At 65.3% G+C, this 80,973-nt stretch carries 76 protein-coding genes and 1 pseudogene; 29 read left to right on the forward strand and 48 right to left on the reverse strand.

Features of this window, described 5'->3' with window-relative positions; all coding sequences use genetic code 11:
- Positions 1 to 199 precede the first annotated feature (199 nt).
- Positions 200 to 556 carry a hypothetical protein gene (locus CO675_RS34715; protein ID WP_245453040.1) on the forward strand — a complete coding sequence of 119 codons (357 nt, stop codon included), beginning with the start codon at positions 200 to 202 and terminating at the stop codon, positions 554 to 556.
- 21 nt (positions 557 to 577) lie between these two features.
- Here the strand turns inward: CO675_RS34715 and CO675_RS34720 are convergent, their stop codons facing one another.
- The 5 genes from CO675_RS34720 to CO675_RS34740 are packed head-to-tail and all read right to left on the reverse strand — an operon-like array spanning position 578 to position 2,613.
- A complete protein-coding gene (locus tag CO675_RS34720; protein ID WP_097676391.1) occupies positions 578 to 1,078 on the reverse strand; it encodes a GNAT family N-acetyltransferase in 501 nt (166 codons plus the stop codon).
- A 40-nt stretch (positions 1,079 to 1,118) separates the two neighbouring features.
- Positions 1,119 to 1,559 carry a DUF1801 domain-containing protein gene (locus CO675_RS34725; RefSeq protein ID WP_097676393.1) on the reverse strand — a complete coding sequence of 147 codons (441 nt, stop codon included), beginning with the start codon at positions 1,557 to 1,559 and terminating at the stop codon, positions 1,119 to 1,121.
- Positions 1,560 to 1,592: 33 nt separating this feature from the next.
- Positions 1,593 to 1,826 carry a hypothetical protein gene (locus CO675_RS34730; RefSeq protein WP_097676394.1) on the reverse strand — a complete coding sequence of 78 codons (234 nt, stop codon included), beginning with the start codon at positions 1,824 to 1,826 and terminating at the stop codon, positions 1,593 to 1,595.
- 35 nt (positions 1,827 to 1,861) lie between these two features.
- Positions 1,862 to 2,293: an SRPBCC family protein gene (locus CO675_RS34735; protein WP_097676395.1), complete on the reverse strand. Its 432-nt coding sequence runs from the start codon at positions 2,291 to 2,293 to the stop codon at positions 1,862 to 1,864.
- A complete protein-coding gene (locus tag CO675_RS34740) occupies positions 2,290 to 2,613 on the reverse strand; it encodes an ArsR/SmtB family transcription factor (protein ID WP_050403489.1) in 324 nt (107 codons plus the stop codon). The genes CO675_RS34735 and CO675_RS34740 overlap by 4 nt, the downstream gene beginning before the upstream one ends.
- 487 nt (positions 2,614 to 3,100) lie before the next feature.
- On the opposite strand from CO675_RS34740, the gene CO675_RS34745 reads away from it, so the two are divergent.
- Positions 3,101 to 3,850: a carbonic anhydrase gene (locus CO675_RS34745; RefSeq protein WP_097676396.1), complete on the forward strand. Its 750-nt coding sequence runs from the start codon at positions 3,101 to 3,103 to the stop codon at positions 3,848 to 3,850.
- A gap of 95 nt (positions 3,851 to 3,945) precedes the next feature.
- Positions 3,946 to 4,305, forward strand: coding sequence for a ClpXP protease specificity-enhancing factor SspB (locus CO675_RS34750; RefSeq protein ID WP_158231351.1), 360 nt, complete (start codon positions 3,946 to 3,948; stop codon positions 4,303 to 4,305).
- Positions 4,306 to 4,529: 224 nt separating this feature from the next.
- Here CO675_RS34750 and CO675_RS34755 read toward each other — a convergent pair whose 3' ends face one another.
- Entirely contained in the window at positions 4,530 to 5,315 is a 786-nt protein-coding gene (locus CO675_RS34755) for a 2-keto-4-pentenoate hydratase (RefSeq protein ID WP_097676398.1), read from the reverse strand.
- 108 nt (positions 5,316 to 5,423) lie between these two features.
- On the reverse strand, positions 5,424 to 6,452 hold the full coding sequence (locus tag CO675_RS34760; protein ID WP_097676399.1) for an SDR family oxidoreductase: 1,029 nt from the start codon (positions 6,450 to 6,452) through the stop codon (positions 5,424 to 5,426).
- 97 nt (positions 6,453 to 6,549) lie between these two features.
- Between CO675_RS34760 and CO675_RS34765 the strand changes: the two genes are divergently transcribed.
- On the forward strand, positions 6,550 to 6,978 hold the full coding sequence (locus CO675_RS34765; protein ID WP_097676400.1) for a winged helix-turn-helix transcriptional regulator: 429 nt from the start codon (positions 6,550 to 6,552) through the stop codon (positions 6,976 to 6,978).
- Positions 6,979 to 7,008: 30 nt separating this feature from the next.
- On the opposite strand, the gene CO675_RS34770 is transcribed toward CO675_RS34765, so the two are convergent.
- The 3 genes from CO675_RS34770 to CO675_RS34780 form a co-directional block, all read right to left on the reverse strand.
- Positions 7,009 to 7,815 (reverse strand): phytanoyl-CoA dioxygenase family protein, encoded by an 807-nt coding sequence (locus tag CO675_RS34770; protein WP_097676401.1) that lies wholly within the window; start codon positions 7,813 to 7,815, stop codon positions 7,009 to 7,011.
- Between the two features lie 254 nt (positions 7,816 to 8,069).
- Complete coding sequence (gene dksA, locus CO675_RS34775) at positions 8,070 to 8,435, reverse strand: RNA polymerase-binding protein DksA (protein ID WP_021077973.1); 366 nt, start codon at positions 8,433 to 8,435, stop codon at positions 8,070 to 8,072.
- Positions 8,436 to 8,656: 221 nt separating this feature from the next.
- On the reverse strand, positions 8,657 to 9,268 hold the full coding sequence (locus CO675_RS34780; protein WP_097676402.1) for an NAD(P)-dependent oxidoreductase: 612 nt from the start codon (positions 9,266 to 9,268) through the stop codon (positions 8,657 to 8,659).
- Between the two features lie 102 nt (positions 9,269 to 9,370).
- Between CO675_RS34780 and CO675_RS34785 the strand changes: the two genes are divergently transcribed.
- Positions 9,371 to 9,757 (forward strand): winged helix-turn-helix transcriptional regulator, encoded by a 387-nt coding sequence (locus tag CO675_RS34785; protein ID WP_029085377.1) that lies wholly within the window; start codon positions 9,371 to 9,373, stop codon positions 9,755 to 9,757.
- Between the two features lie 45 nt (positions 9,758 to 9,802).
- Here CO675_RS34785 and CO675_RS34790 read toward each other — a convergent pair whose 3' ends face one another.
- Positions 9,803 to 10,216: a flagellar assembly protein FliX gene (locus CO675_RS34790; protein ID WP_097676455.1), complete on the reverse strand. Its 414-nt coding sequence runs from the start codon at positions 10,214 to 10,216 to the stop codon at positions 9,803 to 9,805.
- Between the two features lie 262 nt (positions 10,217 to 10,478).
- Between CO675_RS34790 and CO675_RS34795 the strand changes: the two genes are divergently transcribed.
- From CO675_RS34795 to CO675_RS34810, 4 genes are all read left to right on the forward strand, one after another.
- Positions 10,479 to 11,603: a flagellar basal body P-ring protein FlgI gene (locus CO675_RS34795; protein ID WP_097676403.1), complete on the forward strand. Its 1,125-nt coding sequence runs from the start codon at positions 10,479 to 10,481 to the stop codon at positions 11,601 to 11,603.
- A complete protein-coding gene (gene flgJ / locus CO675_RS34800; protein WP_097676404.1) occupies positions 11,603 to 11,959 on the forward strand; it encodes a flagellar assembly peptidoglycan hydrolase FlgJ in 357 nt (118 codons plus the stop codon). The genes CO675_RS34795 and flgJ overlap by 1 nt, the downstream gene beginning before the upstream one ends.
- A gap of 23 nt (positions 11,960 to 11,982) precedes the next feature.
- Positions 11,983 to 12,480 carry a hypothetical protein gene (locus CO675_RS34805; RefSeq protein ID WP_097676405.1) on the forward strand — a complete coding sequence of 166 codons (498 nt, stop codon included), beginning with the start codon at positions 11,983 to 11,985 and terminating at the stop codon, positions 12,478 to 12,480.
- A 162-nt stretch (positions 12,481 to 12,642) separates the two neighbouring features.
- On the forward strand, positions 12,643 to 13,029 hold the full coding sequence (locus CO675_RS34810; RefSeq protein WP_198964855.1) for a hypothetical protein: 387 nt from the start codon (positions 12,643 to 12,645) through the stop codon (positions 13,027 to 13,029).
- 17 nt (positions 13,030 to 13,046) lie between these two features.
- On the opposite strand, the gene CO675_RS34815 is transcribed toward CO675_RS34810, so the two are convergent.
- From CO675_RS34815 to CO675_RS34825, 3 genes are all read right to left on the reverse strand, one after another.
- Positions 13,047 to 13,409, reverse strand: coding sequence for a hypothetical protein (locus CO675_RS34815; protein WP_097676407.1), 363 nt, complete (start codon positions 13,407 to 13,409; stop codon positions 13,047 to 13,049).
- A gap of 27 nt (positions 13,410 to 13,436) precedes the next feature.
- Entirely contained in the window at positions 13,437 to 13,802 is a 366-nt protein-coding gene (flaF, locus tag CO675_RS34820; RefSeq protein WP_097676408.1) for a flagellar biosynthesis regulator FlaF, read from the reverse strand.
- 206 nt (positions 13,803 to 14,008) lie between these two features.
- Positions 14,009 to 15,178, reverse strand: a complete 1,170-nt coding sequence (locus CO675_RS34825; protein ID WP_097676456.1) for a flagellin N-terminal helical domain-containing protein — start codon at positions 15,176 to 15,178, stop codon at positions 14,009 to 14,011.
- Between the two features lie 370 nt (positions 15,179 to 15,548).
- On the opposite strand from CO675_RS34825, the gene flbT reads away from it, so the two are divergent.
- A complete protein-coding gene (gene flbT, locus CO675_RS34830) occupies positions 15,549 to 15,980 on the forward strand; it encodes a flagellar biosynthesis repressor FlbT (RefSeq protein WP_097676409.1) in 432 nt (143 codons plus the stop codon).
- 132 nt (positions 15,981 to 16,112) lie between these two features.
- Here the strand turns inward: flbT and CO675_RS34835 are convergent, their stop codons facing one another.
- From CO675_RS34835 to CO675_RS34855, 5 genes are all read right to left on the reverse strand, one after another.
- A complete protein-coding gene (locus CO675_RS34835) occupies positions 16,113 to 17,993 on the reverse strand; it encodes a flagellar protein (RefSeq protein WP_097676410.1) in 1,881 nt (626 codons plus the stop codon).
- Positions 17,994 to 18,000: 7 nt separating this feature from the next.
- A complete protein-coding gene (flgK, locus tag CO675_RS34840; RefSeq protein WP_097676411.1) occupies positions 18,001 to 19,878 on the reverse strand; it encodes a flagellar hook-associated protein FlgK in 1,878 nt (625 codons plus the stop codon).
- A 46-nt stretch (positions 19,879 to 19,924) separates the two neighbouring features.
- On the reverse strand, positions 19,925 to 21,757 hold the full coding sequence (locus CO675_RS34845; RefSeq protein WP_097676412.1) for a flagellar hook-basal body complex protein: 1,833 nt from the start codon (positions 21,755 to 21,757) through the stop codon (positions 19,925 to 19,927).
- A gap of 229 nt (positions 21,758 to 21,986) precedes the next feature.
- The gene (gene msrB / locus CO675_RS34850) at positions 21,987 to 22,487 is read right to left on the reverse strand and encodes a peptide-methionine (R)-S-oxide reductase MsrB (RefSeq protein ID WP_092115436.1); all 501 of its coding nucleotides are present in this window, start codon (positions 22,485 to 22,487) and stop codon (positions 21,987 to 21,989) included.
- Positions 22,488 to 22,565: 78 nt separating this feature from the next.
- Positions 22,566 to 24,062: an NAD(P)/FAD-dependent oxidoreductase gene (locus tag CO675_RS34855; RefSeq protein ID WP_097676413.1), complete on the reverse strand. Its 1,497-nt coding sequence runs from the start codon at positions 24,060 to 24,062 to the stop codon at positions 22,566 to 22,568.
- A 94-nt stretch (positions 24,063 to 24,156) separates the two neighbouring features.
- Between CO675_RS34855 and CO675_RS34860 the strand changes: the two genes are divergently transcribed.
- From CO675_RS34860 to CO675_RS34870, 3 genes are all read left to right on the forward strand, one after another.
- The gene (locus tag CO675_RS34860; RefSeq protein WP_097676414.1) at positions 24,157 to 24,699 is read left to right on the forward strand and encodes a SixA phosphatase family protein; all 543 of its coding nucleotides are present in this window, start codon (positions 24,157 to 24,159) and stop codon (positions 24,697 to 24,699) included.
- 156 nt (positions 24,700 to 24,855) lie between these two features.
- Positions 24,856 to 25,281: a universal stress protein gene (locus CO675_RS34865; protein ID WP_021077991.1), complete on the forward strand. Its 426-nt coding sequence runs from the start codon at positions 24,856 to 24,858 to the stop codon at positions 25,279 to 25,281.
- 469 nt (positions 25,282 to 25,750) lie between these two features.
- Positions 25,751 to 26,134, forward strand: coding sequence for a hypothetical protein (locus CO675_RS34870; protein WP_143279195.1), 384 nt, complete (start codon positions 25,751 to 25,753; stop codon positions 26,132 to 26,134).
- Between the two features lie 225 nt (positions 26,135 to 26,359).
- Here the strand turns inward: CO675_RS34870 and CO675_RS34875 are convergent, their stop codons facing one another.
- The 3 genes from CO675_RS34875 to CO675_RS34885 form a co-directional block, all read right to left on the reverse strand.
- Positions 26,360 to 26,563, reverse strand: coding sequence for a hypothetical protein (locus tag CO675_RS34875; protein WP_143279196.1), 204 nt, complete (start codon positions 26,561 to 26,563; stop codon positions 26,360 to 26,362).
- Between the two features lie 103 nt (positions 26,564 to 26,666).
- A complete protein-coding gene (locus CO675_RS34880; protein WP_097676417.1) occupies positions 26,667 to 29,210 on the reverse strand; it encodes a bifunctional diguanylate cyclase/phosphodiesterase in 2,544 nt (847 codons plus the stop codon).
- Positions 29,211 to 29,464: 254 nt separating this feature from the next.
- Positions 29,465 to 29,701: a DUF1127 domain-containing protein gene (locus CO675_RS34885; RefSeq protein WP_245453041.1), complete on the reverse strand. Its 237-nt coding sequence runs from the start codon at positions 29,699 to 29,701 to the stop codon at positions 29,465 to 29,467.
- Positions 29,702 to 29,882: 181 nt separating this feature from the next.
- On the opposite strand from CO675_RS34885, the gene CO675_RS34890 reads away from it, so the two are divergent.
- Positions 29,883 to 31,226 carry an aminotransferase-like domain-containing protein gene (locus CO675_RS34890; protein WP_097676419.1) on the forward strand — a complete coding sequence of 448 codons (1,344 nt, stop codon included), beginning with the start codon at positions 29,883 to 29,885 and terminating at the stop codon, positions 31,224 to 31,226.
- Positions 31,227 to 31,336: 110 nt separating this feature from the next.
- Here CO675_RS34890 and CO675_RS34895 read toward each other — a convergent pair whose 3' ends face one another.
- The 3 genes and pseudogenes from CO675_RS34895 to CO675_RS34905 form a co-directional block, all read right to left on the reverse strand.
- Positions 31,337 to 31,696 carry a hypothetical protein gene (locus CO675_RS34895; protein ID WP_143279197.1) on the reverse strand — a complete coding sequence of 120 codons (360 nt, stop codon included), beginning with the start codon at positions 31,694 to 31,696 and terminating at the stop codon, positions 31,337 to 31,339.
- Positions 31,697 to 31,835: 139 nt separating this feature from the next.
- Positions 31,836 to 32,428: pseudogene (locus CO675_RS34900) on the reverse strand (YdcF family protein).
- Between the two features lie 72 nt (positions 32,429 to 32,500).
- On the reverse strand, positions 32,501 to 33,127 hold the full coding sequence (locus CO675_RS34905; protein WP_245453042.1) for a hypothetical protein: 627 nt from the start codon (positions 33,125 to 33,127) through the stop codon (positions 32,501 to 32,503).
- Positions 33,128 to 33,198: 71 nt separating this feature from the next.
- Here CO675_RS34905 and CO675_RS34910 point away from each other — a divergent pair, with 71 nt between their 5' ends.
- Complete coding sequence (locus CO675_RS34910) at positions 33,199 to 33,633, forward strand: hypothetical protein (RefSeq protein ID WP_097676422.1); 435 nt, start codon at positions 33,199 to 33,201, stop codon at positions 33,631 to 33,633.
- Positions 33,634 to 33,653: 20 nt separating this feature from the next.
- Here the strand turns inward: CO675_RS34910 and CO675_RS34915 are convergent, their stop codons facing one another.
- The 3 genes from CO675_RS34915 to CO675_RS34925 all read right to left on the reverse strand — a co-directional run bounded on the left by CO675_RS34915 (position 33,654) and on the right by CO675_RS34925 (position 39,706).
- On the reverse strand, positions 33,654 to 36,056 hold the full coding sequence (locus CO675_RS34915) for an EAL domain-containing protein (protein WP_097676423.1): 2,403 nt from the start codon (positions 36,054 to 36,056) through the stop codon (positions 33,654 to 33,656).
- A 146-nt stretch (positions 36,057 to 36,202) separates the two neighbouring features.
- Positions 36,203 to 38,209, reverse strand: coding sequence for a S9 family peptidase (locus CO675_RS34920; protein ID WP_097676424.1), 2,007 nt, complete (start codon positions 38,207 to 38,209; stop codon positions 36,203 to 36,205).
- A 78-nt stretch (positions 38,210 to 38,287) separates the two neighbouring features.
- Complete coding sequence (locus tag CO675_RS34925) at positions 38,288 to 39,706, reverse strand: MFS transporter (protein ID WP_097676457.1); 1,419 nt, start codon at positions 39,704 to 39,706, stop codon at positions 38,288 to 38,290.
- A gap of 617 nt (positions 39,707 to 40,323) precedes the next feature.
- Between CO675_RS34925 and CO675_RS34930 the strand changes: the two genes are divergently transcribed.
- Together CO675_RS34930 and CO675_RS34935 are read left to right on the forward strand one after the other, a co-directional pair.
- Positions 40,324 to 41,400 carry a lysylphosphatidylglycerol synthase transmembrane domain-containing protein gene (locus tag CO675_RS34930; RefSeq protein ID WP_097676425.1) on the forward strand — a complete coding sequence of 359 codons (1,077 nt, stop codon included), beginning with the start codon at positions 40,324 to 40,326 and terminating at the stop codon, positions 41,398 to 41,400.
- A gap of 118 nt (positions 41,401 to 41,518) precedes the next feature.
- The gene (locus CO675_RS34935) at positions 41,519 to 43,477 is read left to right on the forward strand and encodes an SGNH/GDSL hydrolase family protein (RefSeq protein ID WP_097676426.1); all 1,959 of its coding nucleotides are present in this window, start codon (positions 41,519 to 41,521) and stop codon (positions 43,475 to 43,477) included.
- 56 nt (positions 43,478 to 43,533) lie between these two features.
- On the opposite strand, the gene CO675_RS34940 is transcribed toward CO675_RS34935, so the two are convergent.
- Both CO675_RS34940 and CO675_RS34945 read right to left on the reverse strand, forming a co-directional pair.
- Positions 43,534 to 44,115, reverse strand: coding sequence for a DUF2147 domain-containing protein (locus CO675_RS34940; protein ID WP_198964856.1), 582 nt, complete (start codon positions 44,113 to 44,115; stop codon positions 43,534 to 43,536).
- A gap of 127 nt (positions 44,116 to 44,242) precedes the next feature.
- Positions 44,243 to 45,271, reverse strand: a complete 1,029-nt coding sequence (locus CO675_RS34945) for an NAD(P)/FAD-dependent oxidoreductase (protein ID WP_097676427.1) — start codon at positions 45,269 to 45,271, stop codon at positions 44,243 to 44,245.
- 164 nt (positions 45,272 to 45,435) lie between these two features.
- Here CO675_RS34945 and CO675_RS34950 point away from each other — a divergent pair, with 164 nt between their 5' ends.
- A complete protein-coding gene (locus CO675_RS34950) occupies positions 45,436 to 45,897 on the forward strand; it encodes an acyl-CoA thioesterase (protein WP_097676428.1) in 462 nt (153 codons plus the stop codon).
- 6 nt (positions 45,898 to 45,903) lie between these two features.
- On the opposite strand, the gene CO675_RS34955 is transcribed toward CO675_RS34950, so the two are convergent.
- Complete coding sequence (locus CO675_RS34955; RefSeq protein WP_092115454.1) at positions 45,904 to 46,224, reverse strand: 2Fe-2S iron-sulfur cluster-binding protein; 321 nt, start codon at positions 46,222 to 46,224, stop codon at positions 45,904 to 45,906.
- Positions 46,225 to 46,385: 161 nt separating this feature from the next.
- Positions 46,386 to 46,763 (reverse strand): Hpt domain-containing protein, encoded by a 378-nt coding sequence (locus tag CO675_RS34960; protein WP_097676429.1) that lies wholly within the window; start codon positions 46,761 to 46,763, stop codon positions 46,386 to 46,388.
- A gap of 380 nt (positions 46,764 to 47,143) precedes the next feature.
- Here CO675_RS34960 and CO675_RS34965 point away from each other — a divergent pair, with 380 nt between their 5' ends.
- Positions 47,144 to 53,068 (forward strand): apolipoprotein A-IV repeat region-like domain-containing protein, encoded by a 5,925-nt coding sequence (locus tag CO675_RS34965; protein WP_097676430.1) that lies wholly within the window; start codon positions 47,144 to 47,146, stop codon positions 53,066 to 53,068.
- A 98-nt stretch (positions 53,069 to 53,166) separates the two neighbouring features.
- The gene (locus CO675_RS34970; protein WP_097676431.1) at positions 53,167 to 53,511 is read left to right on the forward strand and encodes a hypothetical protein; all 345 of its coding nucleotides are present in this window, start codon (positions 53,167 to 53,169) and stop codon (positions 53,509 to 53,511) included.
- A 39-nt stretch (positions 53,512 to 53,550) separates the two neighbouring features.
- Here the strand turns inward: CO675_RS34970 and CO675_RS34975 are convergent, their stop codons facing one another.
- The 3 genes from CO675_RS34975 to CO675_RS34985 all read right to left on the reverse strand — a co-directional run bounded on the left by CO675_RS34975 (position 53,551) and on the right by CO675_RS34985 (position 56,451).
- Positions 53,551 to 54,426, reverse strand: a complete 876-nt coding sequence (locus tag CO675_RS34975) for an MlaD family protein (RefSeq protein WP_097676432.1) — start codon at positions 54,424 to 54,426, stop codon at positions 53,551 to 53,553.
- Between the two features lie 121 nt (positions 54,427 to 54,547).
- Positions 54,548 to 55,315, reverse strand: coding sequence for an ABC transporter ATP-binding protein (locus CO675_RS34980; RefSeq protein WP_097676433.1), 768 nt, complete (start codon positions 55,313 to 55,315; stop codon positions 54,548 to 54,550).
- A 2-nt stretch (positions 55,316 to 55,317) separates the two neighbouring features.
- On the reverse strand, positions 55,318 to 56,451 hold the full coding sequence (locus CO675_RS34985) for an MlaE family ABC transporter permease (RefSeq protein WP_097676434.1): 1,134 nt from the start codon (positions 56,449 to 56,451) through the stop codon (positions 55,318 to 55,320).
- Positions 56,452 to 56,593: 142 nt separating this feature from the next.
- Between CO675_RS34985 and dgcA the strand changes: the two genes are divergently transcribed.
- Entirely contained in the window at positions 56,594 to 57,595 is a 1,002-nt protein-coding gene (gene dgcA, locus CO675_RS34990) for an N-acetyl-D-Glu racemase DgcA (protein ID WP_097676435.1), read from the forward strand.
- On the opposite strand, the gene CO675_RS34995 is transcribed toward dgcA, so the two are convergent.
- Positions 57,592 to 58,764: an MFS transporter gene (locus CO675_RS34995; protein ID WP_097676436.1), complete on the reverse strand. Its 1,173-nt coding sequence runs from the start codon at positions 58,762 to 58,764 to the stop codon at positions 57,592 to 57,594. The genes dgcA and CO675_RS34995 overlap by 4 nt on opposite strands.
- 75 nt (positions 58,765 to 58,839) lie before the next feature.
- Here CO675_RS34995 and CO675_RS35000 point away from each other — a divergent pair, with 75 nt between their 5' ends.
- Complete coding sequence (locus CO675_RS35000; RefSeq protein WP_097676437.1) at positions 58,840 to 60,171, forward strand: hypothetical protein; 1,332 nt, start codon at positions 58,840 to 58,842, stop codon at positions 60,169 to 60,171.
- A 139-nt stretch (positions 60,172 to 60,310) separates the two neighbouring features.
- Positions 60,311 to 61,870, forward strand: coding sequence for a caspase family protein (locus CO675_RS35005; RefSeq protein ID WP_198964857.1), 1,560 nt, complete (start codon positions 60,311 to 60,313; stop codon positions 61,868 to 61,870).
- A 74-nt stretch (positions 61,871 to 61,944) separates the two neighbouring features.
- Here CO675_RS35005 and CO675_RS35010 read toward each other — a convergent pair whose 3' ends face one another.
- The 4 genes from CO675_RS35010 to thiD all read right to left on the reverse strand — a co-directional run bounded on the left by CO675_RS35010 (position 61,945) and on the right by thiD (position 65,944).
- A complete protein-coding gene (locus CO675_RS35010; RefSeq protein WP_097676438.1) occupies positions 61,945 to 62,934 on the reverse strand; it encodes a threonine/serine dehydratase family protein in 990 nt (329 codons plus the stop codon).
- Positions 62,935 to 62,990: 56 nt separating this feature from the next.
- Positions 62,991 to 64,082: a glycosyltransferase family 4 protein gene (locus CO675_RS35015; RefSeq protein ID WP_097676439.1), complete on the reverse strand. Its 1,092-nt coding sequence runs from the start codon at positions 64,080 to 64,082 to the stop codon at positions 62,991 to 62,993.
- Complete coding sequence (locus tag CO675_RS35020) at positions 64,079 to 64,891, reverse strand: UDP-2,3-diacylglucosamine diphosphatase (RefSeq protein WP_021078021.1); 813 nt, start codon at positions 64,889 to 64,891, stop codon at positions 64,079 to 64,081. The genes CO675_RS35015 and CO675_RS35020 overlap by 4 nt, the downstream gene beginning before the upstream one ends.
- A 252-nt stretch (positions 64,892 to 65,143) precedes the next feature.
- A complete protein-coding gene (thiD, locus tag CO675_RS35025) occupies positions 65,144 to 65,944 on the reverse strand; it encodes a bifunctional hydroxymethylpyrimidine kinase/phosphomethylpyrimidine kinase (RefSeq protein WP_097676460.1) in 801 nt (266 codons plus the stop codon).
- Positions 65,945 to 66,133: 189 nt separating this feature from the next.
- On the opposite strand from thiD, the gene CO675_RS35030 reads away from it, so the two are divergent.
- Positions 66,134 to 66,379: an Lrp/AsnC ligand binding domain-containing protein gene (locus tag CO675_RS35030; protein WP_016845986.1), complete on the forward strand. Its 246-nt coding sequence runs from the start codon at positions 66,134 to 66,136 to the stop codon at positions 66,377 to 66,379.
- A 43-nt stretch (positions 66,380 to 66,422) separates the two neighbouring features.
- On the opposite strand, the gene CO675_RS35035 is transcribed toward CO675_RS35030, so the two are convergent.
- The gene (locus CO675_RS35035) at positions 66,423 to 67,028 is read right to left on the reverse strand and encodes a TetR/AcrR family transcriptional regulator (RefSeq protein WP_097676440.1); all 606 of its coding nucleotides are present in this window, start codon (positions 67,026 to 67,028) and stop codon (positions 66,423 to 66,425) included.
- Positions 67,029 to 67,152: 124 nt separating this feature from the next.
- Here CO675_RS35035 and CO675_RS35040 point away from each other — a divergent pair, with 124 nt between their 5' ends.
- Both CO675_RS35040 and CO675_RS35045 read left to right on the forward strand, forming a co-directional pair.
- On the forward strand, positions 67,153 to 67,827 hold the full coding sequence (locus tag CO675_RS35040) for a hypothetical protein (protein WP_097676441.1): 675 nt from the start codon (positions 67,153 to 67,155) through the stop codon (positions 67,825 to 67,827).
- A 20-nt stretch (positions 67,828 to 67,847) separates the two neighbouring features.
- Positions 67,848 to 68,201: a DoxX family membrane protein gene (locus CO675_RS35045; RefSeq protein WP_097676442.1), complete on the forward strand. Its 354-nt coding sequence runs from the start codon at positions 67,848 to 67,850 to the stop codon at positions 68,199 to 68,201.
- Positions 68,202 to 68,225: 24 nt separating this feature from the next.
- Here CO675_RS35045 and CO675_RS35050 read toward each other — a convergent pair whose 3' ends face one another.
- The gene (locus tag CO675_RS35050; RefSeq protein ID WP_097676443.1) at positions 68,226 to 69,164 is read right to left on the reverse strand and encodes a c-type cytochrome; all 939 of its coding nucleotides are present in this window, start codon (positions 69,162 to 69,164) and stop codon (positions 68,226 to 68,228) included.
- A gap of 166 nt (positions 69,165 to 69,330) precedes the next feature.
- Here CO675_RS35050 and CO675_RS35055 point away from each other — a divergent pair, with 166 nt between their 5' ends.
- Positions 69,331 to 69,753 carry a CHRD domain-containing protein gene (locus CO675_RS35055; protein ID WP_097676444.1) on the forward strand — a complete coding sequence of 141 codons (423 nt, stop codon included), beginning with the start codon at positions 69,331 to 69,333 and terminating at the stop codon, positions 69,751 to 69,753.
- Positions 69,754 to 69,834: 81 nt separating this feature from the next.
- On the opposite strand, the gene CO675_RS35060 is transcribed toward CO675_RS35055, so the two are convergent.
- The 6 genes from CO675_RS35060 to CO675_RS35085 all read right to left on the reverse strand — a co-directional run bounded on the left by CO675_RS35060 (position 69,835) and on the right by CO675_RS35085 (position 78,336).
- Positions 69,835 to 70,281 (reverse strand): c-type cytochrome, encoded by a 447-nt coding sequence (locus CO675_RS35060; RefSeq protein WP_097676445.1) that lies wholly within the window; start codon positions 70,279 to 70,281, stop codon positions 69,835 to 69,837.
- A 103-nt stretch (positions 70,282 to 70,384) separates the two neighbouring features.
- Positions 70,385 to 72,694, reverse strand: coding sequence for a xanthine dehydrogenase family protein molybdopterin-binding subunit (locus CO675_RS35065; RefSeq protein ID WP_097676446.1), 2,310 nt, complete (start codon positions 72,692 to 72,694; stop codon positions 70,385 to 70,387).
- Positions 72,695 to 72,822: 128 nt separating this feature from the next.
- Positions 72,823 to 74,352, reverse strand: coding sequence for a murein biosynthesis integral membrane protein MurJ (gene murJ / locus CO675_RS35070; RefSeq protein ID WP_097676447.1), 1,530 nt, complete (start codon positions 74,350 to 74,352; stop codon positions 72,823 to 72,825).
- 102 nt (positions 74,353 to 74,454) lie between these two features.
- The gene (locus CO675_RS35075; RefSeq protein WP_198964858.1) at positions 74,455 to 75,606 is read right to left on the reverse strand and encodes a DegT/DnrJ/EryC1/StrS family aminotransferase; all 1,152 of its coding nucleotides are present in this window, start codon (positions 75,604 to 75,606) and stop codon (positions 74,455 to 74,457) included.
- 50 nt (positions 75,607 to 75,656) lie between these two features.
- Positions 75,657 to 76,673: a Gfo/Idh/MocA family protein gene (locus CO675_RS35080; protein ID WP_097676449.1), complete on the reverse strand. Its 1,017-nt coding sequence runs from the start codon at positions 76,671 to 76,673 to the stop codon at positions 75,657 to 75,659.
- Positions 76,674 to 76,923: 250 nt separating this feature from the next.
- Positions 76,924 to 78,336, reverse strand: a complete 1,413-nt coding sequence (locus CO675_RS35085) for a mannose-1-phosphate guanylyltransferase/mannose-6-phosphate isomerase (protein WP_097676450.1) — start codon at positions 78,334 to 78,336, stop codon at positions 76,924 to 76,926.
- 320 nt (positions 78,337 to 78,656) lie between these two features.
- On the opposite strand from CO675_RS35085, the gene CO675_RS35090 reads away from it, so the two are divergent.
- Together CO675_RS35090 and CO675_RS35095 are read left to right on the forward strand one after the other, a co-directional pair.
- Positions 78,657 to 79,625, forward strand: coding sequence for a lysylphosphatidylglycerol synthase transmembrane domain-containing protein (locus CO675_RS35090; RefSeq protein ID WP_097676451.1), 969 nt, complete (start codon positions 78,657 to 78,659; stop codon positions 79,623 to 79,625).
- Positions 79,626 to 79,629: 4 nt separating this feature from the next.
- On the forward strand, positions 79,630 to 80,646 hold the full coding sequence (locus tag CO675_RS35095; protein ID WP_097676452.1) for an MraY family glycosyltransferase: 1,017 nt from the start codon (positions 79,630 to 79,632) through the stop codon (positions 80,644 to 80,646).
- The last annotated feature ends 327 nt before the right edge of the window (positions 80,647 to 80,973 follow it).

Genomic DNA, 80,973 nt, shown 5'->3' on the forward strand with positions numbered 1-80,973 from the left:
ATACCAAGGCATGACGGCCGCAACCGGGTTGCGGGTCCGGTGATCGTGCATACGAAGGCGTGACGACCGCTTCCCCGGCAAGGTTCTCCCGGCAGAACTTTCCTGCGGCGCGGCTGGCGCATGCCGCGTCATCGCGATCTCCTTGAAATTGCTGACGCGGCGGATGGCACGCCATTTGCTCCGCGATTGCAGCATTGCAATGGGACTGCGCGCGCAGATGACGTCGATCTCGGCCTTTGGACCGGTTACGGCCGGCATGACGACTGCCACACTGAAGAAGCCGCTGACGGCCGACGCCAGCGGATCCGCGCAAGCCGCCGGCGGCATCTCATCTGACGACACCGTCGAGCAGAAGTTTCTCAAATACGCGCAGATGAGCCCGATGGACCGCATGCGCGCGAACATCCTCAAGAGCATGGGTCTGTCGGAGCAGGACCTGAAGACCATGACGCCGGATCAGCGCGCCGCGGTCGAGCAGAAGATCAAGGAACTGATCGAGCAGGCGTTCCAGAAGAACGCCGGCAAAGCCGGCCAGGCCGTCGACATCTCGGCCTAGCTAGCCCTCGCGACGACCGCATCACCCGGCATCCGGCCTGTCGCTCAGGACCACGAAGACCTTGCCGTCGAAATCGTATCGCGCGACCTCGCGCATGCCGAGCCGCAGATGCGCCTTGAGCGAGCGCGGATTGTCTTCTCGGATGAACAGGATCACCTCGCGGCCGGGAAACGTTGCCCGAAGTCTGGCGAAGAGCGCCTCGAGAACGCCGAGACCGCGGGCGTCCGGGGAGACGCACACGGGGCCGTATACATACGCATCGGGTCCACCCGGCCAAGCCTCCAGCATGGCCTGTACCGGCGGAGCCGCGTCGAACCCTTTCTCCGACGTCAGCAGCGCACCGAGCAACCTGTCATCGTCACCGGTCGCGATGACGATCGATTGCCCGCTTGCGATGCGCGTCTCTATCGCCTCGCGGGGCCATTGCCCGAGCAGCATGCCGCCGCGGTCACCGGCATTGGCCGTGAGCAGCGCAGAGATCGCCTCCGCATCCGACGATGTGGCAAGCCTGGTCGCGATCATCACGGATGGACCGGATCAATGAGCCGCATGCCGCCGCAACTCACGGCTTGTTCTTCGCGACCGCGCGGGTGACCGGTTTCGTCGCAGCCTTCTTCGCCGGCTTCTTCGCAGTTTTGCTGGATTTGGCCTGGTTGAGCTCGATCGCGGCACGGATCAGGGCCTTCAGCGCGCGGTCGTTGATCTTGTCGCCCTCGAACAGATCGATCGCGCGCCGCACATTGCCCTCGAAGCCGGTATTGAACAGCTTGTCGGGGTCCGGAAGTTGCGCGCCATACATGAAGGTCAGCTTCACCTTGCCCTTGTGGGCGTTGCCGACCGCGATGATGCCGTCGCGCGACCATACCGGGCTGCCCATCCACTTCCATTCCTCGATGATCTCGGAGTCGGCAGCGAGAATGCTCTTGCGCAGGCCGGCGAGCGTCTTGCCGCGCCAGTCGGTGAGATCCTCGATCATCTGGTCGATACGTTCCGATGCCGTCATTGCTGCCTCGTGGTCCCAGCCTGTCCCATGCAATCACACTTGCGATGCGGAGGTCGATCCCCCCTGCATCCGCCGTGGCGCCAGATAAGGCAACACGAACAGATACAGGCCGCTCAGCAGCATCAGGATCAGCGGGAACAGCGCCAGCAGGCCGATCCAGACGGCTTGCTGCTGCAGGACCATCGCGACGATGTTGATGATGACGGCAACCGTGAAGACGATCGAGAGCCAGCGGTGAAACTGCCTGATCCAGTTGTTCCAGTTCAATGTGACCTCCTGTTTGATGGATGTTGAGCAGACCGTCAGCCTTCCCGCACCAGCAGCTGATCGAGATTCTCCAGGAACTGCTTCCAACCGGCATGGGCGCCGCCATAGGCCTGCTTCTGATGCGGCTGGAAGCCGGACTGCTCCACGCGCAGATGGGTGCCCTTCGCCGTCGGCGTCAGCGTGAAGACCACCACGCTCTCGAGATTGTAGGCGGCGTCCTCATGGGCGAAATTCCAGGTGTAGGACAGCGTCTTGTGCGGCTCGACGGCCAGCACCTTGCAGTCCAGCACGCCGCCCCACTCGCCGCGCAGATTGAAGCTGTGCCCGACCTCGGGCTTGAAGTCGTTCTTCATCAGCCACTCCTCCATCAGATGCGGTTGCGTCAGCGCACGCCAGAGCTTTTCCGGCGGATGAGGAAATTCGCGCTCCACGATGGCGGAGCGCGTCTCAGGGGTGGTCTTGTTCATTGGTCCATCCTTTTGAGAAGATCTTCGAGGTGGTCGAACCGGTTCTGCCAGAAGCCCGCCATCTGGCTGGTCCAGTCGATCAGCGGCGCCAGCGCGCCGAGCTGTGCGCTGTAATGCGTCTGCCTTCCTTCATGGCGATCGCGCACCAGCCCGGCCTGCTTCAGCACGCCGAGATGTTTTGACACTGCCGGCTGCGAGATCTTTGCCCGCGCCGTCAGCGCACCGACGGTCTGCTCGCCCTCGCGGCACAGGCGCTCGAAGATCGCCCGGCGAGTCGGGTCTGCGAGGGTTCGAAACAGCACGTCGTGAGCGTCCGGCATTTTGCGATCAATAACCCGTTGGCTATGGATTAACGTATAACCAGACAGCTATGGGTTGGTCAAGTGAAAAGTCACGAAGCCCAACGGACTCCTTTGCTGCTCGCTTTCGGCGAGCCGATGCAAGATCGACCATCCCGATAGACATATATCTAACTGGTTATGTAACGAGCGCTGATTTGTCAGTCGGGGCGAAACGAGATGCAAAGCTCGGACAGATCATGTCGCGAGAATGCGGAAGTATGGCTCACAGGCCGTTCAACACACTCGGTGTCGTCCCCGCGAGAGCAGGGACCCATAACCACCGATGGTCATTGTTGACGATGCTGGAACGACGAGTCCCTCTGCTCCCTTGCGCAATTGCGCACTAGGCAGGGACGACAATTGTGAGCGTGGCGCCCACCAGCCTGCGCATTCACCTCGTTGCGAAGGCATTGTGCATGGCCTACACATATCGCGCGGATGCGGTCCTTGTTCACGGAGAACCTTGATGTGCCAGCTCTGCGAAATCACGCCCAGCCGAACCTCCCGACGCGTCTTCCTCGCTGCCGCGGTCTGCACCGCGGCCAGCCTCGCCCTTGCGCCGGCTGTGACGGCCAAGGAGACAAAACCGCCGCCGAAGCCGCAGAACGTGCTGCCGCCGGACGCCGCGCTCGACCGGCTGGTGAAGGGCAATCTCCGTTATGTCGAAGGCGTTTCGCGGCGGCATGATTTCAAGCACGAGCGCGAGGCGCTGGCCGGCGGACAGAACCCGTTCGCCGGCATCCTGAGCTGCGCGGACTCCCGCATCGCGCCGGAATACGCCTTCGACACCGGCCGCGGCGACCTGTTCGTCTGCCGCGTCGCCGGCAATTTCGCCAGCGACGAGATGATCGCGAGCCTCGAATATGCGTCGTCGGTGCTCGGCGTGCCGCTGTTCATGGTGCTCGGCCACGACAGCTGCGGGGCGGTCGACGCCGCGATCAAGTCGCTGAAGGACAACACCACCCTGCCCGGCCATCTGCCCTCGCTGGTCACCGCGATCGCGCCTGCGGTGAAGGCGACCGAGGGCAGACCGGGCGACCGGCTCGCCAACGCCATCAGGCAAAACGTCATCGACAACGTCGCGAAACTCAAGACGGCGACGCCGATTCTCAGCGCCGCGGTCGATCAGGGTAAGCTCCGGATCGTCGGCGCGGTCTACCGGCTGACCGACGGCAGGGTCGAGCTGGTCACGGACGCCAAGCGACCGGCGACTTGAACCTCGGCGCCACCTGCGACCACTGAAGCCATGAACGACATCGCGCGAGCGAATGGAGAAGGCGGATGTGGCGCCGGCACGGACGGATTGCTGGAGTGCTGCTCCTGGTCATGGCCTCGCTGCCGGCACGCGCCGGCGTCGAGCCCTGCAACACCACGCAGAAGCGGATCGAAATGACCGCGTTGCTCCGCCATGCCGCGGAGGACCGGCCGATCAACATCACTTTCGCAACCCGGGCCGACGGCGTGAAGCTGCCCGCCGCCCTGATCGAGCAATACCCCGAGGAAATCACGATCATCCTGCAGTACGAATTCGATCGCCTCGTGGTGAGGGATGACGGCTTCGAGGTCGGCGTCTGGTTCAATCGCAAATATGCCAGGCTCGCCGTGCCGTTCGACGCGATCAGGAGCCTGTGGGACGGCAAAGTTCTGATGTGCACGAGCAATCAGCTGTAGGAACAGTGACGTCGCGGCGCAGAAAAGCATGCGAAGTCATGTGAACGTCGCTTCCGTGCACACTCAGTGTCGTCCTTGCGAAAGCAGGGACCCATAACCACGAATGCTGATTGTTGCGCCCCGGCGGAATGACGAGCCCTGTTCACAACAGCGGCCGCGGAGGATGGGTCCCTGCTCCCGTGCGCAATTGCGCACCAGGCAGGGACGACATCCTCATGTGGGCCTCAGGTGAACGTCGCTTCCACCTTGCCGAGCCCATCGAGCTCCATCACGACGGTGTCGCCCGCCTTCAGCCATATCGTCTTGACCAGGCTGCCGGTCAGCACGATCTGGCCGGCATGCAGGCCGCGGCCTTCGGCGGCGAGATGATTGGCGAGCCAGGCGAGCGCGTTGTGGGGATGGCCGAGCACGTCGGCGCCGGTGCCGCGGCCCTCCTCCTTGCCGTTGACGAGCGCGCGTCCGGTGACCTTGCGTAGATCGGGCACGGTGATCCGCGGCACGGCTTCGCCGAGCACGCAGCCGGCGGCGAAGAAGTCGTCGGCGATCAGGGTCGGCGCACCGAGCGTCTCCCATTTGACGTAGCGGTCGTCGACGATCTCGATCGCCGGATGGTAGGCCTCGATCGCCTCCGCGACCCATTCGGCGGTGAACGGCGCTTCGCCGGGCGCGAGACTGCGCGCCAGCCGCACCGCGATCTCGCATTCGACGCCGACATGGACGAAGTCGGCCGCCGGCAGCCGCACGCCGCTGTCATGCACGACCTTCTCGAACACGCCGCCGCCGCAGGGATGCGGGATATTGATGTACTCCTGCATTACCGCGCTGGTGCAGCCGATCTTGTAGCCGACGAGGCTGCCGACCTGCGGCTGCAACAGATCGTGCAGCGCGTATTGCACCTGATAGCCTTCGGCCTCGTCGCGCGGCACGATGTCTTTGGCGAGCGCCTTGAGCGGCGCACGGCTGCGGCGCGCGCTGGCAATCGCCTTTGCGGCCGCGAGGATCCGTTCCATCTGCGCAGCCTCCCCGATGTTCTCGGCGGCGCGGTGGCGCCTCCATCTGCTCACGGCAATTCAGCACTCGCCGACGCGTCTGGCAAGCACGCCGGACGGGAGAGGCCGTCAGGCCTTGACCAGGCTTAGCCTGATCAGGCTCTCGGCGGTCGCGACGATCATCTCCTCATTGCTGCGCGGACGCCAGCCGAGCAGGTTCTGCGCCTTGGCGCTGGTCGAGCGGCGCACCTTGCCGAGCAGCGGCAGGGTGGCGCGGGCCAACGGGTTGCGCCGCGCGGCGAGCCGGATCATCCAGTCCGGCGCCTGGAACCGGGGCACGCGCCGCGCCTTGCTGCCGAGTTTCCTGCGCAGCAGCCGGGCCACCTGCAGCACCGACATGGTCTCGCCGGCGACCGCGAGGAACCGCTCACCTTTGGCCTTGGGCGAGGTCATGGCGCGCAGATGCAGGTCGGCGACGTCGCGCACGTCGACAAGGCCGAAATGGATCCGCGGCACCGCCGGCATCGCGCCGTCGAGCAGCGCCTTGATGATGCCGATCGACTCGGAGAAATCAGGCCCGAGCACCGGGCCGAACACCGCGGTCGGATTGACCACGGCGAGCTCGAGGCCATTGCCTTCGCGCGCGATGAAATCCCAGGCGGCGCGCTCCGCCAGCGTCTTCGACTTGGGATAAGCCTGCACGTCAGGACCCTGGAGATTGGTCCAGACCGTCTCATCGAACGGCTTGGCTTGCGGCGGATGGCCATAGCCGATTGCCGCAAACGACGATGTCACGACGACGCGCTTGACGCCGGCGTCGCGCGCCACGCGCAACACCCGCAGCGTGCCTTCGCGCGCCGGAACGATCAGCTCGTTCTCGTCCTCCGGCACATGGGCGCCGAGCGGCGATGCGACATGCAGCACGTAATCGCACCCCGCGGCCGCCTCGCGCCAGCCGGCATCGCGCGTGAGGTCGGCGGCGACGAAGCCGACCTGGTCGGCTGCAGGCGCACCACCCTCGCGCAGCATCGCGATCACGTCCTTGCTGCGATCCGGATCGCGCAGCGTGGTTCGCACCGTATGTCCGTCGGCAAGCAGCTGCAGAATTGTGTGCACGCCGATGAAACCGGATCCGCCCGTGACCAAAACCGTGCTCATGTCGCTGCCTCTTCATGGTTCGGCGGATGGGGCACACATTGCGCCGCCCACCCTGCACAGGCCGCATCTGGTCATTATCTGACATTGGACAAGTAGAATGAAATTCGAGACCGGTATGGAAAACAATACCAGCGAACTGTGTGACGGCGGCGAATGCGAGAGCTGCCCGACCGACCCCAATCTGCTGATCGAATTCAAGGGCGCAATCCATGCGCTCGGCGGCAAATGGAAGCTCGAGATCCTGTTCACGCTGATGAACGGCGGCGTGCGGTTCGGCGCGATGCGCCGCGCGCTGGTGCCGATCACCCAGCACATGCTGACCAACCAACTGCGCGAACTCGAGCGCGACGGGCTGGTGTCGCGCAAGGTGCTCGCCGAAAAGCCGTTGCAGGTCGCATACGAGCTGACGGATTCGGCCTGGGGCCTCGCACCGGCTTTCCGCGAATTGCTGGCGTGGTCGAAAATCTACGGCACGCACCGTCACGCCGAGGCAGGCGAGACGACACTCGGGGCCGGACTGGCCTGAATGTCGTCTCGCCTTCAGATCGGCATCCGATCACCCCATGCCGAGCGCGCGCCGGATCGCGATCTCGACCGGCGAGTAGGCGCCATCGTCACGCTCGAGCCGGTACGGCTCGGCGGGACTGAGCGATGGTTGCGCCATGAAGCGCGGCCGCGTGCCCCGGTGCTTCTGCGCGGCATGCACCAGGAAGGGATGGCACAGATAGACCGTGCCCGCCTCGCCCATTGCAAGCGCGAGCTCGCAATCGGCGCCCATTTCCGCGAGGTTCATGCGGGCGCGTCCAGCCTCGCCCGCTGGCGCGAGGTAACGCGCCATCGGAAAGTGCGAGCCGCCCCTGATCCGGGTCGGCGCATCGTCCTCGCCGACATCGGAGAACAGGAACAGCATCAGCAGCGCCCGGCCGCGCGAGTTGACGTTCACTCGCCATGCCGAGAAGTCGCTCCGCTCGTGCGGATCGCAATCGTCGCCGGGAAAGCTGACATCGACATGCCAGCCGGCATCGCCAGGATCGTCCGGATGCGGGAACCGCACGGGGAAGGTCCCGATGTTGTGGCGCGGAGACCAGCGGCCGGGGCCTGCGATCTGGTCGAACGCCCGATACAGCCGCGGCGAATTGATCGCCAACCGGAACGGCTCGTCGCCATAGCCGGGCAACCGCACCACTGGGCGCGTCCACGTCGAAGGATCATGCTCGCTGCACGGCAGGTCGCGCCACATGATGGCACGTCCCGCATCGGCGAGTTCGCGGGGAAAGGCGTTGTCGATCCGGACAAAGCCCTGTTCGATGAATTGCTCGATTTGCGCGTCGTTCAGCGCACGCGCGTCGTCTCGATCGGTCATGATTGTCTCTCAAATCATCGCCAGCCGTCGATGCCCGCTATACGCGGAGCTGGGCCGGCCCATTCGGTTCACTGGAATCCCGCGAGCCCAGGCGCGCGAGGACGATCAGCGCTTCCGTGCGGAAGCGTGTTTCCTGGCGGAAACGAGATCAGCCCAGGAAGAAGACCGATGCGATGTTGAGAGTACGTGTCATCATGGCGGCGCGAACCTACAACCGGTGCGCGCCGGAAGCAATCTGTAGCGGTCCGCCGCCACTATTCGTCGCGATAGACCTTCTCGCGCTTCTCGTGACGTTCCTGCGCCTCCACCGACAGCGTCGCGATCGGGCGGGCTTCGAGCCGCTTCAGCGAGATCGGGTCACCGGTCTCTTCGCAATAGCCGTAGGTGTTGTCTTCGATGCGCTGGAGCGCCGCGTCGATCTTGGAGATCAGCTTGCGCTGACGATCGCGGGCACGAAGTTCGATCGCGCGGTCGGTTTCCGAGGAAGCTCGGTCCGCGAGGTCGGGGTGATTGACGTTCTCTTCCTGCAACGTCTGCAGCGTGACCTTCGATTCGCGGAGGATCTCATCCTTCCAGGCCAGCAGCTTGGCGCGGAAATAATCGCGCTGCCGCTCATTCATGAAAGGCTCTTTTTCAGTCGGCCGGTAGTTCTTCAGCTTTTCCAAAGGCAGCCATGTCCCTGTCTGGCGGAGGGAACAAAACCCCTCCGCGCGGCGCCTTATATAGCCACGACATGTGACAGACAATATCTGCCACCGCGAAAGGCGGGCCGCCCCCAAGGCCTTGCACAGGCAAACTTATCCGCCCGCCTGGAGCCAGCCCTTACCCCTCTCCTCGCCCCTCAGTAGCCGACCGTGAAACGCTGGCGGATATGGGCCGGGCGCTCGATTTCATCGGCGAGTGCAACTGCGAAGTCCTCGAACGAGATCGAGCTTTTGCCGTCGGCCGCGGCCAAAAGCTGGTCGGTCCCGAGCCGGAACTTGCCGGTCCGCTCGCCCGCCACGAACAGCGCCGAGGGCGACAAAAAGGTCCAGTTCAGGTCCTTTTCCTGGCGTAGCAGGTCCAGGAATTCGCCCCCCTTCGTAGCTTCGGCCTTGTACTGGGCCGGGAAGTTCGGCGTGGTCACCAGGCGGACGCCCGGGGCCACCTCGAGGCTGCCGGCGCCGCCGACCACGAGATAGCGGCCAACCCCGGACGCCTTGGCAGCCCCGATCAGCTTGGCCGGGTCGCTGACGGTGAAATGGACGGAACTGATCGCAGCATCGTGGCCCGCCCACAGCGCGGCCAGGGCGGCCTGGTCGTTCACATCCCCCTTCACGGCGGTGACGCCAGGCAGGGATGCGATCTTCTCCGGGTTGCGGGCGATGGCGGTGACGGCATGGCCGCGGCGGGCGAGTTCCGCGGTGAGGCGCGAGCCGGCCTGGCCGGACGCGCCGGCGATGGCGATCTTCATCAAAGTCTCCGATTGATAGTTTCCAATGGTGACTAGATAGCGAAACGGATGTAAGTGTGAAGAAGGCACTCTTGTCTCACCTGATTACGCCGGAGTAACCCGATGAAAGCCGCCAGCCTGAAGCCGGACGCCTATGCCGCCAATTGCCCGACGCGCCAGATCCTCGACCGGGTCGGCGACAAATGGGCGGTGCTGATCCTGCTGTTGCTGCGCAGCGAGCCGATGCGCTTCAACCAGCTTCGCCGCGCCATCGAAGGCATCTCGCAGAAGATGCTGTCGCAGGTGTTGAAGAGCCTGGAGCGCGACGGGCTGCTGCGCCGCCGCGCGATCGCAACCGTTCCGGTCACCGTGGAGTATTCGATCACGCCGCTCGGATCGACGCTTGCCGAAGCGGTCGATCCGCTGCGCGACTGGGCCGAGCAGAATCTGAAGGAGGTGCTGGCCGCGCAGCGCCGCTACGACACGCAGCGCAAGGCACTGGCGGCCTGAGGCGCTGCCTGCCCGCGTGAGACAGGTCGGGTGTTCGGGAGCAGCCTAATACTGCCCCGCCTTGGCGAGTTCGACTTCGACGCGCAGTTCGATCTCACCCAGCACGGCATCGAGGCCGGGATCACCGGAGGATTCCTTCAGGCTCGCCGCGGCGTCGCGCAGCCGGTTCACGGTGGAGGAATCGAAATTGCCGGACAGCAATCCGAGCTTGAGCGCGTCGAGCACGTCGAGGGCGCCCTTGCCGCGCGCCACCGAGCGTTTGCGCCGTTCGGTCGGGTCTTCGACGCCCTGCAGCGCGAGCAGCGCATCGAGGCTCGCGGCGGCCCTCGGTGCGGCGGTGGAGCGAACCTCCTCCTGCGCGCTGGTCGCATCCGGCAGCGAGAAGCCGCCCGACGAGGTCCGCCGCGTCGAGCTGGTCGACGTGCCAAGCGTGGTGCCGTTCGGTCCGTAGATGCGCATCGTCATGATCCCGTAGGCCTGAATGCGCCAAGCATCGCCGTTTTATGGTTAACGGTGCGTAAACGACCCGGCAATTTCTGCCGCCGCACGGCAGTTTCGCGCTCCCTGGCGAACCGGAGCCGAATCGCGATCCGACAATTTCGATAAATATATCAATACATTGCTCCAACGAACCTAAGTGGCACGCGGCTCGCATGGTTAATGGCGGATCGCCGTCATGGGAGTGTCGCGTGATCCGCGTGAAGTTCGAGGGGAGAATTGGATGCCCGGCATCCGCACCGCAAATCTATTCGGAGTGGCCTGCGCCGCGGTGCTGGCGCTGGCGGCCTTCGTCATGCCGGCGGCCGCGACGTCGCGGATCAAGGATCTCGCCAACATCGAGGGCGTGCGCCAGAACCAGTTGATCGGCTACGGCCTCGTGGTCGGCCTCAACGGCACCGGCGACACGCTGAACAACATCCCCTTCACCAAGCAATCGCTGCAGGCGATGCTCGAGCGCATGGGCGTCAACATCCGCGGCGCCACCATCCGCACCGGCAACGTCGCCGCCGTGATGGTCACCGGCAATCTGCCGGCGTTCGGCACCCAGGGCACGCGGATGGACGTCACCGTCTCCGCGCTCGGCGACGCCAAGGATCTGCGCGGCGGCACCCTGCTCGTCACCCCCCTGCTCGGCGCCGACGGCAACGTCTACGCGGTCGCGCAAGGCACGCTGGCGATCTCCGGCTTCAACGCCGAGGGCGAGGCCGCCAAGGTGGTGCGCGGCGTGCCGACCGTCGGCCGCATCGCCAACGGCGCCATCATCGAACGCGAGATCGAGTTCGCGCTCAATCGCCTGCCAAACGTGCGCCTCGCGCTGCGCAACGCCGACTTCACCACCGCCAAGCGGATCGCCGCCGCGGTCAACGACTATCTCGGCGTCAAGACCGCCGAGCCGCTCGATCCCTCCACTGTGCAGCTCTCGATCCCGCCGGAGTTCAAGGGCAACGTCGTCGCCTTCCTGACCGAGATCGAGCAGTTGCAGGTCGATCCCGACCTCGCCGCGAGGATCGTGATCGACGAGCGCTCCGGCATCATCGTGATGGGCCGCGACGTTCGCGTCGCCACCGTCGCGGTGGCGCAAGGCAACCTCACCGTCACGATCTCGGAGAGCCCGCAGGTCAGCCAGCCCAATCCGCTGTCGCGCGGTCGCACCGTGGTGACGCCGCGCAGCAACGTGCAGGTCACCGAGGACGGCAAGAAGTTCGCCGTCGTCAAGGACGGCGTCTCGCTGCAACAGCTCGTCGACGGCCTCAACGGTCTCGGCATCGGACCGCGCGATCTCATCAGCATCCTGCAGGCGATCAAGGCCGCCGGCGCGATCGAAGCCGACATCGAGGTGATGTGATGGGAAGCCTGATCAACAGCACCACCGGCAGCATGCCGAACAAGGCGCTGACGCCGATGTTCAACGGCCGCCCCGATCCCGTGCTGCAGGATGCGATGAAGAAGGTCTCACCGCAGCAAATCACCAAGGCGAAGGCGACTGCGACCGACTTCGAATCGATGTTCCTCAACACGATGTTCTCGCAGATGACCACCGGCCTGAAGGGTGAAGGCCCCTACGGCGACACGGTCGGCACCGGCGCGTGGCGCTCGATGCTGACCGACGAATATTCGAAGAACTTCGCCAAGTCCGGCGGCGTCGGCATTTCCAACGAAGTGTTCCGCTCGCTGATCCTGCAGCAGGCCAACAAGAGCTAATTCGGTTTTCAAGGAGCAGCGCGATGAACCAGCGTCCACAGCAGCATCGGCCGGCCGCCCCCGCCGCGCGGCCGGCGACGTCGACGCCTCCCGACGTCGCACGTCTCGCCAACGAACTCACCGAGGTGATGAGCGCGCTGCTCGCCGTCGTCGAGCAGGAGACCGGGTTCGTCCGCGCCGGCAAGATCCGCGAGGGCATGCAGCTCGAGGCCCAGAAGTCGGAGCTGTCGCGGCGTTACATGCTCGCGGTGGAGCACCTGAAATCGATGCAGAAGATGCTGTCGCAGACCGAACCCGAACTGCTCGCCACGCTGCGGCGTCATCACGAGACGTTCCGCGCGATGCTGCAGGTCAACCTGACAGTGCTCGCGACCGCCCACGCGGTCTCGGAAGGCATCGTGCGCGGCGTCAATGCCGAGGTGCAGCGCCGCAACATCCCGAACACCTATACCGCGAACGGACAGCGCGCCACGCCGGGCCCGCGCAACATGACGCCGATCGCCGTCAGCCGCACGCTCTGACGCGCATACGCCGACAATTTAGCTCAATTCGGCGCGCTTGCGGCAACGCGGCATTCAGCGTGTTCCCTAACAGCCTGTTGAGAGGTTCCCCGTAGAGTTGCGGATCGTGAGGGGTTGGGATTTGACTCAAGCAAACTAGTGCCTGTGCACTACGAGGCTGCCATGAGTACAGATTTCAACATCAAGCCGGTGGGGGCACCGGTTGCAGCGCCGATAATCACCCCTGTGAGTGATACGGCGCAGAAGGCGGTGAAGACCGAATTGCCCGCAAGCCAGAGCGTCACTGCTCCGGAGCCGAGCGTGCGCGTCACGATCGATCCCAACGCCGTCAACGCATCGATTTCAAATCAGGCGCCGTCGGTCACCGACCAGGTTATCATCGACCGCGATGCACGCGCCGTGGTCTACCAGGTGGTCGACAATCGCACCAACCTGGTGGTGAGGCAGTTTCCGGAAGAGGCCGTATTGCGCCGTCGCGCCTATTTCCACGCGCTCGATCTCAGCAAGGACGCGCCGACGCGGGCGCGCGCAACCGACCGTCGCGCGTAACGCAAGCGGGTGACCCCTCACTTCTGTGTGGCGTAGGCCTTGTCGAGATAGGTCGACCCGGTGGCCGGATCGGTCACGACATTGGCGATCAATGCCGTCCCCTGCTGTACCAGCGAAAACTTGGTATCGCCGACGCGGAACGCGCCGTCCTTGATCAGGACGTCCTGATACTTGCTGGTGCCGTCGCTCTGATAGTGGACCTTGGCGCGAAAGCCGTCGACGTTCGACACCGAGATGTTGAACGACTTGTTGTTGGCGTACTTGCCGCTCCAGCTGCCCTCATAGAGCTTCGGATCGACGGCCACATAGGGCGTCTTTGACGGAACCGTCAGGCCGGCGGCCTTGTAGTTGGCGGACAGGATGCTCAACACGTCGGCCATGCCGAGAGCTCCGTTGCGAACCGTCGATCAGCCGCGGCCCGAGAGGCCGGCGGCGATGTTGCAGTTGATGTCGATCAGCGACTTCAGCTTCCCCGGGTCCGGATTCATCTGGATGTCGATGGTTTGCTTCATCACGAACACGCTGATGTTCGCGATGTTCTGACGCACCTCGAGCGGCTGCGGATTGTCGGCGCCTTCTGCGGCACTGAGGAAGATCGACCACAGGCGGCGATTGAACAGCAATGCGTGATCGAGCGCCTTGTCGAGGCCGTTCCAGTTCGCCTGGACTTCCTGCAGCTGCCGCGCGGCCTTCAACAACGCCTGCGCTTCGATTTCACGGGGGGACGCCGTCGTCGTTGACGTACGGGCGTAGGCCTGGGCTGCATTCGACATTAATGACCTCGATGGAGTGCGGATTTCTCGGGCCGCGGAGACGCAATTCTAGCGCTCGATATTTATGCATCCGCCGCCTTTAAATATGGTTAGCAGGCATTACCAAATGCGCCGTTCTAACGGCATAGAAAGATACCGTAATATCCCGGAGACAAAGAAAAACGGCGGGGTTTCCCCCGCCGTTGTCGAAGTGCTTGTCGAGGCGTTTAGCGGAGCAGCTGCAGCACGCTCTGCTGGCTCTGGTTGGCGAGCGCCAATGCGGAGACCGCGATCGACTGGCGGGTCGACAGCGCCTGGCTGTTGGCCGCTTCCTCGTTGGTGTCGGCCAGCGTCAGGTTGGACGAACCGGTCTGCAGCACGTTGATCAGGTTCTTGGAGAAGTCCTGACGGATCTGCACGATCGACAGGTTCGAACCCAGCGTCGAGGCTTCGCTGCGCAACGAGGAGCTCGCCGTGCCCAGCGCCGTCAGCACCTTGTTCGCCGAGTTGTTGTCGAGGAAGTCGGTGCCCGCGGTCAGCGTGTTCAGGCCGAGGCCGGTGGCATTGAAGGTAACGCCGCTGATCGCGAGCGTCGACTTGCCGGTCTCGTTGAAGGTCAGCTTCAGGTTGTCGCCGTTCAACAGGTTGATACCGTTGAACGAGGCGTCCTGCGCCGTGGTCGTGATCTGCGCGATGGTGTTGTTGTACTGCGTCACCAAAGCCGCGCGCGCCGACTGCGAGGCCGGATCGGCAACCGGAGCCGTGCCGGCTGCGCTGAACGTCGCAGTGCCGCCGCCGGTGTTGGTGAAGGTCACCGCACCGATCGTCGAGGACGCCGCGTCGTTGGTCGTGGTGATGACGAGCTTGTTGGAGCTGTCGAGGCTCGCCGTCAGGTTGCTGGCCGCGAGCGACGCATTCAGCTGCGTCAGCGAGCTGCTGGCCCCGAAGGTGAAGCTGAAGGCGGGCTGACCGGCCGAGGCCGCGATCGCCAGCACGTCGCCGCTCTTGATCGTGGTGCCGTCGACAAGGTTGGCTGCCGTGCCGCCGAGCGCCGCGGTGGAGGTGACCTGCGACCTCGTGGTGTAGCCGGTCGGGCTCTGCAGCACCTGGTTGGCAATCGACTTGGCGGTGTCGACCAGCTTCTGCAGCGAGGTGATGCCGGTGTTGGCAGCCTGCAGCACCTGCACACCGTTGCCGATGCCGTCGAGCAGGTTGTTGATGTCGCTGGCGCGGTTGTCGAGCGACTGCGCGGTGAAGAAGTTGGTCGGGTTGTCGAGCGCCGTGTTGACCTTCTTGCCGGTGGCAAGACGGTTCTGCGTGGTGGAGAGCAGATCGGCGGTGGACTGGAGGGAGAGGAGGTTCTGACGAACGGAGGAGGAGAGAATGATACCGGACATTTTCATACCTTTCTGGTGTGAAACTGAGGAAAAAACCGCGCCAATCCTTTCTGATCGGGCGGATGGCCGATCCTGCCGGTCAAGCCTCGAAGGAAAAAGAAATCTCCAGCACGGCATTTAAGACAAATGCCGAAGAATAAAATTGTCGCCACTGGGCGAAGTTCGCCGCGAAAACTACTGAGACGACTGCCGATTTCGGCCGAGGGCCGCTCCTCGCGCGGCTGCCCCGTTCACCAAGCGTTAACCATCATGGGAAAGGATCGCTGTCGCATCGGCCCTGGGCCGCAACGGCGGCTGCTAAGCAGTGCCGAACTCAACTTCGTTCCGCTAGCGGCGATATCGCGCGACTGCCCGGCAAAGGAGAACGGTCATGGCCCTGAAGGTCGAACTCAAACCGAACGAGCGCATCATCGTCGGCAATTGCGTGATCACCAACACCGATCAGCGCGCCCGCCTCCTGATCGACGGCGACCGCATCCCGATCCTGCGCGAGAAGGATATCCTGACGCCGGAGACCGCGGACACGCCGGCGAAGCTGATCTATCTTGCGGTGCAACTGATGTATCTGTCGCCGGATCCAATGGCGCACCACCCGACCTATTTCAGCCTGGTGCGCGACATCATCACCGCGACGCCCAGCGCCTGGCCGTTCATCGAAAGCGTCAACAACTTCATCCTCAACGGCGATCTCTATCACGCCTTGAAGGAATCCAAGAAGCTGATCGCGCACGAGGAGAAGCTGCTGGAAACCGCGCGCGGTCAGCGAAATGGCGATCAGGACGATACGCGCAAGAGCGCGTAGCGCTTCTTGCCTTGACGGGCTTTCTTCACGCGAACCGGCATCCACTTCGCTTGAAAACGCTCTAGCCCCCGTCTGAACGAAAAAGGCCTCCCCGAGGAGGCCTTTTTGCTGGCTGGAGATGATGGCGAGCGTTCAACCGACCGGCAGATATTTCAGCAGCGTGGTCTGATACAGCATCGAGGTGGTCTGATACGACGCCTGCAGGCTGGTCTGCAACGCCAGGATCTTGGTCGCAACCTCGTCCTGATTGACGCCCTCGACCGTGTCGAGCATCGTCTCCGCCATGTTCTTGAGCTGGGTCTGACGATCGGTGGCTGCCTTGGTCGCCGTCTGCGCACCGGCGAACTCGGCCTGCACGTCCTGGATCTGCTGCTGGCCGTTCTGCGGCGCGAGGTTCGCGCCGACGCGCTGCGCGAGTGCCGTCACCTGCGCGCTCGCATTCGGGTTGCTGGCGTTGGTGGTGACCGCCGCATACACCGCGACGTTCTGCAGCAAATAGCGGAACGCCTGTTCGTTGGCCCGTGCGCCATACTGCACGGTGATCGACTGATCGACCTGCGCGACGGCGGTGCCGCGCGCCGATCCCGGGCCGTTCTCGCCGGTGTACCAGTACACGGTGTTGTCGGGTGTGCCCGCGACCAGGTTGGTTGCCGTGTCGAACGGCGGTCCCCCTACCCTGAGCGGCGCCGGGGTCGCAGTCGTGTTGTTGGCGATGCCGAGCGCACCGAGTGCGGCCGCGTTGGAGCTCGATATCGAGAGGTTTTGACCATCCGCGCCGTGAAGCGTGATCGCGCCATTGCTGATGGTCGATGCGTTCTTGGTGCCGCTGATCTGGTCGATCTTCGCCATCAGCGTCTGCACGCTGTCGGTGATGTTGAGCTGGTTGCCGGTGGCGCCCGAGGCAACGAACGTGATCGGGGTGCCGTTGACCGTGATGGTGTCGCCGGCCGCGAAGCTCGTCGACAGAGAGTTGGTGCCCGCCGCGCCCGAGAGGGCGGTGGCGCCGCTGATCGGCGCCGGCGGCGTGTTCTGGTTGTTGACGGCAGCGCCCGCGACGGTCGCGACCGGATTGAAGAAGTTGTTGGACGCCGCGACCGCCGAGGCCGCCACCAGCGACGTGTCGCTCAGCGTCTTGATGGACGAGGTCAGCGTCGACTGGAGGTTGGCCGTCGTCGCCGTGGTGTCGGCGCCGATCAGGAACGAACCGGCCGGCGGCGGATTCGTGGTCGTCGCGGTGAGCTCGATCGCATCGGTGGTGCCATCAGGCAGCGTGAAGTTGAACTTGATCTTGTCGCCGTCATTCGGATTGACGGCGCCGAGATCGACCGAGGTGGACTTCGGCGTGCCCGTCGGCTGGGTCACGGTGGCGCCGGTCAACGACGACTGCACCGACAACAGCTTGAGGCCGAACGGCGAGCCGTCCTCGGCGACGCTGGTCACCGTCGTGGTCGCCGGCGGCGACGAAACGCTCAGGCGCCCCATCAAACCGGTGCCCTGATCGGCCTGCTTGCGCTCATTGATGAGCTGGGTGAGGCCGGCCTGGGTTGCGGTGCCCTTCAACATGGTGTCGGCCGACACCGTGGCCGGCGTATCCATCGCACGGCCGGAGAACAGATAGCGGTCGCCGGACTGGCTGTTCAGCATCGCAACCGCATTGGAGAACGCGGCCTGCGCCGTGATCTGGCCCGACGTCTGCCCGCTGTTGTTGAGCGTCAGCGTCGCGGTCGTCGCGGCGTTCTTCACCTGGCTCCCGACGTCCGACAACCCCTGCAAAGTGAGGTTGGCGACACCGAGGCGCGTGTTGAGGTTGGTGGCCGTATCCGAGAACGCGTTGATGCTGCTGATCTGGGCGCGCAGGCTGAGCGCAAAGCCGCGATCGAGCCCCTGCCCAGCATAGGTCGTCGATACCTTGCCGGTCGCAAGCTGCGTCGTCAGGTCATTGAGCTGACTGCGCAGGTTGAGGATCGTGGTGCCGATATAGGAAGTTCTGCCGCTTACGCCGTCGATCGACATGTTACCCTCACGTGAGCTGCAGCAGCGCGTCGTACATCTGCTTGATCGACGACATCACGCGCGCGTTGGCGGAATAGGCGTTCTGCAGCGACAGCAGATGCGCCATCTCCTCGTCCATGTTGACGCCGGAGGTCGAGTCCATCTTGGTCTGCAACGTATTCAGCACGACGTCCTGACCATCGGCCAATTGCTTGGCCGCCGTCGCCGATTCACCCTGCTGGCTGATGAACTGCCTGGCGAAGTTCAAGAGCGTGCCGGTGAACGGCGCGCCTGACGTGCCGAGGCCGGTCTTCGGCGAATAGCTGTACGACGCGTTCGACAGCTGGTTCAGGATGAGGTTCGCGCGCGTGGTGTCGCCGGCCGGTGTCTGTGGATTGGTCGCGTACACGACCATGCGCGAGGGGTCGCCGACCAGGGCGGTGTTGACGCTGATGCGTGCGGCAAGGCCGGTCGACTGCGAGCCGTTCGCGGTGATCGCGCCGGTGTAGAGCCCGCCATTGTCGGTGAACAGCGGAAGCTGCGGATCGCCCGACGTCAGCGACGAAACCGTCGACGTGACCGATGCCGCAGTCACATCAGCCTTGTTGGCTGCGCCGTCGTCGAGCACGCGCAGCGTCGACCCGGAGGGATTGGAGAATTGCAGGCCGGTTCCGCCGAGCGCGCCGTTGAGCTGCGACAGCACCGAGCTCATGCCGCCGGAGAAATCCACGCCCAGCACCTCGTCGTTCGGATCGACGGTCGCGGTGTTGCTGAGCGGCAGCACGCTCGGATCGTCGACGCGGACGAGCGACAGATTGTGCGTGATGCCGGTGGTGTTGTCCTTGTAGGAGACGTGAATGGTGTTGCCGCTCTGCAACCCCGAGAGATCGAGGTCGAAGCCGGACTGCGCTCCCGCCGTCGCCGCGGTGCCGGCCGTCGTCTTGTCCGACAGCGCGCTCGACATCGCGGCGGCGAACTGGTCGATCTGCGTCTGGGCCTGGGCCAGCGTGTTGTCGCGCAGCTCGAGATAGGCGGCGATCTTGCCTGATCGGATCGAGTTGGTCGACACCATGTCATAGGTGCCGCCATGGGGAAAATTGATGGTGATGGTGCCGACGGTGCTCTTGGTCGGGTCGGTATTGTACAGCGTGTTGGGCGTCATCGTGCCCTGGGCATTGAAGCTGAGCGTCGCCGCCTCGGTGCCGACCAGCTGCACGCCGGAATTTGTGAATACGGTCACCTGGTTCTGGCTGTTGGTGACGGTGCGGATATCCATCAGCTGCGAAAGCTGGGTGACATAGCGATCGCGCTGATCGAGCAGGGCTGCGGTCGAGGCGTCCTGCGTGCCGCCGGTGGCCTGCAGCTGGACATTGAGGCGCGCGATCTGCTGCAACGCATTGTTGGCGGTGCTGACGGAGTCGCTGATGCCGGCCTCGGCGTTGGCGCGCAGCGTCTGGATTCCCTGCGAAGTCGCGTTGAGCTGCTGCGCCATCGATTGCGCGGCATTGACGACACCGATGCGGGCCGACTGCGAGTCCGGGCTGGTCGACAGCCCCTGCACTGCGGTCAGGAACTTGTTGTAGGCGTCCTCGATCGTGCCGGTGGAGTCGGGATTGCCGTAGACGCCCTGCAGATTGGCAAGGAAGCTCGAGCGGACGTCGGCGTAGGACGCGCCCGACGTCTCGGTGCGAAGCTGGGTCTGCAGGAATTCGTCGAGCTGGCGGTTGACGCCGGTGATGAGGACGCTCGACCCGAACTGGCCGGTGGTGCCGGTATCCTGGTTGAGCGTCTTCCTGACGTAGCCGGGCGTCTCCGCGTTGGCGACGTTCGACGACACGAGCGAGAGCGAGGCCTGCGTGGCGCGCAGGCCCGACATCGCGGTGGAAAGGGCTTGGCTCAAACCCATGATGTGTACTCGCCTTTACTGCTTCACACGTGCATCATCGATGCGATCAACGCACGACGTTCAGGAGGTCCTGCACCATCGAATTGGTCGTCGTGATCACCTTGGTGTTGGCCGAATAGGCCTGCTGGGTCACGATCAGCTTGGTGAACTCGTCGGCGATGTCGGTGTTCGAGCTCTCGAGCGACGAACCGACGATGGTGCCGGCCTTGCCGAACAACGCCGCGCCGGACTCGTCGGTCGCCTCGAACGCACCGCCGTCGATGCGCTTGAGGAAGTTGGTGCCGTTGAAGGTCGCCACCGAGATTTCGGCGAGGTCGATGTTGCGGCCGTTGGTGTAATTGCCGACGATGCGGCCGTTGGTCGAGACGCTGACCGACTGCAGCTGGCCTGCCGGGAAACCGTCCTGCTGGATCTGGTTGACCTGGACGTTGCCGTTGGCGTCGGCGAACTGGGTCACGCCACCGGAGCCGAAATTGATCACGGGGCTGCCAAGCGACACGCCGTTGACGACGGCATTGTTGAGCGCGACCGAGGAGATCGCCGGCGACATCTGGCCGTTCGCCCCGAAAGTGAAGTTGATGTTGGCGTTCTGCCAGGAGACCTGCGTGCCGGTCGCGTTGGGATTGACCTGATAGAACAGGTTCCAGCTATCGGTATGCCCGGAGCCCAGCGAGGAGCTGTCGGTCTTGGCCCAGCGGAATTGCAGGTTCACCGGCGCACCCGACACGTCGTAGGCCGTGACGGCGCCGCCCGAGACGGATTCATTCAGGAAGGTCGAGTTGTCGTTGCCGACGACCTGGCCGGTGCCCACCGTGCCGCCGCCGCCGCGGGTCGCAACCGCCGAGCCGGTGAAGCCAAGCGCCGCAAGCGCGGTCGAGTTCGAGCTGGTCACGTTGAGGTCTGCCGCCGTGCCCGAATGCAGCGTGATCTTGCCGCCGCTGATCGTCGATGGCGTCGCGGTGCCGGTGATCGAGTCGATCTTGGCGAGCAGTGTCCCGATGCTGTCGGTGACGTTGAGCTGGTTGCCGGTCGCGCCCGACGCCACGAAGGTGATGACGGTGCCGTTGACCGTGATCGTGTCGGCGGGCACGGCCGGGGGGCCGGCAGAGCCGGCGCTGAAGCTGGCATTGATCGAATCGCTGCCCGCCGCGCCCGAAAGCAGGGTCGCTGCGGTATTGGCGACCGACGGCGTCGCCTTGTTGTTCTGCGCGGTGCCGGTGACCGATGAATCGGTATACGGCGCGGCCGGCGTGCCCAGCACCAGCGGGTTATGTCCGGCGCTGAACGCGCCCGGCCGGATCAGCTCCGAACCGGGGACCGAGGTGTCGTGCGCCGTGGTCAGGGGATAGGACGCGAGGTTGGCGCGGTAGTCGATCTTGGTGGTCTGCTGCGCCGGCAGGAAGTCGTTCTTGAACCGCAGCACCTGCGGCGAGGAGCCCGAGGGGTTGCCGGTGGTCGGGTCGATCGGCACGCCCTCGAGATAATAGCCGGCGCCGTTGACGAGATAGCCGTCCTTGTTGAGCTGGAAATCGCCGCGGCGGGTGTAGCGGTCGACGCCGTCGAACACCGGCGAGCCGTCGGTGAAGCTGCCCGGCTTTTGCACCGCGAAGAAGCCGTTGCCGTTGATCGCCATGAAGGTCGCGACCGACGCCGACTGCACGTCGCCCTGCACCGAGTTGGTCGAGCGCGACTGCGCCGTGACACCGCCGGCGAGCTGCGCGGTCAGCGCGGTCTGCGGGACGAGGTCGAGAAAGGAGGTATCGATGCGCTTGAACGCCGTGGTCTGCGAGTTGGCAATGTTGCCGGAGATGTTTTCGAGCGCGTACGACCCTGCGCGCAAGCCACCGACCGCCGTCGTAAGAGCGCCGAAGATACCCATGACATGTTCTCCAATTCGATTCCCGGCGGCTGGCAATCACAGGAACGGCCGCATCGGCGGAGCATGTCGCAAAGGTCGTGCCACGAAACGAAACGTAACAAAATCATGCGCTTGAAAAAAAAGCCCCGGCCGTTTAACCGGGGCACAATTGCCGGGCAGGCAACAATTGCCGGGACGGAGCGCAGTTCTGACCGCGCTCCTTCGTCTTGGTTTGACGCGCTTACGAGCGTCAGGTCGCCGAGGGTGCGGCCGGGTGGAACACCAGCGCAAAACCGTCCATGCAGTAGCGCAGCCCGGTCGGCTTCGGGCCGTCGTCGAAAACATGGCCGAGATGGCCGCCGCAGCGGCGGCAATGCACCTCGGTGCGCAGCATGCCGAAGGTGCGATCCGACGTGGTGCCGATCGCATTGTCCAGCGGCTTCCAGAAGCTCGGCCAGCCGGTGCCGCTTTCATACTTGGTCTCGGACGAGAACAGCGGCAGGTCGCAGCCGGCGCAGGCGAAGGTGCCCTTGCGATGCTCCTTGAGCAGCGGGCTCGATCCCGGCCGCTCGGTGCCCTCCTGGCGCAGGATCTCATATTGCTGCGGCGTGAGCTGCGCGCGCCATTCGGCGTCGGTCTTCTCGATCTCGAATTTCTCGGCGGCTTGCGCCGGCGAGGCGCGCAGCCAGCGGAAGGCGGCAAGGCCGAACAGGCCGGCGACGGAAGCAAGCAGGATGCGGCGATCGATCATCAATCATCTCCGATGCGGACGGCCAAAGCTGGCGAACAAGACTGGCTCGCCACCAAATACGAACCCCGCCGCCGGACGTTACGTCCGCCCGTCGGAGATCCGCTCACTTTCTTGCGAGGGATGGGCATATGGCTGCTCACTGCCCTCAGTCTGCCGGGGCGCGGGCGGCGGCACGGGCCGCACGGCCGACGGCGGCGGACGGCGGGGCGCCGGCCCCCGGGTTCCCGCCTTGAGATTGGCCTCGGCCAGCCGCGCCTCGCGGCGGCGCTCCTTCGCACGTGCACCCTCGCGGTAACGCGCCAGCACGCCCGCCGCGGATGCGGCGCCCCTTGCCCACAGGCCGATGAAATGACCGGCGACCCGGCCGGTGGTGCCGCCGGCCCAAACCAGCTCGAACGGCGAAAACAGCCGCCAGCGGTCGTCGCCCCACAGGATGCTGCGCGCGATCAGCTGCCCGGCCAGCGCCGAGGTGTTGAGCCCCTGCCGGCCGAAGCCGCTCGCCACCCAAAGGCCCCTGCGCAATTGCCCGATCTGCGGCATACCATGCACGGTGACGCCGACTGCGCCACCGAAGGTGTCAGCGATCGGAACCTTGCCGAGCTGAGGAAACACCGTGGCGATGCGACGCTGCACCGCCGCACCAAACCGCTTCGGCCGCGCGTCCCAGGTCGTCTCGGGACTGGCCCACAGCAGGCGATCGCCATCGACGACACGGAAATGGTCGATGCCGTCGCTGTCGACGACCGAGCCGGAAAAGGCGATCGCCTCCGCCAGCCGCTCGCCGAGCGGTTCGCTCAACGCCGCGTAGCGCCACACCGGCAGCAGCGTATCCGACAGGCGCTTCAGCGGCGCGCCGAGATGGATATTGCCGGCGAGGACGATATGGTTGGCACGCAACCGCGCCGTCGGCGTCACGATGCGTTTGCGGATGCCCGAAAAATCGATGCTGACGACCGGCGTCTCCTCGAAGATCCGCACTCCGGCCCGCATCGCCAGCGCGGCGAGACCGTGGACATATTTGCGGCCGTCGATCTGGAACGCCTTCGGATAATAGATGCCGTGGAAATAGCGCCCGGTCTTCAGCACGCTGCGCACGCGATCGACCTGCCAGCCTTCGACCTCGGTGGCGAATTCCTCACCGAGCGTCTGCAGCCGGCTGATCAGCGCTTCGCCAACATCGACATTGGAGACCTCCAGCGCGCCGTCGCTGGGGCTGATGCCCGGGATCAGATCCTCGGTGGCGGTGGCGCGGACATACTCGGCGCCCTCCTTCGACAGCGCCCACAATTCGCGGGCATCATCGAGGCCGACGCGCTCGATCACATCCGAGATCGGCAGGCCGAAGCCCGGCATCACGGTGCCGAGATGATGGCCGGAGGCGTTCCAGCCGACCTGGCGGCCCTCGAGCACGGCGACGCTGGCGCCGAGCCGCGCCGCCTCGCGGGCCACGGTCAGGCCGGCCAGCCCCGCCCCGACCACGCAAACGTCGACGTCGAGGTCGAATGCCAGACGGTCGCGGACCGGCGAGGCCGCCTCGTCGGGGCCGTCTGCCGCACTTGTGGAAGTCTCGCTCATGTCGTTTCTTACGAACCGCTGCGGCGCTTGTCACCTTGTCCAGGGCATGCGCCTGTAGAATTAATTCGACCAGACCGAATCGAGATGGAAGTCCATGCGCCGTTTGCTGCTGCTGCGTCACGCCAAGACCGAAACCGACGCGCCTTCGGGGCAGGACCAGGACCGTCGTCTCGACGAGCGCGGCCACCGTGATGCGGGGGAGATCGGCGGCTGGATCGCCCGCCACCCGCCTTTGCCCAATCTGGCGCTGGTGTCGCCGGCGGCCCGCACCACGCAGACCTGGGAGATCGTGCGCGAGGCGCTGAAGGGCGCCGGACCTGCGCCGAAAGTCGAATTCGTGCCGGAACTCTACGGCGCCGATCCGGCGCAGTTGCTCACCGCGATCCGGATGGCCTCCGTCACCGACCCGAAGCGGCTGATGCTGATCGGCCATAATCCCGGCATGCACGAGCTCGCGCTGACGCTGACCGGCAGCGGCGACGAGGCCGCCAAGCGCGCGCTCGGCGACAATCTGCCGACCTCGGGGCTCGCCGTGTTCGACTTCGCGACCGACGACTGGAACGACGTCTCCTTCCGGCGCGGCAAGCTCGTGCTGTTCGTCAGCCCTAAACTGTTGAAGCAGGCCTCGCGCGGCTGACGCAAGCGGACAGCGCTGTTCTGCCATGCTATATTGATGTCGGCGCGACAGGGGGACCGGTTCGCGGCGACACGACGAGCTATCCGAAGAACAAGAAGCGCGCGTCCCGGCACAGGGACCAAACGGCTCCAGACCAATCGCGGACAGGAGGCGCTGATGTACAAGTCCATTCTCGTGCCGATCGACCTCGCCGATACCGATCTGGCGAAGCCTGCGATCGCAACCGCTGCGACGCTGTCGCAAACCTGGAACGGCGCGGTGCGCCTGCTCAACGTATTGCCGATGACGCCGGTGATGCTCGCCGAATATGTCCCGGCGGATTTCGACAGCCAGCAGCGTGAAACATCGGAAGAGGCGCTCGCCATCGTCGCGCGCGAATCCGGCATCGCGCCCGGACGCATCTCCGGCGTGGTCCGCCAGGGCGGCATCTATCACGAGATCCTCGAAGAGGCCGCGACCATGAAGGCCGACCTGATCGTGATGACCTCGCACCGCCCGGCGATGCGCACCTACTTCCTCGGCTCCAACGCCGGGCACGTGGTGCGCTACGCCAAGTGCTCGGTGCTGGTGGTGCGGCACTAAAGCTCAATGAGTTTTGGGGCCGTCGCAGGCGGCGCTGCCAAAATATCGAAAACAACCCCATGCACAGTAGCCGGCCGCCGCCGGCGCTCGGCCAAGGCGACTTGACACGTCGGGCAACTCAGGGATACATTTCTAATATTCCGAAGTTGTATGTACGCCCCCTCGCCCGCATGTCGTAGGCAGAGAGGTAACGCGCACTGTTTGCGGCCGCAGCCAAATCACATCCTGCATTCAGGCGTTAGAGCCACGGTTCGGCAGTCAGGCTCAATGAGGCGGCTGACCGACGGCGATTAGTCGCCATGCACCCGAAAGCGGACGCATTGTGCTTACATCGAGTTCTTCAGCTTCTGACCCGTTGCGGACATCGAAGGGCGAGCCCTGATCTTCGGATTGGCAATCTCGATAGAGTTTGGGCCCTTACAGTCACCATGTGTTAGTGAGTTTGCTGCACAACCATTAGATGCGTAGGTTGGCGACATCTCTTCTGCTTGGCATGTTCATGGGCACCATAGCCTACGTGTCGGTCGGCCGTTTAAGCGACTGGTTCAAGACAGGCGCCCTTGTGGTGCACAGGAAGTGGTCGGTCGGGCCCGACGCTGTCACTTACTCCAGCGATCCCGTCGGATTTCTCGCTGAACTTGGCTTGAATGTCTTTCTAATTGCCGCCGGAGGTCTCGCTGTTCTGGCTGCATGCCGAGAAATCATCGTCGTGGTGATGGGACCCCAATCTCGCTTTCTGGGGCCGATGAGCTGGCAATTCGCAAGTCGGATGATGTCGGTGCTCATTGGCATCTCGATCTGCTTCCTTCTGATCATCTCGTTGTTCGGCCTGCTTCGCCGATTTGTTCAATAGTGATGACCAACTCGAACGGACCGACAGAAGCTGCACGGTAGACATACGCTGGAGTATAATCGTCGTTGGGTAGCACCCTGCGGTCACGCCAAAGGGCCATGTTGTTCCGCACTTGGCCCATAGCCGCCGGTCTGCATGACCATCGGGAACGTCGGCTCTACGAGGTGAAGCGGAAGTCCATCTGTTCGGTCGCCATGGGCGGCTTTTGACCCGAAACAGACTTGTTCAGATGAGCCTGAAGGTGATCGCGATCAAGAAGAACACGATTAGCCCGATGCCGACCACCTTGAAGATATACGGGGCTTCAACGTCGTCGCCGAGCCGCTCGAAGGACTCCCCCCACAGGGTCTTTGCGACGAATCCCAGAACAAAGAGCGTGATCAAGAGGATTGTGGAGGCGGTGTCGCCAATCGAGGCTCCCATCTGCACATTCCGCTCCTTGGATGCGGTTGAGAAATCTACAACATCTACGGGTTGAGGAAGAGTTTTCGACGCGCCCCAATCCAGGCAACAAGCGAAAGCGCTATCGCTTCTAGAGGCGATTGCGTTTTGGCTCGATCCGGCGCGCCTCGCGCTCGATGCCAGCCGCCACCAACGGCGCCTTGTCGGCGGCGACGGGCGGAGAGAACACGAAGCCCTGCACGAGATCGCAATCGAGCCCGCCGAGCACGTCCACTTCGGCCGGCAATTCGGCGCCCTCTGCGACCACGGTCATGCCGAGCCCGTGCGACAGCGCGATGATGCCGCCGAGCAGCTTGCGCTTCTCCGGTGCGGTGGAGATGCCATCGACGAAGGCGCGGTCCACCTTCAGCCAGTGGAACGGCAGCCGCGTCAGATAGCCGAGCGAGGAATAGCCCGAGCCGAAATCGTCGAGCGCCAGGCGGACGCCAAGACCGGAGAGCGCCGTCAGCGTGCGGCTGATGCGCTGCTCGCTGTGATCGACGAACAGGCTTTCGGTGAGCTCGAGGCAGAGCAGCTTCGCGGGAAAGCCGGTCTCCGCCAGCGCGGCCGAGACGATCGTCTCGAAATCCACATTCCAGATCTGCGCCGGCGAGACGTTGACCGAGACGGAGCGCGGCGGCAACCCGGCATCGAGCCAGGCGCGGCCCTGCCGGCAGGCCTCGCGCAGCACCCACTGGCCGAGATCGACAATGAGCCCTGAGCTCTCGGCGATCGGGATGAACTCGGCCGGCGAGATCGGACCGCGCTCGGGATGGGTCCAGCGCAGCAGCGCCTCGAAGCCGGTGACGTTGCCGGTCCGCAGGTCGAGTTGCGGCTGGTAATGGGCCTCAAGAGCGCCGGTCTCCACCGCATGGCGCAGATGCCGGCCGAGGTCGAGCCTTTGATCGACGGCCTGCGCATAGACCGGCTCGAACAATTGCGCACGGCCGCGCCCGGCTTCCTTGGCCATATAGAGCGCCAGGTCCGCATTGCGCACGGCGGTCTCCGCCGTCGCCCCGTGCTCCGGCAGACGGGCGATGCCGATGGTGGCGCCGACGAAGGCCTCGCCCTCGGCGAGATCGACGGGGACCGACAGCTTGCCGATGAGCCGATCGGCAAGCCCGGTCAGCGCTCCGTCGGACATGACGTATCCTTCCGCCAGCACGGCGAATTCGTCGCCGCCGAGCCGGGCGATGAAGGCGCACGGCCCCAGCTCCTGCCGCAGCGCAGCCGCCACCTGGATCAGCAATTTGTCACCGGCGGCATGGCCGAGGGAATCATTGACCTCCTTGAAGCGATCGAGATCGATGAGCAGCAGCGCGGCGCCCCGGTCGTCCCGGGTGCAGCCCTCAATCAGCGCACCGAGTTGGCGCGTGAACAGCGCGCGATTGGCGAGGCCGGTCAAAGGATCGGTGTAGGCGAGCTGCTCGAGTTGGCGCTCGGCCTCCTTGCGCTCGGTAACGTCCTGCACGGTGCCGATGATGCCGATGACCTTGTCGTGGGCGACCTCCGCCTTGCAGATGACAGCCAGATCGCGGGCCGTGCCGTCCGCGTGCAGGATGCGCAGGTCGGTGGCCTCGGTCCTGCGGGTGCGAACGACCCTCCGCTGCAGGTCCTTGAAGCGGTCGGCGTCGCCGTCGAGGAAATAAGGCCTCATGCTCTCGTCGGTCGGCTCGAACGTATCGTGGTCGAAGCCGAGCAGCTGGTGGAGCTCGGGCGCCCAAATCGTGCGGCCGGTGTCGAGCCGGAAACCCCAGGTGCCGATCTTGCCGAGCCGGTGCGCTTCCTCAAGCGCCCGCGTGCGCTGGTCGAGCAATGCCTTGGCCGCCCGGAGCTGGGTGATGTCGCTGGACGTGCCGCGATAGCCGAGAAAGCTGCCATCATCGGCGTAGATCGGCTTGCCGCTGGTGCAGATGCTGACGCGCGACCCGTCCTGGCCGATCAGCGTATAGGTGAAGTCGCGAAAGGGGCGACGGGCCTCCATGTCGGCCCGGTGCCGCGCCATGGCCTCGGCGTCCTCGGGCGCATAGGCCAGTTCCCAGCGCGCCTTGCCGCCGGAAGCCACCGTCTGGAAGGCCGCGTTGCCGGCAAGCGATTTGGGATAGGGCAATAGCCGATGGGCAGCGTCGCTCTCCCAGCACCAGTCCGAGGCGGTCGAGACAAAATCGGCCAGCCGTTGCTCGCTCTCGGTCAGGCGCCGCAGCGCGGACGTCTCCTCCGTGACGTCGCGGACAATGCCGGACACGCGCCGGACCTGACCGCGCGCGTCGAATTCCGGTTCGCCCTGCACCACGCAGTCGAGCAGGCTGCCGTCGGAACTGCGGAGCCGCGTGCGGACCGCATAGGGCCGCCCCTCCGCCCAGCACGCCGCGTAATGCGCCTCAAGAACCTTCCGGCTTTCAGGCAGATAGCGCTCGCGCACCGTGGCGATCGGGATGTAGCCGTCGACCGTCTCGAATTCGTAGAAGGCAGCAAGCTCGGGCGATATCCAGAGATCGGTCGCGGCGGCGCTCTGCGACTCCCAATAGCCCATGCGGGCCAATCTGATGGCGCACCGCAGCGACCGCTCCTCGTGCCAGCGGCGGCGCGCTTCCCGGGTCGGGGCCTGCCCTTGCGACAATTTGCGAGCGGCCATCGGTCCCCAACTACAACGCTAGCGTACGCAACTATTACGCTAGCATAGCGCGTCACAACCTTGGAGCGACGGCGATCACAAACCGGGGGTCTTCGGCATCTTTGGTGTAGTTTCGGTGAATTCTGCAACCGGCACCTGGTGTCCGGACGTGGCTCAATCTGAACTATCCTTCGCCACGCTCAAACACTGGACCATTGCGGCCGTCTGCGATGCGACCGCTCCGCTCACGCGAAGCCGTCGCATCACGCCGCTGCTCAACGGATCCGCACCAGCTCGATATCGAAATCGCCGGTGACGGCGGTCTCGATCTGACAGCGCGAGATCCCGATATCGCGCAGCGTCCGGTCATCGAGCTGGCGCAGCGTCTTGATCGCCTCGCGGCGCACCCAATAGGTCGCGAGTGCATCGCCCGACATTCGGAGCAATCGGAGCAATCCGCTCATCATGCTGGACCGTGCGGGCGATTCCGCGGCTGAGTACATCGTCGTCATTGTCGTCTCCTTCGATGCCCAAACGGCAAAGCTATGCCGTTGACACAAATGCCGTTTCAGCACCTGTGCCGTTGAGACCTCGGACCGCTTGCGCGCTCTTCGGTGCAATCATGGGCTTGTTCCCTCTTAAATGATCCGGTACATTACTCGGAGCAAGTAAAACATTGCTCTCGGTGCAATAATGTCGAGGTTCGAATATCTGAAGCTGGCGGATGCGGTGGCCGCCGAGATCGCCAGCGGCGCGCTGAAGGCGGGCGACCGCCTGCCGCCGCAGCGGCATTTCGCCTATGACCGCAACATCGCGGTCTCGACTGCGAGCCGGGTCTACACCGAGCTGTTGCGGCGCGGATTGGTGGTCGGTGAAGTCGGCCGCGGCACCTTCGTGTCCGGCGAGGCGCGCCGCGGCATCGCCGCTCCGCCCGAACCGCGCGGCGCCCGCATCGACCTCGAATTCAACTATCCGCTGCTGCCGCATCAGGCGACGATGATCGCCAAGAGCCTCGAAGGGCTGGAGCGACCCGAGGTGCTCGAGGGCGCGCTGCGGCCGGCGACCAGTTTCGGCACGCGAGCGGCGCGCACGATCTCCGCGGAATTCCTGGCGCGCAAGAGCTGGGCGCCGAATCCCGACCAGATCGTGTTCACCGCCAATGGCCGGCAATGCATCGCCTCGGCGCTCGCCGCCGTCGTACCGCCGGGCGGACGCTGCGGCGTCGAGGCGCTGACCTATCCGTTCGTAAAGGGCATCGCCGCACGGCTCGGCATCGCGCTGGTGCCGCTTGCGATGGACGAGCACGGCGTGCGCCCCGACGCGGTGCAGAAGGCGCACCGCGAGGCGCATCTGTCCGCGCTCTACGTCCAGCCCACGATCCAGAACCCGCTCAGCATCACGATGCCGGCCGAGCGACGCGCCGAGCTGTTGCGCGTGGTGGAGAAGCTCGGCCTCGTCGTCATCGAGGATGGCGTCTACGGATTCCTCGACGATGAGATGCCGCTGGCCGCGCTCGCGCCGGACAGCTGCATCGTGCTCGACAGCCTGTCGAAGAAGGTCGCGCCCGGCCTCGCGCTCGGCTTCATCGTCCCGCCGCCACGGCTGCGCGAAAACGTCATGGCCGCAGTGCGCTCGGGCGGCTGGACCGCGTCGGGCTACGCCTTCGCCGCGGGGCAGCGGCTGATGGCCGACGGCACCGCCGCCGAACTGTCACGGCTGAAGCGGATCGACGCCGGCCGCCGCCAGCAGATCGCGGCCAAGCACCTGGCCGATTTCGAGATCCAGACCAACCCGAAATCCTACCATCTGTGGCTGACCTTGCCGCCGCACTGGCGCTCGCAAACCCTGGTCGCGGCCGCGGCGCGGCGCGACATCGCGCTGACGCCATCGACCACCTTCGCCGCCACGCCGGGGCACGCGCCCAATGCGGTGCGGCTCGCGCTTGCCGCGCCGCCGATGGAGCAACTCGACATCGGCCTGCGCACCTTGGCCGGAATGCTGAGCGCGACCGAGGAGGATTTTGACTCGACGGAGTGACAGCGCACACTCACTCCGAAGCGCCGCAACAATCCAGCATTGGGTACGCGCGGCAGGCGCGATCGCAACACCCGCAGCGGCCCGCTTCGAGTGATTCCGGCGCCAGAGCCTCAAAAGCCACAGGCCGCATACGTCTTTCTCGCGAGACGAAAATGCGCGCCGTCGGCGACGAAGTCGACGTCCAGGCATTGGTTGCCCCTGCGATATTCCCCGATCACGCCGCACTGCAGATATTCGAGGTTGATCCGCCAGCGCTTTTCCTGCGGTGAGTAGGTCGCAAAGTCGTGCTGCGCGACAGGCGGGCCCTTGCAAATGCCGGCAACGTATTGCCGCACATCGAGCGGCAAAGCGTCGACGTGATTGGGATCGAGCGGATCATGCTTGTTGCCTACGCTGCCGCCCTTGGAAAGCGCCGGGGGGATGCTCAAGAGCACGAGGCATAGAGTCAGAATGGGGGTCCGGATTGTCATCTGACACTCCAGCTAAAAGCAAATCAGGTGCCGAGTTTACAGCGCGTGGCTTACAGCCCCCTTACAGTCCGACAGCGAGAGCCTTGGTCGCCTTATCCAGCCGGCTCGTCGATATCCGCGCTTCATCGCGAACGTGCCTTCAGGCAACCGGCCACTCCGCGATGAACCCCCTCGCCTTGTACGGCTCGATCTTGTCCCATTCGCTCAGGACCCGGCGGCGAAACTCTGGAATGGTGTGCCAGTGCGCACGCGGCACCGCAAAATGATCCACCGTCACCAGCATCTTCTCGACCTCCGGCCAGTGCCGGTGCAGCGTCATCGGATAGCGCCGCGCGGTCCAGCTGTTGCCGAGGCAGATCACGCTCCTGATATTACCGAGCCCCAGCGCCGCGTCGATCACCGGCAGCGAGAAGATCACGTTCTCGCCGGTGTTCTGCGCGCGATGCTCCTCGAGGATCCACTCTGCGGGCACGCCGCCCGCCACCATCGCAGCCTTGATGATCTCGCATTCCGAGCGGTCATCGCCCGGCGTCACGCCGCCGCTCACGATCGACCAGCGCGCAAAGCCGTCGCGCCAGAGCCGGACCGCCGCCGCGACCCGCCCGGCAACATCGCCGCGTGTGCCGAACACGAACAGGAGATCAGCGGGCTTGAGCGGGTCTCGATCAGGTGCCGGGCATTGATCGCGGCGATCTCGTCGCGCGACGGCATCCGCAAACTACGATCGTCCATGCCGATGCTCGCTCTGCTGGCTACAATATGCGCCGACGATGTCGCGCACGGACGCCCGCACGAAGTCACATTTCATTGCGCTTGATTGCGCACCGGCTTCGGCAAAAGCGCATCGGGCAATTGATCGAAGCGGTAGCGCCGCGGGCGATTGCGGGTGACGAAGCCGCCGACCTGCCAGGAGAACAGCGCGGCGAAGCCGACCAGGAACAGCGCGCCCATCCAGTTCGCGGCCAGCAGCGCCATCACCAGCAATCCGGTCATTGCCACCGCAAGGCACCCGAGCAGCGCCAGCGCGGCCGTATATGTCTTCGGCCCGAGGCCTCCGACCAGCCTCGCCGTGCTGCCCGCCGCCTGCATCCGGCGATGCAGCTCGACGATGAAGTCGCGGTAGAGATGTCCTTGCGGCGCGACCAGCGTCGCGGTCTGCCAGGTGGTCGAGAGGATTGCGATCCGCCCGCCTTTGGCGTTGTCGATGTCGGCGCGAAACCGCTGCTGCTGCATCGAGACCGGCCGGTAGGACAGCTTGACGGCGGAGATGTCTTTGTAATCCCACACGCCCGATCTGCCGGCGATCCGCCACGACAGCCCGGCCGCGGTCAGCTCGAACTGGTGCGCCGAGCCGACCAGAGAGGCCTTGTAGGCATAATGCAGCGGCGAACCCTCGCCTGCCTCAGACCGGTCCTGCAACGTTGTTGGCAATCCGCCGTTCCACCTGTTCGGACGCATCCGCGCGCTTGCATGGGATGTCGCGCCTATCCTACAAGCGAGCCATGCCCGAGACGACCTATTTTCCGCGTTACCTCATCCTCGGCGGCGCGATGATATCCGGCGTGCTGCTGGCGCTTGCCGTGCACATGCTCGGCGCGCGCTACGGGCTCGATCTCGGCGGCCTGTGGCGCTCCGATACCCACGAGTTCATGCCGGCAGGCGCGGCGATCGCCTGGTGGCTGATCGCGAGCGTCGGGTTTTCCGGCGGCTACTTCACCGCCAATCTGATGCACAGCGCGGTGGCCGGCCAGATCCCGCAGCGGATGCGGCAGTTCCTGATCGTCGTCGGCGTGCTGATGCTGGCCGGCGCCGGCCAGGCCGCGTCGGCGCCGAGCACGGGCTCGACCTTTTCCGCCGTCCTCGCCGGCCTCGCCGCGCTGTGCCTCGGCGCAGCAATGGCTTTCTGCGGCGCCTATTTTGCCCTGCGCAAGAGCTGAGCGCCCGAACTTCCTCCAGATCAGGCGACCGAACGTTCCGGCGCCGGGCGCAACATCTTGGCGACGTCAGCCGCCGGCCGCGGCGGGCTGAACAGATAGCCCTGCGCCTGCGTGCAGCCTTCCTGACGCAGCAGGTCGAACTGGGTATCGGTCTCGACCCCCTCGGCGGTGGTGACGATACCGAGGCTCTTGCCGAGACCGGTGACGGCGCGCACGATCGCCATCGAATCCTCGCGCGTCGCAAGGTCGGTCACGAAGGAGCGGTCGATCTTGATCTTGTCGAACGGGAAGCTGCGCAGGTAGCTCAGCGAGGAATAGCCGGTGCCGAAATCGTCCAACGAGATCCGGACGCCGAAACCGCGCAGCTCATGCAGCACCGCAAGCGTCGCCTCGCTGTTCTGCAGCAGCACCGATTCGGTGATCTCGAGCTCGAGCCGATCCGCCGACAGGCCGGACGCCTCCAGCGCCGCCTTCACCGACGACACCAGGTTCGGATTCTTGAACTGCACCGGAGACAGGTTGACGGCGACCGCGACGTCCGCAGGCCATCTCACCGCTTCCGCGCAAGCCTTGCGCAGCACGATCTCGCCGAGCGGAACGATCAGCCCGGTTTCCTCGGCGACCGGAATGAAATTGTTCGGCGCGATCAGCCCGCGCAGCGAATGATTCCAGCGCGCCAGCGCCTCGAAGGCGACGACCCGATCGCCCACGACATCGCGGATCGGTTGATAATAGACCTCGAACTCGTCGCGCTGGAGCGCGAGCCGCAGGTCGCGCTCGAGCAGGCGGCGCGCCTGCGCTCGCGCATCCATCCCGGTCTCGAAGAACCGATAGGTGCCGCGGCCGTCGGCCTTGGCGCGGTACAGCGCCAGATCCGCCTTCTGCAGCAGCTCGTCGGGATCCTTGCCGTCCTCGGGCGCGAGCGAGATGCCGATGCTGACGCCGATCACGAGCTGATGGCCCCCGATCTCATAGGGTGCGGCGATCCGTTCGACCACCGCACTTGCCAGCGACGACACCACCGACGGCTCGCAATTGCTGCAGAACTGCACGATGGCGAATTCGTCGCCGCCGAGCCGCGCCACGGTGTCGTGCTCGGTCACGCATTCGCCGAGCCTGCGCGCGACCTCGCGCAGCAGCGCGTCGCCGATCGGATGTCCGAGCGTGTCGTTGATCTCCTTGAAATGATCGAGGTCGAGGCAGAGCACCGCCAGCTGGTCGGAGCGCTTGGCCAGCCGCGAAGCCTTCTCGAGCTGCTCGCGGAACAGCGTCCGGTTCGGCAAATTGGTCAGCGCGTCATGCCGCGCCATGTGTGAAATCTGTTCCTGCGCCTGCTGCCATTCGGTGATGTCTTCGAAGGTCGCGACCCAGCCGCCACCCTTCATCGGCTGATCGACGACGCGAATCGCGCGCTCGTTGCGGCTGACGATCCGCGTCGCGCTGTGGCCGGCCTTTGCCTCGGCGACGAGCGCGTTGCAGAATTCCTCGGGATCGCCGTCCCACTCACCGATCGAGTGGAGGTCCTGCAGGACGTCGATCAACAGCCGCCCCTGCAGCGGCACGCGATTGCGCCCCATGATCTCGCTGTAGCGCTCGTTGAACAGCATGATGCGGCCGTCGGCATCGAACATGCACAGTCCCTGCGACATGTTCTCGAGCGCGGTATCCAGCACCAGCTTCTGCTTGTGCAGTTCGGTCTTGGCGCGGCGATCGAGGATGGAGGCGATCAGCGAGAGGCCGAGGATCGCGAAGGCCGCAACCGCGGTCATGAACGACAGCACGCGCGGCGAGACCGTAAGTCCGTCGGGAACGATGGTCGGATCCGGGACCAGCGTCACCGCACCCATCCCGGTGAAATGATGCGAGACGATCGCAACCGTCAGAAGACCGGTCGCAGCCGCCGTGGCGCCAAGGCGTTCACCGCGCGTGGCAACGACCAGCGCGAGCGCGCCAAACAAGCTTCCGAATACGATCGATGTGACGACGATGCCGGGCGACCAGACGATGCGCGCGGGCAGCTCCAGTCCCAGCATGCCGGTGTAATGCATCGCCGCGACACCAACGCCGACGATCGCGCCACCGGCCGCAACCGTCTGCCAGCGTTCGTTGAGCGTTGCGACCGCCAGGCCGACGGCCAGGATCGCGACCGCGAGCACCAGCGACAGCAGCGTGATCGGAATGTTGTAGCCGGCCTCGATGCCGGGATCGTAGGCCAGCATGGCAACGAAATGGGTGGCCCAGATGCCGCAACCGCCGACCGCCGCATCGAGACCGATCCAGATCTCGCGGGCCCGGCCCTCTGCCGCGCGGGCCCGGTGAAACAGGCTGATCGCGACGGCGCTGGCGAGCAGACAGATCACACCACCGAGGACGACCAACCGCCAGTCATGTTCCAGGGTGAGACAGGTTAAAACGCGATACATTATAGGTCCCATTTATGGACCTATAAGAACAAGCGCATTCGTGTACGAACGGTAACCGCACCGCAGCAAGGCTTCACGCATGGTGAAAAAGCCTTGAATGCAGGCGGCACGATCAGGAAAACCGCAATCCGCTGGTGCGGTTCGTCTCAGCCGCGTAGCCCGGGCACCAGCTCGCCCCCGGTCTCGACCTTGAGCGAGGAGCCGGAGAAGTCGTTTCCGATCGGCTGGCAACCGCCGCCGAGATGCTTGGCGAGAAATGCTTCGGTGACGCCATAGAAGGCGAGCCGATTTTCCGGCCGCACAAAACCGTGCCCCTCATCGGCAAATGTGATGTAGGTCACGGGGACGCCACGCTGCTTGAGCGCATTGACCATCTGCTCGGACTCAGCCGCCACAACCCTCACGTCACGCATTCCCTGCGCGATCAGGATCGGGTTCACGGCACGCTCGATGTGGGTCAGCGGCGAACGTTCGACCAGGAATGCGCGACCGGTCTCGGTGCCGGGATCGCCGAGCCGGTTTTTCCAGACGCTGATCCACGGACCCCAATAGGGCGGGATCGTCGCCATGAAGGTGACGAGGTTGGAGATGCCGAACAGATCGACGATGCAGGCGAAAACATCGGGCGTCCTGGTCGCGGCGACCAGCGCCGAATAGCCGCCATAGCTGCCGCCGAAGAAGCCGACGCGCTTCGGATCGGCGATGCCTTGTGCGATTGCCCAATCGACCGCATCGATCAGGTCGTCATGCATCTTGCCGCCCCACTCGTGGTCGGCGGCGGTGACAAAGGCTTTGCCGAAGCCGGTCGAACCCCGGTAGTTGACGGCAAGCACCGCATAGCCGCGGCTGGCGAGCCATTGATGCACCGGGCTGAATCCCCAAGTGTCGCGGTAATACGGCCCGCCATGGATCACCAGCACCAGCGGCACCGTGCCGGTCGCGGCTTCGGCCGGCCGGGTCAGGTAGCAGTTGAGGCGCAGGCCATCGCGCGAGGGGATCACGACCGGTTCGAGCTTGCGCAGTGCAAGGCCGTCGAGCGTGTGGCGCTGGGTGAACAGCTTGCGCACCTGGCGCGTCTTGCGGTCGAGCAGCGCGAATTCACCGCTCTCGCTGTCGCGCTCGAAATGGATCGTGCCGAGCCGGAGATCGTCGCTGTTGCTGACAAAGCTGATATCGCCGGCGCCGTAGCGGTTGAGATCGGCGAGGTCGTTGGCGACGCTTTGATCGACGGCGTGCCAGCGCATCCGGTCTGTGATCGCCAGCGCCGCCAACGGCCGGCGCTTCTCGTCGAAGATCGCCCGCACGATGTCGGCATCGTCATCGGCGGCGAGCAGCGTGGTCTGGCGGGTCGCCATGTCGAGGGCGAACAACGCCGCCTTGTCGCGACCGCGCGAGTCGATCAGGTACAGCGTCTTGCCGTCGTCGCTGAAATCCAGCAGCTGGGTCGTATCGGTCTCGGCGATCGGCACCGTCATGAACGGCGCCCAGCTGCCGTCCGGATGGCGCTCGAACACCTCGGCGGAGCCGTCGGCGATCAGGCGCGACGCCAGCCGCAGCTGGAATGTGCTGTCGGTGATCAGCGCGACATAATCGTGGTTCTCGTAGACGAGTTCGCTGGCACCGGTCACGATGTTGACGCGATACATGTCGAAGTAGCGCTTGTCGCGCTGGTTGTGCCGCAGCAGCATCTCTTCGGGGAATTTGCGATCGGACTCCTGCAGGAAGGATTTGACCCCGGTCTCCGGCGTCAACGGCACAATCTTGCCGTCGCTGATGTCGACGCTGGCGGCACGCCAGTTCTCGTCGCCATCGCGCTCGCGGAAGAACACCACATGGCGGTTGGTATGCGCCCAGCGATAGCCGCCCGAGATGTTGCGATCGGTGACACGGGTGACCGGCCGCGCCGCCTGGAGATCGGACAGCGGCGCGACCCAGAGATTGTTCACGCCGTCGAGCGGCGCAACATAGGACAGCAGCGTCCCGTCCGGGCTGAGGCGGACATTGATGTAATCGGGATTGTCGAAGAACACCCTGCGCGCGATCAGAGCGGGCGCCTCTCCGCGGGCCGGGCCGATCAGGCCGGCAAATGGCAGCGAGGCACCGAGCATGGCGGCGCGGCGCAGCAACAGGCGACGGTCGATTGGCGCAGGCATCTGATCAGCCCCCTCGGCGACAGTCCCCGACGCCGCAAGGTTAGATGCCGCGCCGCGACCGCGCAACGACGGCCTCGCTCATTGCCGCGGTTGTGATGATGCACAGATCCAGATCAGCGCGGCCGCGGCAAGCAGTACGCCGGCGGAGATCACGAGTGCCGCATGCAGGCCGCCGATGAAGGCCGCGGACCGGCCGACCATCGAGCCGAACAGCGCGACACCAAGTACGCTGCCGGTCTGCCGGGTCGCATTCAGCACCCCGGCCGCGATCCCGGCATGCTGCGGCTCGGCACTGCCGAGCAACGTCGATGTCAAGGGCGGCACCAGCAGGCCGAGGCCGCCGCTGATCGCCAGCAGTTGCAGGCAGATCGCGCGATAGCCGGTCCCGGGACCGATGAACAGCATCGCCAGGCATCCGGCGGCCGAGAGCGCGGCGCCGAGCGCGATCGTCCGCGGCGCGCCGATCCGCTCCGCGACATGCGGCGCGATCAAATTGGCGGGCAGCACGGCGCCGAGCATCGGCACGAACGCGAGGCCGGTGGCGAATGCCGACAGCCCGTTGACCTGCTGGAAGTAGAGGCTGAGCACGAAGATCAGTCCGTAGAACGCAACGTTCACCAAGAGGCCGACCAGCGAGGTCAGGGCAAACATCCTGTGGCTGAACAGCGAGAGCGGCAGCATCGGCTGCGCCGCGCGCGCTTCACGCCAGACGAACAGCACGGAGAAGACGGTCGCCAGAGCGAAGCCTGCGACCACGAACGGGCTGTCCCAGCCGAACGCACCGCCCTCGATCAGCGCGCCGGCCAGCGTGCCGAGCGCGGCGATCGCCGCAATCTGTCCCGGCAGATCGAGCCGGTGCCGGCGATGGCGCGTGGTTTCGCCGGCGAAGCGCCAGGCGAGCCACAGCCCGGCCAGGCCGATCGGCAGATTGACCAGGAAGATCGCGCGCCAGCCGACCAGCATGATCAGCCCGCCGCCGACGAACGGGCCTGCGGTCAGCGCAAGGCTCGCGCCTGCGGCCCAAACGCCGACCGCACGTCCGCGCGCCTTTTCGTCCGCATAGGCGTGGCGCAGCAGCGCAAGCGAGTTCGGCACCAGGATGGCCGCGGCCAACCCCTGCACGCAGCGCGCGGCGATCAGCGTCACGGCATCAGGCGCGACGGCGCACCCAACCGACGCCGCGGTGAAGATCGCAAAGCCGGCCATGAAAATGCGCTTGGCGCCGATCCGGTCGCCGAGCGCGCCCGCGGTCAGGATGAAGGCGGCAAACGCAATGGTGTAGGCGCTGACCACCCATTGCAGCTCGGCGACGCCGCCACCCAGCGAGCCGCCGATGGCATTGAGCGCCGTGTTGACGATGGTGACGTCGAGCTGCACGACGCCGTAACCGAGGCTCATCGCGGCGAGCGTCAACGTCGCTGCAAGCCCGGTCGGCGGCTGATGCGACGCCGCGCGCTGGTCCGACACGCGCGGGAAATTCAGAAATGTCTGCTGCATGGTCTTGACCTCGCTTCTCGGCAACCAATGCGAGAGATAGGTCTTCGTTTCTCAATGATATTTCGCTGTGGATCGAAGTGTCATATCGTCATGCCGGCCGGGCCGCATGACGGCAGCGAAGTTGCGCGGCGTTTTGCCTCAATAGACCTACGGACCGCCTCCGGGGCGCCTCATTCCGACCCGAACGGCGGTCCACAGCCTGATCACGCAGTTGCGCACATCGACTTCACGCTTTGGTAAACGCCGCAGCCGGCCCGGACCTCCCCCACGCTGATGCATATCGTCTATTCGCTTCGCTCCGACGGCCCCGCAGTGGCGCTGCGACGACGGCAAAATCGGCAAAAATACCGACGAAATCGCCTGGAACGGCTCAAGGACGGCGGAACATGCAGTGGTCCCGTCGCGGACGACGACATCGCTGCGACTCACATTCCGCAGAGTGAGAACATATGTAGCCAATATGACAACAACGCTGGACGGGGGCCGAAGGTTGGCTTGTCAAGGGCTGCACAACGCATCGGTTTTGCCTTATGGGTCATCGCGTACGGTGCGTTTGCCCGTCACCCGTCGCCGTTCGTGACCGGGTCCCACTTAAATTGTCCCTGCCGGGAGGATGAATGCTTCGGCTGCTGACCACGCTTGGGCGTGGCTTCAAGGAAAAGATCGGCTGGAAACGGCTCGGGATCGTTGCGAGCGTGCTCATCATCGTGTTCGCGGTCACGACGCTGGTCCACACCCTGAAGGGCGTCGACACCGGTATCATCCTCACCGCGCTGACCAACATCGCGCCGCACCGGATCGCGCTGGCCGCGCTCTGCGTGGTGGGAGCGTTCTGCACGCTGACCTTCTATGATTTCTTCGCGCTGCGCACGATCGGCAAGATCCACGTCCCCTACCGCATCGCAGCACTGTCGAGCTTCACCAGCTACACGATCGGCCACAATATCGGCGCCACCGTCTTTACCGGCGGCGCGATCCGCTTCCGGATCTATTCCGATTACGGCCTCTCCGCGATCGACGTCGCCAAGATCTGCTTTCTCTCGGGCCTGACGTTCTGGCTCGGCAATCTGTTCGTGCTCGGCTTCGGCATGGCCTGGCACCCCGCAGCGGCATCGGCGATGGACCTGCTGCCGCCGGCGATGAACCGGCTGATCGCGCTCGGCTGCCTTGCCGGCATCGGCGCCTATTTCGTCTGGCTCCTGACCGGCGAGAAGCGCCGCGAACTCGGCCAGAACGGCTGGAAGGTGGTGCTGCCCTCGGCCAAGCTGACGCTGCTGCAGATCATCATCGGCGTGGTCGATCTCGGCTTCTGCGCGCTTGCGATGTATCTGTTGATGCCGACCGAGCCGCATATCGACTTCGTCTCGCTGGCGGTGGTGTTCATCCTGGCGACGCTGCTTGGCTTTGCGAGCCACGCTCCCGGCTCGATCGGCGTGTTCGACGCTGCGATGCTGGTGGCGCTGCCGGAGTTCAGCAAGGAGCAATTGCTGGCGACGCTGGTCGTGTTCCGTATCCTCTATTTCCTGATCCCGTTCGGGATCTCGATCTCGATCATGGGCATGCGCGAGCTGTGGCTCAACGTGGTGCGACCGTGGCAGGAACGAAAGCGATTAAGCCAAGCCTGCACGGCTTCGGCGACCGTGCGGCAACCGATCGAAAGCCGGCAGCAGCAGATCAGGCGGCTGAGACGGTAACACCGACGACGTTATCCGCCTCAGGGTCCCTGCTTCGAGTCCCGGTTTCGATCCCGGATTTTTGGTCCCCACAGCCGCTTCTCTTATTTTTGCCGTACCACTCGCGTCAAACCGCGCCATGATTGGCTCTTTGGTTCGATTTTCGTTTCGCGTCTCGGTTTGCAGCGTGCTGCTCGGCAGCGCGCTCGCGGCGGTATTGGCTTCAGCCGCGGACGCGCAGGATGACCAGCTCTCGATCTCCTGGGAGGTCCGCAACCGCTTCCGGCTGTTCCGCGAGGAACGCGACTTCCGCCTGCATGTCGAAAGCGGGCTCGGCCGCAGCGTGCTGGCCTCGGAACAGGCGCTGGAACTGCAAAGCGACGGCCGCGGCTGGGCGCGCAACACGGTCAACCGGCTCTGCATCGACCTGCAGGGCCGCGTCAGCGAGCCCTGCACCCGCGACAACGTCAAGGAAAGCTATCTGACGCCGATCGATCACCCGATCGTCGTCCGGCTCGCGGGCCCGGTTCCGGTCGGCGCGACCTGCGCCTGGTCGTTCGACGACGGCGACGGGCCACAATCCTCGACATTCGATTGCGCCGAGCCGGTCAATCTGCGCGTCCGCTACGGCCGCACCACGGTCGCGACCGTCGACGTCGCCAGCGGCGCGGATGCCAACCAGCGCGTGACGACCCAGATCGCGGTGCGTGACTTGCTGATCGCCGGCCTCGGCGACAGCATCGCATCCGGCGAAGGCAATCCCGATCGCGCGATCGCACTCTCCGACGAGGGGTTCTGCTTCCGCTCCTATCTCGGCGGGGCGCAATATTACCGGCCGAGCCGCGCCGGCTTCAAAGGCGGCCGCGCCTGTGAAGCGCCCGACACCCTGACCAACTGGCAGCGCCAGAGCGCGCTGTGGCTTAACTCGGCCTGTCACCGTTCGCTCTACAGCTACCAGACCCGCACCGCGCTCGCGCTCGCCGTGCAGTATCCGCACATCGCGGTGACCTATCTGCCGCTGGCCTGCACCGGCGCCACCATCGCCGACGGCCTGCTCGGCTCGCAGCAGGCGCGGGAATGTCTGCCGACGAAAACCGCCAACACCTGCTCGGGCACCGTCAACGGCCAGATCGCGGAGCTGCGCACGGCACTCGCAGCCGCCAAGCGCCGGCAGCCGGACCGCGCGCTCGATCTCGTGCTGCTCTCGATCGGCGCCAACGACATCTATTTCTCGGGCCTCGTCGCCAACGTGATCGTGGATACGCCGACCGAACGCACGCTGTTCAGCCAGGGCGGCTCGATGGCCAGCGTCGACGATGCCCGCTCAGCCTTGGCGCGCGACCTGCCGGCCGATTTCGCCAAGCTGCGCGATGCGCTGAAGCCGTTGGTCGGCGGCGACCTCTCGCACGTGGTCTACACGGCCTACGCCAATCCGGCGCTGGCCAATGGCGGCGCGCCCTGCCCCGGCGGCCGCGCCGGCTTCGAGATCCATCCCTCGTTCAACGCCGATCCGAAGCGGCTCGCCGCGGTCTCGGGCTTCGTGCAGAACGAGTTCCTGCCGCAGCTCAAGGCGATCGCGCAGTGCCAGTCCGGCATCATCTGCCGCAATCCGCAGGCCGACCGCATGACCTTCGTCGATGCGCATCAGGATGCGTTTGCAAGCCACGGCTTCTGCGCGCGCGCGTCGACCGATCCGGAGTTCGACCGCGACTGCTTCGCCGCCAACGGCGACAGCTTCGTCTCCGACATCGTCGCCGCAGCCAGCCAGCCGCTCAAATGCGGCCGCAGCGCCGGCGAATACCGCGCCTATCTGCCGCGTGCGCGCTGGATCCGCGACGCCAATGACAGCTATTTCGCGGCGATGACCTACCCGCAGGGCCTGCCGTCCTCGATGCAGCCGACCGACATCCACGATGCGACATGGGGCATCCTGTCGGCGGTGTATGGCGGCGCGGTGCATCCGAGCGCCGAAGGTCATGCGGCGATGGCCGATGCTGCGGTCCCCGCCGCCGCCGCCGTGCTGCGATTGAACACCACGGTGCCTGAGGTGATCTCCGAGCCGGTCGCGCCGTTGCCGACCGCACCAGAGCAACGCTGAACGCTCGCGACGCCGCACGCGTGCGGCCGCGAACGAACCTGATCCCAATGAGGGTCCTAGTGCCGCTTCGTCGCCGGCAAAGCCGCCGGAGCCGGCACCGGCGGCTTCACCGCAGCGGCTTGCGCCGGCAGATATTTGGCGACGATCGCGGGATCGAGCTGGGCCATCGCACTGTCCGGCAAGCGCGTCCAGACCTCATCCTTGCCAAACAGCGAGATGCCGAGATAGCCGCGCATGGTCAGCTTCTGTCCGTCGGCGCTCAGCGTCATCTTGGCCTTGTAGATCTTGCCGTCGCGCGGATCGAGCACGTTGCCGTTCTCGTACTTCATGCCATCGCGCTTCATGTCGCGGATGAAGGACAGGCCGAGCCACGGCGCATTCTTGCGATCATCGGTGCATTTCGAGCAGACCGGATTCGGCGGATCATTGGGCTCGGAGAACATCTTGGCGATCACGCCTTCGAAGATGCCGTTGTGATCGATCACCAGGAACCAGCCTTCCGGCTTGCCATCCTCGATCTTCTGCCAGAGGCCGGCCGCCGACGTCGGGTCGGCTGCCGTGGCAGCCAACGGAGCAGCCAGCGCAAAGGCCGTGGCGATCGCCAGGATCAGCCGAAGTCTGGATAGCGTGTTCCGCATCATCATCACCTGATCAATCGACACACTCGATTACGCGCAGACTACGGCCATTTCGCGGAGTGTTCCAGTAGCCGCGCCGCACGGGCAATGGCCCATGCCCCTGGCATTAGTCGCTGTTGGCGTGCAATCAGTTCACCCCAAGCTTCTTCTGCAAACTCGATGACGAGGTTGTGTACTGGAACACCAGCCGCTTGTCGGGATACACGTAGCGGTGCGCCTTCTGCGCCATCAGCGCGCCCTCGTGGAAGCCGGAGAGAATGAGCTTCAGCTTGCCCGGATAGGTGTTGATGTCGCCGATCGCGAAGATGCCTGAAATGTTGGTCTCGAATGCTGCGGTGTCGACCGGCACCAGATTGTTCTCCAGCGCTACGCCCCAGTTCGCCACCGGACCGAGCTTCATGGTGAGCCCGAAGAACGGCAGGATCGTATCGCAGTCGACCTTGCTCATCGCGTTGTCGTTGCCTTTGACGTGAGCGCCGGAAACCTGGCCGCGCGCACCTTCCAGCTCGGTGACCTGGCCGATCTTGAGATCCATCTTGCCGCCCGAAACCAGCGCGCGCATCTGCTCGACGCTGTGCGGCGCCGCGCGGAAATCGTCGCGCCGATGCAGCAGCGTGATGCGCTTGGCGATCGGATGCAGATTGAGCGTCCAGTCGAGCGCGGAATCGCCGCCGCCGACGATCAAGATGCTCTTGCCGCGGAACTGCTCCATCTTGCGCACGGCATAGAACACCGAGGTGCCTTCATATGCTTCGATGCCCGGCACCGGCGGCCGCTTCGGCTGGAACGAGCCGCCGCCCGCGGAGATCACCACGACCTTGCACTCGAACTCCTTGCCGGCGTCGGTCTTCACGCGAAACAGCGGATCGCCGATCTTCTCGATGCTCTCCACCATCTCGTTGAGATGGAAGGTCGGATTGAACGGCTTGATCTGCTCCATCAGCTGCTCGGTCAGGCCCTGGCCGGTGACGAAGGGGATGCCCGGGATGTCGTAGATCGGCTTCTCGGGATAGAGCTCGGCACACTGCCCGCCGATCTTGTCGAGGATGTCGACCAGATGCACCCTCATGTCGAGCAGGCCCAGTTCAAACACGGCGAACAGTCCGCAGGGGCCCGCGCCAATAATCAGCACATCGGTCTTGATCGCTTCGCTCATGTCCGCTTCTTTTCCGTTGAAATCGACCGGGGCGGCCGTTGCCTGTCCAGCCAGGAGGTATCGGATCGGGACATGCATAATAGGGGTAGAGGCTGGCGCGGCAACCCCTTGCCGAGCCTTCATAACTCGGCTGTATGGACGGAAACTGACGGAGATCAAATCTCGTGAACGCCCCTATCCGCGCGGATGACACGCCGCGCCTGGAAGATTTCCCCTATCGCCTGTCCGACAATGTGCGCTTTGCCGATCTCGACCCCAACGGGCACGTCAACAACGCCGTCTATGCCAGCTATTTTGAAACCGGCCGCGTCACGCTGGTAAAGGACCTCAGCATGGGGCTGATGCCGGCGGGACTCGGCTGGATCATGGTGCGACTCGACATCCATTTCCGCGCCGAGCTGCACTGGCCGGGCCAGATCGAGCTCGGGCTCGGTCTGGTCAAGTTCGGACGGACGTCGACCACTTTCGATCAGGTGGTGTTTTCGGAAGGGAGATGCGTGGCGTCGGCGAAGGCGGTCACCGTGATGATCGATGAGGCCACACGCAGACCGACGCCGCTGCCGGCGGAGGTCAAGCAGAACTTCCGCCGCTGGGTCCGTCGCGGTGTGAACCCGGACGGCGAATAGATAAAGTTAGGCTTGGCGTTCCGGTGTCGACACGACCAGTCCGTCGAGATCGTCGGTCACCTTGATCTGGCAGGACAGCCGCGAATTCGGACGCACGTCGAAGCCGAAATCCAGCATGTCCTCTTCCATCGGCGACGGCGCGCCGACCTTCTCGCGCCACGCGTCATCGACATAGACATGGCACGTCGCACAGGCGCAGGCACCGCCGCATTCGGCTTCAATGCCGGGAATGGCGTTGCGGATCGCGCCTTCCATCACGGTCGCGCCGTTCTCGATATCAATGGAGCGTTTCTCTCCGGAATGGTCGATAAAGTGGATTTTGGCCATGATTGCTCGTGCTGCCGGAATGCGCCGGACGATGGTTGGAAAGGTCCCGGGCAGTCGTATAACGGGTCGATCTGCACAGCGCTAGCGCAGAGACCGAAAACCTGCCAGCCTGCCGGGACGGCGCCCAGACCGTTGCCGCAGGCCGTGGAGATGCCGAACGCCTAGGAGCGGCCCAGAATCAGCTCGATCGCCGTGCGCGCCTCGGCAATCGCGGCCCCGAGCGCGGCGAGCGGCCGGGCCGGGTCGGAACCGCCGGCCAGCGCGGTTTCGAGGCCGGCGGCCGCCTCGGCGACGCCGAAGGCACCAATCGCCCGCGCCGATCCCTTCAGGGTATGGGCGTGGGTCGGAGCCTCCGCCGGCAAGGCAGCCAGCTCGCCAAGGATCCGGGCCGACTGGGTCGAAAACATCGCCAGCACTTCCCGCTCCAGCCCCGGGTCGCCCAGCGTCATCCGCCGGAGGTGGTCGACGTCGATCGGTCCGTCACCGGGCGCGAGCGGCGGCGATTGCGTCCATTCAACCCGTTCGAGATGAAGCGGCATGGCCTGTCCCTGTCGTCTCTGCCGGGCTTCACCGGCGGACCGTTCGCCCAGCCAATCACGAAACTGGTTAACGAATTGTTGTCGGGATGATCGGCAAAACCGCCCGATTCTGGACAATTTCCGGACACAATCGGCCCTCTCCGGCAGGAATTTCGAGTACCGATAAGGCCTTATGGCGCAAAGCTGTTAACGATGATTAAGAAAGTATTAATCGCAAGCATTTCATTCGCATCGCTCTCCCAATAGGATGTTTGCGGATGTAGCGGACAAGCCGCCGAGGGGGCGCTTGCGCTCCGCTTGTGGGCACCGGCTTCGAGCTTGCGCGGGGACGTTTCGCAAGCTCGCCGACGCGTAAAATAGTGAGAGGGCTCAGACTGAACATGGCGAACACTCCCAAGAAGGTCAAAGATCCCACCGAAGTCGCGCTTTCTGCCATCCAGGAAGCCCTCAACATCAGCGAGCAGGGCTCCGAGAGCCGCAACGAAGGCGCCGCGCCGCCGAGCCTGCCGCCGTCCGCTCCGGATTTTTCAGCCGCATCGTTCGAGTCCCGTCAGAATACCGATCGTTCGGTATTCGAGCCTATCGAGGAACCGCGCGCGCCGCGCCGCGCCGCCAATGACGATCGCGAGACCATCGGCCAGATGCTGCAGACGCTGCAGGGAGGCCGCGCCCGCAACGCCTTCACGCTGTTCTTCGTCTGCTCCGGCGCCTGGCTGCTCGGCGGCGTCATCCTCACCATCGCGTTCTGGCCAGCCCTGCAGGCTTCGATGGCCCAGGGCACCGGCGTGCTGGTGCTCGCCGGCCTCGCCGCGCTGTTCGCCGTTCCGGTGCTGCTGTTCTATTACCTCGCCAGCCTCGCCTCGCACGGCCAGCGCATGCAGATGATCGCGCAATCGATGGCGCAGGTCGCAATGCGATTCTCCGAGCCGGAGAACGCCGCCGCCGATTCCATGGTGACGGTCGGCCAGGCGATCCGCCGCGAGGTCGCGGCGATGGGCGACGGCGTCGAACGCGCGATCGCGCGCGCCGGCGAACTCGAGACCCTGGTTGCCAACGAGGTGGCCGCGCTGGAGCGCGCCTATTCCGACAATGAAGTGCGCATCCGCGCGCTGCTGCAGGACATCGCCCATCAGCGCGACAATCTGGTCGGCCAGGCCGAGCAGGTGCGCAGCGCGATCTCCGGCGTGCAGATCGACCTGCGCCACGACATCGCGCTGATCTCGGACGCGATCGCCTCGCGCGTCGACGAGGTCGCCAAGAGCATCACAGGCGCGCTGGAAGAGCGCGGCCAGCACATCACGACCGCACTGAGCCATGCCGGCGACAACATGATCCTCGCGCTCGGCGAGCGCGGCGGCGACCTGCTCGACCGCCTCGAGGAAGCCAGCGCAGAGACCACGCGCGCGGTGATGGACGCCTCCGAGCGGCTCACCACCAGCCTCAACTTCAAGACCGGCCACGTCCACGACGAGTTCGTCGATCTGGCCGATCGCGTCCACGAGATGCTGAACGAGCGCATCGATCGCATCACCGGCGAGTTCGAGCAGCGTTCGTCCGCGATCGTCGACGGCATCTCCGACCGCACCGAGGAGGTCCACGACTCCCTGAAGAATTCCGCCGACTCGCTGCTGCTCGAGCTCGAGCTGCGCAGCAACGACCTCGTCAGCAAGATCGACGACGCCGGCAACCGCCTCGCCGGCCAGATCATGACGTCCGGCGACAGGGCGAGCGAGGCGCTCGACGTCACCGTCAATTCGCTGGTCGCCAAGGTGGTGGGCCAGACCGAGACCGCGCACGACTCGCTGTCGCTGCAGATGAGCGCGTTCGACGACCTGGTGAAGAACCACGGCAGCGAGCTCGCCGAGAAATTCGCCCGCGACTCCGGCACGCTCGGCGCGCTGATCACCCGCCACATCTCGGAATTCGACCGCACCGTGAAGACCTTCGGCGGCGACATCGTCGAGCGCATGGGCCAGCGGACCCAGGACATCGCCGACAGCCTGAAGACCTATGTCGACACCTTCGACAATCGCGTCACCAGCAATAGCGGCGAGATCACCGCTTCGCTCGACCAGCGCCTGCTGCAATTCGAGACCACGCTCGGCAGCCGCGTCACCCATCTCGACGCTTCGCTGACCGACAAGCTGTCGTCGTTCGACTCGTCGCTCGCCACCAAGATCGGCTCGTTCGACGGCCGCCTGCAGTCGCTGGATGACGCGATCGACGGCCGCATGCGGACGCTCGAGGTCACCTTCGAGAGCCGCGCCAAATCGGTCACCGACACCATCGACGGCCATCTCGGCACGCTGGCGACCCAGCTGACCGAAGGCGCCACCCAGGCGATCCACTCGATCGACTCGCGCCTCGGCCTGCTCACCACGACCCTGACCGAGGGCACCGTGCAGGCGATCGCCGCGGTCGACCATCGCATCAACGGCGTCACCGAAACCATCGACGGCCACAGCAACCGCCTCGTCGACACCATCAACGACCACAGCACCCGCCTCGCCGATACCATCAACGGTCACAACAGCCGCCTCGTCGAGACCATCAGCGGTCATAGCTCGAACCTGACCGACACCATCTCGGCGCGCTTCGCCGACATCCAGCAGGGCATCGAGAGCCGCGTCGGCGTCATCGCCGGTGACATCGACACCCGCGTCGCGCAGTTCGAGGACCTGTTGGGCTCGCGCGTCGAGGCCGTCGCCGGCCGCATCGAGAGCAGCGGCCGCCAGGCGAGCGAGGACCTGATGTCCCGCGCCGAAATGTTGTCGTCGAGCATCAAGTCCCATGTCGAGGACGCCGAGCGCTCGCTGACCAACCTCGTGGTCAACACCAGCGAAACCATCCAGACCGGCGCGCGCACCGCGCAGCAGGCGCTGCTCACCGTGTCCGCGGATGTCGGCAACCAGCTCAAGCTGAGCTCGGCCGAAGTCGAGGGCGTGCTGACCGCCGTCGGCACCAGCGCCGCCAACTCGATCCTCACCAGTGCCCGCGACGCCCAGGTCTCGCTGGTCTCCGCATCCGGCGACGTCGCCTCGCAGATTAAGGCGCTGTCGGAAGACGTCGAGCGCACGCTGCAGGCGGCCGGTAGCGCCACCGCGGCCTCGGTGCTGTCCGGCGCCCGCGACGCGCAGACCACGCTGGTCTCGGCCTCGATCGAAGCCGCCAGCCAGGTCAAGTCGCTGGCCGCCGACGTCGAGCAATCGCTGTCGATGTCCGGCTCTGCCGCCGCCGAAGCGATCATGACCGGCGCCCGCGAGGCCCAGACCACCCTGATCGCGACGTCGGCCGACGTCACCGGCCAGGTCAAGTCGCTCGCCAGCGACGTCGAGCGCTCGCTGTCGATGGCCGGTTCCGCGACCGCGGAAGCCGTCGTCGCCTCCGCCCGCGAGGCCCAGAGCACGCTGGCCGGTGCGTCGACCGAAGCCACCAACCTGGTCCGCACGCTCGCGGCCGATATGCAGCACTCGCTCTCGACCGCCGGCACCGCGACCGCGGAAGCCGTCGTCGCTTCCGCCCGCGAGGCCCAGAACACGCTGGCCGGCGCGTCGACCGACGCCACCAACCTGGTCCGCACCCTGTCGGCGGACATCGAACGCTCGCTGTCGATGGCCGGCTCCGCCACTGCAGAAGCCGTCGTCGCCGCCGCCCGCGAGGCCCAGAGCACGCTGGCCGGCGCATCCACCGAGGCCACCGATCTGGTCCGCACGCTCGCGGCCGACATGGAGCGCTCGCTGTCGATGGCCGGCTCCGCCACCGCGGAATCGATCACATCAGGTGCGCGTGAAGCCCAGAGCATGCTGGTCGATGCATCGACCGAGTCTGCGACAAAGGTGTCGGCGCTTGCCGCCGATATCCAGCGCGCGCTGTCGATGGCCGGTTCCGGCACCATCGAGGTGCTGACGGCCGGCGCCCGCGAGGCGCAGAACACCCTCGTCACCGCGTCGACGGAAGCAGCCAACCACGTCAAGTCGCTGGCAGCCGATGTCGAGCGCACCCTGACGTCGGTCGGCACCAACACCGCCCAGACGATCGTCGGCAGTGCCCGCGATGCCCAGAACTCGTTCGTGGCAACGTCCAGCGAGGCTGCAAGCCAGATGCGCGCGATCTCCGTCGAGATCGAGCGCTCACTGACCGCGGCCAGCGCGGAGACTGCGCAGACCATCCTGGGCAGCGCCCGGGAGGCCCAGAGCTCGTTCGCGGCGACCGCTGCCGATGCCGCCGCCCAGATCCGCACGCTCTCGACCGATATCGAGCGCGCGCTGGGTTCGGTCACGGCCAAGACCACCGACAACATCCAGACCTCTGCGCAGAACGCACAGGCCGCGCTGATCAACATGTCCAACGAGGTCTCGACCAAGGTCAAGACGACCTCCGCCGACATCGAACGTTCGGTGCTGTCCGCGTCCAGCGCATTCGGCTCGGCGATGACCGGCAAGACCGACGAGATCGTCACCTATGTGCAGCAGCAGACCGAGCGCCTGTCGCAGATGGTCGACGGCCGCCGCGGCTCGCTGGTCGAGGCGCTGACCGCCAAGACCACGCAGCTGTCGAACGACATGGATCGCGCCACCGCGGACGCGCTGAAGGCGATCGAAACCCGCGGCCTCGCCTTCTCGCAGTCGATGGCGGCGCACGGCGGCGATGTCGCGCGCAACATCACCTCGGCCGGCGATCAGGCGACCGGCGCGGTGGCGAAGTCGCTCAAGGAGCTCGAGCAGGCCTCGCGCGCGGCGATCGACCAGTCGCGCCAGGTCTCGATCTCGGCCGTCACCGAGATGCAGGAGACCAGCAAGATCCTGCGCACCGATACGGTGGCGCTGTTCGAGCGGCTGCGCGAGGGCAACATCCTGCTGCAGGAAGTGTTGACCGGCGCCCACGACAACCTCAACTCGCTGGAGCGCGCGCTGGTGACCCGCGTCGCCGACTTCGTGTCCGCCATGAACGACGTCACCTCGCGCAACGGCGTGGCGACCCAGACGCTGGAAGACCAGCTCACGGTGTTCAACAGCAAGACCGGCAAGGCGCTGGAAGATCTCGGCGCGCTGTCGAGCCAGTTCGAGACCCATGGCAAGGCGCTGATCGAGGCGGCTGCCGTGGTCGAACAGGCCAACCGCTCGACGACGGCCTCCGTCAGCGAGCGCAAGTCGGCGCTGGAATCGCTGGTCACGACCATCGACCTGCGCACCACCGATCTCGACCAGCGGCTGTCGCGCTTCACCGGCCTGCTCGATGAATCGCTCGGCGCGGCCGAGGAACGCGCCCGCGACATCGCGCGTGTGGTGGCGGAGACCGCCGGCGCCGGCTCGGCTGCGATCAGCAAGCAGTTCGAGGCGGTGCGCATGGCCGCCGAGAACGAGCGTCAGCAGACCGTCGACGCCATGAACGACCTCTACCAGCAGAGCAACGCCGAGACCGATGCGATGTTCAAGGAATCGACGGAGAAGTTCTCCGCGATGGTCACGGCGATGAAGCAGATGGCGAGCGAGATGCACAGCGAGCTCGAGGCCACCCGCAACGAGCTGCGCCGCGGCGTGCTGGAAATGCCGCAGGAGGCTGCCGAAAACACTGCGCAGATGCGCAAGGTGATCGTCGACCAGATCGAGGCCCTGGCCGAGCTGAACCGCATCGTCGCGCATCACGGCCGCGGGCTCGACGTGGTCTCGACCAACCGCGCCAGCGTCCGCCACGAGGAGCCGGTGATGGCTGCCGCCGGCGGCCGCGCCGATGTGCGCATGCGGGACAGCGTGCGCGACAATGGCAACAGCGCCTCGACGCTGCCGCCGCCGGATCTCGGCATGGCGACCTCGCGCCGCACCGAGGCCCCGTCGGTCAGCCCGGCCAGCCCCAACAACAACGGCGACGGCTGGCTGTCCGACCTGCTCAACCGCAGCGACGCGGCGCCGCCGGCCCCGCAGGGCCGCGATGCCCAGCAGCGCCCGCGTCAGCAGCAGCAGCCGGCCGCCAATCCGCTGGAGTCGCTGTCGCTCGACATCGGCCGGCTGATGGACCGCACGCTTGCAGCCGAGATGTGGGATCGCTACCAGCGCGGCGAGAACAAGGCGTTCTCCAAGCGCCTCTACACGCCGGCCGGCCAGAAAGCCTTCGATGAGGTGGCCCGCAAGTACCGCGCCGACCGCGGCTTCAAGCAGACGGTCGACCGCTACATCGCGGAGTTCGAGCGCCTGCTCGACGAAGTCGCCCGCGAAGGCCGCGGCCAGCAGGAGCTGGCTGGCCACCTGACCTCGGAGACCGGGCTGGTCTATACCCTGCTCGCCCACGCGGCGGGACGGCTGGGGTAAAGTGTTCGAACCGATCGCAGGACAAGAAGCGGAGGCAGCGATGCCTCCGCTTTGCTTTTGACCGACGCAAAAATCGCGGCAGAGCCGAGAGGGTTCAGATGTTGCTCGCACGCTGGCGCCCCATCGTCGCACTGACGGTGCTCGGGACAATCGGGATGACCGCGGTTGCGACGGCGGACCCGATCCAGCCGTCCAAAATCCGGACCATCAAAATACAGGAGCCGAACAAGCCGACAGCCGACACACCCGTCCGTCCGGCCGGCGGTAAGGCCCACGATGCGTCCAGCCGCGAATGGCCGGCAACGCAGGGCGTCGTCGATGCGGCATCCGATCCTCATCATATTCGCAGCTTGAGGATACGGTCCGAGCAGACGTATCCAGACGACCGCTATCGCCGCTTCGTTCCTGAAGCTGCCGAGCCGTCTCAGGTAGCGCCCCAGTAGCGCTGCGACGATCGTCGGAACGAACGGAGGGCGCGTGGCCTATTGCTGCCGGCGCCGCGGCACGGCCGGTGCTGCGGCGGGAGCCGGCGCGGGCTCGGGTGCGGCGTTGTTGCTGCCGCCGAAGATCACCCGGCTCGGGTTGCGGTCGAAATTGTTCACGGCGCGGCTGATGTCGGACAGCGTGCGGCGGCCGTCGTTGATCAGGAGATTGGAGCGCTTGTCGACGTTGTCGGCGAGCTCGCGGATCGACTTCACCATCAGGTTCAGCTCGCTGCCATTGTTGCCGCCCGCGATCGCATTGAGGCCCAGCATCAGATTGTCGGCCTTGCCCATCACGCCGTCGACCTTGAGCATGACGTTGTCGATCTTCTCGGAATTGCGCGCTAAGGCCTGGGTGAAGACCTCGAGATTCTTCAGCGAATTCTTCACCGACTGCTGATTGTCGGCGACGATGCGGTTGACGTTCTGCAGGGTGGCGCGGATCGCCTCGGTGACGTCCTGCAGCGCGTTCGGGTCGGCGGTCAGAACCGGGATGCCGTCCTCATCGAGCGGAACCGGCGGGGCGGCCTCCTCGCCGCCCTTCAGCGAAATCGCGGCGACGCCGGTCAGGCCCTGGAATTCGAGGCCGACCAGGGTGTCCTTGCGCAGCGGTGCGTTGTTCTCGATCATCGCCAGCGCGACCACGCGCCGGGGGTTGTCGAGCTTGACCGAGACCACTTCCCCTATCCGGATACCGTTAAAATTGACATTACCGCCATTGCGCAGGCCCGACGCCGGCCCCTCGAAGATCACCCGCAACGGGCTGCGCTGCTTGGTGGTGTGCAGGCTCTGGAACCACAGCACGAAGCCGAACGCCGCGGCGATTACCGCCAGCGTGAAAACCCCGATCAAGACGTAATTCGCCCGCGTTTCCATCAATTGCTCGCGTTCATCACTCTTGGGCGCTCGCGCAGTCGGCCTGCGTTCGAGCCCGTCGAATTCCCTGTTGGCGCATGATCTCGTCCGAAAACCGGCCTTTTCGTTTCGGGATCATGGGCTAGGCCACAACGGCTCGGGCGCGCTTGCCGTTGAAATATTGCTGCAGCCACGGATGCTGCGATGCCTTCATGTCGGCGATCGATCCTGCAGCAATGATCTTACCGTTCCCTAAAACGGCGATACGGTCGCACGCGGTGTAAAGACTGTCGAGATCGTGGGTTACCATGAAAACGGTCAGCCCCAAAGTGCGCTGCAGGGTGCGCACCAACTCGTCGAAATCGCCGGCGCCGATCGGATCGAGGCCCGACGTCGGCTCGTCGAGAAACACCAGCTCGGGATCGAGCGCGAGTGCGCGCGCCAGCGCAACGCGCTTGATCATGCCGCCGGACAGTTCCGACGGATAGCGATCGGCGACCTCGGGCTTCAGCCCGACCATCACGAGCTTCGCCACCATGATCTCGTCGAGCAGCCGCTGCGAGACCCGCAGATATTCGCGCGCCGGAAACTGGATGTTCTGGCGCACCGTGAGCGAGGAGAACAGCGCACCCTGCTGGAACAGGATGCCCCAGCGCCGCTCGACGGCGCGGCGCTGCGCCGAGCTCGCGGCATCGAGATCGACGCCGAACACCTCGATGCGGCCGGACACCTTCGGCACTAGGCCGATGATGGTGCGCGTCAGCACCGACTTGCCGGCGCCCGATGGGCCGACGAAGCCGAGGATCTCGCCGCGCTTGACGTCGAGGTCGAGGCCGTCGAGCACGCGCGTGCTGCCGAATTGAACCGTGATGTCGCGGACCCGGATGATGGCGTCGTCCTGCTCGGCCATGATCACATCCCGATCGAGGCGAAGAAGATCGCGAACACGCCGTCCATCACGATCACGAAGAAGATCCCTTTCACCACCGACGCGGTGGTGTGCTGACCGAGCGACTCCGCCGAGCCCTGCACCGCAAGCCCCTCGACGCAGGCGACGATGCCGATCACCGCGGCCATCACAGGCGCCTTGACCATGCCGACGATGAAATGGTCGATCGATATGGCATCACGAAGGCGGAGCAGGAAGGCCTCCGGATCGACGCCGCCATAGAGCCACGCCACCAGGCCGCCGCCATAGAGCGCGGCCATCGCGCCGAGAAAGGCCAGGATCGGCAGCGCCAGCACCAGCGCCAGCATGCGCGGCAGGATCAGGACCTCGATCGGATCGAAGCCCATGGTGCGCAGCGCGTCGATCTCCTCGCGCATCTTCATCGAGCCGAGCTCGGCGGTATAGGCCGAGCCGGAACGGCCCGCGACCATGATCGCGACCAGCAGCACGCCGATCTCGCGCAACACCAGCACGCCGAGCATGTCGACCACGAAGATATCGGCGCCGAACCTGCGGAAATGGAAGATGCCCTGCTGCGAGATGATGCAACCGATCAGGAAGGTGATCAGCACCACGATGGGCACCGCGCGCCAGCACACCTGCTCGAGGTGATGCACCGTCGAGGTCAGGCGGAAGCTGCGCGGATGGATCAGCACGTTGCCGGCCGCGGCCAGCACCGCACCGAGCATGTCGACGAGGCCGATGATCGTGCCGCTGACCCCGGCCACGGTGCGGCCGATCTGCTCGAGCATCCCCGTGATCGACAGCCGGTCGCTGACGACCCTGGGCGCCGGACCGACGCGGCGCACCTCGTCGACCAGGCTGGAATAATTGGCGGAGAGGCCCGCGATCTCCGCTTCGGCGCTGGCATCGCTCAGGCTGCGGCGCAGCCGCTCGATCAGCCACGCGCCGAACGTGTCGAGGCTCGCGACCTGCGACACGTCGATGAAGATATGGGGACGGCTGCCGCGCAGTTTCTCGGCGTCGGAGACGATCCGCTCAAGCGCAGGCGCAAAGCGGGCTGTCCAGTTGCCCGCCGCGCACAACGCCAGTCCTTCGCCTTGGGCTATCCGCTCCAGTGTCGGGTCGCCGCTCACCTTTTGCCTACCCCTCAAGCCGGCTGGCCGCCGCTCACGCAGATTCCCCGGCGACGCCGGTTTGGCTTGTCGAATCTGTCACTAACCAGCCATAGTTGGTTGCGCGTCGCAAGCTACGGTTCAGGAAATAGTAGACTTTAAAATGACTTCCACCCCTCCCGGAGCGATTTCCCTGACCGCGCGGATCGAGCGCTGGCCGATCGCCGGGACCTTCACGATCAGCCGTGGCGCCAAAACCGAGGCCGTCGTCGTCGTGGCCGAGGTGAGCCAGGGCGGCCTCATTGGTCGCGGCGAATGCGTGCCCTACCCGCGCTATGGCGAAACGCCCGAGACGACGCTGCAGGCGATCCAGGCGATGCAGCAACCGCTCGCTCGTGGCATGGACCGGATCGCCTTGCAGGCCGGCATGCCCGCCGGGGCCGCCCGCAATGCGCTGGATTGCGCGCTGGCGGACCTCGAGGCCAAACGCGCCGGCATGCGGATCTGGAACCTGCTCAGCCGGCCTGCGCCCGAGCCACGCACCACCGCCTATACGATTTCGCTCGGGACAGCAGAGGCGATGGCGGAGGCCACCGCCAAGGCCGCGCATCGCGCGCTGCTCAAGATCAAGCTCGGCGGCGATGGTGACGCCGCGCGGATCGCCGCCGTGCGCAAGGCGGCACCCACCTCCGAACTGATCGTCGATGCCAATGAAGCCTGGACCGCGGACAACCTCGCCGCCAATCTCGCGGCCTGCGCCGATGCCGGCGTCACGCTGATCGAGCAGCCGCTGCCGGCGGGCAAGGACGAGGCGCTGCTGCGGATCAAGCGCCCGGTTGCGGTCTGCGCCGACGAGAGCGTGCATGACCGCGCCTCGCTCGAAGGCCTGCGCGGCCGCTATGACGCCGTCAACATCAAGCTCGACAAGACCGGCGGACTGACCGAGGCGCTGGCGATGGCGGACGCTGCGAGCGCGCTCGGCTTCGAGATCATGATCGGCTGCATGGTCGCGACCTCGCTCGCGATGGCGCCGGCGATGCTGATCGCGCAAGCCGCGCGCTTCGTCGATCTCGACGGCCCGCTGCTGCTGGCGAGGGACCGCGACAACGGCCTACGCTACGAGGGCAGCCTGGTCTATCCGCCGGACGCCGCGCTCTGGGGCTAGTGGGTTAGCCGCTTGCGCGCCAACCACATCACCAGCCCACCCGTCGCTGCCATCGCCGCCATCATGTCGTAGACGCCGAGCCCGAAGCGCGCATAGACCATGCCGCTGACGATCGCCGTGGTGCTGGCGACGATGCCGCCGCAGGCCGTGAGATAGCCCTGCGCGCGCGCCATCACATGAACCGGCACATGATGCACCATCAGCCCCATGATGCCGACCTGGGTCAGGCCGAAGCTTAAGCCGTGTCCGAGCTGGACCACGGCCAGCACCGCAAGCGGCGGGTCCTGCGCGGTGATCGCCCAGCGCGCCACGGCGCTGGCGGCCGCGATCATCACCAGCACAGCCGAAGGCAGCGTGAAGCGCGGCGAAGCTGCAAACAACACGATCTCAGCGATCACGCCGAGCACCCAGAGGGCTGCGATGGTCAGGCCGCTGAAACCGGCCTGCTGCCAGGCAATCGATGCGAAGATGTAATAAGCGCCATGGCTGCCCTGGATCAGCGCCGAGGACACGATGATGGCGAGGAAGGTGGGATTGCGCAGCAGCCTCGGCACGCCGGCCGCGTGCGCGACTGTGGCCACCGGGCGGCCCAGCGGCCGCAACGTCAGCCCGACCAGCGCCCCGAGTACGGTCACGGCGGTTATGATCCAGATCAGATCGACCTCGGCGACATAGCGCAGCAGGAACCCGCTGATCAGCGCGCAGACCGCGAAGGCAGCCGAGCCCCAGAGCCGCAACGGTCCGTAGCTCAGGCCAAATTGCCTGACGCCGCGCAGCGCGTAGGCGTCGGTGAGCGGCACCATCGGTGTCCACACGCAGCAGGTCAGCGCATAGACCATGAGCAACACCAACGGCTGGTGCTGGGTGCCGATCACGGCAAAGCCGAGCGCGGTGGCGAATCCCGTCGCGATCATCGCGCCGCGCAGCATCTGGCGCCGCTCCGCCGCCGCAGTGACCAGCGGCAGCACGGTAAAGCGCGTCACCGGCGGCACCGCCGTGATAATGCCGATCCAGGTGGCGTCGATCCCGATCGCCTTCAGCCACACCGTGAAAAAGGGCAGGTGGACCCCGGTCATCCCGAACGTCGTGGCATAGAACGCCGCGAGGCTGCGCGCGAATCGCCTCGGCGCAACTTTGGCTGCGATGGGGATTTGTGATTCGGTAGACATCAATTCAATTGCGATTCGCGCGATATCGTGGTGATCGTTAGCGTAACGCGCAGTGATTTGCGCGGAGAGATTGTGATGGCCGAAGAAGCATTCGCCCTGTCTCCGATATCCGCCCGCGCGGCCCTGCCGAGCGAGGAGGACTATGCTGCGATCAGCGCGGCCTTCATGGAGACCTCGCGGGGCCGCTGGTTCCTCGGCGAATACGCCAAGCGCAATCGCAATGCCGATACCCGCATGGTGCTCGACGCCGTGGCGCGGATCGAGGACAGCCTCAGCGCGCAGCGGCAAGCCGCCGCAGCGGCCATCAGGGACGAGCAGCTGGCGCAGGCGCTGGCCGCCCTGCGCGGCGCGATCGAGGCCGCCCAGGCCTCTGCCATCGCGGCACTCGACGGCATCAGTTTCGAGCCGAACCTCGCGCCGGTGCGCAAGGGCGTGCGGGTGATTCGGGAGATCTCCTGGCGGCTGCGCGAGATCGGCAATGACGGCCGGATCTGCGACATCATCGATTCGCAGGCCAGCGCGATCGAGGCCGGAGCGACCGCGGTTTCGATGGACGACGCCAAGGTCGTGCTGGATGCCGCTTTCGCGGCGCTCGCCCGCCGGCTCGGCGAATTCGATCCGGACCAGGCAGCGACACCCGTGGCTGAGCCAGCGGCCGTGGCCCAAGCACCGGTTGCGGAACCGCCCCCTGCTGCGCCCTCGCCTCAACCAGTGGCAGAGAGCGCTCGCGCCGAGAGCGCTGCGTCCGACGCGACTGTTGCCGCCACGCCGCGGGCGCCGCCTCAGGAAGCCGTTGCAGCGTCGCCCGCCGAAGCCGCGATGGCTGCCTCAACGCCGAGCATTGAAGCTGCCGCCACGCCGGAACCGAACGAAGCATGGCTCAAGGCGGAGGCCGCGCTGGCCGAGGCCGAGGCCGCAGAGCTCGCCCGCGTCACCGAGGCCGCCGCTGACGCCGAGGACGAAGCGGTGCTCGACCTCATCGCGATGGAGATGGGCGCGCCCGATCCGATCGACGAAGAAGCGATCGCCGAGGAGATGCGCGCTGCAGAGGAGATGCGCGTCGCCGAAGCGATGGCCGACGAGCCCGAGATGGTCGCCCCGGCCATCCAGCCCGAGCCCGCACCGGTGCCCGAGCCGATCGAGGTCAAGGTCGAGCCGCCGCCGATGGCCGCAGCGCCAATTGCTGCAGCGCCGGTTGCTGCGGCACCGGTTGCCGCGGCTCCGGCAGCCGTGCCGCCGCCTCTCCCGCCCGCCGTCGAGGCTGCCGCTGCTCCCGCGGCAGAAATCTCACTGGGCTCGACCATCATCGCGAGCGGGCTTTTGAAGAAGCCTGATGTCGCAGCCAACGATCCGCTCGCGCCGATCCGCCGCATGAGTCAGGCCGAGAGAATCGCGTTCTTCTCATAAGCGCGACGTGTGCGCGCTGCACATTGACCTCCCATTTGACCACCCGCGCAGCGTGACTCAGCTCACGTACGGCGGGCAAATCCACCCCTAGCCTCGCTGCGACCGGTCCTGCACCAGGACCAGCTTTTGGGAGCGCGCGATGGTCCGCCTGACATCCATCATGATATCGGCCGCATTGCTTGGTCTGCTGAGCCTTGGTGGATCAGGCGCAGCATCTGCCGAGACCGGCGGCATCACCGTCGGCAATGCCGCGCAGGCGCCGGCGCAATCCGTCGATCAGGCCGCTTTGCCGGCGACGCCTAGCGCCGCGGCGCCGGCCGCGCTGCGCGGCCCCGAGCAGCGCGTCGCGCTCGTGATCGGCAATGCGAACTATGAGAATGCGCCAAAACTCGCCAATCCCGGCAATGACGCGCAGTCGATGGCCGAGCTGTTGAACGCGGCCGGCTTCGAGGTGATCGCCGCGACCGACCTCAGGCAGGGCGACATGGTGAAGGTGTTGCGGGATTTCTCCGACAAGGTCTCGGCGCGCGGCCCCGGTACGGTCGCGATGATCTATTACGCCGGCCACGGCGTGCAGCTCGCCGGCGAGAACTATCTGATTCCGGTCGATGCCAGGATCGCAACGCCGTCCGACCTCGACGGCAATGCGGTGCGCCTCGTCGACGTGATGGGTACGCTGGAGAACATCCCGAGCCGGATGCGCATCGTGGTGCTCGATGCCTGCCGCAACAACCCGTTTCCCAACGTCAACGATGCCGGCCGCGGCCTTGCCGTCGTCGATGCACCGAACGGCTCGATCGTCGGCTATTCGACGGCGCCCGGCATGGAAGCGCAGGACGGCAGCAACGGCCACAGCCCCTACACCAACGCCTTCCTGCGGCTGGCGCGCGAGCCCAATCTGCCGATCGAGCAGCTGTTCAAGCGCATTCGCCTCGACGTCAACTCGACGACCGACGGCCGCCAGACGCCGTGGGAAAGCTCGTCGCTGACCTCCGACTTCTATTTCTTCGGCGATACCGCCATGGCGTCAGCGCGTGCACCCGCCAATGGCCCGGTGGTGCAGATGGCGTCGAACCTGCCGAACCGCTCGGTGCGCCAGGCCTACGACTTCGTGCTGTCGGAGGGCCGGCCGGACTACTATGAGGAATTCATCCGGCTGTATCCGCGCGACCCGCTGTGCGACCGCATTCGCTTCCTGCTGACGAACTGGCTGCAGGTCGCGGCCTGGCACAAGGCCGTGCTTGCCAACACGCCGTTCGCCTACAAGACCTTCCACGACAATTTCGGCAACAGCCCCTATGCGCAACAGGCGTTGAAGCTGCAAGCGCGGCCGAAGGCAATCCCGCTGATGCAGTTCACGCGGCTGTCAAATCGTCCGACCTTCCAGCCGATCAATGCCGGTTTGCAAGGCACCGTCGGCAGGATCGTGACCATGCCCGCGCCCGGAGCGAAGCCGATCGGCATGCCGAGCCCAATCGGCAAGGGCAAGGTCGCAAGCCTGCCTGTCGCGAATGCCGGCAAGGCCACGTCGAACCCGACCGTGAAAGACAACACCGGGCAGCACTTCCGCGCCGAGCGGCAAAGCATGCAAGTCAACAAGATGAGATCGGGCGTCGGCCGCGCTTCGTTCCACGCAAGTCCGTCCGTCTCAAACGGCGGCGGAATGGGCGGCGATCACCGTGGCGGCTTCAGGCACTGATCAGCCGCACCACACAACGAAACGGGGGCAGAGCGCGCACCGCCCTGCCCCCCGTTCTTTTCAAGATGCTGGTCTCAGGCGACGAGCTTCGCGAACAGGTCGGCATCGACATTGCCGCCCGAGAGCACGATGACGACGTTCTTGCCCCTGGCGTCGATCCGTCCCGCCAGCAGCGCCGCAAGCCCGACCGCGCCGCCGGGCTCGACCACGAGCTTCAACTCGCGATAGGCGAAGGCGACGGCAGCACCAACCTCGTCGTCAGAGACGCTGACGCCGTTTGCGAGCAGCTTGCTGTTGATGGCGAAGGTGAGCTCGCCCGGCATCATCGCCATCAGCGCATCGCAGATGGTGCGCGCCGCGACCGGATGCGCCTCGCGATGGCCGACCTTGAGCGACAGCGCGTGATCGTCATAGCCCGCGGGCTCGGCAACGAGCACCTGGGCCTGCGGATATCTTGCCTTCACCGCGGTGGCGACCCCCGCGATCAAGCCGCCGCCCGATGCCGGCGCGACCACGATGTCGGGCACGAGCCCGAGCGCGGCCATGTCCTCGGCGATTTCGCGGCCGGCAGTGCCCTGACCTGCGATCACCAGGGGATCATCATAGGGAGGCACCAAGGTCGCACCACGCTTGCTGGCGATGCCGCTTGCGATCGCCGCACGGTCGTCGCGATCGCGATCGTACAGCACGACCTCGGCGCCGTAGGACTTGGTCCGCTCGCGCTTGGTGAGCGGGGAGTCCGCAGGCATCACGATGGTCGCCTGCATGTTGAGGATCTTTGCCGCCGCGGCAACGCCCTGGGCGTGGTTGCCCGAGGAGAACGCAACGACGCCCCCGCTCCGCTTGTCCTGCGGTATAGAGGCGAGCTTGTTGAAGGCGCCGCGGAACTTGAACGATCCGGTCCGTTGCAGCATCTCGGGCTTGAGGAAGACCTGGGTGCCGACGCGTTCGTTGAGAACGGGGAAAGTCAGGAGCGGCGTGCGCACCGCGAACGGCGCGACCACCCTTGCGGCGGCATCGATGTCCGCAGCAGCGACGGGTGGATTGAGAGGGGTGTCCGTCATCCAGGATTTGTATCGCGGCAGCGGGCAACCCGGCAAGACGCTTTAGCGTGACTTGTCTAGCGTGAGGTGGAATGGGGCGCCGGCAGGGCCGCGAAATGATGCTCCTCGGCGCCGAATTCGAATGCCTCCCCCTCGCCGTCGGGCGCGACGGGGCGGACATTCATGCAGCGGTCGATGAACACCCGGGCCGACGCCTGCCAGGTGTGGAGCGCGGCGAAATCGACGCAGGCCTGCCGCGAGATGCCGAGCGCCTCCAGGCAGGCGTGGTGCAGATCCTCGTCGAGCACGCCGACCGGCGCCGCGCCGATCACGTCGCGGGGGCCGGTGACCGGAAAAGCGGCAACCGGCAGGCCGCTCGCCAATGCCTCGAGCAGCACCAGGCCGAACGTATCGGTGCGGCTGGGGAAAACGAACACATCGGCCGCGGCATAGATCTCGGCCAATTCTTCCCCGTGGCGGGCGCCGAGGAAGACGGCCTCGGGATATTTCCGCTCCAGCGCCGCCCGCGCCGGGCCGTCGCCGACCACCACCTTGGTGCCGGGCAAATCGAGATCGAGGAATGCCTCGAGGTTCTTTTCCACCGCCACGCGGCCGACGCTGAGATAGACCGGCTGGGGCAGGCAGAGATCGACGTCGCGCGGATGGAACAGCGCGGTATCGACGCCGCGCGACCACAGCACCACGTTGCGGAAGCCGCGCTGGCGCAGCTCGGCGGCCAGCGCCGGGGTTGCCGCCATCACCGCCCGGCTCGGCCTGTGGAACCAGCGCAGCGCGCGCCACACCCAGGCTTCCGGGACCGGCGTGCGTGCCGAGACATACTCGGGAAAGCGGGTGTGGAAGCTCGTCGTGAATGGCAAGCCGTGCTTGCGGCAATAGCGGCGGACCGACAGCCCGATCGGGCCTTCGGTCGCGATATGGATGCTGTCGGGCCTCGCCGCCTCGATCAGGCTTGCGACCTTGGCCCGGTACGGCAACGCCAGCCGGAGATCGCGATAGCTCGGCATCGCGAAGGTGCGGAACTCGTCCGGCGTCAGGAAGCTGACCTCGACGCCGAGCGATTTCGCCGCCTGTGCCATCATGGTCAGCGTGCGGACAACCCCGTTGACCTGGGGATGCCACGCATCGGTCGCGACCAGGATATGCGTCATGCAGCGCGTGCCGTCACTCGCGGAACTGGCGCGATCCGGCGCACCGGGTCGGTCCAGGTGATGATTTCGAAGCTGCCGTCCTCGTGCTCTGCGAGCGCCGTGCAGCTCTCCACCCAGTCGCCGCAATTCATGTAGCGGATGCCGTGCTCGTCATGAATCGTCGCGTAGTGGATGTGGCCGCAGATCACGCCGTCGCAGCCGTGACGCCGCGCCTCTCCGGCCAGTGTCGCCTCGAACGCGCCGATATAGTTCACCGCCTTCTTGACCTTCAACTTGGCCCATTGCGACAGCGACCAGTACGGCACGCCGAACATCTTGCGGAAGAAGTTGACGAAGCGATTCATCTGGATCGCGAAATCGTAGGCCTTGTCGCCGAGATGGGCGAGCCAGCGCGCGTTCTGCACCACGAGATCGAAGATGTCGCCGTGGATCACGAGGTAGCGCTTGCCGTCAGCGCCGGTGTGAACGGTGTTCTCCACCACGTCGATGCCGCCGAAGTGCGTGCCGTAATATTTGCGCAGGAACTCGTCATGGTTGCCCGGGACGTAGATCACCTTGGCGCCCTTGCGCGCCTTGCGCAGCATCTTCTGCACGAAATCGTTGTGGGTCTGCGGCCAGTACCAGTTCGACTTCAGCGCCCAGCCGTCGACGATATCACCAACGAGGTAGATCGTGTCGGCATCATGGGAGCGGAGGAAGTCCAGCAGGCGGTCGGCTTGCGAACCGCGGGCTCCGAGATGGACATCGGAGATAAACAAAGTGCGAAAGCGCCGCTCGGGGCTTTCTTCACTCAAGGAGTCACTTCCCATGCCTGTGCACCTAACAGATTCCTGTGACAAGGCGATGACGATCCCCGCGACCCAAGGCCTCACTAACAGTTAACGAGAATCAGCAGCACGCCCCCCTCCCTGCGGATAACAGCCGCGTGCGACAATCTGGCGACATGGGTGGACGCAGCTGTGCGGAACAGCCGTTGTGTTGCGCGCATATCGCGGCGGAACAACGAAACGATTGAATACGTAGCCCGGATAGAGCGCAGCGCAATCCGGGCTACGAGAGCTTCAGTAATATTTGTGGAAGTGATGCACCGGCCCGTGGCCATGTCCGACGGCGAAGCGATCGGCGGCAGCGATCGCATCCGTGATCCACGCCTTGGCGTTGCGCACGGCGGTCTCCATCGCCTCGCCCTTCGCGAGTCCGGCGGCGATCGCCGATGACAGCGAGCAGCCGGTGCCGTGCGTGTTGGCGGTCGCAATACGCGGCGCCGCGAGTGCGATGCTGCGCGCGCCATCGATCAGATAGTCGATGCTCTCAGTGCCGTGCCCATGGCCGCCCTTCACCAGCACCGCGCGACATCCCATCGCCAGCAATTGCCTGCCCTGTCGCGCCACGTCGGGCTCGCTCGCAGCGACCGGCTCGTTCAGCAGCGCCGCCGCCTCCGGCAGGTTCGGCGTGATCAGCGAGGCCAGCGGAAACAGCATGGTCTTCAGCGCATCGACCGCCTCGGCGGCGAGCAGCCGGTCGCCCGAGGTTGCGACCATCACCGGATCGAGCACGACGTGGCGCGGTGCCCAGCGCTTCAGCGCGCCCGCGATCGCCACGATCGTCTCGGCCTGCGCCAACATGCCGATCTTGACCGCGCCGACGTCGAGGTCGGAGAACACCGCATCGATCTGCGCCGTGACGAATGAAGCGGGCACCGGATGGATACCGCGGACCCCCGTGGTGTTCTGCGCCGTCAGCGCCGTGATCGCTGAGGCCCCATAGACCCCGAGCGCGGCAAAGCTCTTGAGGTCGGCCTGAATGCCCGCCCCGCCCGAGGAATCCGAGCCGGCAATGGTGAGTGTGACCGGCGTCATTATGCGGCACCGGCGGTTGAGACGAATGAGACCACGACGAACAAGCTCATGACCTGTCCTAGCCCGGCCGCCCATCGGCAGCAAGTTCGCCTGACTTTACCGCGAGTTGGCCTTGTTGCCCCGTCGCCTTGCCCCTTGCCTTGGCGGCCGGTTTTTGGCCTATAGTCGCGGAAATCCCCGGAGACGACTTTGATGGTTCCTTTCTTCGTCCAGATCAAATGCAAGCTCGGCCAGTCCTACACCGTCGCCAATGCGCTGGCGGAAGCCGAGATTGCGTCCGAGATCTATTCCACCGCGGGCAATTACGATCTGCTGGTCAAGTTCTACGTCGACCACGACACCGACATCGGCCATTTCATCAACGAGAAGGTTCAGGTGATCCCGGGCATCCAGGACACCCTCACCATCATCACCTTCAAGGCGTTCGGCGCGAAGTAGCGCATCGACCTTCATACGCGCCCGATCGGCGAGGCGCGCGCCGCTAGGCGGCCGGCGCCGAGTCGATCAGCGCCTTCAGGAACGTGACGACGATACGGCCGCTGCGATTCACTTCGCCGCCCCTCGACAACAGCGCCATGCCGCGGCCCAATGCGATGAAGCCGGTAGCGATCTCCACGGGATCGGCGGGCGCCTGCTTGCCAAGCACCTCGAACAGGCGCGTCACCAGCACGCCCAGCGCTCGGCGGTGCTTGCGGTTGAGTTCGTTGTAGCCTTGCGCGAACGTCGGGCTGCGCAGCGCCTGCAATTGCAGCTCGATCGCCAGCACGGAAAACCCCGGATCCGAATTGGCGGTGGCGGCCCATTTTTCGAGGCCCGCCATCACTTTCGCAGGCTCGCCCGGCGTCTGCCCCAATACGCTTTCGATTTTTGCCCTCTCCTCGGATTGGTGCTGTTGCACCAGTTCCAGGAGGATCGCCTCCTTGTCGGTAAAATTCGAATAGAACGCGCCCTGCGAAAATCCGGCCGCGTCGGCGATGTCGCGTACCGAGGCCTGCGCAAATCCCTTCTTGATGATCTCCTGGCGCGCCGCCTCGATCAGGAGACTCTTCGTACGGGCCTGACTTTCCTCGCGATTTAACCTGGGCAACGGACAGGGCTCCCGAACTTAAAATACCAATTGATTTTCAGATATCATCTGATATCTAATTTCAGATAGCAGTTGATATTTGTAACTCGACGAGTCGGCTTTACGCACACGGAGTAGCTATATCATGCAGATCAGCCGATTGGACCGTACGCTTGCGATCCTGGCGACGCTCGCGGCGTCGACCGTCGCCGTCATGGTGATCGGTATCCTCGCCACCAGCGGTTCGCAGGACTTCTTCCAGACCGCCCGCTCCGTCGAAGCCTATGGCGCGTATCTCGGAATCCCCCTCGCGCCGTTCGGCCTGCGGCTCAATCTCGGGCTCGATAATCTCTTCATGATCTTCTACGGCGCATTCTTCACCGTGCTGGCCGCCCGGCTGCGCACCATCATGGACCCCTATCTGCTGGGCGTCGCGCTCGCCTCCATGATGCTCACGGTGATCCTCGATTGCGTCGAGAACCACCACATCATGACCATGGTGCATGCGATCCAGAACGGATTGCCGCTGTCGCCGGCCGATGGGGAGCTGCAGATGATCGCCTCCCAGGTCAAGTTTCACGCCAGCTATTTCGCGGCCTTGCTGTTCTCGTTCGGCTTCCTGCAGTTCGGCAGGCTCGGCGGGATCATCGCGGTGGTGCTGTGGTGCTACATCCCGTTCGGGGTCCTGATCTCGATTACGCCGGTGGAGCAGGCGAAGGCACTTGTCCTGGGACGGACGATCTTCTTCGTCTTCGCCTTCATCCTGTCCGCCGTCCTGTTCGCTTCAAAGGCCAAAAGCCACGGTCGAAACAACCAATAACCAGCCCGGAGGATCCCCCGATGCCGCTCACGATAGTCACTATTGCCGGACGAAGCCTGCTCGCATTGCTGTTCATCCTTGCCGGCGCAGCCAAGATCGCCGGCCCGAAGCCGTTCCTCGACCACATGGCGGCACACCATATTCCCGGCATGCTGCTGCCGCTGGTCATCGCGCTCGAGCTCGGTGCGGGCCTGGCGTTGCTGATCGGCTGGCAGTCATCAGTTGCCGCCGGCGCGCTTGCGCTGTTTTGCCTCGCGACCGCGTTCGGGTTTCATCTCGACCTCGCCAACAAGGTGGAACGAACGCTGTTCTTCAAGGACCTCGCGATTGCCGGTGGCTTGATGGTCATTGCCGCCAGCGCGTGGCGCGGATAGCAGGCCGGGCACCGCCTGGCGCCATCAGGAAGGATCAGTCTTGTCCGGCTTGCGCGTCGGCTTCGGTGGCCCGTCGACCGGCGGCAGCGACTTGAGGTATTCGGCAATCGCATCGCGATCGCTTGTCGAGAGCTGCGAGGTGTTGCGGATCACGCGCACCATCGATCCGCCCGCGCTGTCGCCGTCCGGCGTCTGGCCGCTCTCGAGGAAATAGGCGATGTCCTTCGCGCTCCAGTCGGCGATCCCCCGCGGCGTGATGTTGGGCACCCAGCCCTCGCCTTCCGGATTCGGACCACCGGCGAAGCGCTGCGAAGTGATGATGCCGCCGAGGAAATTGCGCGGGCTGTGGCACTCGGCGCAATGGCCGAAGCTGTTGACGAGATAGGCGCCGCGATACCAATGCGCCGATCGGCTCGCATCCGCGACGAACGGCTTGCCGTCCATGAACAGGAATTTCCAGACCCCGACATTGCGCCTGACGTTGAAGGGAAACGGCACATCGTGGTCGCGCACCTTGCCCGCGACCGGCGGCAGGGTCTTCAGATAGGCAAACAGGTCGCGCACGTCATTGACCCTGGCGTGCTGATAGGACGTGTAGGGAAATGCCGGAAAATAGTGCGTCCCCGACGGCGAGGTGCCCTTCATGACCGCGGTGACGAAATCAGCCTCGCTCCAGCGGCCGATGCCGTCGTTCGGGTCGGGTGAGATGTTCGGCGCATAGAAGGTCCCGAACGGCGACGGTATCGCGAGGCCACCGCCGAGCCTGGTGCGGTCGTCCTGCTTCGGCACCGCATGGCAGGAGGAACATCCTCCCGCATTGAACGTTGTGAGCCCGTTGGTCAGGTTGGGCTGGTAGGCGGGCAGCGCGCTCGCAGCGACGGTCGCCGGGATCGTCAGCCACCAGAACACACCGAAGCCGATGAGGCTGGCCAAAACGGCCAGGAGGAGAATTCGTCGCAACATTCACCGATCCGTCATTGGTCGCGTCAGTTCATCAGCCAGTATGATGGCAACCGTTCGCACAAGCTCGCATCAAATTTGCCGCACTCACGATCATTTTGGGAATAAATCCGGAGCGCTGCGGTTTGAAGATTTGCAACCATCGTGTGACGTCAAAGGGGAGAGAACCATGCCAAACAAGACCTTGTTTGCCACGCTGACACTGGGCGCCGCAATCGCCCTCGCCGGTCCGGCCTTTGCCGAGAAACTGACGGCGAAGCTGGACGCCAAGTCCGAGGTGCCCGCCAATGCCAGCGCCGGCACCGGTACCGCCGACATCGACTACGACGCGGCCTCCAAGAAGTTGAGCTGGAAGCTGACCTATTCCGGCCTGTCGGGCCCTGCGACTGCCGCGCATTTCCACGGCCCCGCCGAGGCCGGCAAGAATTCCGGTGTCGCGGTTGCCATCCCGAACGCGACGTCGAGCCCGGTCGAGGGCAGCGCGACGTTGACCGACGCGCAGGCTGCCGATCTCCTCGCCGGCAAGTACTACGTCAACGTCCACACCGCCGCCAACCCGGGCGGCGAAATCCGCGGCCAGGTCACCAAGTAGAGTCACACCAACAAGAAACGGCCGACACAAAAAAGGGCGGACGCCTCACGGCGTCCGCCCTACCCATTGATCGAATGGCGATCAGCCCTTCTTGAGGCGATAGGTCTCGTGGCAGCCGCCGCACTGCTTGCCGATCACGGTCAACTCGGCCTTCAGCGTGTCGACATCCTTGATCTTGCCCTTGGCGTCAGAGACGGATTTGGCAAAGCTCGCGATGTGCTGCTCGAAGCCGGTCTTGTCTTCCCAGATCTTCGGCCCGGCGGAGTAATCGCCTTCCGTCTTGAGACCCTTGCTGCTTTCAGGGAAGAGCGTCGGCAGCTTCTTGGCGGTGTCCTCGAACTTCGCCAGCGCGGCGTCGACCGTTGCCTGGTCGTAGGGCTTCTCGCCCTTGATGATGGCGCCGAGCGCACCGGCGTTCTTGCCGGTTTCCTTCATCTGGGCCTGGGTCACCTTGACCTGCTCCTGGTCGGCCACCACCGCCCCCGCACTCAACGCAAGCATCGCTGCAACGACGACAATCCGCTTCATCGGCAAAATCCCTCAAATCCTGTTCTGTCCGGTCCGCAGGAACGCGGACGGCCTGGTTTGCAAACACCGCAGGCGGAATCTTCATTCCGCATGCGACAATTTATCAGAGATTATGGCGGCGCTGCGCCTCGCGGATCGCGATCCAGATCCGTTCCGGCGTGGCCGGCATGTCGACGTGGTCGATCCCGAACTCGCGATGCAGCCCCTCGACGATCGCGTTGACGACCGCCGGACACGAGCCGATCGCGCCGGCCTCACCTGCGCCCTTCACGCCGAGCGGGTTGGTCGTGCACGGCACATTGTGGGTCTCGAACACGAAGGACGGCCCGTCGGCGGCGCGCGGCATCGCATAGTCCATGAAGGTGCCGGTGACGAGTTGACCGTCGGTCGGGCTGTAGACCGCCTGCTCCATCAGCGCCTGCCCGATGCCCTGCATCGCGCCGCCGTGCACCTGGCCCACGAGCATCAGCGGATTGAGCGTGACGCCGAAATCGTCGACGATGACGTAGCTGACGATCTTGATGATGCCGGTGGCGGGATCGATCTCGACCTCGGCGAGATGCGTGCCGTTCGGATAGGTACCGTCGGCGCTGGCGAAGGTCGCGCTCGAATTCATCTTCGATGTATCGCCGCCGGGACGTTTGGCGAGATCGGCAAAGCTGACCGAACGGTCGGTGCCGGCGATGCGGACGCGGCCATCGGCGATCTCAAGGTCGCCGGCGCCGGCCTCCAGCGCCTGCGCCGCAAGCTCCTTCAGCTTGTTGCCGAGTTCGTGCGTCGCGCGCTGGACGCTGACGCCGCCGGACGGGATCGATGCCGAGCCGCCGGTGCCAAGCCCGGTCGCGATCTTGTCGGTGTCGCCCTGCAGCACATGCACGCGCTCCGGCGGTACGCCGAACTGCTCGGCGACGATCTGCGCATAAGCGGTCTGGTGGCCCTGCCCGCTCGACTGCGTGCCGATCAGGATCGAGATGTCGCCGTTGGGATCGAGCGCCACATTGGCGGTCTCCTCGCCCATGGTGCCGCAGACCTCGACATAGCTCGCCATGCCGATGCCCCGCACCAGGCCGTCCTTCTTGGCAGCCTTGGCGCGCTTCGGAAACTCCTTCCAGTTGGCAATCTCCATCGCGCGCTTCATGTGCGCGACGAAGTCTCCGGAGTCGTAGACCTTGCCGGTCGCCGTCGTATAGGGCAGCGACTTCGGCGGAATGAAATTCTTCCGCCGGATGGCATCCGGCGTCATGCCGAGCTTTCGCGCAGCCGCATCGACCAGCCGCTCGATCACGTAAGCCGCCTCCGGGCGGCCGGCGCCGCGATAGGCATCGACCGGCACCGTGTTGGTGAACACGGTACGGACGCGGCAATGGAAGGCCTGGATGTCATAGAGACCCGGCAACATGCCGGCGCCGCCATGCGGGATGTAGGGTGCAAACGTCGAGAGATAGGCGCCCATGTCGCCCATCAAGTCGACATCCATGCCGAGGAATTTGCCGTCCTCGGCAAGCGCCATCTTCGCGGTGGTGAGATTGTCGCGGCCCTGCGCGTCGCCCATGAAATGGTCGGAGCGCTCGGCGGTCCATTTGACGGACTTCTTGAGCTTGCGCGCCGCGACCGAGATCAGCGCATATTCGCGATAGGGAAACAGCTTGGTGCCGAAGCCGCCGCCGACATCCGGGCAGATCACCCGCATGTTCTCCTTCGGCATCTTCAGGATCATGTCGCAAAGGATCTCGCGCAGGCGGTGGCTGCCCTGGCTGCCGATTGTCAGCGTCAGGTGATCCTTCTTGGCGTCGTATTCGGCGACCGCGGCGCGGGTCTCCATGAAGTTGGTGATGACGCGCGGGTTGACGATGGTGATCTCGGCCACCGCATGCGCCTTGGCGAAGGCGGCCTCGGCGGCGCCCTTGTCGCCGATCGAGACGTCGAACAGCAGATTGCCGGGCTTGTCCGGCCACACCTGCGGCGCGCCCTTCTTCACCGCATTGATCAGGCCGGCGACGGCCGGCAGCGGCGTCCACTTGACGTCGATCGCCTCGATCGCGTCGCGGGCATGATCGACGGTATCGGCGACCACAAAGGCGATGGCGTCGCCGACATGGCGCACTTCATCCTTGGCGAGGATCGGATAAGGCGGTGCGGTGAACGGATCGGTTTCGAGATTGAACAGGCAAGGCAGGCCGCCGAGCTCGGCGACATCGGCCGCGGTCAGGATCAGCGCCACGCCGGGCATGCCGCGGGCCTTGCCGGCATCGATCGTGTAGGTGGCGTGCGCATGCGGCGAACGCAGCATCAGCGCGTGCAATGCGGGAGACGGGGCGACGTCGTCGGTATAGCGGCCCTTGCCGCGAATCAGAGCGTCATCCTCCTTGCGCCGCACGCTTTGTCCGACGCCGAACTTGATGGGAGCTGCCATCGTCTCTCCAATTGCCTTGGTTGTTTGCGCGCATATTGGCGTGGTTGTCAGCGAAGCGCAAACCGCTTTCCGCCGCACGCGGCGCTATCCCGCGGTCGGCTCCTATGCATTTGATTTGACAGGTAAAACTATACGCGCCGCAGGGCGAACAGCCAGCCGCGGCCGAACAGCGTGAGGATCAGCAGCGCGTAGACGAAGACGCCGACCGTCATCAGCAGCAGCAGGATCATTTCGTCGCGGAAGTGTTGCATCGGCGCGAACCACACATAGGCGAAATGCGAGGTCAGCCACAGCGCGAGCGCAAGCAGCACGCCGCACAGTGCAAAAGTCCCGAACGAGCGAATCAGCGCGCGATCGAACGCGAGATAGCCGCGGCGTACCGCGAACAGCAGCACCAGCAGGAGATTGACCCAGGCCCCGACCGCGGTCGCGAGCGCTAAGCCCACCTGCGCCAGTGAGCCGACCAGCGCGATCTTCAACGCGACATTGACCGCAACCCCGGTCAGCGCCGCTTTCACCGGGGTTGCGGTATCCTTGCGGGCGTAGAAGGTCGCGACCGCGCTGCGGATCATCACGAAGGGAATCAAGCCGACCGCATAGGCCGCAAGCGTCGCGCCGGCGCTGGCGGCATCGGCCTTCGAGAACGCGCCGCGGGCGAACATCGCGCGCATGATCGGATCGGCAACCGTCAGGAACGCCGCCACGAACGGCACCGAGAACAGCAGCGTGAAATCGAAGGCGCGGCGCTGCGCGGCCATGGCGCCTGTGTGATCGTCGGCGGTCAGGCGTCGCGACATCTCCGGCAGCAGCACGGTACCGATCGCGATCCCGATCACGCCGATCGGCAATTGATTGAGGCGGTCGGCGTAATACAGCGCCGACAGCGCGCCGGCGGGCAGAAAAGTCGCGATGATGGTGTCGGCGAACAGCGCGACCTGCGTTCCCATCGAGCCCAAGGTCGCCGGCCCCAGCGCACGGAAGAAGGCGCGGACATCCTCGTCGAGCCTCAGCGGCGCGAATCGCGGCAGGCCGCCATGGCGGGCGAGGTCGCCGGCGAGCAGGAAGAACTGCAGGAAGCCCGAGATCAGGACGCCCCAGGCCGCGGCATGGCCGGCGCTGGGGAAGAACGCCGCCAGCGCCAGCGTCATCATCATGGCGATGTTGAGGAAGATCGGCGCCGCGGCGGCGCTGGCGAAGCGATGCATCACGTTGAGCATCCCGCCATAGAGCGTCACCAGCGTGATCAGCAAGAGATAGGGAAAGGTGATCCGCGTCAGCTCGATCGCGAGCTTGCGCTGGGATGCGTCCTCGGTGAAGCCCGGCGCGAGAATGCTCATCGCCTGCGGCATGAACACCATCGCCACGACCAGCAGGACCACTTGCGAGGCGAACAGCAGCGTGAAGATACGGTCGGCGAACAGCCGCGCCGACGCCTCGCCGCGCTCGCCATGGACATGGGCATAGGCCGGCACGAAGGCGGCGTTGAAGGCGCCTTCGGCAAAGATCGCGCGGAAATGATTGGGCAGCCGCAGCGCCACGAAGAAGGCGTCGGCCACCGGCCCGGCGCCGAGGATCGCCGCGAGCATGATGTCGCGCGCGAACCCGGTGACCCGCGATAGCAGCGTATAGCCGCCGACAGTGAAGATGCGCCCGAGCATGGGCTGCTTCTAGCGCATCATCACCCTACGTCAAAATGACGTATCAGGCCGCTAACGATTTAGGCATGATCCTGCCCGAAAACCGGAAGCCACTTTTCGGGATCATGCCTGTAGCGCGCTGCGCACAGCCGCGATGACGCGGTCCTGCGCCGCCTCGTCGAGATAGGGGTGCATCGGCAGGGCGATGACGTCCTTCGACAGGCGCTCGCTGACCGGCAGGCCGCCGTCGGCAACCGGATAGTGGCTGTAGGCGGTCTGCTGGTGGACCGACTTCGGATAATAGATCATGGTCGGCACGCCCTGCGCCTTCAAGGCGGCGGCGAAGGCGTCACGATCGATGCCGTTGGTCAGGCGGATGGTGTATTGCGCCCACACCGAGGTGCAGCCGGGAGCCACGCGCGGCACCGCGACGAGGTTGCCGAGCGCCCGCGAATAGCGTTCCGCAACCCTGTTGCGCGCGGCGATCTCGTCGTCGAAGATCTTCAGCTTTTCGAGCAGGATTGCCGCCTGCATGGTGTCGAGCCGTGCCGTGAGGCCGAGCCGCACGTTATCGTACTTGTCCGAGCCCTGGCCGTGGACGCGAATGCTGCGCAGCGTGCGTGCGAGCTCCTCGTCGTCGGTGAAGATCGCACCGCCGTCGCCGAAGCAGCCGAGCGGCTTGGCCGGGAAGAAGCTGGTGCCGGTCGCGAGACCGAAGGTGCCGAGCTTGCGGTTCTTGTAGGTCGCGCCAAAGCCCTGCGCGGCATCGTCGAGCACGAACAGGCCCTCGGCCTCGGCGACCGCACCGATCGCGTCGTGATCGGCGCTCTGGCCGAACAGATCGACCGGGATCACGGCAACCGGCTTCAGCCCGCGTGCGCGCGCCGTCGCAATGCCGCGCTTCAGCGAATTGATGTCGATGTTGAAGGTCTCCTCGTCGACGTCGACGAACACCGGCGTCGCACCGGTCAGCGTCACGACTTCGCCGGTCGCGCAGAAGGTGAAGGTCGGGCACAGCACCGCATCGCCCGGCCCGACATTCTTCGCCATCAGGACCATCAGCAGCGCGTCGGTGCCGCTGGCGCAGCTCACCACATGCTTGGCGCCGCTATAGTCCGCCAGCGCCTTCTCCAGCGCTGTAACTTCCGGGCCGTTGATGAACTGGCAATGGTCGAGCACGCGCGCGACCGCATCATCGATCGACTTGCCGAGCCGCCGGCGCTGCCCGGCGATATCGATGAAGGGAATGGGCTCAAGCTGCATATGCTGGTTCATGGAAGCTCTTTGCGCGTGTTGAATGGATGACAATCAGCCAGTGAAGGCAATCAGCCGGCGATGCGGCGCGGTCCCTTGCGAATCGTCGAGGCCGCAGGCCTGGCCGGCGATTCCAGGCATCGGATCGCGATCTCGAGGCTTGCGACGCCCTCGTCGCCGGACACCGCCGGAAGCTTGCCGCTGCGCACGGCATCGAGGAAGGCGATCAGCTCTGCCCGCAATGGCTCGTCGTGACCGACCGGCAGATGACGCATCGAATAGCTGCCGTCCGGCTTGAAGCCGAAGCACTCGGTGACCTGGCGCGTGAGCAGGTCGCCCATCACGTACTTGCCGCGGGTCGCGACCGTGACGTTGCGCGCCTTGAACGGCGTCAGCCAGTTGGTGTTGATGTGGGCGAGCACGCCCGACTCGGTGCGGAACTGCAGCAGCGCGATATCCTCGCGCTCGGCGACCGCGCTGGAGAGCTGCGGCTGCACCTCGACGATGTCGGACTCGGTGAACCAGCGGATCAGGTCGATGTCGTGCACGGCAAGGTCGATCACGACGCCGACATTGGACATCCGCGGCGGGAACGGGCCGACCCGGGTGATGCCGATCGACAGGATATCCTCGCCCGAGATCGCCTGCTTGATCGCGGCGACCGCCGGATTGAAACGCTCGACATGGCCGACCATCAGCGTGACGCCGGCCCGCTCGGCGGCGGCGACGATCTCGCGGCCCTCTTCGACCGTGGATGCGACCGGCTTCTCGACCAGGATGTGGATGTTGCGCGCGATGCAGGCGAGCGCGATCTCGTGATGCAGGTGGGTGGGAGCTGCGATCGTCACCGCATCGATACCCTCGGCAAACAGCTGATCGAGGCTTTCGAAGGCACGGCAACCGACCAGGTCGACGGCGCGTGTGCGGTGCTCCGGCAGCGGATCGACGATGCCGATCAGCGCGACGCCGGGCAGTCCGGCCAGCACGCGGGCATGGTTGCTGCCCATCACGCCGGCGCCGATCACGCCGACGCGCAATGCGCGGCCGATATCGGCCCTCGCGCCGGCTGCGGACACTTTTGCATTCATATCGTAGACCCCAAGTAGCGTTCTGGCGGTTGTCCCGGCTCCTCAGGGAGCCATCCCGGCTCCGAGGGAATCAGACCAAGGCCCCTCGTCCCGATCTGCGCCTCTGACGCAAATCACCCCGCTTCGTTGGCAGCCGCTATAGCACGGCGTCACAAATGTGGCGATTGCCAACGGCGAAATCCGGACACGTTTTGATTCAAAGAGTTACATCGTCCCGCGCCCCGGCGATCGGCGCGGGAACCGGCTCGCCTCAGCTGCGCCGGTAGTCGTCCTCGATGCGGATGATGTCGTCCTCGCCGAAATAGCTGCCGGTCTGCACCTCGATCAACTCAAGCTGAATCTTGCCGGGGTTCTCCAGCCGATGCACCGCGCCGATCGGGATGTAGATCGACTCGTTCTCGTGCACCGTCTTGACCAGCTCGTTGACGGTGACCTGGGCGGTGCCACGCACCACGATCCAGTGCTCGGAGCGGTGATGGTGCTTCTGCAACGACAGCCGCCCGCCCGGCTTGACGATGATGCGCTTGACCTGGTGGCGGTCGCCATTGTCGACCGATTGATAGGAGCCCCAGGGGCGATGCACCTTGATGTGGTTCTCGGTCACCTCGGGCGCCGCCACTTTCAACTTCGCGACCAGCCGCTTCAGCCCGTTGGCGTCCTTCTGGCGAGACACCAGCACGGCGTCCTGGGTCGCGACCACGACGAGGTCGTCGACGCCTTCGAGCGCGACCAGCGCCCGGTCGGTCGAGACGTTGCAATTGCGGGAGTCCTCGAACACCGCCGCGCCGCGCGCCGCGTTGCCGAGACTATCCTTGTCGGAAAGCTCCCAGACCTGGCGCCACGAGCCGATGTCGGACCAGCCGCACGCCACCGGCACCACTGCGGCATGCGCGGTCTTCTCCATCACGGCATAATCGATCGAGATCGCCTTTGCCGCGCCGAACGCCGACGCATCGAGCTTGACGAAGCCGATATCGCGCGTCGCTGACGCAACAGACTGCTCCACCGACGCAATGCTGTCGGCATCGACGTTGCGATACTCGTCGAGCAGCACGCTTGCGCGGAACATGAAGTTGCCGCTGTTCCAGAGATAGCCCGCATCGATATAGCCTGCCGCCGTCGCGGCATCGGGCTTCTCGACGAATTTTGCCACCGCGCGCACCTCGCCGGCGACCACCTCACCCGGGCTGATATAGCCGTATTCGGTGGCGGGCCGTTCCGGCTTGACGCCGAAGGTCACGATGCGGCCAGCTTCGGCAGCCACCAATCCGCCGCGGCACGCGGCGACGAAGGCCGGCGTATCCCGCACCAGATGGTCGGCGGCGAGCGCCAGCACGATCGCTTCGCCGTCACGGCTCTGCGCGAATGCCGCACCAGCCGCGATCGCGGGCCCGGAGTCGCGGCGCATCGGCTCCAGCAGCACATCGGCCTCGCGGCCGATCTCGGCCAGCTGCTCCAGCACCATGAAGCGATAGGCCTCGTTGGTGATCACGATCGGCCGCTCGAACAGGCCGGCGTCGGAGACCCGCAGCAGCGTCTCCTGGAAGGTCGAGCGCGTCCCGAACAGCGACAGGAACTGCTTCGGATGCACCTCGCGCGACGCCGGCCAAAGCCGTGTGCCTGCGCCGCCGCACATGATCAGGGGAATAATTCGTCGATCCATCGATGCCTCAAGTCCTGTCGTGTCAGTCAAAATGGCCCGGCCCCGTGACCGGCAGCCCTATTCCCAGGGAGGCACGATCCGGGCAGTCACGCGCGCCGACGCGGCTGGTCGGATCCTACCGGCCTTGTAAACTCCCGGTGAACGGCTGGCCGTCCCCCGTTCCGGCATCTTTAACCGCCCCTTCGCGCCTGCCGCAATAGGGACCAGTACGGGTATTGCCAGATCGGCGCGGAAACCATACCAAGGCGGCGAATTTGGCCGCGCGAAGGCGTTTTGCGCTGTTTTTGACACATCCTGAAAACCTGGCAGCGCGAACAGAAATGCGCCGAATCCTGCTTTCGACCGTCAAGATCCTGATCTCGGCTGCGCTGCTGTATTTCTCGCTGCGCAAGGTCAACCTGTATGACCTCGCCTCCCGCATCCAGGTCGAGAGCCTCGGCTGGCTCGGCCTCGCGATCGCGGTCACTTTCCTGCAGATCTTCCTCGGGGTGTTGCGCTGGCGCGAGATCAGCGTCGAGTGCGGTGCGCCGCTGCAAACCGCGCAGGCGATGCGCTTCAACGTGATCGGCACCTTCTTCAACCAGACACTGCCGTCCTCGATCGGCGGCGACGCCGTGCGGCTTTGGCTCGTCGCGCGCGCCGGTGCGGGCTGGCGCGCGGCCACCTATTCGATCTTCGTCGATCGCGCGGTCGGACTGATCGCGCTGGCCGTCGTCATCGCGGCGACGCTGCCATGGAGCTACCGGCTGATCTCCGATTCCCACGGCTGGACCGCGCTGCTGCTGCTCGACCTTGCTGCGCTCGGTGCCGGCTTCGGTTTCCTACTGGTCGGCGCCCTGCCGTGGCCCTGGCTGAAGCAATGGTGGGCAACCCATCACATCCACGCCTGCGCCGTCATCGCCAATCGGGTCTTGTTCAGCCGCGCGCAAGGATTGCAGGTCGGCGTGCTCTCGATTGCCATTCATGTGGTAACCGTCGTGATCGCCTGGTGCGTCGTGCAGTCGATCGCGGCACCGGTCACGTTCGGCCAGATCTTCCAGCTGTTGCCGCCGGTGATGCTGATCACCATGATGCCGATCTCGATCGCTGGCTGGGGGGTGCGCGAAGCGACGATGGCGCTCGCCTTCGGCTATGCCGGATTGATTGTCAACGAAGGTGTTAACATCTCGCTCCTGTTCGGCGCGGTGTCGTTCGTGGTCGGCATCTTCGGCGGGCTGGTGTGGATCCTGAGTCCCGAAAAGGCCGCCAAGGGTGCGGAACCGATCGAAGTGCCCGGACACAATAGCTGATCACATGAGCAGTTTCGAAATTCTCCTGTCCTTCATTGCAATGGGTCTCGCTGCGGCGATCTCCGCCGTCCTGATCCAGGTAACGCGGCCGCTGCTGCTACGCGTGGCGCTGGCGAAGCCGAACGCGCGCTCGTCACATCGCATCCCGACTCCGCAGGGCGCAGGCATCGCCGTCACGGCGGCCACGCTGCTCGCGGGCGGAATTGTGATCGTCATGGCTGGTGCACCCGACCTGACGGTTCCGTTGATCGTGTTCGGAGCCAGCCTGTTCATCGCGGCCGTCGGCTTTGTCGATGACATTCGTCCGCTGCCGGTCGTGCCGCGTTTGCTGCTGCAGGCTGCGGCCGTTGCTGCCGTGGTGTTCGTTGTACCTTCGGATCTGAAGATCATTCCGGTCAGCCCGTTCTGGCTCGAGCGCGGCCTGCTCGTGCTAGCTGGGGTATGGTTCGTCAATCTCGTCAACTTCATGGACGGGCTCGATCTGATGACGGCGGCCGAGGCCGTGCCGATCACGCTGGCGATCGCTCTGCTCGGCTGCTCTAATCATGTCCCGGCTGCCGCGGCGTTGGTTGCGGCAGCGCTATGTGGGGCTCTGCTTGGCTTCGCTCCATTCAACCGACCGGTCGCCAGAATTTTCCTTGGCGATGTCGGCAGCCTGCCGATCGGCCTGTTGGTTGGCTGGTGCCTCCTGGAACTCGCCATGCGCGGGCAAGTCGCTGCAGCGCTGCTGTTACCGCTATATTATCTGGCTGATGCGACCGTGACGCTGCTCCGCCGCATGGCGCGACGCGAGCCGTTTTGGGTCGCACACCGCTCGCACTTCTATCAGCGAGCGACGGACAATGGCCTCACGGTGCAGCGGGTCGTTGGCGAGGTCTTCGGGCTAAACGTCGTGCTGGTCCTGCTCGCGCTTACGTCGATCGCCTTCGATTCCGCGATCGCGGACATACCTCTACTGTTGGCGGGCGCGTTTGCGGTCGCTGTGCAGTTGTCCCGATTCTCGCGATCGCCACCAACTTGAGTACCACGAGAAGCCCGCCTGAATTCGGCGAGCTTACCAGCAGCAGTACGTGTTTACCCGTCCAAACTTTGTAACAATTCTCACTCAGGGTTCCGACGATCTTGCAAAATTAGATAAAAAGCTTGCCAGCAGCGGCAAACGCCGTCGGAAGCGTATCAGGAACTAGAATCAGAAAGTTACGCAGAGTGAAGCGTGATAAGCGCAACATCTCACGGACGGGTAGCTAACCACCGCGGGGCGCCACTGGACATGTGCGGGCTGCTTAGAGCACCGTCTAGGACCGATCGACATTCATTGCATCCAGATCATTGCGGCTGCGAGATGGAT

Source organism: Bradyrhizobium sp. C9 (assembly GCF_002532045.1).
GTDB lineage: Bacteria > Pseudomonadota > Alphaproteobacteria > Rhizobiales > Xanthobacteraceae > Bradyrhizobium.

What these genes read in the sequence shown, in the direction of transcription:
- CO675_RS34715 (WP_245453040.1), top strand. Translation starts at nt 200, where the DNA reads ATGGGACTGCGCGCGCAGATGACGTCGATCTCGGCCTTTGGACCGGTT.
- CO675_RS34720 (WP_097676391.1), bottom strand. Translation starts at nt 1,078, where the DNA reads ATGATCGCGACCAGGCTTGCCACATCGTCGGATGCGGAGGCGATCTCT.
- CO675_RS34725 (WP_097676393.1), bottom strand. Translation starts at nt 1,559, where the DNA reads ATGACGGCATCGGAACGTATCGACCAGATGATCGAGGATCTCACCGAC.
- CO675_RS34735 (WP_097676395.1), bottom strand. Translation starts at nt 2,293, where the DNA reads ATGAACAAGACCACCCCTGAGACGCGCTCCGCCATCGTGGAGCGCGAA.
- CO675_RS34740 (WP_050403489.1), bottom strand. Translation starts at nt 2,613, where the DNA reads ATGCCGGACGCTCACGACGTGCTGTTTCGAACCCTCGCAGACCCGACT.
- CO675_RS34745 (WP_097676396.1), top strand. Translation starts at nt 3,101, where the DNA reads ATGTGCCAGCTCTGCGAAATCACGCCCAGCCGAACCTCCCGACGCGTC.
- CO675_RS34755 (WP_097676398.1), bottom strand. Translation starts at nt 5,315, where the DNA reads ATGGAACGGATCCTCGCGGCCGCAAAGGCGATTGCCAGCGCGCGCCGC.
- CO675_RS34760 (WP_097676399.1), bottom strand. Translation starts at nt 6,452, where the DNA reads ATGAGCACGGTTTTGGTCACGGGCGGATCCGGTTTCATCGGCGTGCAC.
- CO675_RS34765 (WP_097676400.1), top strand. Translation starts at nt 6,550, where the DNA reads ATGAAATTCGAGACCGGTATGGAAAACAATACCAGCGAACTGTGTGAC.
- CO675_RS34770 (WP_097676401.1), bottom strand. Translation starts at nt 7,815, where the DNA reads ATGACCGATCGAGACGACGCGCGTGCGCTGAACGACGCGCAAATCGAG.
- dksA (WP_021077973.1), bottom strand. Translation starts at nt 8,435, where the DNA reads ATGAATGAGCGGCAGCGCGATTATTTCCGCGCCAAGCTGCTGGCCTGG.
- CO675_RS34780 (WP_097676402.1), bottom strand. Translation starts at nt 9,268, where the DNA reads ATGAAGATCGCCATCGCCGGCGCGTCCGGCCAGGCCGGCTCGCGCCTC.
- CO675_RS34785 (WP_029085377.1), top strand. Translation starts at nt 9,371, where the DNA reads ATGAAAGCCGCCAGCCTGAAGCCGGACGCCTATGCCGCCAATTGCCCG.
- CO675_RS34790 (WP_097676455.1), bottom strand. Translation starts at nt 10,216, where the DNA reads ATGCGCATCTACGGACCGAACGGCACCACGCTTGGCACGTCGACCAGC.
- CO675_RS34795 (WP_097676403.1), top strand. Translation starts at nt 10,479, where the DNA reads ATGCCCGGCATCCGCACCGCAAATCTATTCGGAGTGGCCTGCGCCGCG.
- flgJ (WP_097676404.1), top strand. Translation starts at nt 11,603, where the DNA reads ATGGGAAGCCTGATCAACAGCACCACCGGCAGCATGCCGAACAAGGCG.
- CO675_RS34805 (WP_097676405.1), top strand. Translation starts at nt 11,983, where the DNA reads ATGAACCAGCGTCCACAGCAGCATCGGCCGGCCGCCCCCGCCGCGCGG.
- CO675_RS34810 (WP_198964855.1), top strand. Translation starts at nt 12,643, where the DNA reads ATGAGTACAGATTTCAACATCAAGCCGGTGGGGGCACCGGTTGCAGCG.
- CO675_RS34815 (WP_097676407.1), bottom strand. Translation starts at nt 13,409, where the DNA reads ATGGCCGACGTGTTGAGCATCCTGTCCGCCAACTACAAGGCCGCCGGC.
- flaF (WP_097676408.1), bottom strand. Translation starts at nt 13,802, where the DNA reads ATGTCGAATGCAGCCCAGGCCTACGCCCGTACGTCAACGACGACGGCG.
- CO675_RS34825 (WP_097676456.1), bottom strand. Translation starts at nt 15,178, where the DNA reads ATGTCCGGTATCATTCTCTCCTCCTCCGTTCGTCAGAACCTCCTCTCC.
- flbT (WP_097676409.1), top strand. Translation starts at nt 15,549, where the DNA reads ATGGCCCTGAAGGTCGAACTCAAACCGAACGAGCGCATCATCGTCGGC.
- CO675_RS34835 (WP_097676410.1), bottom strand. Translation starts at nt 17,993, where the DNA reads ATGTCGATCGACGGCGTAAGCGGCAGAACTTCCTATATCGGCACCACG.
- flgK (WP_097676411.1), bottom strand. Translation starts at nt 19,878, where the DNA reads ATGGGTTTGAGCCAAGCCCTTTCCACCGCGATGTCGGGCCTGCGCGCC.
- CO675_RS34845 (WP_097676412.1), bottom strand. Translation starts at nt 21,757, where the DNA reads ATGGGTATCTTCGGCGCTCTTACGACGGCGGTCGGTGGCTTGCGCGCA.
- msrB (WP_092115436.1), bottom strand. Translation starts at nt 22,487, where the DNA reads ATGATCGATCGCCGCATCCTGCTTGCTTCCGTCGCCGGCCTGTTCGGC.
- CO675_RS34855 (WP_097676413.1), bottom strand. Translation starts at nt 24,062, where the DNA reads ATGAGCGAGACTTCCACAAGTGCGGCAGACGGCCCCGACGAGGCGGCC.
- CO675_RS34860 (WP_097676414.1), top strand. Translation starts at nt 24,157, where the DNA reads ATGCGCCGTTTGCTGCTGCTGCGTCACGCCAAGACCGAAACCGACGCG.
- CO675_RS34865 (WP_021077991.1), top strand. Translation starts at nt 24,856, where the DNA reads ATGTACAAGTCCATTCTCGTGCCGATCGACCTCGCCGATACCGATCTG.
- CO675_RS34880 (WP_097676417.1), bottom strand. Translation starts at nt 29,210, where the DNA reads ATGGCCGCTCGCAAATTGTCGCAAGGGCAGGCCCCGACCCGGGAAGCG.
- CO675_RS34885 (WP_245453041.1), bottom strand. Translation starts at nt 29,701, where the DNA reads ATGACGACGATGTACTCAGCCGCGGAATCGCCCGCACGGTCCAGCATG.
- CO675_RS34890 (WP_097676419.1), top strand. Translation starts at nt 29,883, where the DNA reads ATGTCGAGGTTCGAATATCTGAAGCTGGCGGATGCGGTGGCCGCCGAG.
- CO675_RS34895 (WP_143279197.1), bottom strand. Translation starts at nt 31,696, where the DNA reads ATGACAATCCGGACCCCCATTCTGACTCTATGCCTCGTGCTCTTGAGC.
- CO675_RS34910 (WP_097676422.1), top strand. Translation starts at nt 33,199, where the DNA reads ATGCCCGAGACGACCTATTTTCCGCGTTACCTCATCCTCGGCGGCGCG.
- CO675_RS34915 (WP_097676423.1), bottom strand. Translation starts at nt 36,056, where the DNA reads ATGTATCGCGTTTTAACCTGTCTCACCCTGGAACATGACTGGCGGTTG.
- CO675_RS34920 (WP_097676424.1), bottom strand. Translation starts at nt 38,209, where the DNA reads ATGCCTGCGCCAATCGACCGTCGCCTGTTGCTGCGCCGCGCCGCCATG.
- CO675_RS34925 (WP_097676457.1), bottom strand. Translation starts at nt 39,706, where the DNA reads ATGCAGCAGACATTTCTGAATTTCCCGCGCGTGTCGGACCAGCGCGCG.
- CO675_RS34930 (WP_097676425.1), top strand. Translation starts at nt 40,324, where the DNA reads ATGCTTCGGCTGCTGACCACGCTTGGGCGTGGCTTCAAGGAAAAGATC.
- CO675_RS34935 (WP_097676426.1), top strand. Translation starts at nt 41,519, where the DNA reads ATGATTGGCTCTTTGGTTCGATTTTCGTTTCGCGTCTCGGTTTGCAGC.
- CO675_RS34940 (WP_198964856.1), bottom strand. Translation starts at nt 44,115, where the DNA reads ATGCGGAACACGCTATCCAGACTTCGGCTGATCCTGGCGATCGCCACG.
- CO675_RS34945 (WP_097676427.1), bottom strand. Translation starts at nt 45,271, where the DNA reads ATGAGCGAAGCGATCAAGACCGATGTGCTGATTATTGGCGCGGGCCCC.
- CO675_RS34955 (WP_092115454.1), bottom strand. Translation starts at nt 46,224, where the DNA reads ATGGCCAAAATCCACTTTATCGACCATTCCGGAGAGAAACGCTCCATT.
- CO675_RS34960 (WP_097676429.1), bottom strand. Translation starts at nt 46,763, where the DNA reads ATGCCGCTTCATCTCGAACGGGTTGAATGGACGCAATCGCCGCCGCTC.
- CO675_RS34965 (WP_097676430.1), top strand. Translation starts at nt 47,144, where the DNA reads ATGGCGAACACTCCCAAGAAGGTCAAAGATCCCACCGAAGTCGCGCTT.
- CO675_RS34970 (WP_097676431.1), top strand. Translation starts at nt 53,167, where the DNA reads ATGTTGCTCGCACGCTGGCGCCCCATCGTCGCACTGACGGTGCTCGGG.
- CO675_RS34975 (WP_097676432.1), bottom strand. Translation starts at nt 54,426, where the DNA reads ATGGAAACGCGGGCGAATTACGTCTTGATCGGGGTTTTCACGCTGGCG.
- CO675_RS34980 (WP_097676433.1), bottom strand. Translation starts at nt 55,315, where the DNA reads ATGGCCGAGCAGGACGACGCCATCATCCGGGTCCGCGACATCACGGTT.
- dgcA (WP_097676435.1), top strand. Translation starts at nt 56,594, where the DNA reads ATGACTTCCACCCCTCCCGGAGCGATTTCCCTGACCGCGCGGATCGAG.
- CO675_RS34995 (WP_097676436.1), bottom strand. Translation starts at nt 58,764, where the DNA reads ATGTCTACCGAATCACAAATCCCCATCGCAGCCAAAGTTGCGCCGAGG.
- CO675_RS35000 (WP_097676437.1), top strand. Translation starts at nt 58,840, where the DNA reads ATGGCCGAAGAAGCATTCGCCCTGTCTCCGATATCCGCCCGCGCGGCC.
- CO675_RS35005 (WP_198964857.1), top strand. Translation starts at nt 60,311, where the DNA reads ATGGTCCGCCTGACATCCATCATGATATCGGCCGCATTGCTTGGTCTG.
- CO675_RS35010 (WP_097676438.1), bottom strand. Translation starts at nt 62,934, where the DNA reads ATGACGGACACCCCTCTCAATCCACCCGTCGCTGCTGCGGACATCGAT.
- CO675_RS35015 (WP_097676439.1), bottom strand. Translation starts at nt 64,082, where the DNA reads ATGACGCATATCCTGGTCGCGACCGATGCGTGGCATCCCCAGGTCAAC.
- CO675_RS35020 (WP_021078021.1), bottom strand. Translation starts at nt 64,891, where the DNA reads ATGGGAAGTGACTCCTTGAGTGAAGAAAGCCCCGAGCGGCGCTTTCGC.
- CO675_RS35030 (WP_016845986.1), top strand. Translation starts at nt 66,134, where the DNA reads ATGGTTCCTTTCTTCGTCCAGATCAAATGCAAGCTCGGCCAGTCCTAC.
- CO675_RS35040 (WP_097676441.1), top strand. Translation starts at nt 67,153, where the DNA reads ATGCAGATCAGCCGATTGGACCGTACGCTTGCGATCCTGGCGACGCTC.
- CO675_RS35045 (WP_097676442.1), top strand. Translation starts at nt 67,848, where the DNA reads ATGCCGCTCACGATAGTCACTATTGCCGGACGAAGCCTGCTCGCATTG.
- CO675_RS35050 (WP_097676443.1), bottom strand. Translation starts at nt 69,164, where the DNA reads ATGTTGCGACGAATTCTCCTCCTGGCCGTTTTGGCCAGCCTCATCGGC.
- CO675_RS35055 (WP_097676444.1), top strand. Translation starts at nt 69,331, where the DNA reads ATGCCAAACAAGACCTTGTTTGCCACGCTGACACTGGGCGCCGCAATC.
- CO675_RS35060 (WP_097676445.1), bottom strand. Translation starts at nt 70,281, where the DNA reads ATGAAGCGGATTGTCGTCGTTGCAGCGATGCTTGCGTTGAGTGCGGGG.
- CO675_RS35065 (WP_097676446.1), bottom strand. Translation starts at nt 72,694, where the DNA reads ATGGCAGCTCCCATCAAGTTCGGCGTCGGACAAAGCGTGCGGCGCAAG.
- murJ (WP_097676447.1), bottom strand. Translation starts at nt 74,352, where the DNA reads ATGCTCGGGCGCATCTTCACTGTCGGCGGCTATACGCTGCTATCGCGG.
- CO675_RS35075 (WP_198964858.1), bottom strand. Translation starts at nt 75,606, where the DNA reads ATGAACCAGCATATGCAGCTTGAGCCCATTCCCTTCATCGATATCGCC.
- CO675_RS35080 (WP_097676449.1), bottom strand. Translation starts at nt 76,673, where the DNA reads ATGAATGCAAAAGTGTCCGCAGCCGGCGCGAGGGCCGATATCGGCCGC.
- CO675_RS35085 (WP_097676450.1), bottom strand. Translation starts at nt 78,336, where the DNA reads ATGGATCGACGAATTATTCCCCTGATCATGTGCGGCGGCGCAGGCACA.
- CO675_RS35090 (WP_097676451.1), top strand. Translation starts at nt 78,657, where the DNA reads ATGCGCCGAATCCTGCTTTCGACCGTCAAGATCCTGATCTCGGCTGCG.
- CO675_RS35095 (WP_097676452.1), top strand. Translation starts at nt 79,630, where the DNA reads ATGAGCAGTTTCGAAATTCTCCTGTCCTTCATTGCAATGGGTCTCGCT.